Below are 112231 nucleotides of genomic sequence, written 5' to 3' on the forward strand. Positions count from 1 at the left end.
GGCCGATGCCGAACGCGCCGCCGATGCGCTGCTGGCGCGCGGCGTGGGGGCGGTGATCGTGACGCTGGGCGGCAATGGCGCGCTGTACCGCGACGCCAGCCGCAGCCTGCATCTGCCGGTCATCAGCGCCGGCCCCGTGGTGGAAACCACCGGCGCGGGCGATGCCTTCAACGGCGGCTTTGCCGTGGCCCTGAGCGAGGGCCGCGACGTGATCGAGGCGGTGCGCTTCGGCTGCGCCACGGCGGGAATCAGCGTCACCCGGCCAGGCACCGCCCCGGCCATGCCGGCGCGGTCCGAGATCGACGCGCTGCTGGCGCGGCAGGGCTGACCGCGCCCGGGCGGGGCGAAACGGCGCTGTCGCCCGGAATTCGCAAAACTGTCATACAGCCGTTACAGCTTCGCCGCAGAACCGGCGCACAGAGGCCCGCGAAGCACGGTGGCCGGAGGCAGACATGAACGACATGCGAGTGGTGGAGCGGACGGTGTCCAACGATTCGACCAAGATGAAGGCCGAGGCCGTGAACGTGCATTACGGCACGACCCATGCCCTCAAGGATGTGTCGGTGGACATCCGCGAACGGACCGTCACCGCCTTCATCGGCCCGTCGGGCTGTGGCAAATCCACCTTCCTGCGCTGCCTGAACCGGATGAACGACACCGTGGCTTCGGCCCGGGTCACCGGAAAGATCACGCTGGACGGTGAGGACATCTATGCCCGCGAGGTGGACCCGGTGCAGTTGCGCGCCAAGGTCGGCATGGTGTTCCAGAAGCCGAACCCGTTTCCAAAGCCGATCTATGACAATGTGGCCTATGGCCCGCGCATCCACGGTCTGGCCCGGGGCAAGGCGGAACTGGACGCGTTGGTCGAGGCCAGCCTGCGCCGTGCCGCGCTGTGGGACGAGGTGAAGGACCGGCTTGATTCCCCGGGAACCGGCCTGTCGGGCGGCCAGCAACAGCGCCTGTGCATTGCCCGCGCCATTGCCACCAGCCCCGAAGTGCTGCTGATGGACGAGCCCTGTTCGGCGCTGGACCCGATCGCCACCGCGCAGGTCGAGGAGCTGATCGACGAATTGCGCAGCGAATTCTCGGTGGTGATCGTCACCCATTCCATGCAGCAGGCCGCGCGCGTCAGCCAGAAGACCGCCTTCTTCCATCTGGGGGTGCTGGTCGAATTCGGTGACACCGGCGAGATCTTCACCAATCCGCGCGACCCGCGGACCGAAAGCTACATCTCTGGCCGGATCGGATGAGCAGGGCATGATGCGCGACCCCCATATCGTTTCGTCCTTCGACAAGGATCTGGAAAGCGTCCAGGCCATGGTCATGCGCATGGGCGGGCTGGTCGAGAAGGCGCTTCTCGAAGCCGTCGAGGCGCTGGAAATGCGCGACGAGGCGCTGGCCGAACGGGTGCGCGCCGGCGATGCCGCCATCGACGCGCTGGAAGAGCAGATCCAGACCGAATGTGCCCGCATCCTTGCGCTGCGGTCCCCCACGGCGACCGACCTGCGCACCGTGCTGACGGTGATGCGGCTGGCCGCCGCGCTGGAACGGTCGGGCGATTATGCCAAGAACCTGGCCAAGCGGTCGCTGGTGCTGATGCACATGGCGCCGGTCAACGGCGCACCCGGCGCGATCCGGCGGATGGCACGGGCGGTGGTGGCGCTGCTCAGCGATGCGCTGGACGCCTATATCGCGCGCGACCCGGCCAAGGCGGCCGAGGTGCGGCTGCGCGATGCCGAGGTGGACCAGATGTATGCCGCGCTGTTCCGGCAGTTCCTGACCTACATGCTGGAAGATCCGCGCACGATCACCCCCTGTATGCACCTGCATTTCATCGCCAAGAACATCGAACGGGTGGGCGACCACGCGACCGCCATCGCCGAACAGGTGATCTATCTGGTCGAAGGGGCGGTGCCCGAAACGGCGCGGCCCAAGGTCGACAGCGTGCCGATGGCCGAAGGCTGAGGAGACAGAGATGGCGCAGGACAAGCGGCCCACGGTTCTTCTGGTCGAGGACGAACCCGCGCAGCGCGAGGTGCTGTCCTACAACCTTGATGCCGAAGGCTTCCGGGTGACGGCGGCCGACAATGGCGAGGATGCGCTGATCCTGGTCGAGGAAGAGGCGCCCGATGTCATCATCCTGGACTGGATGATGCCGAAACTGTCGGGGATCGAGGTCTGCCGCCGCCTGAAGATGCGGCCCGAGACGCGATCGATCCCGATCATCATGCTGTCCGCCCGCGCCGAGGAGGTGGACCGCATCCGCGGCCTGGAAACCGGCGCCGATGATTACGTCATCAAGCCCTATTCGGTGCTGGAGCTGATGGCGCGCACCCGCGCCCAGTTGCGCCGTGTGCGTCCTTCGACCGTGGGCGTGGTGCTGGAGTTCGAGGATATCCGCCTTGACCCGGAAACCCACCGCGTCACCCGGTCCGACCGATCGCTTAAACTGGGCCCGACCGAGTTCCGCCTGCTGTCCACGCTGATGGAAAAGCCCGGCCGGGTCTGGAGCCGCGAACAGTTGCTGGACCGGGTCTGGGGGCGCGACATCTATGTCGATACCCGCACGGTGGACGTGCATGTGGGCCGGCTGCGCAAGTCGCTGATGCAGCATGGCGGTGAAGATCCGGTGCGCACGGTGCGCGGCGCCGGCTACGCGCTGGGCTGACCTTTTCAGCGGTGCGGCCGCAAGGGCGGCCGCAGGTTTCCTGTCTCGCCTCTGACGCGCGAAGACGCGCGTCAACCGGCTCGGACCGTGCCTCCGGCGGGGATATTTGCCGGACAGAAAATGCCGCATCTGTTCATTTTCTGTCCTCAAATATCCCGGGGGTGCGGGGGCAGCGCCCCCGCCTGCGACGCCTATGCAGGGTTATGCTCTGCCAGAACCGCGCCAAGGGCCGACAGGAACTGTTCGGCATTGCTGGTTGAAAACGGCAGCGGCGGGCGGATCTTCAGGATATTGCCCTGCGGGCCGGTGGCCGAGATCAGCACCCGCCGGTCACGCAGGCCGTTGACGATGCGGCCGGCGGCGGCCGGGTCGGGGGCGCCGTCCTGCAGGATGTCCACCGCCAGGAACAGGCCCGCGCCGCGCACGTCCCCCAGGGTTTCGGGGTGGCGGGCGGCCAGTTTGCGCAGGCCTTCGGCAAAGGCGGCGCCGGTGACTTCGGCGTGGTGCATAAGGCCTTCGTCCTGGATGACGCGCAGCACCTCCATCGCCACGGCGGCGGCCACGGCATTGCCGCCGAAGGTGTTGAAATACCGCGCCTGCGCGCCGAATTCGGCAATCACATCGGGCCGCAGCACCAGCCCCGCCACCGGGTAGCCGTTGCCCATAGGTTTGCCCAGCGACACCATGTCGGGCAGGATGCCATGGCGCTGGAAGCCCCACATCGAGCCGCCGGTGCGGCCGAAACCGGGCTGCACCTCGTCGGCCAGGAAGAGGCCGCCTTCGGCGCGGATGGCCTCTACCGCCGGGGCAAGGAAACCGGGCGTGTCCAGCCAGAGGCCGTCGGAGGAAAACACCGTGTCCACGATCAGCATCGCAGGGCGAAGGCCCTTGTCGCGCAGGGCGGCACAGGCGGTGCGCACGGCGGCGGCGAAGCCTGCGGCGATGCCGCCGGGGTAATTGGCCGGACTGGGGGCGGGGATGGCAATGACCTCGGGCCCCGGGGCCACGGCAGGGCCGATCGACATGGACATCTGCGCGGTGGCCAGCGTGACGCCGTGATAGGCGTTGTCGGTGACGATGACGCCGGTGCCGCCGGTGGCCGCGCGGGCCACGCGATAGGCCAGATCGTTGGCTTCCGACCCGGTGCAGGTGAACATCACATGGCCAAGCGGATCGGGGAAGGTTTCCAGCAGCCGTTCGGCATAGTCGAGGATACCGTCGTGCAGATAGCGGGTATGGGTGGCCAGCGTGGCGGCCTGCCGCGCCATCGCCTCGACCACGCGGGGGTGGCAATGGCCGACACAGGCGACGTTGTTGTAGCAATCAAGCCAGGGGTTGCCCTGCGCATCATACAGCCAGACGCCCTGACCGCGCACCAGATGCACCGGGGTTTCGTAGAACAGCCGGTAAGCCGGCCCCAGCGCGCGGGTCCGCCGCGCGACCAGCGTCTCGTCGGCGGGCGACAGGCGGCCCTTGCCGGGGGTATAGGCGTTGACCATCTGGCCGATGCGGGGCGAGGGGGGCATGGCGATCACTCCAGTCCGGTGGCGCGGGCGAAGGCGGCGGTGGCAGCGGCGCGGTCGATCCGGCGAAAGGCGGCAAGGCCCGCGCGGGCCGAAGGGGCGTTGCGCAGGATGTAGGGGGCGTTTTCGGGATAACGCGCCGCCCGCCAGTTGGCGATGGTCAGGGTGGTGACCATGCGGGCGGTGATCAGGTCGAACAGCAGCGCCACCTCAGGCCCGGTCAGCGGCAGGCGGGCGGCATAGCCCGACAGGAAGGCGGAAAGGCTTTCCAGCGCCTGGTCGGGGTCGATCTGGTAGGCGGCGGCGGTGGCCAGGTCGCAGATGCGCGGGGTGCGCACCATGTCGCCGAAATCGAGGATGCCGGTGACGCGGGTCGGATCGTCGGGCGCGACCAGCAGGTTATGCGGGTTGAAATCGGCGTGGCAGACCTGCGCGGGCAGGCGCGACAGCGCGGGCGAGATCCGGGTTTCGAAATCGGCCACGAAGGCGGCCGCCTCGGCGCGCAGGTCAGAATCGGCCAGGCTGGGCAGCAGCGGGGCCAGGCGGGGCACCTGCTTGATGTCCCACAGAAGGATGTGGTCATCGGCGGGGTGGGCGTAGTCGGCCAGCGCGGCGGTAAGGCGGGCCAGCGCGTCGCCCACGGCGCGGCGTTGGGCAGGGCCGTGCGGGGCCGCGTGCAGCGGGGCGCCCTCCAGCCAGGTCAGCAGCCGCAGCCGGCCCTGCGGCAGCGCCACCCAGGGGGCGCCGTCGCGGGTGGGCACCAGGCGCGGCACCGGCAGGGCGGGATCGCGGGCGGCGACATGCAGCAGCGCGCCGGTCTGGAAGCCCGTCATCGGCTCTGGCTCGGCCGGGTTCGCCAGCTTGACCATGAAGCGGCCCTGCGGTGTGGTCAGCCGGTGGTTCAGGTCGCGTTCCGAGGTGAGGGGCGACAGATCCCCCGCAAGGCCCCAGTGCCGCGTCAAAAGGGGCGCAAGCGCCCCGGGTGCAAGCTCCGGGGGCGGCAGGGTCAGCAGGGCGCCGAGCGCGTCTTGGGTCTGGGTGTCGGGCATGGGATCGGCCTTGGGTCGGCGCCAGATGACCACAGGCGGCGCCCTTGCGCCAGAGGGAAGGCGGCGGAAGAGGCCGGCGCCTGCCGGACCGTAGGATAACCTGACTTTCGCACCGCGGGCGGCTGTGCTGCACTGGCTGCATGGCGGGCCTGTTTTCCGCCGGACCTTTTTGAACGGAGCATTCTGATGTGCGACTTTACGATGATTCTGTCGGCGCTGGCGGCTGCGCAGGTGGCACTGGCGCTTGCCATTGCGCTGACGGTGACGGCGATTGCGGTGAACGCTTCCTTTTTCGGGGCGCCGGGCGCGATTGCGCCCTTTGCCGGCGCGGTGGTCAGTGCGGCCATCGCAGCGGTCAGCCTGGCCATGGCCAGCGATGCGCTGTCCAATCCGGCCTGCGCGGCGGCGGGGGCCTGCGGGGCCGAACTGGCCTCGGCCCGGGCGGCGATTGACCTGCTGACCGCGACCATGGCGGCAACCGCCGTTGTCGGGGTGGCCGCGATGGTGCTGGCGGGGGTGCCGGTGGCGGGCGGGGTGGCGATGGGGGGCTATACGGCCGGTCTGATCGTGGCCTCGGTCGGCATCGCGCCGGGCAGCATGGCGATTGCCGCGTTGCAACGCTGCGCCGACGCCGCCGCCTCGACCCGGACGGCGGATGTGCTGGTGGTGACGGGCGTCATTGTCGGGCTGATCGGGCTGGGGTTCGTGATCATTGCCATCGGCACCGGCGGGCGCGGCACGGAGCAGGGCGAGGACGACGATCCCTGGGGGCCGAAAGACCGCGACCGGCCGCTGAACGGCTGAAACCGGCGCGGGCCTGGGCAAGCTGCCCGGCCCGCGGCATTTTCGGGGGTGACTTTCCGCCGTGCCGCGCCAGATAAGGGCGCAAAGGGCGGGACGCATGAGACTGGGACAGGGCATAGAACAGGCACGGGTGGCATCGCTGGCGATGCTGCGGATGGCGCTGATCGTGGGGCTGGCGGTGGCCGGGCTGTGGCTGGCGCTGGCGAAGCTGCACGATCAGGCCGCCGGGGTGCGGGTCGAGCGGGTGGATATTGAAGGGGTGCCGGCGCAGGTGTTCCGCCCCGAGGGGCCGGCGAAGGGGCCGGTGCTGGTGATCGAGCACGGCTTTGCCGGTTCGGCCCGGATCATGGACAGTTTCGCCCTGTCGGCGGCACGGGCCGGCTATGTGGCGGTCAGCTATGACAGTGCGGGGCACGGGCGCAATCCGGCGCCGCTGTCCGGGTCGATCACCGAAATCGACGGCGCGACGGTCACGCTGCGGCGCGAGCTGGAAACGGTGATGCGGGCCGCGCGCGGCTATGGCGACGGGCGGCTGGCGGTGCTGGGCCATTCGATGGCGACCGACATCGTGGTGCGGGCGGTGCGGTCGCAAGGCGGGGTGGATGCGACCATCCTTGTGTCGATGTTTTCGCGCGAGGTGACGCCCGCCACGCCGCCCAACCTGCTGGTGGTGACCGGCGAATGGGAGCCGCGCCTGCGGCAGGAGGCGCTGTGGGCGGCGGGGCTGTTGGACCCATCCGCTCAGGAAGGCGAGACGGTCGGGTTCGAGGGTAACTGGCGGCGCGCGGCAGTGGCGCCGCATGTCGAACATGTCAGCGTGCTGTTCTCGACCGCGACCATGGCCGAGATGGTGGGCTGGCTGGACCAGACCTTCGGCGCCGCGCCGCAGGGGGCGTTGGCGGACCGGGGCGGCTGGATCGCGCTGCTGCTGTTGTGCGGGGCGGTGATGGCCGGGCAGGGGATGCGGCTTTTGCCGCAGGTGGCGGCCGCACCGCAGGGGGCGGGCCTGCCGTGGCGGCGGCTGTGGTGGGTGGTGCTGGTGCCGGTTGTCGTGGTGCCGCTGGGGTTGCGCTTTGTGCCGACCGGGTTCCTGCCGGTTCTGGTGGCCGATTATCTGGCGGTACATTTCGCGGCCTTCGGCGGGGTGCTGGCGCTGTGCCTGTGGCGGGCGGGCGCGCCGCGGCCCGACTGGCCGCTGCGGGCGCTGCTGGCCGGGCTGATCGGCTTTGCGCTGGTGGCGGGGCTGATCTTCTGGCCGATCGACGCCTATCTGACGAATTTCTATCCCGGCCCGGGCCGGGCCGTGGTGATGGCCGCGATCCTGGCCGGCACGCTGCCCTGCTTTCTGGCGCTGGAATGGGCGATGCGGGGCGCCGGTGCGGGGCGGCTGGAGGGGGTGGCGCTGAAGGCGGGGCTGCTGGTCAGCCTGCTGATTGCCGTGGCGCTGGATTTCGAGCGGCTGATGTTCCTGCTGATCATCCTGCCGGTGGTGGTGCTGGCTTTCCTGCTGTTCGGCTGGCTGTCGGCGCGGGCCTATGGCGCGACGCGGCACCCGTTTGCCGGGGCGCTGATGCAGGCGCTGGCCTTTGCCTGGGCCCTGGGCGTGACCTTCCCACTGCTGGCCGGATAAGGCTGGATTGACATTACATAGTAATTCAGTCAGGAATTGATCCGCACCCAGCCATGCCCCGAAAAGGGGCCCAGTCCGGTGGACCGCGCAACGGAAGGGATCACGCGATGACGGGCAAGGACGGGCTGGATCGTCAGGACTGGACGGATCTGCTGCGGCAGGCGCTGGCGGGGGCCTTCCCGCTGATGGCGCTGGAGGCGTTGCTGGACCGGGTGGAAGCGCCGCGCTGAGGCGGGCACCGTCGGTTCAGCCTCCGGTATGGCTCATGTGGCGGCTGACCTTGCCGCTGACGCCGCTGCGCGAATAGTCGAAATCATGGCCCTTGGGCTTGCGCGCTATTGCGGCGCGGATGGCCTGTTCGACGGCGGCATCGTCAGGGCTGGCGCGCAGGGGCGCGCGCAGGTCGGCACGGTCTTCCTGGCCCAGGCACATGTAAAGTTCGCCCGTGCAGGTCAGCCGCACCCGGTTGCAGCTTTCGCAGAAGTTATGGGTCAGGGGCGTGATGAAGCCGATCTTCTGGCCGGTTTCCTCGATCCGCACATAGCGGGCGGGGCCACCGCTGCGTTCCAGCAGATCGGTCAGGGTGAACCGGCTGGCCAGACGGGCGCGCAGGTCGCGCAGGCTCCAATACTGGTCAAGACGGGCGTGTTCGACATCGCCCATCGGCATGACCTCGATGAAGGTCAGGTCATGGCCTTCGCGGGCGCACCAGTCGGTCAGCGAGAACAGCTCGTCCTCGTTCACGCCTTTCAGGGCGACGGCGTTGATCTTGACGCGCAACCCGGCGGCGCGGGCGGCGGCGATGCCGTCCAGCACCTGCGGCAGGCGGCCCCAGCGGGTGATGGCGGCGAAACGGTCCGGGTCCAGCGTATCAAGGCTGACATTGACGCGGGTCACGCCCAGATCGGCCAGCGGCCGGGCAAAGCGGGCCAACTGGCTGCCGTTGGTGGTCAGCGTCAGTTCCTGCAGGGCGCCGGTGGCCAGATGGCGCGACATCGCCTCGAAAAAGGTGAGGATGCCCCGACGGACCAGCGGTTCGCCCCCGGTGACGCGCAGCTTGCGCACGCCCATGCGGACGAAGGCAGAACAGAGGCGGTCAAGCTCTTCCAGCGTCAGAAGGTCTGCCTTGGGCAGGAAGGTCATATGTTCCGCCATGCAATAGGTGCAGCGGAAATCGCAGCGGTCGGTGACCGAGACCCGCAGATAGCTGATGGCGCGGGCGAAGGGGTCGATGAGGGGCGCGTCGGTCATTGCCGGAAGGTAGGCGCGGCGGACCCTTGCCACAAGCACCAAAGCGGCAGTTGCGGGGCGGCGGGCGGCAGACTATCGTCGTAGGCATGATGAAACATTCCCTTGTCCTGTTGTCGTTCGCCGTGGCCCTGTCGGGCTGTGCCGCCATGGATCGCCTGTCGGGCAAGCCGCCCGCCGCCAAAGACCCCGCCCTGGCGACCGAGTTCGCGCCGGCGGTACAGACCACGCCGCTGGGGGGCAGCGGACAATCGGCGGCCTCGCTGGACACGACCAGCGCGGCAGAGAAATCGGCGGCGCTGGCGGTGAAACCGACCGGGGGCGAGCGGACGCTGGGCCAGTCGGTGGTGGCCCTGGGGCCGCCGGCCGAACAGGGCCTCTGGGTGCAGTCGGAACTGGTGACGGCGGCGGCCAAGGGCCGGGTCGTGGCGCCGAACGGAAAGTCGCTGGCGGTGGACCTGCGGCCGGGCAGCGGCGGGGCGCTGATGTCGCTGGGCGCCTATCAGGCGTTGGGGATCGGGCTGACCGAATTGCCGAAAATCACGATCTACGGTCCCTGACGAGCGCAGGCCGGGCGCGGGCCGGGACGCAGGCGGGGGCGCTGCCCCCGCACCCCCGGGATATTTAAGGACAGATGAAATGCCCGGGGCGTGCGGCCGTCAGGCCAGCAGCCGCGCGGCTTCCTTGCGGGCAAAGGGTTTCATCGCCTCGCCATGGCGGGCAAGGAAGGCGCGAGTGCGGTCGGCATCGTGTTTCGACAGGTCGCGCAGCCACCAGGCCACGGCTTTCTGGATGAACCAGTCCGGGTCGGCCACATAGCCGGCGGCCCAGCCAAGCACCCGGTCGCGGATGGCGGCGTCTTCGGGTTTCGGGAAATTCTGCTTGGTCCAGGGCAGCGTCATCACCAACGCGGCGCGGCGCGTCCACATATGGGGCGAGGTGGTCCAGCTTTCGACCGTATCAAGGCGGGACGGATCGGCCAGAAGGCGGCGTTCGCCGGCGTCGCAGGCATGGTCGGCAATGGCCCAGGCGTCGAAGGTCGGCACCCAGGAGGCGATCAGATCCCAGGCCGCCTGATCGGGGCGCAGCCGGGCCTGCGTCAGCAGTTTCGCCGCCGCCACCCGCGCCTCGTGGATGTCGGTCTGCCACAGCGCATCGGCCAGCGCGACCCGGTCTTCGACCGTCATTTCGGCCCGCCAGCCGTTCGCCAGATCGGTGATCTGCGGCACGGTCACGCCCAGATAGCGGCGCGGCGCCTTGTGATAGGCGGCCATCTCGGGCGTCTTGGCCGGGTCGGCCGCCGCTTCAAGCGCGGTCAGGGCCGTGTCGAGCGTGACCATGCCGTATCCTTTCCGGTCAGGGGGCTGCGTCGAGAAGTTTGCGCATCTGCGACGGGAAAAGCTGCAGCAGCATGGTTTCGCTTTTCGCCGCCCCCTTGTGGCTGACGAAGAGCCGCAGGTCCATGGGGGTATCATCGCCCGGCGGCACCATCGAGAAATCAAGATCGAAGATGCCGCGCCAATAGGACTGGCCCACCACCGGGAAGGCGGCGGTCTTGTCCACCTTGCCATGGCTGGCGGTGACTTCAAGCGTGACGCCATCGGTCGGACCAAGGCCTTCCAGCCCGCGACCATCAAAATCGCAGACCAGCTTGACCGCGTTTTCCGGCCGCGGTTCGCCCGGCATCCCGGCCGCCCCGATGCGGGTGGCGATGAAGCGGGCGGCGGTGGGGGCGACGGGGCAATCCTCGACCCAGGACAGGCGATAGGCCATGTCGAAGGTGGCGCCCTTTACCGCCGGGGTCGCGGGCTGCCAGAAGGCGACGATGTTGTCATGCGTCTCATCCTCGGTGTGCAGTTCGACCAGGGTCACGGTGCCGTTGCCCCAGTCGCCCTTGGGTTCGACCCAGGCGCTGGCGCGGCGGTCGTAGAACACGCCGTCATCCTGATACTGGGCAAAGTCGCGTTCGCGCTGCATCAGGCCGAAGCCCCGGACGCCCGGTGTCGAGAAGGTGTTGACCATGTTGCGGGGCGGGGCGTTCAGCGGCCGCCAGATGGTTTCGCCGCTGGCCGACAGGATTTCGAGACCGTCCGAGTCATGCACCTCGGGGCGCCAGTCCACCGAGACGAAGCGGTTGGTCTTGTTGAACCAGAACATCGAGGTCAGCGGCGCGATGCCAAGCCGTTCGACGGTGCCGCGCAGGAAGATCGTCGCCTCGACATCCTGAATGACGCCTTTGTCGCGGCGCGAGGCAATGCGATAGGCGCCGGTGGCGCGCGGGCTTTCCAGCAGGGCGTAGGCGGTCATCTCGCCATTGGGCGAGGGTTCCAGCCAGAAGCGGGTGAACAGCGGAAATTCCTCGGGGCCGTTGGCAAGGGCGGTGTCCATCGCCAGGCCGCGCACCGACAGGCCGAACTGGCCGGAATAGCCTTCGGTCCGCCAGTAGGAGGCGCCGAGGAAGGCCATCCAGTCGCGCCCCGATTTCGCATCCTGTACCCGGAAGCCGGCGAAGCCATGGGTGTGGGTCAGATTGCGGGCGGGGTTGCCTTCGGGAATGTCGAACAGGTCAAGCGCGAAGGGAAACTCGGTCGCCATGCCGCCTTCAAGGGTGAAGATGCGCACCGGCTGGCGGAAGTAGCGGCCGGGAAAGAACGGCTGCACCGGAGACATGTCGCCGCTGTTCAGCCAGAGCGTGCGGTCCTTGCGGAAGCTGATCTGGTTGTGGGCGTCATAGTCGACCTGTTCCAGAACCGCGTCGTCTTCGATCTTCGCGGGTTCATAGGGATGGGCCGCCAGGGTGCGGGCCATTTCCTTGAGGATCTCGAAGGTGAAGGGCGTGGGTTCGGCGGCGGGGCTGCCGGTCTGGGCCAGGGCCAGACGGGGCAGCAGGAAAAAGGCGCCGGCGCCAAGGGCGCTGCGAAGGATGTCGCGACGGTGGGGATGGGGGGGCATGGCTCGGGCTTGGGGTTCGGGTTGCGGCGGGTTGCAAGGCACCCGCTTTCGCGCGCTGTGGTAGAGCGGCCGGGGGCGTCAGGCAAGCGCCCCCGTGCAGGCCAGAGCGGCTTTCCCGTCCCGCGTCACTCAACCGTGACGGATTTTGCCAGATTGCGCGGCTGATCGACATCGGTGCCTTTTGCGATGGCGGTATGATAAGCCAGCAACTGCGCCGGGATGGCATAGAGGATGGGCGCCCAGAGCGGGGCCACCGGCGGCAGGGTCAGGGTTTTCCAGGTGCCCTGCGCGGCGGTTTCCACGCCTTCGGCATCGGACAGGAGCAGCACCTTGCCGTTGCGGGCCATCACTTCCTGCATGTTCGACACGGTCTTGTCGAAGAGCGCATCCTTGGGGGCCAGGACGATGACCGGGACGGCGGCGTCGATCAGGGCGATGGGGCCGTGCTTCAGTTCGCCCGATGCGTAACCTTCGGCGTGGATGTAGCTGATTTCCTTGAGTTTCAGCGCGCCTTCCAGGGCCAGCGGGAACATCGGGCCGCGGCCAAGGAACAGGATGTCCTGCGCCTTGGCCAGATCCTTGGCGATGCGGGCGATGGGGTCCGACAGGCCAAGGGCGGCGTTCATCAGGCCGGGCAAGGCGCGCAGATCCTCAAGCCGTCGGGCAAGGGTGGCGGCGTCGATGGTGCCCCGGTCCTGCGCGGCCTTGAGCGCCATCAGCGCCAGAACGGTCAACTGGCAGGTGAAGGCCTTGGTCGAGGCGACGCCGACCTCGACGCCCGCCAGGATGGGCAGTGCCAGATCGGATTCGCGGGCGATCGAGGAGGTGGGGACGTTCACCACCGAAACCACGCGGGCCACCTTTTCCTTCACATGGCGCAGCGCGGCCAGCGTATCGGCGGTTTCGCCCGACTGGCTGACGAAGACCGCCATCGAGGCAGGCGACAGCACCGGGTCGCGGTAGCGGAATTCCGAGGCGACATCGACCTCGGCCGGCAGGCCGGCGATCTGTTCGAACCAGTATTTCGCAACATGGCAGGCATAGCTGGCGGTGCCGCAGGCGACCAGCGTCACGCGGTCGATGCCCTTGAACGACAGGGCCTCGGGCAGTTCCAGCGTGCCACGGGCCGAAGTGTAATGTTTCAGCGCATCGGCCAGAACCACCGGCTGTTCGGCGATTTCCTTGGCCATGAAATGCTTGTAGCCGGCTTTCTCGATCCGGGTCGCGTCCAGATGGATGCGGGTTTCCGGGCGGTTGGCCCGGCGGCCGGCGGCATCGAAGATCTCGGCGCCCTTGCGGGTGACGACCGCCCAGTCGCCTTCTTCCAGATAGGTGATGCGGTCGGTCATCGGGGCCAGCGCGATGGCGTCGGAGCCGACGAACATTTCCCCTTCGCCATGGCCGATGGCCAGCGGGCTGCCCTTGCGGGCGGCGATCAGCAGATCCTCTTCGCCGTCGAACAGGAAGCACAGCGCGAAGGCGCCGTGCAGCCGCGACAGGGTTTCGCGGGCGGCCTCGACCGGGGTGGCGCCGGCGTCCATCGCGCGGCGCACCAGAAGGGCAACCGCTTCGGTGTCGGTGTCGGATTCCTGAACATAGCCGGACGCGGCCAGTTCTTCGCGCAGTTCGCGGAAGTTCTCGATGATGCCATTATGGACCACGGCCACCGGGCCGGCGCGGTGGGGGTGGGCGTTCTTGATCACCGGGCCGCCGTGGGTGGCCCAACGGGTGTGGCCGATGCCGGCCTTGCCGGGCAGGGGATCGTGGACCAGCAGGTCCGAGAGGTTCACCAGCTTGCCCACGGCGCGGCGGCGGTCGAGTTTGCCGCCGTTGACGGTGGCGATGCCGGCGCTGTCATAGCCGCGGTATTCCAGACGCTTCAGCGCCTCGACCAGAAGGGGGGCCACTTCGTGGTGGCCAAGGACGCCGACAATACCGCACATGGACTTAACCTTTCACCTTCGCGGCCTTGAGGGCGCGGAGTTTTTCAAACAGACGGGTGGCAAGGCCGGGCTTGTTGACCTGCCGGGCACGGGCCAGGGCGATGGCCTCGGCCGGAACATCTTCGGTGATGACGCTGCCCGAAGCGGTCAGCGCGCCATCGCCCACGGTGACGGGGGCGACCAGCATGGTGTCCGAGCCGATGAAGGCGCGTTTGCCGATGCGGGTGCGGTGCTTCATCACGCCGTCATAGTTGCAGGTTACGGTGCCGGCGCCGATGTTGGTGTATTCGCCGATGTCGGCATCGCCGATATAGGTCAGGTGGCCGACCTTCACGCCTTCATCAAGGATGGCGTTCTTGATTTCCACGAAATTGCCGACATGCACGTCTTCGGCCAGTTCGGCGCCGGGGCGCAGCCGGGCGAAGGGTCCGACATCGGCCCCGCGCGAGACGTGGCAGCCTTCAAGATGGCAGAATCCCTTGATCTCGGCCCCCGATTCAATGGTCACGCCGGGGCCGAACAGCACGTTCGGGCCGATGATGGCATCGCGCCCGATATGGGTATCCAGCGCGAAGAACACGGTTTCCGGGGCGGTCAGGGTGACGCCGTTTTCCAGTGCCTCGGCGCGGGCGCGGGCCTGGAAGGCGGCCTCTGCCTCGGCCAGTTGGGCACGGGTGTTCACGCCCATCGTCTCGGATTCGTCACAGGTGACGACACCGGCGGACAGGCCGGCGGCGCGGGCCAGTTCCACCACGTCGGTCAGATAGTATTCGCCCGCCGCATTGGCATTGCCGATCTGTGAGATAAGACGGAACAGCGTTTGCGCCTCGGCGCAGATCACGCCGGAATTGCAAAGCGTTATGGCGCGTTCTTCAGGCGTGGCATCCTTGAATTCGCGGATGGCAAGAAGCTGGTCGCCCTGCGTCAGAAGCCGGCCATAGCGGCCGGGGTCGCGAGCGTGGAAGCCCAGCACCACAACGGCATGGCTGGCGCGGGCGGCCAGCATCGCCTCCAGCGTTTCGGGGCGGATGAAGGGGGTGTCGCCGTAAAGCACGATCGCCTCGCCCGGCAGATCGGCCAGAAGCGGCGCGGCCTGGGCAACGGCATGGCCGGTACCCTTCTGTTCTTCCTGCACCACGACTTCGGCGGTCTCGTCAAAGGCGCGGGCGGCGGCGGCCACCGCCTCGCCGCCATGGCCGACCACGACGACGCTGCGCACGGGGTCCAGCGCGCGGCCCGCGGCCATGGCGTGATGCAGCAGGGGGGCGGCTGCCACCTTGTGCAGCACCTTGGGCGTGTCGGAATTCATGCGCGTGCCCTGGCCCGCGGCCAGGATGATGAGCGAGACCTGCATTCTGCCCCTTCCTTTTCTTTGGCGCCGGTTTTACGGCGAAGGCGGCGGGCCGCCAAGGGGCGGCTTCTCACAGAGGGTTGCGGGATGTTGCAAGGCGGAAAATGTGTGGTCTTCGATCTGGACGGCACGCTGGCCGATACATCCGCCGACCTGCTGGCGGCGGCGAATGCCTGTTTCCGTGCCATGGGACGCGGCGATCTGCTGGGGCCGGACGATACGCTGACCGCCTTTCACGGCGGGCGGGCCATGCTGCGGCTGGGGTTTTCGCGGATCGGCCGGGCCGGGGACGAGGCCGAGGTTGACGCCTGGTATCCGCGGCTGCTGGAGGCCTATGCCGAGGGGATCGACACCCATACCCGGCTTTACCCTGGCGCGGTCGAGGCGGTTGTGGCCCTGCGGGCGGCGGGGCTGGCGGTGGCCATCTGCACCAACAAGCCCGCCGGTCTGGCGGAAGACCTGCTGCGGCGGCTGGGGGTGCGGGATCTGTTCGGCGCCATGGTGGGGGCTGACACCCTGCCGGTGCGCAAGCCCGATCCGGCGCCCTACCGTCTGGCGGTGGAAACGGCTGGCGGGGTGGTGGGGCGGTCGATGCTGGTGGGCGACACCGAGACCGACCTGAAGACGGCGCGCGCCGTGGGGGTGCCTTGCGCGCTGGTCAGCTTCGGCCCCGAAGGGCCGGGCATTGCCCGGCTGCGCCCCGAGGCATTGCTGCACGCCTATGCCGATCTGCCGGCACTGGCGGCGCGGCTTCTGGCCTGAGGGCCGCCGCCCGGCAGGGCGGCGGCGGGGGCTGTGTCAGAGGAAGTTCTTCTTGCACCAGGGCGCGGTCTTGTCGAATTCCTTCATCAGGTCGGGCAGGCTGCGGGTGGCAAAGATCTTCTGGAACCGCTGCACCATCGCCTGTGCCTTCTGTTCATCGGTGCCGGGCACATGGTCCAGCATCACCACGGCGGCCGATTGCGCCCAGTCAAGATCGCCCTTGCTGATGTAGCCGGCGGAATAAAGCTCGTCCGAGACCATGTAGAGCAGGGCCGAACATTGCAGCGCCTGCGCGGCGCGGCCCTGGATCACCAGATCGGCATGGGCGGGCAGGGTGGCCGACAGGCCAAGGGCAAGGGCGGCGGGGGCAAGGAAGCGGATCTTCATGGCAATTCCATCGGGTTGAGGGGCTGGTGGCGAATGTTCGCCGCGGATGAGGCCATGATGGCGCGGCGGGGGGCGATGGGCCAGTGACAAAACCTGTCATTCCCGCTCAGGTTTGACAGGCGCAACGCAAGGGCCTAAGCCGCCCGGCATGAGCCGCGCCCTGTCCAGCCCGCCTTCGCGCCATGCCGCGAATTTTGTCATGCTCACCGTGTTTCTGGACATGGTGGGTTTCGGGCTGATCATGCCCGTGATGCCCGCGCTGATCGAGGAGGTGGGCCATACCGGCATCGACCAGGCCGCGATCATTGGCGGCTGGATGTTTGCCGCCTTCAGCCTGGCACAATTTGCCTTTGCGCCGCTGATGGGCAACCTGTCGGACCGCTATGGCCGCCGGCCGCTGCTGTTGCTGGCGGTGTTCGGGCTGGGGCTGGACTTCGCCTTTTCGGCGGTGGCGCCCACGCTGTTCTGGCTGTTCGTTGGCCGGGTTCTGGCCGGCATCTGCGGGTCAAGCTGGGTGATCGCCAATGCCTATATCGCGGATGTGACCCAGCCCGAAGGCCGGGCGCGGGCCTTTGCCATGATGGGCGCCGCCCTGAGCGTGGGCTTCGTGATCGGGCCGGCGATCGGGGGGATGCTGGGCGAATTCGGCCCGCGCGTGCCGTTCTGGGTGGCGGCGGCGGTGTCGATGCTGAATTTCGTCTATGGCTGGTTCGTGCTGCCCGAAACGCTGGCACCGCAGAACCGCCGCGAGTTCCAGTGGTCGCGCGCCAACCCCTTTGCGGCCTTCCGGGTGTTCGCCACCTATCGGGGCGTCCTGCCGATGTGCCTGCTGATGGGGCTCTATTTCTTCTCGACCTCGGTCTATCCGGCGATCTGGTCGTTCTGGGGCATTGCCAAGTTCGGCTGGAGCGAAGGCATGGTCGGCCTGACGCTGGCCATGTTCGGGCTGGTGACGGGGGCGTTTCAGGCCGGGCTGACCGGGCCGGTGGTGGCCCGCTTCGGCGAGGCGCGGACGGCGATGTTCGGGCTGGCCTGTTCGATGCTGGCGGTGCTGGGCTATGGTCTGGCGACCGGGGTCGTCATGGTGTTTGCACTGATGATCCTGCACGGGCCCGAGGGCTTTGCCCATCCGGTGCTGACCGCGATGATGTCGCGCCGGGTGCCCGAGGATGCGCAGGGCGAGTTGCAGGGCGGGATTTCCGCGATCACCAATGTGGCGATGCTGGCGGGCACGGTGTTCTATTCCTTGGTATTCGGGCATTTCATGGCGCCGGGCCGGGCCTGGCAATCGCCGGACATCGCCTATTGGGTGGCGGCGGGGTTCATGGTGCTGACGCTGGGGCTGTTTGTGCTGCTGAAACGGCGGGAGGACCGGCTTGGAACGGTTTGAGGGAAGTTTCACCCAGCAGGAGCCGATTCCCGAGGCCGGGATCGCGGCGGCGCTGGCGGTGCTGCGGCACGGGCGGCTGCACCGCTACAACACCGCGGGCGACGAGGTGGCGGAAGCCGCGCTTCTGGAAGAGGAATTCGCCGCCTTTACCGGGGCGCGCTATTGCCTGGCCGTGGCCTCGGGCGGCTATGCCATGGGCTGCGCCTTGCGGGCCTTGGGCGTGGGGCAGGGTGTGCCGGTGCTGACCAATGCCTTCACGCTGGCCCCGGTGCCGGGCGCGATTGCGGCGGTCGGCGGGCAGCCGGTCTTTGTCGAGGTGACCGAAGACCTGATCCTGGACTTTGCCGATCTTGAGGCGAAGGCGCGGGCCACCGGATCGCGGGTGCTGCTGCTGTCGCACATGCGGGGGCATGTCTGCGACATGGACGCGCTGATGGCGCTGTGCGCCCGGCTGGGCGTGGCGGTGATCGAGGATTGCGCCCATACGATGGGGGCCGAATGGCGGGGCGTGCCCAGCGGGCGGCACGGGCTGATTGGCTGCTATTCGACGCAGACCTACAAGCACATGAATTCGGGCGAGGGCGGGTTCTGCATCACCGATGATGCCGAAATGGCGGCGCGGATGATCCTGCTTTCAGGCAGCTACATGCTGTATGCGCGCCACCGCGCCGCGCCGCCGCCCGAGGTGTTCGAGGCGATCCGGCTGGAGGTGCCCAATGTCTCGGGCCGGATGGACAATCTGCGCGCGGCGATCCTGCGGCCACAGATCGCCATGCTGGCCGACCGACGCGCCCGCTGGGCCGCGCTTTATCGCGGAATGGAGGCGGGGCTGGCCGGGGTGCCGGGGCTGCGGCTGATACCGCGCCCCGAGGAAGAGGCCTATATGGGATCATCCTTCCAGTTCCTGCTGCCTGATTGGGAGGAGCCGCGCATCGTGGCCTTCCTTGCGGGCTGCGTGGCGCGTGGGGTTGAGCTGAAATGGTTTGGCGCCGGTGATCCGGTGGCGTTCACCAGCCGTTATGTGCATTGGCGCTATGCCGGCGAACAGTCCTGCCCGCAGACCGACCGGGTGCTGCGTGGGCTGGTGGACATGCGGTTGCCGCTGACCTTTTCCGAGGCCGATGTGGCGCAGATCGCCCGGATCGTGCGGGCCGAGGCGCTGCGGATCGGGCAGGCCGAGACCGTCGAGGCGGTGGCTGCGCCGCAGGTTCAATAGGCGCCCGGTCCGGGCGGATGCGGCTGGACGCCACCCTTGTCGCCTATTGCGGGCTGACGGTCTTTGCGTTGCTGCGCTTCGCGGACTGGGCCGCTCCGGTACCGCTGCCGGGCGGGGCCTGCCGGGTGGGCTATGTCTATGACGGGGATTCGGTTGAACTGATCTGCCCTGACCTGACCGAGACCGCCCGGCTGATCGGGCTGGACACGCCCGAACTGAAAGGCGCCTGCGCGGCCGAGACGGCGGCGGCCGGGGCCGCCAAGGCGGCGCTGACCGCGGCGGTGCGCCGGGCGAAGCGGGTGGAGATCGGGATCGAGGGGCGCGACCGCTATGACCGGCCGCTGGTGCATCTGGTGCTGGACGGCACGGATGCCGCCGATGTGATGCTGAAGGCCGGGCACGGGCGCCCCTATGACGGCGGCGCCCGCGAAGGCTGGTGCGACTGACCGTTTACTGCGGATAGGGCGAGGTGCCGCCAAGGCTGTCGTTGGTGTGCCGGATCAGCACATCACACAGGCAGGCCGTATCGGTACAGGCATCGCGGGCGGCGATGAAGCTGTCGTCACGCGGCGGGTTGGTCAGATCAACCTCTTGCCCTGTCGCGTTTTCCACGGCGTAGACCCAGGCCAGATCGTCCAGTCGGCCCATGCGCCACAGCAGCATGTCGGGGGCCTCGACCGCATCGCACAGCAGCACATGTGCGGGCAGGGTGGGCGCGTCGCAGGAAATGTCGGACAGGACCATGGAATAGGCCGGTTCCAGATCGGCGATCCGTGCCTCGACCGCGGCGGCATCAACGGGGCAAATCGGCGCGGCGGCCAGAGGCAGCGGCGCCAGCAGGGCGCAAAGGGCGGGCAGAAGGCGCATGGCGAACCTTTCAGGCAAGTGTGTCTTGCAGCAGACAAGTCCTTGGTCTGGCTGCGGTCAAGGTCTGGAAAGCGGCCCTTCCGCCGTGGCTTTGCCGCGATCCTGGGCAAGTTATCCGCGACTCATCCGCGCAGGGTGGCCCGCAGGGACGCACCCCCCGGCTTGCGGGGGGCTTCGGTCGGCTCGACCAGAGCGGGAAAATCGGCACACCATTGCATACAAGCCGCGAAATCCTTTGTTTCAGACACCTGAATCCCGCCCCCCATGCGTTGACCCCAGCCGGGGCGCGGAGTAAACGGGGCGCAGAGTTCAAGCGGGTGTGAATACCCGCAGCTCGCTGTCGCCAGCTGAAGGAGCTTCTCGTGGACGCGCTTCTCCGGGAGTATCTGCCCATTCTCATTCTGCTTGCTGTCGCAGCGGGGCTGGGCCTGATCCTGATCCTTGCCGCCGCCGTGCTTGCGGTTCGCAACCCCGACCCTGAAAAGGTGTCGGCCTATGAATGTGGTTTCAACGCATTTGACGACGCGCGGATGAAGTTCGACGTGCGCTTCTATCTGGTGTCGATCCTGTTCATCATCTTCGACCTGGAAGTGGCCTTCCTCTTCCCCTGGGCGGTGGCCTTCGGCGACCTCAGCATGACGGCCTTCTGGTCGATGATGGTCTTCCTGGCCGTCCTGACCATCGGCTTTGCCTATGAATGGAAGAAGGGGGCCCTGGAATGGGAGTGAGCACCGGACCGAACACCGCCGGCGGTGACCAGGAGGTCATGGTTCAGGCGCTGAACCGCGAGCTTCAGGACAAGGGCTTCCTGCTGACCTCGACCGAGGACATCATCAACTGGGCGCGTATCGGCAGCCTGCACTGGATGACCTTCGGTCTGGCCTGCTGCGCGGTCGAGATGATGCACACCTCGATGCCGCGCTATGATCTGGAACGCTTCGGCACCGCGCCGCGCGCCAGCCCGCGCCAGTCGGACCTGATGATCGTGGCAGGCACGCTGACCAACAAGATGGCCCCGGCGCTGCGCAAGGTCTATGACCAGATGCCCGAGCCGCGATATGTGATCAGCATGGGCTCTTGCGCCAATGGCGGCGGCTATTACCACTACAGCTATTCCGTGGTGCGCGGCTGTGACAGGATCGTGCCGATCGACGTTTACGTTCCCGGCTGTCCGCCCACGGCCGAGGCGCTGCTTTACGGTATCCTGCAGTTGCAGCGGAAGATCCGCCGCACCGGCACCCTGGTGAGGTAACCCGATGCCCGAGACCGCCCTTCAGGATCTGGCCGCCGCGATCGAGATGAAGCGGGCCGATGCCGTGCTTGCCTCGTCCGTCGCCTTTGGCGAACTGACGCTGACCGTTGCGCTGCCGCATCTGGAAAGCCTGATCGAATTCCTGCGCGATGATCCGGCCTGCCGGTTTTCGTCGCTGGTGGACATCACCGCCATCGACCACCCTGAACGCCCGGCGCGGTTCGACGTGGTGTATCACTTCCTGTCGATGTACCGGAACCACCGCATCCGCCTGAAGGTGGCGGTGCGCGAAGAGGACATGGTGCCCTCGATCATTGGCCTGCACCCCAGCGCCAACTGGTTCGAGCGCGAGGTGTTCGACATGTTCGGCATCCTGTTCTCGGGCCACCCGGACCTGCGGCGCATCCTGACCGACTACGGTTTCCGCGGCCATCCGCTGCGCAAGGATTTCCCGACCACCGGCTATGTCGAGGTGCGTTATGACGAGGCGCGCAAGCGCGTGGTCTACGAGCCGGTGAAACTGGTGCAGGAATACCGCCAGTTCGACTTCATGTCCCCCTGGGAAGGGGCCGAATACATCCTTCCCGGCGACCAGAAGGCAGGTGCGAAATGATGGACGGCGATATCCGGCAGAACGCCTATGACGACGGCACCGTCGATACGCTGACCAACGAGCAGCGCATCCGCAATTTCAACATCAACTTCGGCCCCCAGCACCCGGCGGCGCATGGCGTGCTGCGGCTGGTGCTGGAGCTGGACGGCGAGATCGTCGAACGCTGCGACCCGCATATCGGCCTGCTGCATCGCGGCACCGAGAAGCTGATGGAAAGCCGCACCTATCTGCAGAACCTGCCGTATTTCGACCGGCTGGATTATGTGGCGCCGATGAACCAGGAACATGCCTGGTGTCTGGCGATCGAAAAGCTGACCGGGGTGGTGGTGCCGCGCCGGGCCAGCCTGATCCGGGTGCTGTATTCCGAGATCGGCCGTATCCTGAACCACCTGCTGAACGTCACCACGCAGGCCATGGACGTGGGCGCGCTGACGCCGCCGCTGTGGGGCTTCGAGGAACGCGAAAAGCTGATGGTGTTCTACGAACGCGCCTGCGGTGCGCGTCTGCACGCGGCCTATTTCCGGCCGGGCGGGGTACATCAGGACCTGACGCCCGAGCTGATCGACGACATCGAGACCTGGGCGCAGGCCTTCCCCAAGGTGCTGGATGACATCGACAGCCTGCTGACCGAAAACCGCATCTTCAAGCAGCGCAATGCCGATATCGGCGTGGTCAGCGAGAAGGACATTCAGGACTGGGGCTTTTCCGGCGTGATGGTGCGCGGATCGGGCTTTGCCTGGGATCTGCGGCGCAGCCAGCCCTACGAATGTTACGACGAGTTTGACTTCAAGATCCCGGTCGGCAAGAACGGTGACTGTTATGACCGCTATCTGTGCCGCATGGCCGAGATGCGGGAATCGACCAGCATCATCCTGCAGGCCGTGGCCAAGCTGCGCGAGCCGGCCGCCAAGACCGACGTGATGGCGCGCGGCAAGCTGTCGCCGCCGAAGCGGGCCGAGATGAAGACCTCGATGGAGGCGCTCATCCACCACTTCAAGCTGTACACCGAAGGCTTCCACGTTCCGGCGGGCGAGGTCTATGCCGCGGTCGAGGCGCCGAAGGGCGAATTCGGGGTCTATCTGGTGGCCGATGGCACCAACAAGCCCTACCGCGCCAAGATCCGCGCACCGGGGTTCCTGCACCTGCAGGCGATGGATTACATCTGCAAGGGCCACCAACTGGCCGACGTGTCGGCCATCATCGGCACCATGGACGTGGTGTTCGGGGAGATCGACCGATGATCGAGACAACCGCCTTCGGCCTGGTTCCCACGTTCCTTGCCCTTTTCCTGGTGCCTGCTGCGGCGCCTTTCCTTCCGCTTCTGCTGTCGGGTCTCTGAATGCTTCGTCGCCTTTACCACACCCAGCCTGACAGCTTCGCCTTCACCCCGGCGAACCTGGAATGGGCCAAGGGCCAGATCTCGAAATATCCGGCGGGCCGTCAGGCCAGCGCCATCATTCCGCTGCTGTGGCGGGCGCAGGAACAGGAAGGCTGGCTGTCCCGCCCGGCCATCGAGCATGTCGCCGACATGCTGGGCATGGCCTATATCCGCGCGCTGGAAGTGGCGACCTTCTACTTCATGTTCCAGTTGCAGCCCGTGGGCAGCGTGGCGCATGTGCAGATCTGCGGCACCACAAGCTGCCTGATCTGCGGCGCCGAAGACCTGATCGCCGTCTGCAAGGAGCTGATCGCGCCCACGCCGCACACGCTGTCGGCCGATGGCAAGTTCAGTTGGGAAGAGGTCGAGTGCATGGGCGCTTGCGCCAATGCCCCGATGGCCCAGATCGGCAAGGACTATTACGAAGACCTTGACGCCGCCAAGCTGCGCGCGCTGATCACGCGGTTCTCGTCGGGCGAGGTTCCGGTGCCCGGCCCGCAGAACGGGCGCTATGCCGCAGAGCCGGCGGGGGGGCTGACCTCGCTCAAGGAATTCGAATCCGGGCGCCGGCAGTACAATGCCAGCGCGCAGCTTGCGGTGGACATCGGTGATACGGTGAAGCGGATCGACGGCACCGAGGTGCCGCTGACGACCCCGTGGCTGGGCAAGGCTGCGGTTGCGGCCGAGAAGCCCAAGGCTGCGGCCAAGCCCAAGGCAGCGTCGAAGGCGGCCGAGCCTGTCAAGCTGGCCGATGCGCCGGTGGCGGCGAAAAAGCCCAAGGTGCTGAAGGCGGCGCGCAAGGGCAAGGCGGATGACCTCAAGCTGATCTGGGGCGTCGGCCCGAAACTTGAGGAACTGTGCCACACGCTTGGCTTCTTCCATTTCGACCAGATCGCGGCCTGGACCGCGGACGAGGTTGCCTGGGTTGACGAGAATCTTGAAGGCTTCAAGGGCCGGGTGTCGCGCGACCGCTGGGTTGCGCAGGCCCGGGTTCTGGCAGCCGGCGGCACGGCCGAAGAGGCCGAGCGCATCGGGCGCGGCGAAGATTGAGCAATGACCCCGGACCTCGGGGTCCAACTTGGGAGTGACGGATATGGCTGATGTCAGGTTCGAAGGTGCACCCTTGCTTGAAGGCTGGGTGATCGGTGCTGCCATGGGGTTGGTCGCCTTTGCGGCGTCTGTTGTCGTGGGCGAGTTCGCCCTTATGCCGGCGGCGTTCTTCGGCGTCGTCGTGGCTGGCGCTGCCGGTGCCGTGATGGGGTTCCCGTGGTGGATCGGCGGGCCGGTTTCGCCCGCATCCTCGGCCGCCTTCGCGGCCCGTGTCGCCGCGGCCGATGAAGCGCGCGCGGCGGCCCGCGCTGCCCAGGCCCCGGTTGCGAAACTTGCGCCGGTTGCCAAGGTTGCGGCCGCGCCGGCCGAAGTGGATGCGACGCCGGCTGCGCTGATCTCGACCCCGGTCGAAACGGCAGGTGGCCCGGCCCGTCATGCCGCGCCGCTGAATGGCAAGGCCGATACCCTGCGCGACATCGAAGGTGTCGGCCCCGTGACCGAACGGTTGCTGAACCAGTTGGGCTTCTGGCATTTCGATCAGGTTGCCAACTGGACCGAGGCCGATGTGGCCTGGGTGGAATCGAACCTGCGCGGCTTCAAGGGCCGGGTGACTCGCGACAAATGGGTGGCTCAGGCGAAGATCATCGTGACCGAGGGCATGGCCAGCTTCCGCCAGCGTGCCCGCCGCAACGATTACTGAGGCCGCACTGGAATGACTGATCTGCAGAAGCCGCGTGCGAAGATCGACCCCCGGGCCGGGCAGGCCCGGATAGTTGCTCTGGTGATTGCCGGCACGATGCTTCTGTGGATGGGCGCGCAATGGCTGGGGGGACAGATGGGCTGGCCGGCCCGCTATGTCTTTCTCTTCGACCTTGCCGCCCTGGCCGCGTTCACCTGGGCGCTGGTCGTGACGTATCAGATCTGGCGTGGACGCCAGGGTTAAGGAGCCAGACGGATGCTGAAGGATCAGGACCGTATCTTCACCAACCTTTACGGGATGCATGACCGCAGCCTGAAGGGCGCGATGAAGCGCGGCCATTGGGATGGCACCGCCGGGCTGATCGCGCTTGGCCGGGACAAGCTGATCGACATCGTGAAGGCCAGCGGCCTGCGTGGCCGGGGCGGGGCAGGCTTCCCCACCGGCATGAAGTGGAGCTTCATGCCCAAGGTGTCGGACGGCCGCCCGTCCTATCTGGTGATCAACGCAGACGAATCCGAACCCGGCACCTGCAAGGACCGGGAGATCATGCGCCATGATCCCCATACGCTGATCGAGGGCGCGCTGATCGCGTCTTTCGCCATGGGGGCGAACACCTGCTATATCTACCTGCGCGGCGAATACATCCGCGAGCGCGAGGCGCTGCAGGCGGCGATCGACGAATGTTATGACGCGGGCCTTCTGGGCAAGAACGCGGCCAAGTCGGGCTTCGACTTCGACCTGTATCTGCACCACGGCGCCGGCGCCTATATCTGCGGCGAGGAAACCGCGCTGCTGGAAAGCCTGGAAGGCAAGAAGGGGATGCCGCGGATGAAGCCGCCGTTCCCCGCGGGGGCGGGCCTTTACGGCTGTCCGACCACGGTGAACAACGTCGAATCCATCGCGGTGGTGCCCACCATCCTGCGCCGGGGCGCGGAATGGTTCGCCAGCTTTGGCCGGCCCAACAACACCGGGACCAAGCTGTTCGGCATCTCGGGCCATGTGGTTCACCCCTGCGTCGTGGAAGAATCGATGTCGATCCCGCTGCGCGAGCTGCTGGAAACCCATTGCGGCGGCGTGCGCGGCGGCTGGAAGAACCTGAAGGCGGTGATTCCGGGCGGGTCTTCGGTGCCGCTGCTGACCGCGGCGCAATGCGACGATGCGATCATGGATTTCGACTGGCTGCGCGAACAGCGGTCGGGTCTGGGCACGGCGGCGGTGATCGTGATGGACCAGTCCACCGATGTCATCAAGGCGATCTGGCGGCTGTCCAAGTTCTACAAGCATGAAAGCTGCGGCCAGTGCACGCCCTGCCGCGAAGGCACCGGCTGGATGATGCGGGTCATGGACCGTCTGGTCCGGGGCGAGGCCGAGATCGAAGAGATCGACATGCTGATTTCGGTGACGAAACAGGTGGAAGGCCACACGATCTGCGCGCTTGGCGATGCGGCGGCCTGGCCGATCCAGGGCCTTGTGCGCGCCTTCCGCGACGAGATCGAAGACCGTATCAAGGCCCGCAAGACCGGCCGCATCAGCGCCGTGGCGGCGGAATAAGCATGGCCACCGCCCTCCATACCGCTGCGGGCACCGGCCCCCTGCGCTGCCGTTCGGCGGCCGCGGGGCTGATGGCCGTGGCGCTGGCGGGCTGCGTGGCACCGCAGGACGAGCTGGACCGCGTTGGCGCGGCGAAGGCGGTTCCGTTGGCGGAGGTCGTGGTCGATGGCCGCGCCTTTTCGGTTCAGGTCGAAGGGCGGGGAACCGGGCTTCGGCTGACCGCAGACGGCGCCCGCCCGGTTGAAGGGCGGCTGGTGCGTGTGGCGGCCAGCGCGTCGCCCCTGGCAATGGACGAGGGCGCGGTTGCCAAGAAGGCGGCCCGCCAGGGTTGCGGCAAGGCCGGCGGCCGGTTCAACGAGGTGGCCATCGGCGTCTATGAACGGTCCGGAGCGGCTTGGGTCTTTGCGGGGGCCTGCGCATGATCACGCAAGGTTTCAGCATCGGCGGATCACGGCAGGGCCACGAAGGCGTGCTTTGGGCTGCGGGCCGGGGACTGACAGGATGCTTGCGTCCGGGCGCACGGGGGAAAGCCCCGGCGTCTGCGGGCAGAGCAGACTGTGGAGCGATCCCCATGAAGATTTTCAAGACCCTTGCCCTGTCGCTTGTCATGGCCAGCCCGGCCTTCGCGCTGGAACCGCTGGCGACCGAGAAGTTCATCAACGACAGCCTGCGCGCCGGTCGCATCGGCGATGTCATCCGCAAGACCTGCCCGACCATCGACGCGCGCATGTTCACCGTCTGGTCGAAGCTGGAAGAGCTGAAGCGCTATGCCCGCCAGAAGGGCTATCCCGAAGACGAGGTCCGTGCCTTTCTGAAGGATGAAACGCAGAAGGCGCGGATCAAGAAGGAAGCTGCGGCCTGGCTCAAGGCGGCCGGCGCGGTGGAAGGCAAGGCCGAGACCTATTGCAAGGTCGGCCGCGACGAGATTGCGAAGGGCAGCCTGATCGGCAGCCTGCTGAGGGACAGGTCGTGATCCGGCGTCGGGTCACGCAACAGGATGGCGGCGGGCGGCACCGGGTTGGTGCCGTGCGTCTTGTCAGGACGGGAAGGGCGTAGGCATGTCGAACCTGAAGAAAATCAACATCGACGGCATCGAGATCGAGGTCGATGGCGCGATGACGATCATTCAGGCAGCCGAAGTTGCCGGGATCGAGATCCCGCGCTTCTGCTATCACGAACGGCTGACCATCGCGGGCAATTGCCGGATGTGTCTGGTCGAGGTGGTCGGCGGCCCGCCGAAGCCCGCCGCAAGCTGCGCGATGCAGGTGCGCGACCTGCGCCCCGGCCCGAATGGCGAGGCGCCGGTCGTCAAGACCAAATCGCCCATGGTCAAGAAGGCCCGCGAGGGGGTGATGGAGTTCCTGCTCATCAACCACCCGCTGGACTGCCCGATCTGCGACCAGGGTGGCGAATGTGACCTGCAGGATCAGGCCATGGCCTATGGCGTGGACTTCAGCCGCTACCGCGAGCCGAAGCGGGCCAGCGAGAACCTGAACCTTGGCCCGCTGGTCAAGACCGAGATGACTCGCTGCATTTCCTGCACCCGCTGCGTGCGCTTCACGACCGAGGTCGCGGGCATCACCCAGATGGGCCAGACCGGACGCGGCGAAGACAGCGAGATTACCAGCTATCTGAACGTGACGCTGGATTCGAACCTTCAGGGCAACATCATCGACCTGTGCCCGGTCGGCGCGCTGACCAGCAAGCCCTATGCCTTTACCGCCCGTCCGTGGGAACTGACCAAGACCGAATCCATCGACGTGATGGATGCGCTTGGGTCGAACATCCGCGTCGATACCAAGGGCCGCGAAGTGATGCGCATCCTGCCGCGCAACCATGACGGCGTGAACGAGGAGTGGATCAGCGACAAGACCCGCTTCATCTGGGATGGTCTGCGCCGGCAGCGGCTGGACGTGCCTTACGTCCGCGACAACGGCCGCCTGCGCAAGGCAAGCTGGGCCGAGGCACTGGAACGCGCGGCCAAGGCGATGAAGGGCAAGCGGGTTGCCGGTCTGGTGGGCGATCTGGCCCCGGTCGAGGCGGCCTTCAGCCTGAAGGCGCTGGTGGAAGGTCTGGGCGGCCACGTCGAATGTCGCACCGATGGCGCGCGCCTGCCGGCGGGCAACCGTTCGGCCTATGTCGGCACCGCGAAGATCGAGGACATCGACAGCGCCCGCCGTATCCTGATCATCGGGTCGAACCCGCGGATCGAGGCGCCGGTGCTGAATGCCCGTATCCGCAAGGCCTGGACCAATGGCGCGGATGTGGCGCTGATCGGCGAGGCGGCGGACCTGACCTATGACTATGCCCATCTGGGCAATGACCGCGCCACGCTGGCCGGGATGCTGACGCAAGACCTGGCGAACAAGGCCGGTACGCCGGGCATCGTGATCGTGGGGCAGGGCGCCCTGAACGAGGCGGATGGCGAGGCGGTTCTGGCCCATGCCATGCGCATCTGCGAACTGGGCGACTGCAAGCTGCTGGTCCTGCACACGGCCGCGTCGCGCGTGGGGGCGATGGATGTGGGCGCCGTGACCGAGGGCGGGCTGACGGCCGCCACCGACCATGCCGAGGTGATCTTCAACCTGGGCGCGGACGAGGTGGAGATCGCCGCCGGTCCCTTTGTCATCTATCAGGGCAGCCATGGCGACCGTGGCGCGGCCCGCGCCGATGTGATCCTGCCCGCGGCGGCCTATACCGAAGAGAACGGGCTGTTCGTCAACACCGAGGGCCGGCCGCAACTGGCCTTCCGTGCCGGGTTCGCCCCGGGCGAGGCCAAGGAAAACTGGGCGATCCTGCGGGCGCTGTCGGCCGAACTGGGGGCGGCGCTGCCGTGGGACAGCCTGGCGCAACTGCGCGGCGCGCTGGTCAAGGCGCATCCGCATCTGGCCGAGATCGACGAGGTGGCCGAGAACGCCTGGCAACCGCTTGAACTGCGGGCGCCCGGCAAGGCCACCTTCCGCAATGCGATCAGGGATTTCTACCTGACCAACCCGATCGCGCGGGCGTCGGCGGTGATGGCCGAGCTTTCGGCGATGGCCAAGGCGCGGGCGGCAACCCCGATGGCGGCGGAATGAGGATGTTTGGCCCCCGGACCCTGGGCTGCGGCCTTGGCCTGATCGTCGCTTCGGCGGCGCTGGCCGGCTGCGTGCCTGCGGATGGGGCGGACAAGGCCAGCGGGGCCGAACCGAAAGACGCGGCGGCCAAGGTGTCGAACGCGGAATATCTGGGCATCGAGGCGGTGCCCATGGATGAGGACATGATCAGCTTCCGCCTGACAATGACGGGTGTGAAGGACGAGGCGGAGGTCGTGGCCTATGGCCGCTGCGCCGCCGCACAATACGCGCTGACCCGGAAAGCCGGGTTCGTGCGGCATGTCCGCACCAAGGTGGACAAAGAAGGCAAGACATGGCGGGGGGATGCGGTCTATCTCATCTCGACCGCCTTGCCCGCAGGGCGCAAGGTGATCGACGCCAAGGTTCAGGTGAAAGATTGCGGCCTGCAGGGCATTCCGACGGTGTAAGGGACGGACAATGGACGGATTTCTGGATACAGGCCTCGGGACGACGCTGCTGATCGCAGCACAGAGCCTGCTGATCGTCGCTTTCGTGATGATCAGCCTCTTGTTCCTTGTCTATGGCGACCGCAAGGTCTGGGCCGCGGTGCAGATGCGCCGGGGGCCGAACGTGGTGGGGCCGTTCGGCCTGCTGCAATCGGTGGCCGACGCGCTGAAATTCGTGGTCAAGGAAATGGTGATCCCGGCGGGCGTGGACCGTCCGGTGTTCTTCCTGGCCCCGATGCTGAGCTTCGTGCTGGCCATTCTGGCCTGGGCGGTGATCCCGTTCGACAGCGGCTGGGTTCTGGCCGACATCAACGTCGCCATCCTGTTTGTCTTTGCGGTGTCGTCGCTGGAAGTCTATGGCGTGATCATGGGCGGTTGGGCGTCGAACTCGAAATACGCCTTCCTGGGGTCGCTGCGGTCGGCGGCGCAGATGATTTCCTATGAGGTCAGCCTTGGCCTGATCATCATCGGCATCATCATCTCGACCGGCAGCATGAACTTCAGCCATATCGTGGCGGCTCAGGATGGCAACTGGGGCCTGTTCAACTGGTACTGGCTGCCGCATCTGCCGATGGTGGTGCTGTTCTTCATCAGCGCGCTGGCCGAAACGAACCGCCCGCCCTTCGACCTGCCGGAAGCGGAATCCGAACTGGTGGCGGGGTTCATGGTGGAATATTCCTCCACGCCCTACCTGCTGTTCATGGCCGGCGAATACATTGCCATCTTCCTGATGTGCGCACTGATTTCGCTGCTGTTCTTCGGCGGCTGGCTGTCGCCCATCCCTGGCATCGCCGATGGCTGGTGGTGGATGGTGGCGAAGATGTGGTTCTTCTTCTTCCTCTTCGCCATGGTGAAGGCCATCGTGCCGCGCTACCGCTATGACCAGCTCATGCGGATCGGCTGGAAGGTGTTCCTGCCGCTGTCGCTGGGCTGGGTCGTGCTGGTGGCCTTCCTGGCCAAGTTCGAAATCCTGGGCACCTTCTGGGCCCGCTGGACCCTGGGGGGCTGATCCAATGGCCAACATCGACTGGAACCGCGCCACCCGCTACTTCCTGATGACGGATTTCATCAAGGGCTTTGCCCTGGGGATGAAATACTTCTTCGCGCCGAAGACCACGCTGAACTATCCGCATGAAAAGGGGCCGCTGTCGCCCCGGTTCCGCGGGGAACACGCGCTGCGCCGCTATCCCAACGGCGAGGAACGCTGCATCGCCTGCAAGCTGTGCGAGGCGGTCTGCCCGGCGCAGGCCATCACCATCGACGCCGAACCGCGCGAGGACGGCAGCCGCCGCACCACGCGCTATGACATCGACATGACCAAGTGCATCTACTGCGGCTTCTGTCAGGAAGCCTGCCCGGTGGACGCCATCGTCGAAGGCCCGAACTTCGAGTTTTCGACCGAGACCCGCGAAGAGCTGTTCTACACCAAGGAAAAGCTGCTGGAGAACGGCGCCCGCTGGGAAGCCGAGATCGCCCGCAACCTTGAACTGGATGCGCCCTACCGATGACCGACGCCTATACCAGAATGTTCCAGCAGATGATGGAAAGCGGGCAGGAAATGCTGCGCGCCTTCAATCCTGCGCTTGAGAACATGAACGTCAGCGGTCTGGACAAGATGTTTCCCACCATGTCGAAGGACATGCTGGAAATGTGGTTCGGCAAGACCTTCAACCGCGAAGGGCTGGATGCCAAGACCCGGCTTCTGGTCACGCTGGCGGCGCTGACGGTTCTGGGCGCGCAGGGCGAGCCGCAGATCCGCATGACGGTGCGCCACGCGCTGGAAGCGGGGGCGACGGAACGCGAGATCGCGGAAGTGATCTGGCAGATGAGCATGTTCGGCGGCCTGCCCGCCATGCAGAAGGCGCTGGAGACCGCCCAATCGGTCTTTGCCGAAAAGAAGGAAGGAACGTCATGAGCGTTGCCGATATCGCATTCTACGCCTTTGCCGTGGTGACGGTGGTGGCGGGGCTGATGCTGACCATCAGCCGCAACCCGGTGCATTCGGTGCTGTGGATGATCCTGTCCTTCCTGGGCGCCGCCGGTCTGATGGTGCTGATGGGGGCCGAATTCGTCGCCATGCTGGTGATGATCGTCTATGTCGGCGCGGTCGCGGTGCTGTTCCTGTTCGTGGTGATGATGCTGGACGTGGACTTTGCCGCGCTGAAGGGCGAGATCAGCCGCGCCATGCCGCTTGCATTGCTGATCGGTGTGGTGCTGATCATCCAGATCAGCCTTGGCATCGGCGCCTGGGTCGAGGCGGACGGGGCCCTTGGCCTGCGCGATGCGCCGGCGCCGCATGGCGTGGACAATGCCCGCGCGCTGGGGCTGATCCTTTATGACAAATACGGCTTCCTGTTCCAGATCGCCGGGCTGATCCTGCTGGTTGCCATGATCGGGGCGATCCTGCTGACGCTGCGCCACCGCAAGGACATCAAGCGGCAGAACGTGCTGCAACAGATGTGGCGCGACCCGGCCAAGGCGATGGAACTGAAGGACGTGAAGCCGGGGCAGGGGCTGTAAGCCCACGCCGCAAGGCTGCCGCAACGGTTCGGGCCGACCGGCCCAGAGGAACGACAACGGGCAAAAGACCCGGAGGGAACGAGAGATGGTGGGACTTGAACATTACCTGACAGTCGCCGCGGCGCTGTTCGTGATCGGGATCTTCGGGATCTTCCTGAACCGGAAGAACGTGATCGTCATCCTGATGTCGATCGAACTGATGCTGCTGTCGGTCAACCTGAACCTCGTCGCCTTCTCGGTGCATCTGGGCGATATGGTGGGGCAGGTCTTCACCCTGTTCGTGCTGACGGTCGCCGCGGCCGAGGCCGCCATCGGCCTGGCCATCCTTGTCGTGTTCAACCGCAACCGCGGGACGATCGACGTGGAAGACGTGAACGTGATGAAGGGTTGAGGGCATGGTCGCAAGGGTAGGGGACCGCAACGCCTTCGGGCTGCGGGTCACGGCGGTGCAGGGCCGGATGGTCGATCTCGAATGCGAGACCTGCGGCGAGCGTGGCACGGTTGCGGCACAGGAATTCCAATCGACGCGCTGCGGGTCCGACCGCTGCGCCTCCAGTCAAGGCAGGGCTGAGTAATGGCCACGATCATTCTTTTTGCGCCTCTGATCGGGGCCATCCTCTGCGGCTTCGGCTGGCGGATCATCGGCGAGAAGGCCGGTCAGGTGCTGACCACCTCGCTGGTCTTCCTGGCCGCTGCCCTGAGCTGGGTCATCTTCCTGACCTTTGACGGCGAAACCCGGCATATCGTGCTGCTGGACTGGATCCAGTCTGGCACGCTGCAGACCGAATGGGCGATCCGGCTGGACCGGCTGACCGCGATCATGCTGGTCGTGGTGAACTCGGTCTCGGCGCTGGTCCACCTCTACAGCTTCGGCTACATGGCGCATGACGACAACTGGCACGAGGGCGAGCATTACAAGGCCCGCTTCTTTGCCTATCTGTCGTTCTTCACCTTCGCGATGCTGATGCTGGTCACCAGCGACAACCTGGTGCAGATGTTCTTCGGCTGGGAAGGGGTGGGCGTCGCGTCCTACCTGCTGATCGGGTTCTACTACCGCAAGCCTTCGGCCAATGCGGCCGCGATCAAGGCCTTCGTGGTGAACCGGGTGGGCGACTTCGGCTTTGCCCTTGGCATCATGGCGATCTTCTTCCTGACCGACTCGATCCGGTTCGACGACGTGTTCGCCGCCGCGCCGGCGCTGGCGGAAACCAACCTTACCTTCCTGTGGCGGGAATGGAACGCGGCCAACCTGATTGGCGTGCTGCTGTTCATCGGGGCCATGGGCAAGTCGGCGCAGCTTGGGCTGCACACCTGGCTGCCCGACGCGATGGAAGGCCCGACCCCGGTGTCGGCGCTGATCCACGCCGCGACCATGGTGACGGCGGGGGTCTTCCTCGTTTGCCGGATGTCGCCGCTTTATGAATACGCGCCGGATGCCAAGACGATGATCGTGATCGTCGGCGCCACCACCGCCTTCTTCGCGGCGACGGTGGGTCTGGTGCAGAACGACATCAAGCGCGTGATCGCTTATTCGACCTGTTCGCAGCTTGGCTACATGTTCGTGGCGGCGGGCTCGGGCGTCTATTCGGTAGCGATGTTCCACCTGTTCACCCACGCCTTCTTCAAGGCGATGCTGTTCCTGGGGGCCGGTTCGGTGATCCATGCCACGCACCATGAACAGGACATGCGCAATTACGGGGGCTTGCGGAAGAAGATCCCGCTGACCTTCTGGGCGATGCTGATCGGCACACTGGCCATCACCGGCGTGGGCATCCCGCTGACGCATTGGGGCTTTGCCGGCTTCCTGTCGAAGGATGCCGTGATCGAAAGCGCCTGGGGCGGCGGCAGCATGTATGCCTTCTGGCTGCTGGTTGTGGCGGCCTGCTTCACCAGCTTCTATAGCTGGCGGCTGATGTTCCTGACCTTCTTCGGCACCAGCCGGGCGCAGGGCCATGACCATGGCCATGGTCGCGCCGCGCAGGGGCATGGCGACCACGGGCATGACGACCACGGCCACGAGCCGCACGAAAGCCCGGCGGTGATGCTGGTCCCGCTGGGGGTGCTGGCGCTTGGCGCGATGTTCTCGGGGATGCTGTGGTACAACGTGTTCTTCGGCGACGAAGCCAAGTTGCGCGGCTGGTTCGGCATGGAGGCTGCGGCCGTTCATGGCACCGAACACGGAACCGACCACGCCGCCGCAACGACCGAAGGCACGGATGCCGGCCATGCGGCGACCGAAGGCGAGGCGGCGGATCATGCCACCGCCCCGGCGGAAGGCGCAGTCGTGGCAACCGAGGCCGAGGCCGGCCATGAGGCGGTGGCTGCGGTTGCGGGCGCCGCGCCCAAGGGCGCCATCTTCATCGGGCCGGACAACCATGTGATCCATGCCGCGCATGAAGCGCCGACCTGGGTGAAGGTCTCTCCCTTCGTCGCGATGGTGATCGGTCTGGGCCTGTCCTGGCTGTTCTACATCGCCAGCCCCGGCCTGCCGGCGCGTCTGGCGCGGGCGCAGCGTCCGCTCTACGAATTCCTGCTGAACAAGTGGTACTTCGACGAGCTTTACGACCGTCTTTTCGTGCAGCCAGCCAAGTTCATCGGGCGGTTCCTGTGGAAGCGGGGCGACGGCGATCTGATCGACGGCACGATCAACGGGGTGGCGATGGGGATCATTCCCTTCTTCACCCGCCTCGCGGGGAGGGCGCAGTCGGGATACATCTTCCACTACGCCTTCGCGATGGTGCTGGGGATCGTTGTCCTCGTCACCTGGATGACCCTTTACGGCGGCGCCAGGTAAGGGCGCGGGATCAATGGCACAGCAACTTCTCTCGATCATCACCTTCCTGCCGCTGGTCGCGGCCGCCATAATGGCGCTGTTCATGCGCGGCGATGACCATGCCGCGCAGATGGGCGCCAAGCGTCTGGCCCTTTTTGCCACGCTGGCGACCTTCCTCGCCTCGATCTTCCTGGTGCTGGAGTTCGATCCTTCGAACACCGGCTTCCAGTTCGTGGTTGAACGGACCTGGATCCTGGGTCTGACCTACAAGATGGGCGTGGACGGCATCTCGATCCTGTTCGTGATGCTGACCACCTTCCTGATGCCCCTGGTGATCTGGTCCGCCTGGGAGGTGGACAAGCGCGTCAAGGAATACATGATCGCCTTCCTTGTGCTGGAAAGCCTGATGCTGGGCGTGTTCTGCGCGCTGGATCTGGTGCTGTTCTACCTGTTCTTCGAGGCGGGCCTGATCCCGATGTTCCTGATCATCGGTATCTGGGGCGGCAAGGAACGCATCTATGCGGCGTTCAAGTTCTTCCTCTACACCTTCCTCGGCTCGGTGCTGATGCTGGTGGCGATGATCGCCATGTACATGGATGCCGGCACCACCGACATCGTGAAGCTGATGGATCACACCTTCGCTTCCGAAACGATCTCGGTGGCGGGCTTCCAGATCATCGGCGGGATGCAGACGCTGCTGTGGCTGGCCTTCTTCGCCAGCTTCGCGGTGAAGATGCCGATGTGGCCGGTGCACACCTGGTTGCCCGACGCCCACGTTCAGGCCCCGACCGCAGGGTCGGTGGTGCTGGCGGCGGTGATGCTGAAGATGGGCGGCTATGGCTTCCTGCGCTTCAGCCTGCCGATGTTCCCGGTGGCAAGCGACCATCTGTCGGGGCTGGTGTTCTGGATGAGCGCCATCGCCATCGTCTACACCAGCCTTGTCGCGCTGGCGCAGTCGGACATGAAGAAGCTGATCGCCTATTCGTCGGTCGCGCACATGGGCTATGTCACCATGGGCATCTTCGCGGCCAACCAGCAGGGCATTGACGGCGCCATCTTCCAGATGCTGAGCCACGGCTTCATCTCGGGCGCGCTGTTCCTGTGTGTCGGCGTGATCTACGACCGGATGCACACCCGCGAGATCGACGCCTATGGCGGCCTTGTGAACCGGATGCCGACCTATGCGCTGATCTTCATGTTCTTCACCATGGCCAACGTGGGCCTGCCCGGCACCAGCGGATTCATCGGTGAATTCCTGACGCTGGTGGGCATCTTCCAGGTCAATACCTGGGTGGCGGCCGTGGCGACCACGGGCGTGATCCTGTCGGCGGCCTATGCGCTGTGGCTGTATCGCCGCGTTGTCTTTGGCGAGCTGATCAAGGAAGCCCTGAAGAGCATCACCGACATGACCGGCCGCGAGAAGGCGATCTTTGCGCCGCTTGTGGCCATGACCCTGATCCTGGGTGTCTATCCGGCGGCGGTGACCGATGTCATCGGCCCGTCGGTAGCTGCCCTGGTTGCCGATTACCACGAAGCTGTCCAGGCTGAGGCCGGGGCCGGCGCCGTGGCGATGAACTGAGGACCGAGCATGACACCCAGTGATTTTCAAACCGTCCTGCCCGAGGTGGTCCTTGCGCTTTGGGCCATCGCCGCGCTGATGTTCGGGGTCTATACCGGCAAGGACCGCGTGGCGGTGCCGCTGGTCTGGGCGACGGCGGGGCTGATGGCCGCGCTGGCGCTGTGGATCGGTCTGGCCGGGCAGGGCGAGCGCACGGCCTTCGGCACGCTGTTCATCGACGATGCCTTTGCCCGCTTCGCGAAGGTGACCATCCTCATCTCTGCCGCCGCCGTGCTGATCATGGCGCAGGACTACATGAGCCGGACCGGAATCCTTCGGTTCGAATATCCGGTTCTGGCCTCGCTGGCCGTTCTGGGTATGCTGCTGATGGTCAGCGCCAGCGATCTGATGTCGCTGTATATGGCGCTGGAGCTGCAATCGCTGGCGCTTTATGTGTTGGCCGCGCTGCGCCGCGACAGCCTGAAATCCACCGAGGCGGGGCTGAAATACTTCATCCTTGGGGCGCTGTCATCGGGGCTGCTGCTTTATGGCGCGTCGCTTGCCTATGGCTTTGCCGGTACCACGGCCTTTGCCGGCATCCTGGCGTCGCTTCAGGGTGAGGCGGCACCGCTGGGGCTGCTGTTCGGTCTGGTCTTCGTGATTGCCGGTCTGGCCTTCAAGATCTCGGCCGTGCCCTTCCACATGTGGACGCCCGATGTCTATGAGGGCAGCCCGACCCCGGTGACCGCCTTCTTCGCCACCGCGCCCAAGGTTGCCGCCATGGCGCTAATCGCGCGGGTTGTGTTCGATGCCTTCGGCGCCATTCCGGGCGACTGGGGGCAGATGCTGGCCGGTCTGGCCGTGGCCTCGATGTTCCTTGGCGCGATTGCCGCCATCGGGCAGAAGGATATCAAGCGCCTGATGGCCTATTCCTCGATCGCCCATATGGGCTATGCGCTGATCGGCCTTGCCGTGGGCACGGTCGAAGGGGTGCAGGCGATGCTGATCTACATGGTGATCTATGTCACCATGAACGTCGGCACCTTTGCCTTCATCCTGTCGCTGGAACGCGACGGTCGCCCGGTGTCCGACATTGCCAGCCTCAACATGTTCTCGAAGAAGGAACCGCTGAAGGCGCTGGCCATGCTGGTGCTGCTGTTCAGCCTGGCGGGGGTGCCGCCGATGGTGGGCTTCTTCGGGAAGTTCTATGTGCTGAAGGCGGCGGTCGATGCCGATATGGTCTGGCTGGCGCTGGCCGGGGCCGTGGCCTCGGTGATCGGGGCCTTCTACTACCTGCGCATCGTCTACTTCATGTATTTCGGTGCCGATCAGGAACCCGCCGACAGCCGCATGGCGCCGGTGCAATGGGCGATGCTGGTTGCGGTGGCGGTCATCATGCTGGCCGGGATCGTCAACCTGTTCGGGCTTGAGCCCGTGGCCCAGGTGGCGGCGGAAGCGCTTGTCCGCTGACGCCCCCGCCGGCCGGGTGCTGCTGGAGACGGTCGACTCCACCAACGCCGAAGGCTTCCGCAGGGCCCCGCATCTGACGGGGCCCTTGTGGATTCTGGCGCGCGAACAAAGCGCGGGCCGGGGGCGGCGGGCACGGCCCTGGGCCAGCCCGCCCGGCAACTTCTACGGCACGCTGGTGTTGCGCCACACCGACCCGCCCGCCCGCGCCGCGCTGCGCAGCTTTGCCGCCGCGCTGGCGCTGCGCGATGCCTTTGCCGCGCTGACCGGGCTGCCGCAGGTGTTTTCGCTGAAATGGCCGAACGACGTGCTGCTGAACGGCGGCAAGGTCGCCGGCATCCTGCTGGAAGCGCAAGGTCCGGTGCTGTGCATCGGCATCGGCGTCAACCTGATCGGCGCGCCGCCGGTGGGTGCGGTTGAACCGGGGGCGGTGACGCCGGTGTCGCTTCTGTCGGAAACCGGGCTGCGGATCACGCCAGAGCATTTCCTTGACGCGCTGGCCGCCGCCTATGCCGGGTGGGAGGCGCGGTTCGCGGCCGAAGGCTTTGCCCCCCTGCGCACGGCCTTTCTGGCCCATGCGGCCCGGCTGGGCGAACCCATCCGCGCCCGCACCGGCAACGAAACCCGCGAAGGCCTGTTCGAGACCATCGACACCGATGGCAACCTGATCCTTCGCATGGCCGCAGGCCCGGTTGCGATTCCCGCGGCCGAAGTGTTCTTCTAGCGTGGCAAGGGAGAGAGCGTGATGCTTCTGGCCATCGACTGCGGCAATACCAATACCGTCTTTTCCATCTGGGACGGCACGCGCTTTCTGGCGACCTGGCGCATTGCCACCGACCACAAGCGCACCGCCGATGAATATTTCGTCTGGCTGTCGTCGCTGATGATGCTGACCAAGCTGGAAACCACAATCACCGAGGCGATCATCAGCAGCACCGTGCCGCGGGTGGTGTTCAATCTGCGTGTTCTGTGCAACCGCTATTTCGACTGCCGCCCGCTGGTGGTGGGCAAGCCGGAATGTCGGCTGCCGGTGCCGCCCCGGGTGGATCAGGGCACCACGGTCGGCCCCGACCGGCTGGTCAATACCGTGGCCGGCCATGACCGCCATGGCGGCGACCTGATCGTTGTGGACTTCGGCACCGCCACGACCTTTGACGTGGTGGATCACGACGGCGCCTATGTCGGCGGGGTGATCGCGCCCGGCGTCAACCTGTCGCTTGAGGCGCTGCACATGGCCGCCGCCGCCCTGCCGCATATCGACGTGGCCAAGCCCGGCCATGTGATCGGCACGAATACGGTGGCCTGTATGCAATCCGGCGTGTATTGGGGCTATGTGGGGCTTGTCGAAGGCATCGTGCGCGAGGTCCGCAAGGAACGCCCGCGGCCATCGAAGGTGATCGCCACCGGCGGCCTCGCCTCTCTTTTCGCGCAGGGCACCGACCTGTTCCATTCCATCGAGGACGACCTGACAATGCACGGGCTGGTCCTGATCAACGACTTCAACAAGGAAACGGCATGAGCAAGGACCGGCTGATCTATCTTCCCCTCGGGGGTGCCGGCGAGATCGGCATGAACGCCTATGTGTTCGGCTATGGTCCGCCCGGCAAGGAGCGGCTGATCCTGGTCGACATGGGCGTGACCTTCCCCGATATGGACGGCGCACCGGGGGTTGACCTGATCCTGCCCGACATTTCCTGGCTGGCGGCACGGGTTGACCGGCTGGAGGCGATCTTCATCACCCATGCCCACGAAGACCATATCGGGGCGCTGGCACTGATGTGGCCGCAGCTTGGCAAGAAGAAGGTCTATGCCCGCCGCTTCACCGCCACCATCGGCCGGCTGAAGCTGGAAGAGGCCGGGTTGCCGGTTGATGCGGTGGTCACCGTCGAACCGCGGCCCGCAACCGTGACCGCAGGGCCGTTCAAGGTGCAGTTCGTGCCGGTCAGCCATTCCATTCCCGAAAGCTCGGGTCTGATCATTGACACGCCCGCGGGGCGGATCGTCCATTCCGGCGATTTCAAGATCGACCGCACCCCCGTGGTGGGCGAGGGCTGGGATGATGCGATGTGGGCCGGCATCGCCGCCGAGGCGCCGGTCAAGGTGCTGACCTGCGACAGCACCAACGTATTCTCGAACCACCCCGGCCGGTCCGAGGCGACGCTGGCCGAACCGCTGGCCAAGCTGATTTCGGAAGCGCCGGGGATGTTCGTCGCCACCACCTTCGGGTCGAACGTGGCACGGCTGAAGACGCTGGCGCAGGCTGGCCGCGCCGCCGATCGGTCAATCTGCGTGTTGGGCCGGTCGATGAAGCGGATGCTGGCGGCGTCAGAAGAGGCGGGGGTGCTGAACGGCTTTCCCCGCATCGTGACGCCCGAAGAGGCGCTGGAAATTCCGCGCCGCAACCTGATGCTGCTGGTGACCGGCAGCCAGGGCGAACGCCGTGCGGCCAGCGCGGCCCTGTCGCGCGGCAAGTATCTGGGCTTCGAGATGCGGCAGGGCGACAGCTTCCTGTTTTCCAGCCGCACCATTCCGGGCAACGAACGCAGCGTGATCCACATCTGGAATGCGTTTTCAGAGATGGGCGTCACGGTGCATGACGATACCGACGGGCTTTACCACGTCTCGGGCCATGCCAACCGGCCCGATCTGGAACATGTCCACCGCACGTTGCTGCCCGACATGCTGATCCCGGTGCATGGCGAACACCGCCACCTGACGGAACATGTCCGCATCGCCACCGAGGCCGGCATTGCCGGCATGGTGGCCACCAATGGCATGATGCTGAACCTGACCGGCGATGTGCCGGTGGTGGCCGAGCGGATCGAGACCGGGCGCGTCTATCTGGACGGCTCGGTGCAGATCGGCGCCATGGATGGCGTGGTGCGCGACCGTATCCGCATGGCCCTGAACGGGCATGTGCTGGTGACGGTGATCCTGGACGAGAAGGATCAGCCGATGGGCGAACCCTGGGTCGAGATCATGGGCCTGACCGACCGCGGCCGTGGCGACCGGCTGCTGAACGAAACCCTTGAATCCGATCTGGCCGACTGGATGGGCCGTGCCGGGCGCAAGACGCTCAAGGATGACGGCAAGATGGATGAGGAAATCCGCAAGGTCGTTCGCCAGGTCACCATGGAGGAGATCGGCAAGAAGCCAGAGGTGACGGTCGTCGTCAGCCGGCTGATCGAGGAATGAAAAACGGGGGCCGAAAGGCCCCCGTTTCATTTCGTGCTGCAATCTGATCTCAGCTTTCGGCGTCGGCCGGGGCTTCGTCTTCGGCGGTTTCCGGCGACGGTGCGGCAATCTTGAAGCTGCGCAGGATGAATTCGGGAACATGGTCGCCCATGCCGCGCACCGAACCGCCCTCATCCCGGCGGTCGCGGCGGTCGTCCCGACGATCCTCGCGCCGGTCGTCCTTGCGGTCGCGCCGGTCGCGCGGTTCACGGCGTTCGGCGCGCGGCTCTTCGTTGCGCTCGGGGCGGGCAGGGGCCTCGGCCACGACGGCGACGGGCTCGGCGGGTTCGGCGGCCACGGTTTCGGCCTCGAAGCGCGGCTTGCGCTCGCTCCGCTCACGCTCACCCGACCGCTCACCCCGGCCACGGCTGCGGTCACGGTCGCCACGGCCGCGCGGGCTACGTTCCTCACGCGGTCGGTCGGTGCCGGCTTCGGCCAGATCCAGCCCTTCGGGCAGTTCGCCGCGCGGGATTTCCATCTTCACAAGGCTTTCGATGGCCTTGAGATACTTGTCATCCATCGGCACCGAGATGGTGTAGGCCTTGCCCAGACGGCCGGCCCGGCCGGTGCGGCCGATGCGGTGGACGTAATCCTCGGGGTGCGAGGGCACGTCGAAGTTGAACACATGGCTGACCGCCGGAATGTCCAGCCCGCGCGCAGCCACATCCGAGGCCACCAGAATATGCAGGCTGCCATCGCGGAACGCATCCAGCGTGCGGGTGCGCTGCGACTGGTCAAGGTCGCCATGGATCGGCGCGGCGTTGAAGCCGTGCGACTTCAGCGATTTGGCCACAACGTCCACATCCATCTTGCGGTTGCAGAACACGATGCCGTTGGTGCAGGCCTCGCCCTCGGCCTTGATCAGCGCGCGCAGAACGGCGCGCTTTTCGGCAAAGCTGCGGTCCTTGCGGCTGGGGGCAAAGGCGATCAGCTTCTGTTCGATCGTCTCGCTGGTGGTGGCCTGACGGGCAACCTCGACGCGGGCGGGGTTGGTCAGGAAGGTGTTGGTGATCCGCTCGATCTCGGGCGCCATGGTGGCGCTGTAGAACATCGTCTGACGGGTGAAGGGCGTCAGTTGGAAGATGCGCTCGATGTCGGGGATGAAGCCCATGTCCAGCATCCGGTCGGCCTCATCGACCACCATGATCTGAACGCCGGTCAGCAGAAGTTTGCCGCGTTCGAAATGGTCCAGCAGACGGCCGGGGGTGGCGATCAGCACATCGACGCCACGGTCGATCAGCTTGTCCTGTTCGCCGAAGGCAACGCCGCCAATCAGCAGGGCCTTGGTCAGCTTGGTGTGCTTGGCGTAGGTGTCGAAACTTTCGGCCACCTGGGCCGCCAGTTCGCGCGTCGGCGCCAGCACAAGGCTGCGCGGCATCCGCGCCCGCGCCCGGCCCTGGCCCAGCAGCGTGATCATCGGCAGGGTGAAGCTGGCGGTCTTGCCGGTGCCGGTCTGGGCAATACCCAGCACGTCACGGCCCTTCAGAGCTTCGGGAATGGCCTGGGCCTGGATCGGAGTCGGCGTTTCATAGCCCGATTCCGTGACGGCTTGCAGCACGCGCGGGTCAAGCGCGAGGTCGGAGAATTTGGTCATCAGCGTCCTGTCAGATGCGGGGGCTGGCCCCGCACGGGGGTAATGGGACGCAACTTCCGGGCGCCCCGCGGATTCAGGCCGTAAAGGGCCTGATCGGGCGATACAGGAAAGCCGGCTTTCGGTCAAGTTGCGTGGCCGGAGGGGCAGGGTGTCCTTGACCGGGGCGAGTGGCTGTCAGTCTGCCTGCCCGGCGGCCTTGGCAGCGCGGCGCGCGATCAGATCGGCCCGCATCAGGGAAATGCGGCGGAACAGCGAGCGGGGGTCGTCGTTCAGCTTGTCCAGCAGGTGACAGGCCAGCCGCCCGGCAATCGGTTCTTCCAGAGCCATCGACCAGATCTGGGCCAGCAGGTTGATGTCCAGCCCGCCGGACAGAAGCGCGAACCCCGGCAGGTCCATCGGCAGGATCTGCTTGACGCCGGGCCGTGGCCGAAACGGCTGATCGGCGGGCACGCCGGAATGAACCCGCTCGAATTCATACAGTTTCATCTGCGAAAACAGCACATTCATCGCCAGACCGATGCGCCGTTGCGCTTCGGTTTCGCCATGGTCGCCAAAGGTGATGGCCGATGAGATCAGCCAGCGCGACGACAGTTCCTGCAACAGGTGATCGGCCTCTTCCATCCAGATTCGACGGAACAGTTGCGGCGCGTGGTCGGGGTAGCTTTGCTTGCGCAGATGGGCGATCAGCAGCGCGTTCAGGGCGGCAAGTTCGCTTTTGCCCACCAGATCGCGCCGCACCTCGAACCGTTTGCGCGCATGGGGCGAGGCGCGGAGCGGCAGGGTTTCGCCTTCAGGCACCACGGCCATGGCCAGCGCGCGAAGATCGGTATCCAGCGGCGGCAGGCCTTCGTGCCGTCCGGCCCTCAGCGGTTCGCGCCGCTTGTTCCAGATCGCGATCAATTCGTCCGGGGCGTCAGCATAGGTGGGAATGGGACCGCCTCCTTGACGATGCCGTGTCACGCGCCGCAAGCCGGGGCTGACCTTTGAAAAAGGTATGGCCGGTCTGCCCATGGGTCAAGAACGGCCGGGGGGCTGAACCGCCTTCGGGCGGATCAGACCATCATTTCCTTGGTCGCCGTCAGCCGCACCCCGGGGTAATCGCGCAGCACGCGGTCGATGTCCCATTGCAGGCGGGTCAGAAACACCAGATCGCCGTCGCTGTCGGTGGCGATGTGCTGCTTGTTGACGTTGACCAGTTTCTCGATTTCCGCCTTGTCGCCGGAAATCCAGCGCGCGGAGGTGAAGTTCGACCCTTCAAAACGGACGGGCAGGGCGTATTCCTGTTCGATCCGGCTGGCCAGCACCTCGAACTGCAGGGCGCCGACGACGCCGACGATATAGCCAGAGCTGATCATCGGCTTGAACACCTTGGCCGCGCCTTCCTCGGCGAACTGGGTCAGGGCCTTTTCCAGATGCTTGGCCTTCATCGGGTCCAGCGCGCGGATGGATTGCAGCAGTTCCGGCGCAAAGCTGGGGATGCCGGTGAAGCGCAGCGCCTCGCCTTCGGTCAGCGCATCGCCGATGCGCAACTGGCCATGGTTCGGGATGCCGATGATGTCGCCGGCCCAGGCCTCTTCCGCCAGTTCGCGGTCGGCGGCCAGAAAGAGGACAGGGTTCGACACCGCCATCGGCTTTTTCGACCGGACATGAAACAGCTTCATTCCGCGTTCGAAATGGCCCGAGGCAAGGCGGACGAAGGCCACCCGGTCGCGGTGCTTGGGGTCCATGTTGGCCTGCACCTTGAAGACGAAGCCGGTGACCGGGCCTTCCTCGGCGCTGATCTGGCGTTCGGCGGCCTTTTGCGGCTGCGGCTCGGGGCCGTATTCGCCGATGCCGTCCATCAGTTCCTTGACGCCGAAGCTGTTGATGGCGCTGCCGAACCAGATTGGCGTCATGGCGCCGTGCAGGAACTGCTCGCGGTCAAAGGCGGGCAGCAGTTCGCGGGCCATTTCCAGATCTTCGCGCAGCTTGGCCAGCAGGTCGGCGGGGACGTGATCCGACAGTTTCGGGTCGTCCAGTCCGGTGATCTGGATCGATTCCGCCACCTTGTTGCGGTCGGCGCGGTCCATGATTTCCAGCCGGTCATGCAGGATGTCATAAGCCCCGATGAAATCGCGGCCTTGACCGATGGGCCAGGAGGCCGGCGTCACGTCGATGGCAAGGTTTTCCTGAATCTCGTCGATGATCTCGAAAACGTCGCGGCTTTCGCGGTCCATCTTGTTGCAGAAGGTCAGGATCGGCAGGTCGCGCAGGCGGCAGACCTCGAACAGCTTGCGGGTCTGGGATTCCACGCCCTTGGCGCCGTCAATCACCATGACCGCCGCGTCCACCGCCGTCAGCGTGCGGTAGGTGTCTTCGGAAAAGTCGCTGTGACCGGGGGTGTCCACCAGATTGAAGCGGAACTGGCGGAAATCGAAGCTCATGGCCGAGGCCGAGACCGAGATGCCACGTTCCTGTTCCATCTTCATGAAGTCAGACCGGGTGCGCCGGGCGTCGCCCTTGGCGCGGACTTGGCCGGCCATCTGGATGGCGCCGCCGAACAGCAGGAACTTTTCGGTCAGCGTGGTCTTGCCGGCGTCGGGGTGCGAGATGATCGCAAAGGTCCGGCGGCGGGCGATTTCGGGCGGAAGGGGGGCGGCATTGCTGGGCATGGCGCGGCTCATATCCCAAAGCGGGCCTTCCGTCCACGGGGGGGATTTGGCCTGAGTTTTCGGCCCCGTTCGCGTCCCACGGCGGCCCGCAATCAGGCTTGACCGGGGACGGGGGCAGGTCTATTGCTAATGCAAATCATTTGCATCTAGGCCGTCATGTCCAATCCCGAAGCTCCGCCTGCCTGGCGCCAGGAGCGCACCGCGCCCTCGCTCTCCGAAGTGTTCGGCTCGATCGTCGTGCCCAGGGGCACATCGCGGTTGCGGCGGTTCATGGCCTTTGTCGGGCCGGGCTACCTTGTTGCGGTGGGGTACATGGACCCCGGCAACTGGGCCACCTCGCTGGCAGGGGGGGCGAAGTTCGGCTACGCGCTGCTGTCGGTTGCGCTTTTGTCGAACATCATGGCGATCCTGCTGCAATCCCTGTGCGCGCGGCTGGCCATCGGATCGGGCCGCGATCTGGCGCAGGCCTGCCGCGATGCCTATCCGCGCTGGATTTCGGTGCCGTTGTGGCTGTTTGCCGAGGCGGCGATCATCGCCACCGATCTGGCCGAGGTTATCGGCACCGCCATCGGCCTGAACCTGCTGTTCGGTATTCCGCTGGAGATCGGCATCTTCCTGACGGCAGGCGATGTGTTCCTGATCCTGTGGTTGCAGAACCGTGGTTTCCGCAAGGTCGAGGCGGTGGTGATTGCCCTGCTGGGCGTGATCGCGGCCTGTTTCCTGGTGCAGATCGCCATGGCCGACCCGGACTGGAACGCGGTGATCCGGGGCTTTGCCCCTTCGGTCGAGATCCTGCGCAACCCCGACATGCTGTATATCGCGCTTGGCATCATCGGCGCCACGGTGATGCCGCATAACCTGTATCTTCATTCCGGCATCGTGCAGACCCGTGCCTGGGGCGCCGACCCGGCCAGCCGGCACGAGGCGCTGCGCCATGCGACATGGGACAGCACCATCGCGCTGATGCTGGCGCTGTTGATCAATGCCTCGATCCTGATCCTGGCCGCCGCAACCTTCCATGCCAGCGGCAACCACGAGATTGTCGAGATCGACCAGGCCCATGCGCTGTTGTCGCCGCTGTTGGGCGGATCGCTGGCCCCGACGCTGTTCGGGGTGGCGCTGCTGGCCTGCGGGCTGAACGCCACGGTGACGGCCACCATGGCCGGGCAGATCGTGATGGAGGGGTTCATCGTCTTCCGCATCAGCCCGGCGCTGCGGCGGCTGATCACCCGGTCGGTGGCCATCGTGCCGGCGCTGGTGGTGATCCTGATCTGGGGCGCCAGCGAGACGGGCAAGCTGCTGATCCTGAGCCAGGTCGTTCTCAGCTTCCAGTTGCCCTTTGCCATCGTGCCGTTGGTGATGTTCACCGCCAGCAAGGCCAAGATGGGCGACATGGTGGCGCCGCGCTGGCTGACTGCGGTTGCGGCGCTGATCGCGGTGACGATCATCGGCCTGAACCTGCATCTGCTGGGATCGTTGCTGATCGGCTAGGGGGCGTCAGCAGGGGGCGGGTGCCGCCCCTCAGCTTGCGGCCGAATTCCCGTCCCGGTCATCGGGGGGCGTCATGGGCGCGGGCCGGGGATTTCCCGCAACCGTCTTGTCCAGCCCCATCAACGGGGCCGCTGCCGCCGGGTCGCGGCGCTGGCGCGGCTTGCGGAACAGGGTGGCGGGGCCAATCGCTTCCAGAAACTGCCGGCCCGCTTCGGTGCCGAACCGCTGCACATGGGCCAGTTCCGGGAACTGCCGGCGCACCTCTTGCGCAACGGCGGGGGGCAGGCGGCTGACGGTGGCGTCATTCACCATCAGGCTTTCAGCGGGAATCCCCTCGGCGTAAATGATCTCGTGCCGGTCGAAGATCAGGCTGAACCAGTCGACAAAGCCGCCGTCGCGGATGAAGACGGTTTCCTGATCAACCAGGTCACGGGCCTGCACCAGAAGTTCCGACATCGGAATCCCCGGCAACCGGCGGCGCTGATAAAGGAACATCCTGTGCTGCTGGCTGACGACCAGCGCCCCGGAATTGCCCAGAACGCCCTGGGGAATGATCACCGGCGCAAAGACGCCGGTGGCGCGCAGCGTGGCCCGCCCGACATAGCGCAGGGGTTGGGGGCCGTGGTCGCGCGTCAGGATCATGGCGCCGGGCCGCAGCTTTTCAACCGCGACCTGATGGCCGTTGGCCAGGGTGATGCGGGTTCCGCGGCCGAAGGACAGCGCCATCACATCGGCAAGCCGGGTCTGTTCGGGCGCGGTTTCGACCTTGATCAGCGTATAATCGGTTTGCGCGATGACGGGCGACAGCGGCAGGGCATAAAGCCCGCCGGACACGGACAGCAGAAGAAGTTCGGTCCGGTCGCCATCGGGGGACATCATCGTATAGCTGGCCAGCAGGCGGACCGTGTCACCGCGGGTGCCGACCGACGATCCGTCGGCAACCTGCACCTCTTCGCCGGGCTGCGGCGAGGTGATGCGCAGAAGCAGCGGGCGGGCCATGTCGTCCAGCGCGTAGATGTCGCCCGTCAGAACTTCATCCGGCAAGCCAAGCGCATCGCCACCATTCACCCCGGATGACACGAAAAGATCATCCGCAGCAAAGATCTGGCAGGCCTGGCCTGGAAGGGGAAGACTGTGATCGGATGTCATGTCACTGCTGCACTTGGTAATCATGTCTTATCGTCAGTTGTAGCACGAAGGTCTATCCGATGCTTGCGAACCCGGACAAGATATCGGCTAGATGCGGCCAGACTGTGGACGGGGGAAGGCAATTCCGGCCACATTGGTAACTTGCGCGCGAAGTTGCCGGGCGAAATACATGCAGGAGGTGAAGATGGATCTCGGGATCAACGGACGGAAGGGAATCGTCTGTGCGGCGTCCAGGGGCCTGGGGCGCGGCTGCGCCGAGGCGCTGGCGGTGGCGGGGGTTGATCTGGTGATCTGTGCCCGCGGCCCCGAGGCGCTGGAGGCGACAGCGGCCGATCTGCGCGCGGCCGGGGTTTCGGTCACCGCCGTGGCGGCCGACATCACCACGGAAGCCGGGCGCGCGGCGGTGCTGGCGGCAGCCGGGCCGCAGGTGGACATTCTGGTCACCAATGCCGGTGGCCCGCCGCCGGGAATGTGGTCGGACTGGGATCGCGAGGATTTCATCAAGGCGCTGGATGCCAACATGCTGACGCCGATCGCGCTGATGCAGGCGGTGCTGCCGGGCATGATGGCGCGCGGCTGGGGGCGGGTGGTCAATATCACCTCGGTCTCGGTCAAGGCGCCGGTCGGGGTGCTGGGGCTGTCAAACTCGGCGCGGGCCGGGCTGACCGGCTTTGTCGCCGGAACGGCGCGGCAGGTGGCGGGCAAGGGTGTGACGATCAACAACCTTCTGCCCGGCATCCATGCGACCGACCGCGCGGTGGCGCTGGATCAGGGCGTGGTCAAGGCCAAGGGCATCAGTTACGAGGCCGCACAGGCCGAACGTATGGCGACCATTCCCGCCGGGCGCTACGGCACGCCCGAGGAATTCGGGGCGGCCTGTGCCTTCCTGTGTTCGCAACATGCCGGTTTCATCGTGGGGCAGAACATCCTGCTGGACGGCGGCGCGACCAACCTGTCGATGTAGCGCCGGGTTGCGGGGGCGCGGCGCGGCTGCTATCCGCGTTCCTGACTGTTTCAGGAAGGAAATCATGCCCGACGCCCGCGCCCCCCGTCTTGAGGTTCAGGGCCTGACCCGCGCCTTCGGCGGGCGCCCGGTGGTGGATGGCGTCAGTTTCAGTGTGGCGCCGGGGCAGGTCACCTGCCTGCTGGGCCCGTCTGGCTGTGGGAAATCCACCACGCTGCGGATGATTGCCGGGGTCGAGCGGCTGGAGGCGGGCACCGTCCGCATCGACGGCGTGGCGATGGCCGGCCCGGGGCTGCACCTGCCGCCCGAGAAGCGCGGCGTCGGGTTGATGTTCCAGGACTTCGCGCTGTTCCCGCATCTGACGGTGGCGGGCAACGTGGCCTTCGGCCTGGGCGGCGACAAGGCCGCCCGCGCGCGACGTGTGGATGAATTGCTGGAGCGGGTGAACCTGACCGGCTTCGGCCCCAAGCATCCGCACCAGTTGTCGGGCGGCGAACAGCAGCGCGTGGCGCTGGCCCGGGCGTTGGCCCCGCGGCCCGGCGTGATGCTGATGGATGAACCGTTCTCGGGCCTGGACAACCGGCTGCGCGACGGCATCCGCGATGTGACGCTGGACATCCTCAAGGAAGAAGGCGCCGGCGTGGTGCTGGTCACGCATGAGCCGGACGAGGCGATGCGGATGGCCGATGAAATCGCGCTGATGCGGGGCGGGCGCATCGTGCAGAAGGGCGCGCCCTACAACGTCTATAACGCGCCGGTGGACAAGGCGGCGGCGGCTTTCTTCAGCGATGTCAACGTGATCCGTGGCATGTCCCGGGGCGCGCTGACCGAAACCGCCTTCGGCGCCTTCCTGACGCCGGGCCATGCGGATGGCGCGGCGGTGGAAATCGTGATCCGGCCGCAGCACCTGAAGATCGACTTTGACCGCGGCGGGCGCGGGCCGCTGCCCACCCCTCAGGACGGCATGGCCGCCCGGGGCGAGGTGGTGCGGGCGCGCTATCTGGGCCGCGAAAGCCTGGTCGAGTTCCGCATGGATTTTGACGGATCACGGCTGACGGCCAGCGTGCCGGGCGTGTTCCTGCCGGGGCCGGGCACCGCGTTCTGGCTGATGATCCGCCGCGACAAGTGCTTTGTCTTCGGCGCGGGCAAGCCGGCTTAGCCGCGCGGCAGGGCGGCGGCTTCGGCGGCCAGACGGGTGACTTCGGCCCAGTTGCCGGCGGCCAGCGCCTCTTTCGGGGCGACCCAGCTTCCGCCGACACAGGCGATGGTCTTCAGCGCCAGATAATCGCGGGCGTTCTTCAGCGAGATGCCGCCCGTGGGGCAGAACCGCACCTGCGGGATCGGCGCGCCGATCGACTTGAGGAAGGCCGCGCCGCCGGATTGTTCGGCGGGAAAGAACTTCTGCACCGTATAGCCGCGTTCCAGCAGCGCCATGATTTCCGAGGCGGTAACCGCGCCGGGCAGCAGCGGCAGCCCTTCATCCTCGCAGGCGGCGATCAGCCGGTCGGTGGCGCCGGGAGAGACGCCGAACCGCGCGCCAGCCGCCTTGGCCGCGCGCACATCGGCGGGGGTCAGCAGGGTGCCCGCGCCGACCACGCCGCCCGGCACCTGCGCCATGGCGCGGATCGCGTCCAGCGCGGCGGGGGTGCGTAGGGTTACCTCAAGCGCGGGCAGGCCGCCTGCGACCAAGGCTTCGGCCAGCGGGCGGGCCTGGGCGGCATCGTCGATCACCAGCACCGGCACCACGGGGGCAAGCGCACAGATTTCGGCGGCTTTCTGCGATTGTTCGGCAGGGGTCATCGTCGTCTCCTGTCCCCGGACGGCGGGGTGGTTGAAAGGGCGGGTGCCTCCGGCGGGGGTATTTTGTCCAAGATGAAGCTGCGGGATTTCATCCTGGTACAACGCCCCCCGCCGGAGGCGAAGGCGGGGGGGGCCTAGACGACCACCGAGGCGCCGGTTTCGGCCGGGCCGACAGTGCGGCGGAAGGCTTCGAACAGCTCGCGCCCGATGCCATGGGCATTGGCGGAAAGGTCGGCGGTGACGGGTGCGCGGCTGTCGAAGCCGGGTTCAAGGCAGGTCAGCGTGCCGGTTGTTGCGTCAAGCCGCACCCGGTCACCGTCGCGCAGCCGGGCCAGCGGGCCGCCGGCGGCGGCTTCGGGCGAGACGTGGATCGCGGCGGGCACCTTGCCGCTGGCACCCGACATCCGGCCGTCTGTCACAAGCGCCACGCGCAGGCCACGGTCCTGCAAGACGCTGAGCGTCGGGGTCAGCGAATGCAGTTCGGGCATCCCATTGGCCTGCGGTCCCTGGAAGCGAACCACGACCACGGTGTCGGAGGTGAATTCCCCGGCCTTGAAGGCGGCCTTTACCGCCTCCTGGCTGTGGAAGACGCGGGCGGGGGCCTCGATGATGTGACGCTCGGGCGCGACGGCCGAAACCTTGATCACGCCGCGGCCAAGGTTGCCGGACAGTTGCGTCAGCCCGCCGGTGGGCTGGAACGGATCGGAGGCGGGGCGCAGGATCTTGTCGTTCAGCGTGGTGGCGGGGCCGTCGGACCAGCCCAGCCGGCCCCCGGTCAGTTTCGGTTCCTGCCGGTAGGCTGCAAGGCCGTCGCCGGCCACGGTCTTGGCATCGGGGTGCAGCAGGCCCGCATCCAGAAGCTGCCCGATCAGGAAGGGCAGGCCGCCCGCCGCATGGAAATGGTTCACGTCGGCCAGCCCGTTCGGATAGACCTTGGCCATCAGCGGCACGGCTTGCGACAGGTCGTCGAAATCCTGCAGGTCCAGCAGCACGCCCGAGGCGCGGGCCATGGCGGGCAGGTGAAGGACAAGGTTGGTCGAGCCGCCCGTCGCCATCAGCCCGACAATGCCGTTGACATAGGCGCGTTCGTCCAGAATCTCGCCCACCGGGCGGAAGTCGTTGCCAAGCGCGGTAATCTCGGTGGCGCGGGTCACCGCAGCCTCGGTCAGCGCATCGCGCAAGGGGGTGCCGGGGTTCACGAAGCTGGCGCCAGGCAGGTGCAGGCCCATCACCTCCATCAGCATCTGGTTGGTGTTGGCGGTGCCGTAGAAGGTGCAGGTGCCGGGGCCATGGTAGCTGGCCATTTCCGCCGCCATCAGCTCGGCCCGCGTGGCCTTGCCTTCGGCAAAGGCGTTGCGGACGCGGGATTTTTCATCGTTCGGAATCCCGCTGGTCATCGGGCCGGCGGGGACAAAGACGCTGGGGATATGGCCGAAGGTGGCGGCGGCCATGATCAGGCCGGGCACGATCTTGTCACAGACGCCAAGGAAGAGGGCGGCGTCGAAACAGTTGTGCGACAGGGCCACGCCGGCGGAAAGCGCGATCACATCGCGCGAGAAGAGCGACAGTTCCATGCCAGGCTGCCCCTGGGTCACACCATCGCACATGGCGGGCACGCCGCCCGCCACCTGGGCGGTGGCCCCGGCGCGGCGCGCGGTGGCGCGGATGCGGTCGGGGTAGGTCTCGAACGGCTGGTGGGCCGAGAGCATGTCGTTATAGGCGGTGACGATGCCGATGTTCGGGGCGCGGGTTTCCGACAGGGCGGGTTTGTCGGCGGCCATCGCGGCATAGGCATGGGCCTGGTTGCCGCAGCTCAGATGCGCGCGGGCGGGGCCTTGGGCAACGGCGGCGGCAACCCGGGACAGATAGGTGCCGCGGCTGGCTTCGGACCGGGCGCGGATACGGTCGGTGACGCGGGCGATGGTGGGATGCAGCGGCATGGCCTGCCTTTCGGTCGATGGGTGTCAGGTGGGTTTTAGCAGGTAGCGTTAGCGCTAACAATACCCCTGCGACATCACGGGCTGCCAGGGTGGGGCGGCGGCCTTGGGGAAGGATAGACCTTCCGCGCGCGCTTTGCAGCCCCCGCATCGCTGCGCTGCGTCTTTTCGCCCGCGCCGCTTCGCGCTAAGGGGGGCGGATGGAACCCATGTCCCCCACGCCCGCGCCGTCATATTCCCGTCCTGTCGTCCGTCTGCGGCCCAAGGCCGAGGCGCGGGCGATCCGGCACGGTTTCCCCTGGGTCTATGCTGACGAGCTGGTGCTGGACCGGCGCACAAGCGGCATGGCGCCCGGCACCCTTGCGGTGCTGGAAGATGCCGAACGGCGGGCGCTGGGGCTGGTGACGGTGAACCCGGCGTCGAAGATCGTGGCGCGGATGCTGGACCGCGACCCGGAGGCGGCGGTGGATCAGGCCTGGTTCGAGGCGCGGCTGGCCCGGGCGCTGGCGCTACGGGCGCGGCTTTACCCCGCGCCGTTCTACCGGCTGGTCCATGCCGAGGCAGACGGGCTGCCCGGCGTGGTGATCGACCGCTTCGGCGAAGTGGCGGTGGTGCAGCCCAACGCGGCCTGGGCCGAGGCGCATCTGGCGGCGCTGGTGGCGGCGCTGGTCGCGGTGACGGGCGTCGCCACGGTGATCAAGAACGGATCGGGCCGCGCGCGGGGGCTGGAAGGGCTGGCCGAGGAGATGGCGGTTGTGCACGGGCCGGCGCCGACGGAGCCGGTCGTGGTGCCGATGAACGGCGCCAGCTACATGGCCGACCTGATGGGCGGGCAGAAGACCGGCCTTTTCTTCGACCAGCGTGAAAACCACGCTCTTGCCGCAAGGCTGGCGCGGGGCGCGCGGGTGCTGGATGTGTTCACCCATGTCGGGGGCTTCGCTCTGGCGGCGCTGGCGGGCGGCGCGGCGCAGGCACTGGCCGTGGATGCCAGCGCGCCGGCGCTGGCACTGGCCGAGGCGGGGGCAAAGGCCTCGGGCTTTGGCGACCGCTTCCAGACGCGGCAGGGCGATGCCTTCGCCGTGCTGGAAGCCCTTGGAGCCGAAGGCGCGCGTTTCGATCTGGTGATCTGCGACCCGCCGGCCTTTGCGCCTGCGAAACCGGCGCTTGAGGCGGGGTTGCGCGCCTATGAGCGGATCGCCCGGCTGGCGGCGCCGCTGGTGGCGCCGGGGGGCTATCTGGTCTTGTGTTCCTGTTCTCATGCGGCGGACCTGAGCGCCTTCCGCAATGCCAGCGCGCGCGGCATCGGCCGCGGCGGGCGGCGGGGCCAGATCCTCTGGACCGGCTTTGCCGGACCCGACCACCCGGTTCTGCCGCAACTGGCGGAATCAAGCTATCTCAAGGCGCTGGCCTTCCGGCTGGACGGATGAAGGCGGTTCTCGACGCCTGCGTCCTGTATCCCACGGTCTTGCGGGAAATCCTGCAGGGCGCCGCGCAGGCGGGGCTGTATCAACCTGTCTGGTCTGAACGTATCCTGGGCGAATGGACACGCGCCACCGCCAAGCTGGGGCCGGTGGTGCAGGTTCAGGCCGAGGGCGAGGCGGCGCTGCTGCGGGCCGGTTTCCCGCGCGCCATGATGGCGGCACAACCGGGCATCGAGGCGCGGCTTGTGCTGCCTGACGACAATGACCGGCATGTGCTGGCGGTGGCCATCGCCAGCGGCGCCGATGCGATTGTCACCTTCAACGCCGCGGACTTTCCCGGCCATGTTCTGGCGGGCGAGGGGATTGCCCGGCGCGACCCGGACGGGTTCCTGTGGGAATTGCAGTCGCGCCACCCCGAGGCGATGGCGCGGATCGTGGAAGAGGTGCGCGCCAAGGCGGAACGGCTGTCGGGCAGCCCGGTGGCGCTGAAGGGGCTGATGAAGCGGGCAAAACTGTTCCGGCTGGGCAAGGCCCTGGGGGCCTGAAGCAAATTCGTTCGAAGAAATTTGCCCTTTACCCCAGCCAGCGCGCCTCATTCGCCTCGATGGCGGCGATGCGGTCATAGGTGCGCGGGTGGCTCAGCAGCCAGGCGGGCACGCCTTGGGCATGGTTCTGCGTCAGCGCGTCCAGCTTGCGGAACAGGCTTTTTTGCGGCCCGGCCCCGATTCCGGCCTTGATCAGCAGCGCGGTGGCATAGGCATCCGCCTCGAATTCGTCGCGCCGCGACAGGCGGGCCATCAGCGCGGTCGAGATCGCATTGGCGATCCAGACACCGATGAAGGGCAGAAAGCGGTTCAGCACGGCCGCCAGCATCATGAAGGCGGCGTTCTGGCCGGTGAAGTCGATCATCCGCCGCCGCATGTGGCCAAGCGCGACATGGCCCATCTCATGCGCCACGACCGAGGCGAGCTCCTCGGCGGTGACTTCGCCCTGCATCTTCTTCGCCACGAAACCGCGGGTCAGGTAGATGCGGCCATCTGGTCCGGCCAGACCGTTGACCGGATCGACATCCAGCAGGAACACCTTGATCTGCGGCATGTCCAGCGCCTTCGCCATGCGATCGGTCAGGCGGGTCAGGGCCGGGTCTGTCAGCGGTTTCGACTTGGCCTCAAGCGTCTTTTTCGTCCGCCAGACGGAAAAGCGCATCATCAGCACGGCATAGGCGATGGCAAGAAGGAGCGGGGTCAGGCGAAGCATGTGTCAGCATATGGGGTGTCCGGGGCGGGTTGCCAGCCCGAAGACCGCACCCTAGCGCAACTCTTTCAGCCCGCGGGCAATGCCTTCCGCCGTCATCGGCACCATGCGGCCGCCGAAGATTGACCGGATCATCCCGGTCGAGGCGGTGTATCCCCAATGGTCCTCGCGCTCGGGGTTGATCCACAGGTGATGCGGCCAATGCTCCACCGCCCGGGTCAGCCAGACCTGGCCGGCTTCGGGGTTCCAGTGTTCGTTGGCACCGCCGGCATGGGTGATTTCATAGGGTGACATGGCGGCATCGCCGACAAAGATCACGCGCCACTCGGGGCCGTGGCTGCGCAGCACGTCCCAGGTGGGGGTCTGGGCCGACCAGCGCCGCGCGTTGTCACGCCAGACGCCTTCATACAGGCAGTTGTGGAAGTACCAGCTTTCCAGATGGTGAAACTGTGACTTCGCCGCCGAGAACAGCTCTTCCATCACGCGGATATGCGGGTCCATGCTGCCGCCCACATCCAGAAACAGCAGCACCTTCACCGCGTTGCGGCGTTCGGGGCGGGTCTTCACGTCCAGCCAGCCTTGATGAGCGGTGGCGCGGATGGTGCCGTCAAGGTCCAGTTCCTGAACCGCACCGTCGCGCGCCCAGCGACGCAGGCTGCGCAGCGCCAGCTTGATGTTGCGGCTGCCGATTTCGGCCTGATCGTCAAGATTGCGGAATTCGCGCTTGTCCCAGACCTTGACCGCGCGGCGGTGGCGGCTTTCGTCCTGTCCGATGCGCACGCCTTCGGGGTTGTAGCCATGGGCGCCAAAGGGCGAGGTGCCGGCGGTGCCGATCCATTTCGACCCGCCCTGATGGCGGCCTTTCTGTTCAGCCAGCCGCTGACGCAGGGTTTCCATCAGCTTGTCGAACCCGCCAAGCGCCTGAATCTGCGCCTTTTCGGCGTCGGTCAGGTGCTTTTCGGCCAATTTCGCCAGCCAGTCTGCCGGCAGGTCCAGCGCCTGAATCAGGTCTTCCGGCGACAGGCTTTCCAGCCCGTTGAACGCGGCGGCGAAGGCGCGGTCGAAGCGGTCATAGTGGCGTTCGTCCTTGACCAGCGCCGCGCGGGCAAGGTGGTAGAAGCCTTCGACATCGGCGGTGACAAGACCTGCGTCCAGCGCGCGCAGGAAATCAAGGTATTCGCGGATCGAGACCGGCACGCCCTCGCGGCGCAGCGTTTCAAGGAATGGCTGGAACATGGCCGGGCCTTTCCGCGGTGGCGTCAGGTCAGGCGGCTGATCAGCAGGGTCAGGAACAGGCCCAGCAAGGCAAGGGCAATGCCATAGCCGGCGGCATATTGCGCCATGTCGGCCGCCTTGCCGCCCCGTTGCCGGGCGCTGAGGGTGCCGTAGATCGCCCCAATCACAAATCCACCGATGACGATCATCTGTCCCGTTCTCCCAAGATCGGCCTCAAAGCCGGGCCGGCGCGGGCGTCAGCCCGGCACCGATGGCGCGGCAAGCGCGGCGATCTCGTCCCGGCGGGCGCGGATCACCGTTTCCGAGCCGAAGCCATATCGTGCAGCGGCAAGGCTGTCGAGGCGCAGCCGGTCGGCCTCGGCCCTCTGGCCCAGATGATCCAGCGCCTCGGCCTTGAGCAGAAGCAGCGTGGCCAGCAGCGCCTGATTCTCGGCGGCGCGGACGACGGGAATGGCGCGGTCGGCAAAGCGCAGCGCCTGATCGGGCTGACCGGCGGCAAGCGCAATGGCGGCAAGCTGCATGTCGATATGGGCGACCTGCACCGCGCCACCCGGCAGGCGGGCGTAGATTGCCGAAGCGGCGGTGAATTCGCGCACGGCACGAACGCGGTTTGTGCCGACCAGCAGCCGGCCCGCCGCGAAATGGCTGAAGGCAAGGCGGCCGTCCTGCCAGCCACGGCTGCGGGCGAGCGACAGCGCGCGTTCGGCGGCGGCGCGGCGGGTGGCGACCGGCTTGCCGGCGCCAAGCGCGGTCTCGATGGCCTGGGTCCAGGCCTTGGGCGTGGCGGACAGATCGACCCCGGTCCGTTCGGCGCCGGGGCTGAGGCGGGCGAAAACGCCACCGATCCGGGCGGCAACCTGCGCCTCGGTCATGCCCGAGGCCAGTTCCGGCGCATAGGTCGCGCGCAGCATCAGCATGTCGAAGGGGGTCAGCACGGCATGGAAGTTGTCGTCGTTGAACACGCTGTCGGACAGGCGATAAAGGTCGTTCAGCGGGCCGATGGCTTGGGCCATTTCTTCATGCAGGCAATCGCGCACCTCTTGCGGGCTGGTGTCGGCGGGAATGAAGATGGCCGCCCGGCTGCGGCGGGTGACGGTGGCCCAGTCCACTGCGGCGGTGCCGCGGGCCACACGGTATTCGGCCAGCGACCCGACATTGGGCACCACGAAACAGGCGGCGGACGGGGCGATTGGCCGCAACACGGCCTTGGGGTGGAATTCGATGGTGATCGCGGCGGGCGTGCCGGGGGAAACGGCGGTGATGTCAAGGCCGGCCTCGGCCCGCAGCCGCGCCAGCAGGGCGGCAAGGTCGGGTTCGGCCGAACCGGGCACATCGCCCGTCAGCGCAACCGTGATCGGGCCTTCGAACCGGCTGAAACCGGGCAGGCTGCGGCCGCTTTCCAGCCGGAAGGTCAGCTCCATGAACGTGGCCGCCAGTTCGGCGCGGCCATGGCCGCCGGGGCCGGGCAGGGAGGCGGTGCTGGCGGTTTTGTCGAGGGCGGCGGTGGCAAAGACGGCCTGATCCGGGTCTGTGCCGGGCGCGCGGCTGCGCGTTGCCTGCGCCCCGTCGTGCGGCGCGCAGGAGGACAGCAGCATCAGCGCAGCAAGCAGCGGGACGGATCGCATGATCTGGCAGCCCGGTCTGTGCAAGCGGGGCCGGGCACCGTGCCCGGCCGGTTGGGGTGGCCCGGTGCCCGCCTTGGGCGGCGATGCCCCCACATCACCGCCCGCGGCAGTCCCCGGTGGTCCTGTCGCTGTCGCATCGGTTCGGCCAGGTGCAGGGACGAGCAGACGGGAGCCCCTGCCGACACGAACCGGACCCGCCCCACGGACCAGCCGGGGCGGGTGCTTGCGATCGCACGATGGGGCAATGTCCTCAGGGCGCGGCCATGAAGTCAATCGCCGGCACGGTGCCGGACACGGGCGACACAGCCCCTTGCGGCACGGCGTCTGCCCGGAACCAGATCTGGAGAGGGCCGATCACGGTTTGTTTCGACTTGCTTCAAGCCGTGATCGTTAGTTGTCGCAAAACATGAAGAATGGCACGGAACTGTCGGAAATCAGGACGATTCGCGTGGTCGCGGATCCGGCTTCAGCGCTGGCCGCGCGCCATGAAGGCCAGTCGTTCAAACAGGTGCACGTCCTGTTCATTCTTCAGCAGCGCCCCATGCAGTTTCGGCAGCAGATGCCGCCCATCGCGTTTCAGATCCTCGGGCGACAGGTCTTCGGCCAGGATCAGCTTCAGCCAGTCCAGCATTTCCGACGTCGAGGGCTTCTTCTTCAGCCCCGGTGTTTCGCGGATCTCGAAGAACTCGGCCAGCGCGGTGGCCAGCAGCCGTTCCTTTATGCCGGGCAGGTGGACGCGGACGATGGCGGCAAGCGTCTCGGGGTCGGGGAAGCGGATGTAGTGAAAGAAGCAGCGGCGCAGGAAAGCGTCGGGCAGGTCTTTCTCGTTGTTCGAGGTGATGATCACGACGGGCCGGTGCAGCGCGCGAATCGTCTCGCCGGTCTCGTAGACGTGGAACTCCATCCGGTCGAGTTCCTGCAGCAGGTCATTCGGAAACTCGATGTCGGCCTTGTCCACCTCGTCAATCAGCAGGACCACGCGCTGCGGGGCGGTGAACGCCTCCCACAGCTTGCCCTTGCGCAGGTAGTTGCGCACGTCATGCACCCGGTCATCGCCCAACTGGCTGTCGCGCAGCCGGCTGACCGCATCGTATTCGTAAAGGCCCTGCTGCGCCCGCGTGGTGGATTTGACATGCCATTCCAGCAGCGGCAGGCCCAGACTGCCGGCCACCTGGCGGGCAAGCTCGGTCTTGCCGGTGCCGGGTTCGCCCTTGACCAGCAGCGGCCGTTCCAGCGCCACGGCGGCATTGACCGCCACGGCCAGATCGGGGGCGGCGACATAGCCCGCCGTGGACGTGAACTTCATGGAGGCCCCCCGGGCGGCTGATCACAATTTGGGCCGGACCCTACCGGGGCGCACAAAATGCCGCAACTGCTAGTGACAAGGCGCGGCAGTTAAGCTACATGCGCCGCCAACGGGAGCACGCCATGACAGATGCCTGCCTGCCGGCGCGTGCCGACAAGATGGAGACTGCTGCGATGAAGCCGGAAGTGTTCCTGCCTGATGATTATCGACCGGCCGAAGACGAGCCGTTCATGAATGACAGGCAGCTTGAATATTTCCGCAGGAAGCTGGTTGTCTGGAAGCAGGAACTGCTGAGTCAATCCGCCGAAACCCTGGGCAACCTGACCGAAAGCGGCCGCAACGTTCCCGATCTGGCCGATCGCGCCAGCGAGGAAACCGACCGCGCGCTGGAACTGCGCACCCGGGACCGTCAGCGCAAGCTGATCTCGAAGATCGACGCGGCGCTGCGGCGGATCGAAAGCGGCGAATACGGCTATTGCGAGATGACGGGCGAGCCGATCAGCCTGAAACGGCTGGATGCGCGCCCCATCGCGACCATGACGCTGGAAGCGCAGGAAAAGCACGAGCGCCGCGAAAAGGTGCATCGCGAGGACTGAAAGGTCGCAGCCCCGGGGGGTTGCGGTATTGCGATGTTCACAGGACAGTGACGCCGGGCGCCTTGCTCCCGGCGTTTGCATTTGCGGAGGTCAGATGAGCCTGAAGGGCCGGTCGGTCATCGTCGTCGGGGCAGGGGTCGCGGGACTGGCGGCGGCGCGGGCCTTGGCCTTGCGCGGCGCGCATGTCACCGTGCTGGAGCAGGCAGACGCCATCCGCGAAGTGGGGGCCGGGTTGCAGATCAGCCCGAACGGGGCGGCGGTGCTGAAGGCCCTGGGACTGGCGCAGGAGCTGGAGCGGGTTTCAACCCGGGCGGTGGCGGTTGAACTGCGCGACGGGCTGGATGGCAGCCTGGTGACCCGGCTTGACGTGGCGAAGCTGCGCCCCGAGCAGGGCTATCACTTCCTGCACCGGGCCGATCTGATTGATCTGGTGTTGCAAGGCGCGCGCGATGCGGGCGCGGAATTGCGGCTGTTGCAGAAGGTGGAGGCGGTCGATCTGTCCGGCCCCCGGCCCAGGCTGCACATGGCCACCGGGGCCGAGATCGAGGCCGAGCTTCTGATCGGCGCGGACGGGCTTCATTCGCAGGTGCGGGCGGCGTTGAACGGCAAGGTGGCGCCCTTTTTCACCCATCAGGTGGCTTGGCGTACACTGGTGCCTTGTGAGCCGGGCGCGCCGGCGGTGGCCGAGGTGCATATGGGGCCGGGGCGGCATCTGGTCAGCTATCCGCTGCGCGGCGGCACGCTGCGCAACATCGTGGCCGTCGAGGAACGCCGCCGCTGGGTCGAGGAAGGCTGGTCGCTGCGGGATGACCCGATGGAGCTGCGGGTGGCCTTCGAAAGCTATGGAGCCCGGGTGCAGGGCTGGCTGGAACAGGCGCAGGATGTCTGGCTGTGGGGGCTGTTCCGGCACCCGGTCGCGCGGCAGTGGCAGCGGGTGCTGCCGCAGGGCGCGGTGGCGATTCTGGGCGATGCCGCGCATCCGACACTGCCGTTTCTGGCGCAGGGGGCCAGCATGGGGCTGGAGGATGCCTGGGTGCTGGCCGACAGTCTGGCCACGAAAGGTGTGGGCGAGGCGGGCCTGTCAGAGTATCAGGCCCGCCGCGCGCCTCGCGCCACCCGCATTGTGGAAGCGGCCAATCGCAACGCGCGGGCCTATCACCTGTCAGGGCCGCTGCGGTCGCTGGCGCATCTGGGGCTGCGGATCGGCGGGGCGGTGGCGCCGCAGGCTGCGCTGGGGCGGTTCGACTGGCTTTACGGCCATGACGTGACGCGGGCCGGCTGAAGCCGGGGACAAAATCCTTCGAAGGATTTTGCAAATTTCTTCGAAGAAATTTGGGCCTCAGGCGGCCAGATCGACCCAGACCGGGACATGATCGGATGGCTTGTCACCCGCCCTCGTGTCCTTGTCGATGCCCGCCTCTTCCAGCAGGTCTGCGGCCTGCGGCGACAGCAGCAGGTGGTCGATGCGGATGCCGTTGCCGCGTTCCCAGGAATTCGCCTGATAGTCCCAGAAGGTATAGATCCCCGGCCGCGGGTCGAGGGTTCGGATCGCGTCGGTCAGGCCAAGGTTGACCAGCCGGCGAAAGGCGGCGCGGCTTTCGGGTCGGAACAGCGCATCTTCAACCCAGGCCTCGGGCTTTGCGGCATCTTGCGGCTGCGGGATCACGTTGTAATCGCCAAGGAAGATCACAGGTTCCTCGGTGGACAGCAGCGCCTTCACCCGCGCCTCCATCCGGGCCATCCAGCTCAGCTTGTAATCGAACTTGGGGCCCGGTGCGGGGTTGCCGTTCGGCAGGTACAGGCCGCAGACCCGCACCGCGCGGGCCCCGATCACCGTCGCCTCGATCCAGCGCGCCTGCTCGTCGCCCTCGTCGCCGGGCAGGCCACGGGTCACGTCTTCCAGCGGCAGTTTCGACAGGATCGCCACGCCGTTGAAGGATTTCTGCCCATGGGTTTCGACGCGATAGCCCATGTCCTCGAACAGCTCACGCGGGAAGGATTCGTCCTGGCTCTTGATTTCCTGCAGGCAGACCACATCGGGGCGGGCGGCTTCCAGCCAGCGGGGCAGGGCTTCGATCCGCGCCTTGATGCCGTTGATGTTGAAGCTGGCGATCTTCATTGGCGGTTCCCCTTGTGGCGCATCGAGCGGCCAGACTAGGGGCGGGCGGCGCGCGGCACAAGCCGGGGCGCCGTGGCCGCCGCCCGCCACAGCGCATCAAGCCGGTCGATTTCGGCGGGATCGAAGCGGCCGGCCTCTTCCCAATACCGCCCCGAGGCGACGTGATAACCAAGGTCCGCCTCGCGCGACAGCGCTTCGGCGGCACGGGTGGCATCGTAGGGCTGCGGCTGCGCCAGATGCGCCAGGGCGCGCGGGTGGCGCGGGAACACCAGCCGCGACGGGCCGGCCGACAGGTTCACCAGAGCCGTGCCGCGCTGCGCGGCCAGAACCAGCGCCCGCGCCGACTTGGCCTCAAGCGACCGCAGCGTGATGTCGGGGCGCAGCGGATCGGGGGCGCCGGTGCCGTAGAAATGGGTCGGGCCGGCGGTGGGATAGTGCATGTCGCAGCCGAAAACCGCGATCACGCGCGGGGCAAGGCTGTGCAGCGCCCAGTAAAGGGCGGTAAAGGCCATGGTGCCGCCGGCATAGACAAAGCCGCCAAGCGCATTCTGGGCGGGAACGAAATCGTCCTGCGTGATCAGGCGCTGGCCCGGCCCCGGCACGGGGCGGCGGTCGGCGGGAAAATCCCAGGGGTGGATGTGGTAGTCCCAGTCGGGGCGCAGCGCATGGGCGTTGTTGATCGCCACGATGCAATCGAACGGCGCGCGCGGCCAGTGTGCAGCTTCGGCGGCCATCGGGGCCGAGCCGAGGATGAGGACGGTCGTCATCTTGGCGCCTTGCCGTTGTGGTTGAGCACAGAGGATAGGGCGCATCCGGGATGCGTCACGCGAAAACTTTGTAACGTGGCGCCGAAGAGACGGCCCTGTCAGATCGAGAAGCTGGTGCCGCAGCCGCAGGAGCTGCTGGCGTTGGGATTCTCGATCACGAAACGGGCGCCGATCAGTTCATCGGTGAAGTCGATCACGGCATTGGTCAGGAACGGCAGCGATACCGGATCGACCACCACCTTGAACCCGTCCTTTTCCAGCACAAGATCGTCACCAGCCGGGTCGTCCAGCCGGATGTCATACTGGAACCCTGAACAGCCGCCGCCCGAGACGCCGACGCGCAAGGGTTTCTGTTCGCCGGTCATTTCGGCAATTTCGGCCAGACGCGCAAAGGCGCGGTCGGTCACGCGGGGGGGAAGCGTCAGTTCCATGGGTGTTCCCGTATCCTTGGGCCTTGGCCTTACATATATGGGGTGTGATCGCTCCGAACAAGCCGAGGTCCGATGCTTGCCCCCTTTGCCTGCCTGCCCGACGCCTCGCGCGGGCGACTTTACCCCGAGGGGATGAGTTCCTTCCGCTCGCCGTTCCAGCGCGACCGGGACCGGATCATCCATTCCTCGGCCTTCCGCCGGCTGAAACACAAGACGCAGGTCTTTGTCGAACATGAGGGCGATTACTACCGCACCCGGCTGACCCATTCGATCGAGGTGGCGCAGGTGGCGCGCACGATCAGCGGGGTGCTGGGGCTGAACACCGATCTGGCCGAGGCCATCGCGCTGGCGCATGACCTGGGCCACACGCCGTTTGGCCATACCGGCGAAGACGCGCTGGCGCGGTTGATGCAGCCCTATGGCGGGTTCGACCACAACGCGCAGGCGTTGCGCATCGTGACCCGGCTGGAACGCCACTATGCCGGCTTCGACGGGCTGAACCTGACCTGGGAAACGCTGGAAGGCATCGCCAAGCACAACGGTCCGGTGATCGGCCCCAATGCCGATGCCAAGCACGCCCATGACCCCGACGCGCTTCCCTATGCGCTGGCCGAGGTGAACGCGGCCTGGGATCTGGAACTGGACACCCATGCCAGCGCCGAGGCGCAGGTGGCGGCGATTGCCGATGACGTGGCCTATTCGCACCACGATCTGCATGACGGCCTGCGCTCGGGCCTGTTCACCGAGGAAGACCTGATGGAACTGCCCGTCGCCGGCCCCGCCTTTGCCGAGGTGGACCGGCTGTATCCGGGGCTGGAAAAGATGCGGCGGCGGCATGAGGCGCTGCGCCGGGTGTTCGGCCGCATGGTCGAGGATGTGATCGCCGTGGCGCAGAACCGGCTGGCCGGGGCACAGCCGAAATCGGTGGACGATATCCGCCACATGGGCACCACGATCATCCGCTTCTCGAAGCCGCTCTATCAGGAACTGAAGGCGGTGCGGTCCTTCCTGTTCCACCGCATGTACCGCGCGCCTTCGGTGATGGAGGTGCGGGCGCAGGTGACGCGGGTGGTGGATGACCTGTTCCCGCTGTTCCTTCGCGATCCGGGCCTTTTGCCGGCCGAGTGGCGGCAGGACATTGACGCCGTACGGGACGAAACCGAACTGGCGCGCATCGTGGCCGATTATGTGGCCGGGATGACCGACCGCTTCGCCATTCAGGAACATGCCCGGCTGATGGGCGTCGATCCGGTGGTGCGGGCGGGCTGACGGGGGCCGTCCTTACGGGCGCGGTCCCCAATGTCTTGCAAGACATCGGACCGGAGTTTGTGAAAACTCCGGTCGCCCGCTCATGCCTTGCGGGTGGCGCCGAAGACCCAGATCGCGGCAAGACCCGCCGAAACAATCGCGTTCCAGCCCGCCATCGAGATGCCGGCCAGGCTCCACGGGATCTGGTCGCAGCGCACCGGGGCGGGCAGCGCGGTGGCGGGGTTCAGCAGATCGGCGCCCGACAGGCCCGCGATGGAGCCTTGGGTGCAGCTTGAGATGAACTCCCACCAGCCCTGTTCGACCCCGGCATGAAACAGCCCGATGCCGGCGGTTGCCAGCGCGGCGACAGCCCCCGCCCAGGCCAGCCAGCGCCAGCCGGTCAGCCAGATCAGCCCAAGGATCAGCACCGCCGCAGCATGTGGCCAGCGCTGCCAGAGGCACAACTGGCAGGGCGGCAGCCCGCCAAGGTACTGAAACGCGAAGGCCCCCGCCAGAAGGGCGGCCGAGCCAAGGCCCGCAACGGTGGTTGCCTGTCTCTGGGTCACACTCATGCCGGTCCCTCTGTTCATTCGGTCGGCACCATAAGCGCAGGTCATGGCGGGGGGAAGTCACGACGCGGTGCGCAGGACGGGCGTCAGGACGGGGCTTTCAGGCTGGCCCGCTTGCGGCTAGTCTGGCGGCAAGAAATGCCGTTCAGGAGAGAGTACGATGGAATGGAAGGGCCGCCGCGGCAGTGACAACATCGAGGACCGCCGCCGCATGTCGGGCGGGCGCACCGCCAGCATCGGCGGGGCGGGGGCCATTGTCGTTGTACTGATCGCCATGTTCCTGGGGGTTGACCCCAGCGCCCTGCTGGGGCCGGGCGGCGGGCAGGGCAGCAGCGGCGGCGCCCCGGTCGAACTGACCGAGGCCGACAAGCAGGCCGGCGAATTCGTCTCGGTCACGCTGGCCGATACCGAAGAGATCTGGACCAAGGTCTTTTCGGAACAGTTGAACGCGAAATACACACCCGCCGTGCTGGTGCTGTTCAAAGATCACACCCCGTCGGCCTGCGGCGGCGCGTCCGAGGCGACGGGGCCGTTCTATTGCCCGGCCGACAAGAAGGTGTATCTCGACACCGCCTTCTTCACCACGCTGCAACAGAAACTGGGCGCGCATGGCGATTTCGCGGCTGCCTATGTGGTGGCACATGAGATCGGCCATCATGTGCAGGACGAACTGGGGATTCTGGGCAAGGCGAATGCCGCCCGCCAGCGTGCCAGCCAGGAAGAATCGAACCGGATTTCGGTGATGGTCGAGTTGCAGGCCGACTGTCTGTCGGGCATCTGGGCGCGCGAGGCGGCGCAGACGCTGGGCACCATCGAACGCGGCGATCTGGAAGAGGCGGTGAATGCGGCCCGGCAGATTGGCGACGATACGCTGCAACGCAACGCCGGCCAGCGGCCGATGCCGCATACGTTCACCCATGGCACCTCGGCCCAGCGGTCCGAATGGTTCCTGCGCGGGCTGAAATCCGGCCAGATTGCCGATTGCGACACGTTCTCGGCGCGCGACCTTTAGGCCGCATCTGTGATTGACGCCCGCGGCCGGGGATATTAGACCCCGGCCTCAGGTGGCCCGAGTGGCGGAATGGTAGACGCAGCGGATTCAAAATCCGTCGCCGCAAGGCATGTCGGTTCGAGTCCGACCTTGGGCACCAGAATTTCCCGACTTCCCGAACCGATTGCGTCATGCGTGTCCCGCGTCCAGCGGTTTTCCGCATCCAGCTTGGGGGGCGCGGGCGGAAGTACCTTCCCGGCTGTCTTCCGGCGCGGTATATCTGCGGTGGGTCGCCCAGGCGGGGGCACGGGCTGGCCTGTTTCTTTGTGATCTACGACCCGGCGGAAGCACCGCTGAGGGTCTTGCATGGGTTGGTGAATGGCCCCGAACGGTGAAACCGGCAAACTGGACGACCGGCCTGCAAACCGCAGCGCCGGCCAGGGCAAGGCCGTGTCGCCCTGCTTTACCCGCGGCACGCTGATCGCCACGCCACGCGGCGAGATTCCGGCCGAACATCTGCGGGCAGGGGACCGGGTGGTCACCCGTGACAATGGCATCCAGGAAATCCGCTGGGCGGCGCGCAACGCGCTTGGCGCCGCGCAACTGCTGCTGAACGCGCATCTGCAGCCGGTGCTGATTGCCGCCGGCGCGCTTGGGAACGGCCTGCCCGAACGCGATCTGCTGGTTTCGCCCAACCATCGTGTGCTGGTGGCGGGCGACCGCAGCCTGCTGCATTTCGATGATCCCGAAGTGCTGGTCGCGGCCAAGCACCTGGTCGGCACGCCGGGGGTGCAGGCGGTGACTTCGGTCGGGCTGACCTATGTCCACTTCCTGTTCGACCGACATGAGGTGGTGCTGTCGAACGGGGCCTGGACCGAAAGCTTCCAGCCCACAGACTTCAGCCTCAAGGGCCTTGGAAACGCGCAGCGCAGCGAGATTCTGGAGCTGTTCCCGGCCTTGCACCCTGCGGCGAACGGGGGCGGCATCGGGCCTGCGCGGCGCGTCCTGACGCGGGATGAGGCGGCACAACTGAAAGCCTGATACGGCTTTTCAATTGCAATTCATTGTCCTGCCTTTATTCAGGCAATTTTTCGTCAAATACCGCCATTATCCAATTGTTTGGAAATGTGTCCAATCCTTCTGACAGGTGGTGTCCTTTTCTGATTGGCAATCGCTACCCCGAAATAACAGCTTACTGTTGACGGATTGGAAAAAATGATGCGCGATGATCGCTGGTTTCAGGTTGCCTGACCATGGCAAGAACATTTACCTGGATCTACCTTGGTTCCACGACCGCCCTTGATCCCACCGAAGGCAACGATACGGCGGAAAACGCCAGTACCCTGAACGGGCGCGTCTTTGGCACCACAGCCGATCCGCTGTTCGGGCACATCTCTTCGACCACGCTTCAGGGCACGGCGTCCAGCTTTCTGACCAACAACAGCGCCAGCGGCGGACCGTTCAGGCTCACAACTAATACGGGTGGATCGCCCACAAATTATACCTTTGATTGTGTTGTGGAATACAATGCAACCATCATTTATACCGACGGCACCACCGCCACTGTCACAGCCGTTCTGGTGCAATCCACCACAGGAGAGCTGTTCCTGGCCCCCGAACTGCCCGGCAGCAGTGACACCGCGGCTTACGAAGCCAAGCCGATCCGGTCAGTAACCATAAATTCGGTCGCCACCTCAAATGCCAATCTTGGCGCCGATCGCGCGGTGACGGGATTTGACGATGGCTATATCGACGGCACCAGCGGCAATGACCTGATTGATTCCGCCTATATCGAACCCATCGCCAATGGATCGGATAAAGTTGACAACAATGATGTGGGTCTTTCCGGGCAAAGCGGGAATGACGATTTCATTCGCGGCGGTGCCGGAAACGATACGGTTCTGGCGGGTCTGGGCAATGACATTGTTTATGGCGGCATAGGCAATGACAGCCTGTCGGGCGGGTCCGGCAATGACCGCCTGTTCGGAGAGGACGGGAACGATACCCTTGACGGCGGCACCGGCAATGACTCGCTGGATGGCGGCGCGAATGATGATCTGCTGTCAGGCGGCGCCGGCAATGACAGCCTGTCGGGCGGCACGGGAAACGACACGCTGGCAGGCGGTGACAACAACGATGTGCTGGACGGCGGCGACGGCGCCGACAGTCTGGACGGCGGCAATGGCAACGACACGCTGTTCGGCGGCGCGGGGGCCGACCAGTTGCGCGGCGGAGCCGGGGCCGACACGATCTATGGCGGTGCCGATCAGGACACGATCTATGGTGATATCGGCGATGTCGTGGATGGCGGATCAACCGGCATTGACCAGGATGTGCTGGACCTGACCTTCTGGGGGCACAAGGGCACCAATATCTATTACGATCCGGCCAACCACGAAAACGGCACGGTCGAGTTTCTGGACAGCCTCGGGAATGTCATCGGCACGATGACCTTTACCGACATCGAGCGGGTGATTGCCTGCTTCACCCCCGGGGCAAGAATCACCACCGACCGCGGCGAGGTGCCGGTTGAGGTGTTGAAGCTTGGCGACCGCGTGCTGACCCGCGACAACGGGTATCAGGAAATCCGCTGGATCGGCCGCCGCGACCTGACCCTGGCGCAGGTTCTGGCGCGCCCCGTGCTGGCGCCGGTTCGCATCGCCCGCGGGGCTTTGGGCGGCGATCTGCCCGAGCGCGATCTGGTGGTGTCGCCCCAGCACCGCATGATGATCGCGTCGCCCCGATATGAAGTGCTGTTCGGTGAGGCCGAGGTGCTTGTCGCGGCGATCCATCTGGTTGGGCGGCAGGGGATCACGGCCCTTGCGCCGCAGGCCATCAGCTACATTCATCTGATGTTCGACCACCACCAGATCATTCGCGCCGAAGGGGCCTGGACGGAAAGCTACCAGCCGGGCGCGATGGCGCTCAAGGGCAAGCCCGACCCGCAGCTTGCCGAACTGCTGGAGCTGTTTCCCGGGATCGCGCAGGGGCAAAGCTACCCTGCGGCCCGTATCACGCTGAAAAAGCGTGAAATGGCGCTGCTGGACATTGGGTAGGCGCGCTCAGCCGCGGCCCGCGCGCCAGCGGGCCCAGTCTTCCGGCGTGTCCAGATCGGTGGTGGCATGGGTGCCCGGCAGGGGCACCGGGGTGATTTCAGCCGCGTGGCGGGCCAGAACGGCGCGCGCGCCCTGATCGCCGGTCAACCCGGCCAGGTCGGGGCGCGTCCAGGGGGGGAACAGCACCGGATGGCCGGGCGTTCCGTCCTGACCCATGGCGCGCAGGATGCGGCCGGGGTGGGCGATCTGCGCCGCCAGCATCGCCTGCAGATCGGCCGTTGTAAGCTCTGGCATGTCGCCCAGCACCAGCATTACCGGCGCCTGCCGGGGCAGGGCGGCCAGACCGGCGGTCAGGCTGGCGGCCATGCCATCTTCGGGCCGGGGCACCCGCAGCCCGGTCAGCGGCAGGCCCTGCAAGGCCGCTTCGCGCGGGCCGCCGCCGGCAGGCAGGGCCACCGCGACCGGGCAGCCGGTGGCCAGCGCCACCTGTGCCAGATGGGCGATCAGCGGCTGGTCGGCAATCGGCTCCATCAGCTTGTCCGCCCCGCGCATACGCGAGGACGAACCGGCGGCCAGGATCAGGATATGAACGGGCGTCATGCCCGCCGTGATGCCAAAGAAAAGGGGGGCTGTCTGCCCCCCTTCTGGTCTGCCGGACTTAAGCGCGCATACGGCCGCCGTCATCCCACAGCGGTTCAAGGTGAACGCGGGCCGGGCGGCGTTCTCCAAGGATCTCGATCTCCAGCGCAAGACCATCCTGCACCCGGTCGGCGGGGATGAAGCCCATGGCGACCGACTTGTTCGTCCAGTGGCTGAAGCCGCCGCTGGTGCAGAAGCCGACGACCGCGCCGTCCAGCCAGATTGGTTCCCACGCCACCACATCGGCATCGGCGGCATCGACCACGATGCTGACCAACTTGCGCTTGGGCCCTGCCGCCTTTTCCTTCAGCGCCGCCGCCTTGCCAATCCAGTCGGTGGGCTTGTTCCACGAAATGAAGCGGTCAAGCCCGGTCTCGGCGGGCGTGTAGTCGGGGCTGAACTCGCGGCCCCAGCTTCCGAACCACTTGTCCAGCCGCAGCGACATCATCGCGCGCATCCCGAACGGGCGCAGGCCCATGTCCTTGCCGGCCTCGTTCAGCACGTCCCACAGGTGGCGGACGGAATGGATGTCGCAGAAGATTTCATAGCCCAGATCAGCGGTATAGCTGACGCGCTGCACGATGCAGTTGGCCATGCCGACGGTCATCTTCTTCACGTCCATGAACCTGAACGCCTCGGCGCTGACATCGGCGCGGGTCACGCGGGCCAGCAGATCGCGCGCGCCGGGGCCGGCGATGGTAAAGCCCGAGCGGCTGTCCGAGATGTTTTCCACCGTCACGCCGGGTTCTGCGTGCTGGTCGAACCAGCGCTGGTGCCAGCCCTGCGCGCCGTAGCTGGCGGTCAACTGGAATTCGGTTTCCGACAGGCAGGATACGGTGAAATCGCCGATGATCTTGCCCGATTGCGCCAGCATCGGGGTCAGCGACAGCCGGCCCGGTTTCGGGATGCGGCCGGCCATGATCCGGTCAAGCCAGGCGCGGGCGCCGGGGCCTTTGACCAGATATTTTCCGAAATTCTGCAATTCGTTGATGCCCACGCCTTCGCGGACGGCGCGGACTTCCTGTTTCGTCGCCTCCCAGGCGTTCGAGCGTTTGAAGGTGGGCGTCTCCAGCCGCGGTTCGCCGGGCAGGGCGTGGTAGTTCACCACTTCCAGCCCGTATTGCTGGCCCCAGACGGCGTTCATGCCATCGAACACCTCATACATCGGGGTGGTGCGGAAGGGGCGGGCGGCGGGGCGTTCCTCGTTCGGATACGAGACGTTGAAGCGCATCCGGTAGTTTTCCATCACCTTCGGCACGGTATAGCCGGGGCTGGTCCAGGTGCCGAAGCGCGACACGTCGAAGCCGCGCGGGTCGCGTTCCACCTCGCCCTCGATCATCCATTGCGCCAGGGCCAGGCCCATGCCGCCGCCCTGGCTGAAACCGGCCATCACGGCGCAGGCGGACCAGTAGTTGCGCAGGCCCTGCACCGGGCCGATCAGCGGGTTGCCGTCGGGGGCAAAGGTGAAGGGGCCGTGGATCACCCGCTTGACGCCGCTGCGTTCCAGCACCGGGAAGCGGCGGTAGGCGAAGGCGACGGAGTCGGCGATCTTGTCGAAATCCTCGTTCAGCAGTTCATGGCCGAAGGTCCAGGGCGTGCCATCGACCGACCAGGGTTCGCAGGGCTTTTCGTAAAAACCGATGCACAGGCCACGGCCTTCCTGCCGCAGATAGCTTTCGCCGCCCGGGTCCATCACATGCGGGAATTCGCGGCCCGATTTCAGGATGTCCATGATTTCGGGGATGTCGTCGGTCACCAGATACTGGTGCGCCATCGGCAGCAGCGGCAGGTAAACCCCTGCCATTGCTCCAACTTCCCGGGCCCAGAGGCCGGCGGCGTTGACGAGGTGTTCGCAGGTGACGGTGCCTTTTTCGGTCACCACTTCCCAGCCTTCGGCGGTGGGGTTGGTTTCCAGAACGCGGTTGTGCAGCACGATTTCGGCGCCGCCCATGCGGGCCGCCTTGGCATAGGCGTGGGTGGTGCCGGACGGGTCAAGGTGGCCATCAAGCGGGTCGTAGAGGGCGCCGATGATGCCTTCCAGATTGACCATGCCTTCGGTGAATTTCGCGATTTCCGCCGGGCCGAGGATTTCGGTATCCAGCCCCATGTAGCGGTGTTTGGCGCGTTCGGCCTTGAGCTGTTCAAAGCGGGCGGGGTTGTCGGCCAGCGTGATGCCGCCCACATGGTGCAGCCCGCAGGACAGGCCGGTGATGGCCTCCAACTCCTTGTAAAGACGGATGGTATAGCCTTGAAGCGCGGCCATGTTGGTATCGCCGTTCAGGGTGTGGAAGCCGCCGGCGGCGTGCCAGGTGCTGCCCGAGGTCAGCTCGCTGCGTTCGATCAGCATCACGTCGGACCAGCCGAGTTTGGTCAGGTGATACAGGACCGAACAGCCGACGACGCCGCCGCCGATCACAACCACGCGCGCATGAGATTTCATCCCGGGACTCCCTGAAACTTTCCCGCAATCTGGCCGGGCGGGGCCGGAATGGCATGTTCTTTCGCGACAGAAAATGTCGCTTGCGGTGCCGGGTGTGGTGCAAGTCAGGGGTGTATTTCCTGATTGATTGACACTCCTTGCGTGTTAACCTTCGTTAATTTCTTGAAGAGGTCGTTCCATGATCAGAACAATTTTCCTTGCAATTTCAGGGCTTATCCTCACGTCGCAGGTCGTTCTTTGCGGTCCATCTCTTGCAATCGCAGAAGCCCCGGAACCCGCGCCGGTTCTGTCAGTGGAGGAGGCCGTGTCGATGTTGGGGCTCTTGCAACCTGACGCCTTGGTTGCGGCGAGTTGCTGCAAGCGGTGCAGCAAGGGAAAGGCCTGCGGTGACAGTTGCATTGCGCGCGACAAGCGGTGTCACAAGGGGCCGGGCTGCGCATGTGATTGAAAAACGCGCCGGCCGGGGGGCGGGCACGTTTTTCGGGGTATGTCTTACGTCTGCCTTGCGTCGTGCCGGCGTATGTCTGACGTATGACTGTGGCGCGTCACTTTTCGGGGATCAGGCCCCTTGGCGCGAAGCGCAGGACGACCAGCAGAACGACGCCCAGGGTCAGCAGGCGCATATGCGCGGCGGTGTCCTGAAGGTGGTTCTTCAACTCGCCGGCGGGCAGCGCGGCCAGCACATAGCTCATCATCTGCGGCCCGAGGAATTCGACCGCGAGATAGAGCCAGCCGATCAAGAGGCCGCCCAGCACCGCGCCCCAGTTGTTGCCCGATCCGCCAACGATCACCATCACCCAGATCAGGAAGGTGAAGCGCAGGGGCAGGTAGTTGCCGGGGGTGATCTGGCCTTCCATCGAGGTCATCATCGCACCGGCCAGGCCGACGACGGCCGAACCGATGATGAAGATCTGCAGGTGGCGCCATTTCACATCCTTGCCCATGGCGGCGGCGGCGACTTCGTTGTCGCGGATGGCGCGGACCATGCGGCCCCAGGGGCTGTTGAGCGCGCGTTCGGTCAGCCAGATCAGCGCGAACAGCACCAGCGCGAACATCGCGGCATACATCAGCTTGACGAAGATGGTGGAGGAGGAGACCGGGTCCATGCCCCAGCTTTGCGCAAAGCTGAGGAAGCCCGGATCGACCTGAAGGTCCACTTCCTTGGGCACGGGCCAGGGGCGGGGCAGGTCGATCAGGTTCTTCACGCCCCGGTCAAGCCAGTCTTCGTTGCGCATCACGGCGACGATGATTTCGGCAATGCCAAGGGTGGCGATGGCCAGGTAATCCTCGCGCAGGCCAAGGGCGATCTTGCCGATCACCCAGGCGGCGGCGGCGGCCATCAACGCGCCCACCGGCCAGGCCCAGAGCGAATTCAGCCCCAGCCCGCCGATATGGCCGGCCTGGGCGGGGTTGTTCGCCTCGACCGCCATGACGGCGGGGTCAAGGATGCCGCGATAGATGAAGAAGGCCACGACCAGGAACAGCGCCACCGCCAGCCCGCGGATGCGCGAGGCGGGCAGGCGCCGGTAAAGCCAGACCGTCAGGGCCACGGCGAAGACGGCGAACAGCAGCGCGGCCAGGATGCGCGGGCCACCGGCGGCCCAGCCTTCCGGCACCTGCTTGCCCGCGACCAGCCCGACAGCCAGACCGCCAAGCGCGACCGAGCCGACGATGCCTGTCGAGAACAGGCCGGCATAGCCCCACTGGATGTTCACTCCGATGGCCATGATGGCCGACAGGAGCGCAAGGTTCAGGATGTTCAGCGACAGGTTCCAGCTTTGCAGCACCCCGGTCAGGATGAACAGCAGGGCGACGCCGGCGAAGAGGGTCAGGTTGCGGGCCATCTCACTTGCCTCCGAAGATGCCCTGCGGGCGGAACAGCAGAACGACGATCAGGATCACGAAGCTGACGGCCACCTTGTAATCGGTGGACAGCGCCTGATAGAGGCCCGGCCCCAGCCAGTCGGGCGGGGCAAGGTAGCCCAGGATCTTGCGCCAGGCCGAGGTGACGATCAGTTCCGAAAAGGCGATGACATAGCCGCCGACGATGGCGCCCAGCGGGCTGCCAAGACCGCCGACGATGGCCGCGGCGAAGATCGGCAGCAGAAGGCCGAAATAGACGAAGACGCGGAAGCTCTTGTCCAGGCCGTAAAGCGTGCCTGCGATGCAGGCCAAGGCGCCCGCGATCATCCAGGTGACCATGACCACGCGGTCAGGGTTGATGCCGGACAGAAGCGCCAGATCCTCGTTGTCAGAATAGGCGCGCATCGACTTGCCGGTGCGGGTCTTTTGCAGGAACCAGAACAGCAGCGCCACGCAGACCACCGCCACCACGACCGACACCGCCTGTGTCGTCTTGATCGCCAGCGGTTCGGCAAGGCCGGTCGCATCGCGGAAGGTCTTGGGGTCCAGCAGGAAGCGGCTACCGTCGGTGAAGTTCTTTTCCGAGGTGCCGATGATCATCCGCACCAGCCCGTTCATCACGAACATCACCCCGGCCGAGACGATGACCAGGATGATCGGCTTGGCCCGCTGGCGGCGGTAGAAACGATAGACCACGCGGTCGGTGCCCAGCACCATGGCGATGGTGACGGCAATGCCGAAGGGCAGGGCCAGCAGCGCGGTGGGCAGCGGGCCGCCGGTGATGCCCATCGACTGGAACCACCAGGTGAACAGGATCACGAAGGCGGTGCCGAAGGCCATGGTATCGCCATGGGCGAAGTTGGAAAACCGCAGCACGCCGAAGATCAGCGTGACCCCCAGCGCGCCAAGCGCAAGCTGGCTGCCATAGGCAAGGCCGGGGATCAGGATGAAGTTCGAGAAGGCCACAAGGGCGTTGAGGAAGTCCATGTCTCAGCCCCCGAGGAACGAACGGCGCACATCCGGGTCGGCAAGCAGCGCCTTTCCGGTGTCGGTGAAGCGGTTGGCGCCCTGCACCAGCACATAGCCCTTGTCGGCAATCTCCAGCGCCTGACGGGCGTTCTGTTCCACCATCAGGATGGAAATGCCGGTGCGGGCGATTTCGATGATGCGGTCGAAGAGTTCGTCCATCACGATGGGGCTGACCCCGGCGGTGGGTTCGTCCAGCATCAGAACCTTGGGCTGGGTCATCAGCGCGCGGCCGACGGCGACCTGCTGGCGCTGGCCGCCCGACAGTTCCCCCGCCGCCTGATGGCGTTTCTGCTTCAGGATGGGGAACAGGTCATAGACCTGTTCCATCGTGTCGCGGATCTGGGCGTCGGTGCGGATGAAGGCGCCCATCTCGAGGTTTTCCTCGACCGACATGGTGGTGAAGATGTTGTGGGTCTGCGGCACGAAGCCCATGCCCTTGCGCACGCGGGCCTGCGGGGTGAGGGCGGTGATGTCCTCGCCCGCCAGCCGCACGCTGCCCTGACGCAGTTTCAGCATGCCGAAGACCGCCTTCATGGCGGTGGACTTGCCCGCGCCGTTCGGGCCGACGATGACCGCGATCTCGCCGGGTTCGACGGCGATGGTGCAGGAATGCAGGATGTCGACCGCGCCATAGCCGCCGGTCATGTTTTCACCGATCAGGAAGGGTTCAGCCATGGGCGTGTTCTTCCTTCAGCTTGTTCTTCAGGCCGGTGCCCAGGTAGGCCTCGATCACCCGTTCGTCGTTCTTCACTTCGTCCACCGTGCCTTCGGCCAGAACCTTGCCCTCGGCCATGCAGATGACCGGGCCACAGATGCGGCCGATGAAATCCATGTCGTGTTCGATCACGCAGAAGGTATAGCCGCGTTCCCTGTTCAGCCGGACGATGGCATCGCCGATGGTATTCAGCAGGGTGCGGTTCACCCCGGCGCCCACCTCGTCAAGGAAGACGATCTTCGCGTCCACCATCATGGTGCGGCCCAGTTCCAGCAGCTTCTTCTGCCCGCCCGAGATCATGGCCGCCTTCTGGTCGGCCAGGTGGCTGATGGTCAGGAACTCCAGCACCTCATCGGCCTTGGCGCGCAGGCGTTCCTCTTCCGAGGCGACCTTGCCGCGGCGGAACAGCGCGTCCCACAGGTTTTCGCCCGATTGCGCGGCGGGAACCATCATCAGGTTCTCGCGCACGGTCATGCTGCCGAATTCATGGGCGATCTGGAAGGTGCGCAGAACGCCCTTGTGGAACAGCACATGCGGCGGCAGGCCGGTGATTTCCTCGTCGCCCATGTACACATGGCCCGAGGTGGGCGGCAGGCGTCCGGCGATGACGTTGAACAGCGTGGTCTTGCCAGCGCCGTTCGGGCCGATGAGGCCGGTGATCGCGCCCTTGCGGATTTCCAAGGTGGCGCCATCGACGGCACGGAATCCACCGAAATGGCGATGAAGGTTCTCGACCCTGATCATACTATCCCCTGGCGGGCCCGCCGCTTTCGCTGTGCGTGGGGGGCCTTCTGATTGGCGAACGGCCCGGGCAATGCCCGGGCCGCCGTCTCTGATGTCATGGTTTCAGCGTCGGATCAACGGTAACCGACGATTTCCCACTTGCCATCCTTGATCTCGTCTTCGGCGAAGGTGCCCGAGGCATCGCCGCCGTCGATCAGCGTCACGCCGGTGGCGCCGTCATAGTCGATGGCGGTGCCGGCCGCGATCAGTTCCAGCGCCTTGCCCAGTTCGCCGGCCTTGATCTTGGTGCCCGAACCGTCGGCGGGGCCGTTGGCGATTTCGATGACCTTGTCCTTGTAGACCTTCGGGTCGGTCGAGTTCGCCGCCTGCATCGCCAGCATGATCAGCGCCGCCGCGTCATAGCTGGTGGCGGCGAAGTTGGTCGAACCGTCGAAGGACGGCTCGAAGGCCTTGGCCAGATCGAGATAGGCGCTATAGCCTTCCGAGGTGGAGGCGGCGTGTTGCCCGAACGAGCCGTTCAGCGCCGGGCCGATGGCTTCGACAAGGCTGTCGCCATACATGCCGCCCGGCAGGCCGAAGGTGGTGAAGGCGCCGGTGTCCACGGCGGCCTGGATGATGCCCTTGCCGCCCTGGTCGATGTAGCCTGCCACGACCAGCACGTCGCCGCCGGCCGAGGCCAGGGCGCCGACTTCGGCCGAGTAGTCCGCCTTGCCGTCGTCATGGCTGGCGTTGATGGTGATGGTGCCGCCCTTGGCGGTGAAGGCGTTGGCGATGGCTTCGGCCAGGCCCTTGCCATAGTCGCTGTTGGAATAGGTCAGCGCGATCGACTTGACGCCGCGGGCTTCCAGCACGTCGGCCATGACCTGGCCTTCGCGGGCGTCCGAGGGGACGGTGCGGAAGAACAGGCCGTCATCCGGGTCGGTGCTGAGGGCGGGCGAGGTGGCCGAGGGCGAGATCATCACGATGCCGTTCGGCATGGCGACGTTGGTCAGCACGGCGCGGGTCACACCCGAGCAGTCGCCGCCGATGATGCCCTTGACGCCTTCCACGGTGACAAGGCGTTCCGCAGCGGCCGAGGCGGCGGCGGCGTCGATGCAGGTCGAGTCGGCGCGGACGTTCTGGAACACCCAGCCATTCGCCGCCTTGCCCGAATCGTTCACTTCCTTGATCGCCATGTCGGCGGCGGTGAACATGTTGGGCGAGATGCTTTCGATCGGGCCGGTGATGCCAAGCAGCGTGCCCAGCTTCACGTCTTCGGCAGATACGACACCAGCGGTCAGCGCCAGCGTCGAAGCGGCCAGAAACAGTTTCTTCATGGGGTCCTCCAGACCGGATCAGATTCCTGCGGCAAGGCCGAACCGGCCGCCCAGCCGGAGGGAATACCCCCGCCCGAACAGCGGCAAGGCGACAGAAAGCCGCGCAAATCTTTTGCACTGTCAGAACGGAAAGTGGAAGGACCGGGCAGAAAAAGAATGGCCCTGCCCGCAAGGGTGCGGGCAGGGCCGGGGATATGGCGCGACTCAGCCCCTGCAGGGGGGGCAGGCCGCCGGACGGATCAGCGGAACTTGACGGTCTCGTACTTGCCGCCCTTGATCTCGAACTCCTTGTAGCGGCCGGCCGATTCACCGGGGCCGATCAGGGTGACGCCCGAGGCGCCGTCGTAATCGACCGCCTTGCCGGCGGCGATCAGTTCCAGAGCCTTGCCCAGTTCGCCCGGAAGGATCTTGGTGCCCGAGCCGTCTGCCGGCCCGTTGGCGATGTCCATGATCTTGTCCTTGTAGACGTTCGGGTCGGTCGAGCCGGCGGCGACCATGGCCAGCATGATCAGCGCGGCGCCGTCATAGCTTTCCATCGAATAGGGCGAGGTTGCGTCGAAGGGGGCGGCGCTGGTCTTGCCCATTTCGGTCAGGATCGCGGCGCCGGGGCTGTCGGACTGGGCGACCTGGCCATAGCTGCCGTCCAGGCCCGGGCCGATGGCGGCGGGCAGGCTGTCGCCGACCATGCCGCCGGGCAGGCCGAAGGTCGAGAAGGCGCCGCTGTCCAGCGAGGCCTGGATGATGCCCTTGCCGCCCTGGTCCAGATAGCCGGCCACGACCAGAAGGTCGCCGCCCGCCGCCGCAAGGGCTGCGACTTCGGCCGAATAGTCGGCCTTGCCGTCGTCATGCGCGGCGTTGATCGTGACCGTGCCGCCCTTGGCGGTGAAGGCCGCGGCGATGGCTTCGGCCAGGCCCTTGCCGTAGTCGCTGTTGGAATAGGTCAGCGCGATCGACTTCACGCCCTTTTCGGTCAGGATGTCGGCCATGACCTCGCCTTCGCGGGCGTCCGAGGGCGCGGTGCGGAAGAACAGGCCATTGTCCGGGTCGGCGCTGAGCGCGGGCGAGGTGGCCGAGGGCGAGACCATCACGATGCCGTTCGGCATGGCGACATTGGTCAGCACGGCGCGGGTCACGCCCGAGCAGTCGGCGCCGATGATGCCCTTGACGCCTTCGGCGGTGATCATCCGCTCTGCCGCAGCGGTGGCCGCCGCCGCGTCGGTGCAGGTGGAATCGCCGCGCACCGGCACGAAGGTATAGGGCGACTTGCCCGAGGCATTCACCTCGGACATGGCCAGTTCAGCGGCCGCGGCCATGTGCTTGGTGAGCGATTCGATGGGGCCGGTGAAGCCGATGAGGATGCCCAGTTTGACATCTTCGGCCGAGGCGGCGCCCACGGTCAAAGCGCAGGCCGAAACGGCCAGCAGAAGTTTCTTCATTTTTTATCTCCCTGTTCGGACTGTTGTCCTGAAAAGGCAGCCTAAAGCCGATGCAATTGAAAGAAAAGTCTGTTGAATGGCCGGGAAATGGCAGCCAATTCCCCGCTTTTGATGAAAGTCGATGCGGGTTTTGCCCACAATTTCGGCGGCTTGCCCGCAAGGGCCGAAGCGGCGCGGATCAGATCGACAGGCGGACCGGCACGGCGCCGGGCAGGCCTTGCGTGCCGCGTTCGCGATAGGGGGTGGTGTTGTAATGCGCCCGGTAGCATTTCGAGAAATGCGACGGGCTGGCAAAGCCGCAGGCGAGCGCCACGTTGATCACGCTCATATCCGTCTGCATCAGCAGGTTGCGCGCCTTTTGCAGACGCAGTTCCATGTAATAGCGTTTCGGGCTGCGGTTCAGATAGCGGCGGAACAGGCGTTCCAGTTGCCGGGTGGACATGCCCACTTCCTCGGCCAGATCGGCGGGCGACATCGGGTCTTCGATATTGCCTTCCATCATCTGGATGACCTGGGACAGTTTCGGATGCCGCACGCCGATGCGGGTGGGGATCGACAGGCGCTGCGTGTCCTGATCGGTGCGGATGGTGGAATAGATCAACTGGTCGGCCACGGTATTGGCCAGATCCTCGCCATGGTCGGCGGCGATCACCTTCAGCATCAGGTCCAGCGACGAGGTGCCGCCGGCGGTGGTCCAGCGGTTGCCGTCCATGACGAAGACCGATTTGGTCAGCTTCACCTCTTCGAATTCCTCAAGGAAGCCGTCCTGGTTTTCCCAGTGGATGGTGGCCTTCTTGCCATCCAGCAGCCCCGCACGGGCCAGCGCGAAGGCGCCGGTGCACAGGCCGCCGACGATGGCGCCGCGCCGCGCTTCGCGCCGCAGCCAGTTCAGCACGCCGCGCGTGGTGGCCCGCTGCACGTCGATGCCGCCGCAGACCAGGAGCACGTCCTCGCGGTCGATCTCGGTCAGGCCCATGTCCAGCTTGAAGGCGGTGCCGTTGGAACAGACCGCCACCTCGCCGCCTTCGCCGGCCAGCGCCCAGGCGTAAAGCGGACGCCCCGCCACGCGGTTGGCAATGCGCAGGGGTTCGATGGCGCTGGCGAAGGCCAGCATGGTGAAGCGGTCAAGCAGCAGGAAGACAAACCTGCGCGTTGCGGCCTCGGTCGCGTTCTGGGTGGCTTTGCGCGGAGAGATGGACATCTTGCGACCTGTTGGTGTCGTTTGCGGGCATTGGAAGCCGAAATTTTACACTTGTGCAAGAGCCAGCAGCATATCTTTCACCCGCCTTTTGCGGTTTGCATCCAAAGGCGGCAAGGGCTATAGGCTCGGGCCGTTATCGCAAACGATGCGGAGGGTGCCATGACCAAGGGTTGGACGAAATCGGACTGGCGTGCAAAGCCGCGGGTCCAGATGCCGGATTACCCCGATCAGGCGGCCCTGAAGGGCGTTGAGGCGCAGCTTGCCAAGTATCCGCCGCTGGTCTTCGCGGGTGAGGCGCGGCGGCTGAAGAAGCAGCTTGCACAGGCCGCGGCCGGCAAGGCCTTTGTCCTGCAGGGCGGCGACTGTGCCGAGAGCTTTGCCGAATTCAGCGCCGACAACATCCGCGACACGTTCCGCGTGATGCTGCAGATGGCGGTGGTGCTGACCTATGGCGCCAAGGTGCCGGTGATCAAGGTCGGCCGCATGGCCGGGCAGTTTGCCAAGCCGCGCTCCGCCCCCACCGAGGTGATCGGCGGGGTGGAATACCCCAGCTACCGCGGCGACATCATCAACGGGTTCGAGACCTCGGTCGAGGCGCGGATGCCCGATCCGCAGCGCATGTTGCAGGCCTATACGCAGGCGGCGGCCAGCCTGAACCTGCTGCGCGCCTTCAGCACCGGCGGTTTTGCCGACATCCACCGCGTTCATAGCTGGACGCTGGGCTTTGCCGATCAGGACAAGGCCGAGCGTTACCGCGAGCTGTCGAACCGGATTTCCGACGCGCTGGACTTCATGAACGCGGCTGGCGTGAACAGCGAGACCGCGAACGAGCTGAGCCGGGTGGATTTCTACACCAGCCACGAGGCGCTGCTGCTGGAATACGAAGAAGCCCTGTGCCGGATCGACAGCCTGACCGGGCAGCCGGTGGCGGGGTCGGGGCATATGCTGTGGATCGGCGACCGCACCCGTCAGGTGGACGGCGCGCATGTCGAATTCTGCCGCGGCGTGCTGAACCCGATCGGGCTGAAATGCGGGCCTTCGACCACGGTCGATGACCTGAAGGTGCTGATGGCCAAGCTGAACCCGGAAAACGAGGCGGGCCGGCTGACGCTGATCGCGCGTTTCGGGGCGGGCAAGGTGGGGGAAAACCTGCCGCGCCTGATCAAGGCGGTGCAGGAGGAAGGCGCCAATGTCGTCTGGTCCTGCGACCCGATGCACGGCAACACGATCAAGTCGTCGTCGGGCTACAAGACCCGGCCCTTCGACAGCGTGCTGCGCGAGGTGCGCGAGTTCTTTGCCATCCACAAGGCGGAAGGCACCGTCCCCGGCGGCGTGCATTTCGAGATGACGGGGCAGGACGTGACCGAATGCACCGGCGGTCTGCGCGCGGTGTCGGATGAAAACCTGGCCGACCGTTACCACACCGCCTGCGACCCGCGGCTGAACGCCAGCCAGTCGCTGGAACTGGCCTTCCTTGTGGCCGAGGAACTGACCCGCCAGCGCGAGGAAGCGCGTCGCGTCGCGTTCTGAGCCGGCAGGCAGATCTGCAACAGGCGCCCGTCCCGAAAGGGGCGGGCGTCTTGCGTTGCGGCCCCCGGGCGGTGCGGTCAGTCGACGGAATGGACCAGCCGCAGATGCGGCGCGCGGGGCGGCGGGGCCGGGCTTTCAGCGAAGCCGGGGGCGGGGTCGCGGGTCGGGCCGGGGCTGATCGGCGGAATGGTCAGCCGGGTTTCGGTGCTGCGCAGAACGGTGAAGCGGCGGGGCGATCGGCCCATCTCGCCACTGGTTTCAAGGCAGCCCAGGGCCAGATCGCAGCCGCCGGAGCCGGACCGCAGCGGCATCAGAAGCAGCCGGGCCAGCAGGCCGGGGCGGCCGATGCCGCGTTCGGCTTCCAACTGCACCTCGGCCACGGCGGGCATTGTGAACACCTGTTCGGCAGACTGGGCCAGTTTCAGCCGGGCTTCGGGCAGGAACAGGCAGGACAGCGGCAGGCCCTTCATGTCCAGACCGGCAAGGTCGGTCAGGCCCATGCCGGCGATGCGCAGTCGCAGAAGGCCGGTGCCGATGCGGTCGGCCACGAAGACATGATCCAGCGCCTGCGCCAGACCGCGCGGGTCCAGATCGGCGCGCAAGGGGATCTGGCCGGTTTCGGCGCGCAGACCTTCCCAATAGGCGCGGACCCGGGCGATGGCGGGAAACCCGGCGCCGGTTGCGGCCCGGCTGCCGCCGGGGCCGCCCGGAAACGAGAATATCATCCTGACCTCCGTCATGCTGCGGGCGGCGTGTGTTGATGCGATCCGGCGGGTCTGCTAGGCCGGCTGGACCTGCGCGGGTCTTGCCGCAAGATTAGCCCGGATCGCGCGAATTTGGGCGAAAATCTTGTCAAATGGTAAATACCTGCCGCGCGGGCCGGGGCCGGAACAGGAGAGGGCGATGACCGTTTCGATGACAGGCTTTGCCGCGCGCCGCGGCGCCGGGGCCGGCTATGGCTGGCTGTGGGACATCCGCAGCGTCAACGGCAAGGGGCTGGACCTGCGGCTGCGGGTGCCCGACTGGGTGGACGGGCTGGAAGTGGCGCTGCGGGCCGAGCTGCAAAAGGCGCTGGGGCGCGGCAATGTCAGCCTGACGCTGAAGGTGGCGCGCGAGAGCGGGGCGGCGGAACCGGCGCGGGTGAACCGCGAGGTGCTGGCCGGCGTGCTGCGGGCGCTGCAAGAGGTGGAGGCCGCCGCGATGACGGCGGGCGTGACGCTGGCGCAGGCGACGGCGGCCGATGTGCTGGCCATGCGCGGGGTGATGGATGCCGCCGCCGCCGAAGAGGACACCACGCCGCTGCGCGCCGCCATTCTGGCCGATCTGCCGGGGCTGCTGGCCGATTTCGCCGCCATGCGCGCGGCCGAGGGCGCGGCGCTGGCCGGGGTGATCGGGGCGCAGGTGGACAGCATCGCCGCGCTGGTGGCCGAGGCCGCCCGTCTGGCCGAGGCGCGGCGCGACAAGGCGGCGGACAGCCTGCACGCGGCGCTGGCCCGGCTGACCGCCAATGCCGAAGGTCTGGACGAGGCGCGCATCGCGCAGGAACTGGCGCTGCTGGCGGTGAAGCAGGACGTGACCGAGGAGCTGGACCGGCTGGGCGCCCATATCGCCGCCGCCCGCGCGCTTCTGGCCGATGCCGCGCCGGTGGGGCGCAAGTTCGATTTCCTGATGCAGGAATTCCTGCGCGAGGCGAACACGCTGCTTTCCAAGGCGCAGGACATTGACCTGACCCGCGTCGGCCTTGACCTGAAGACGGTCATAGATCAGATGCGCGAGCAGGTTCAGAACGTGGAGTGACGATGGCGCGCCGGGGGCTTCTTCTCATCCTGTCCTCGCCTTCCGGGGCGGGAAAATCCACGCTGGCGAAGAAGCTGATGGTCTGGGACACGTCCCTGCGCTTTTCGGTTTCGGCCACGACCCGCGCCCCGCGCCCGGGCGAGGTGGACGGGCGCGAATATTACTTCAAGACCCGCCCCGACTTTGAAGAGATGGTGCGCACCGGGCAGATGCTGGAACATGCCGAGGTGTTCGGCAATTTCTACGGCAGCCCGCGCGCCCCGGTGGAACAGGCCATGGCCGAAGGCCGAGACACGCTGTTCGACATCGACTGGCAGGGCGGCCAGCAGATCCGCAATTCGGGGCTGGGGCGGGATGTGGTGTCGGTGTTCATCCTGCCGCCGTCGATTGCCGAGCTGGAGCGGCGGCTGCGGTCGCGCGGGCAGGACAGCGACGAGGTGATCGCGGGGCGGATGGCTAAAAGCCAGGCCGAGATCAGCCATTGGGCCGAATATGACTATGTGTTGGTCAACCGCGACCTTGACGCGACCTTTGCGCAACTGGTCAGTATCGTGGAAGGGGAACGCAGCCGCCGCGACCGCCAGCCCGACCTGGCGGATTTCGTGCGCGGCCTGAACCGGGAGTTCGACGCCAGATGATCTATGAACTGGACGGGATCGCGCCGGAGATCCACCCCGAGGCCTGGGTGGCGCCGGGCGCGCATGTGATGGGGCGGGTGGTGCTGGGGGCCGGGGCCTCGGTCTGGTTCGGGGCGGCGCTGCGCGGCGACAATGAGCCGATCACGGTGGGGCAGGATACCAACATCCAGGAAAACTGCGTGCTGCACACCGACATGGGCTTTCCGCTGGTGATCGGTGCCTTCTGCACCATCGGCCACAAGGCGATGCTGCATGGCTGCACCATTGGCGAGGGCAGCCTGATCGGGATGGGGGCGACGGTGCTGAACGGCGCGAAGATCGGGCGGGGCTGCCTGATCGGGGCGGGGGCGCTGATCACCGAGGGCAAGGAAATTCCCGACGGGGCGCTGGTGATGGGCGCGCCGGGCAAGGTGGTGCGGATGCTGGACGAGGCGGCCCGGGCGCGGCTGCTGCAATCGGCGGTGGGCTATCGCGCCAATGCCGAACGGTTCCGCAAGGGGCTGAAGGCGCTGTAGGGCGCCATCGCGGGAACGGGTTGGAATATTCGTTCCATTCGTGCTAGCCTTGCCCCTGTGCCCGCAGGAGAGGCCAGATGGACGTGAAGACCCCAACGCCGCCGGCGACGGTTGACGAATTCCGCGACCGGCTGGCGGCGCTGGCCGATTCGCTGCCGCGCCGGTTGCAGCAATGCGCCGATTTCATCGCCGCGAATACCGACCGGATCGCCGTTTCGACCGTGGCGGAGCTGGCGGCGGGGGCGGATGTGCCGCCTTCGGCGCTGATGCGGTTTTGCCAGATCCTGGGATTTTCCGGGTTTTCCGACATGCAGCGGCTGTTTCGCGAGGCCTGGTCGCCCGGCCCGCCGGATTATTCCACGCGGCTGCGCAACCTGAAGGCGGGCGGCGCGGGGCGACCGGCGGCGCTGCTGGCGGAATTTGTCGAGGCGGGGCGGTTGTCGCTGGAATCGCTGACCAAAAGCGTGGACGAGGCGGCGCTGGACCGGGCGGTCGGGCTGCTGGCCGGGGCGGGGATGATCCATCTGGTTGGCCTGCGGCGGGCGTTTCCGGTGGCCAGCTACCTGGCCTATGTGTTTGAAAAGATGCAGGTGCCGGCGCTGCTGCATGATGGCGTGGGCAAGCTGGACCACCGCTTTGCGCTGCGGCCGGGCGATGCGCTTCTGGCGATCACCTTCGCGCCCTATTCGCCGGAAACGCTGGCGCTGGCGCAGGATGCGCGCGAGCGCGGCCTTGCCGTGGTGGCGCTGACCGATCAGGCCGGCGGGCCGCTGGCGCGGCTGGCCTCGGCCGCGCTGGTGGTGCCCGAGGTGGATTTCGGCGCCTTCCGGTCGCTGTCGGCCACCATCGCGCTGGCGCTGGCGCTGGCGGTTGCGGTGGGATCGGCGCGCGGGGGATGAATTCCGCTTCCCCTGCGGATCAAAATGGAATATTTATTCCATAGCCCGGAGGGGCCCCGAGTCTGTGCGGGGCGGGGCGGGGGGAACTGCATGAAGACGCTGGATGTGATCACCATCGGCCGGTCCTCGGTGGACCTGTACGGCGCGCAGGTTGGCGGCCGGCTGGAGGACATGGGGTCGTTCCAGAAATACATCGGCGGCAGCCCGACCAACATGGCGGCGGGCACCGCGCGGCTGGGGCTGCGTTCGGCCCTGATCACGCGGGTGGGCGATGAACACATGGGCCGCTTCATCCGCGAGGAGCTGGCGCGCGAAGGCGTGGACGTGCGCGGCGTGAAGACCGACCCCGAGCGGCTGACCGCGCTGGTGCTGCTGGGCATCCGTGATGAGACGCAGTTTCCGCTGATCTTTTACCGCGAGAACTGCGCCGACATGGCGCTGTGCGAAGACGACATCGACGAGGGGTTCATCGCCGAGTCGCGCGCGGTGGTGGCGACCGGCACCCATCTGTCGCATCCGCGGACCGAGGCGGCGGTGCTGAAGGCGCTGCATCTGGCCCGCAAGCACGGCGCGCAGACGGCGCTGGACATCGACTATCGGCCGAACCTCTGGGGGCTGGCGGGGCATGGGGCGGGGGAAAGCCGCTTCATCGAAAGCGCCGCCGTGACGGCCAAGCTGCAAGCCACGCTGCACCTGTTCGACCTGATCGTCGGAACCGAGGAAGAGTTCCACATCGCCGGCGGCAGCACCGATACCATCGCCGCGCTGCGGGCGGTGCGGGCGGTCAGCGCGGCCACGCTGGTGTGCAAGCGCGGGCCGATGGGCGCGGTGGCCTTTACCGGCGCCATTCCCGACACGCTGGACGAAGGGCAATCCGGCCCCGGCTTCCCGATCGAGGTGTTCAACGTGCTGGGCGCGGGCGACGGCTTCATGTCGGGCCTGCTGAAAGGCTGGCTGGACGGCGAACCCTGGCCGGTGGCGCTGACCTATGCCAATGCCTGCGGGGCCTTTGCCGTCAGCCGGCACGGCTGCACGCCGGCCTATCCCAGTTGGGAAGAGTTGCAGTTCTTCCTGGCGCGGGGCGTGGTGACGCCGGCCCTGCGCAAGGATGCGGCGCTGGAACAGATTCACTGGGCGACCAACCGGCATGACGACTGGTCCAGCCTGCGGGTCTTTGCCTTTGACCACCGCGCGCAGCTTGAGGCGATGGAGGGCGCGACGCCCGAAAAGATTGGCGCCTTCAAGGAGCTGTGCCTGACGGCGGCCTTGCAGGTGGCCGATGGCAAGCCGGGCCATGGCATCCTGTGTGACAGCCGTCTGGGCCGGCGGGCGCTGTATCGGGCGGCCGGAACGGGGCTGTGGATCGGGCGGCCGGTGGAATGGCCCGGATCGCGCCCGCTGACGGTGGAGCCCGAGATCGGCGCCGATTTCGGCGGCCTGTCGGAATGGCCGCTGGGCCATGTGGTCAAGGCGCTGTGCTTCTGCCACCCCGACGACGACGCGCAGATGCGTGCCGCGCAAGAGGATACGGTGCTGCGCCTGTTCCAGGCGGCGCGGCGCAACCGGCTGGAATTCCTGCTGGAAATCATCCCCTCCAAGGTGGGGCCGGTGGATGACGACACCAGCGCCCGGCTGATCGAGCGGTTCTATGACCTGGGGGTCTTCCCCGACTGGTGGAAGCTGGAACCCTTTGCCAGCGATGCCGCCTGGGACCGGGCCTGTGCGGCGATCCGCCGGCGCGATCCGCATGTGCGCGGCATTGTGGTGCTGGGGCTGGATGCCAGCGAAGGGGCGCTGGCCGCATCGCTGGCGCTGGCGGCGCGGCATGATCTGGTGAATGGCTTTGCCATCGGGCGGACCATCTTTGGCGATGCGGCGCGCGGCTGGCTGGCCGGCACGCTGACCGATGCCGAGGCGGTGGCCGAGATGGCCGGGCGCTATACGCGGCTGTGCCGCATCTGGGACGAGGCCCGCGCAGGGGCAGGGGGGAAGGCATGACACAGACGATCCGGTTGACCGCGGCGCAGGCGATGGTGCGCTGGCTGTCGCTGCAACAGGCCGAGGACGGCAGCCGCTTCATCGAAGGGGTCTGGGCGATCTTCGGCCATGGCAACGTGGCCGGTCTGGGCGAGGCGCTACATGCCCATCGCGACGCGCTGCCCACCTGGCGCGGCCAGAACGAACAGACCATGGCGCATATCGCCGTGGCCTATGCCAAGGCCAGTGGCCGGCGCAAGGCGATGGCCGTCACCTCGTCCATCGGGCCGGGGGCGACGAACATGGTCACGGCGGCGGCGGTGGCGCATGTGAACCGGCTGCCGGTGCTGTTCATTCCGGGCGACGTGTTCGCCAACCGCGCGCCCGATCCGGTGTTGCAGCAGATCGAAGATTTCGACGACGGCACGGTGTCGGCGAATGACTGTTTCCGCCCGGTGGTGCGTTACTTCGACCGGATCAGCCGGCCCGAGCATCTGCTGACCGCGCTGCCGCGCGCGTTGCGGGTGATGACGGACCCGGCGAATTGCGGGCCGGTCTGTCTGGCCTTCTGCCAGGACACCCAGGCCGAGGCCTATGATTACCCGGTGGATTTCTTCACGCCGCGGGTCTGGCACATCCGCCGCCCCGAGCCGGATGCGCGCGAACTGGCCGAGGCGGTGGCGGCGATCCTGGCGGCGAAGCGGCCGCTGATCGTGTCGGGCGGCGGGGTGCTGTATTCCGGGGCCGAGGCCACGCTGCTGGACTTTGCCCGCGCCCATAACATTCCGCTGGTTGAAACGCAGGCAGGCAAGGGTGCGGTGGATTGGGAAGAGCCGCTGCATTTCGGTTCGCCCGGCGTGACCGGCACCGGCTGCGGCAACAAGCTGGCCGCCGAGGCTGATCTGGTGATCGGCGTCGGGACGCGGTTCCAGGATTTCACCACCGGGTCCTGGACGGTGTTTTCCGCCCCGGGGCGCAAGCTGTTGTCGATCAACATCCATGGTTATGACGCTTCCAAGCGCGCCGCGCAGCCGCTGGTGGCGGATGCGAAGGTGGCGCTGGAGCGGATTTCGGCGGCGCTGGACGGGCACCGCTTTGCCGACCCGGATTTCAAGGCGCGGGCCGACTGGTTCGCGCTGACCGACGGGATCTTCAGCCAGCCTTCGGGCAACGAACTGCCGTCGGACGCGCAGATCGTGGGCGCCGTGGGGCGGGTGGCCGACAAGAACAGCCTTGTCATGTCGGCCTCGGGGTCGATGCCGGGGGTGCTGCATGTGCTGTGGCGCGCGGCGCAGGGCGGCTATCACATGGAATACGGTTTCTCCTGCATGGGGTATGAAATTGCGGGGGCCATGGGCATCAAGATGGCCCGCCCCGCGCGCGAGGTGATCTGCCTGCTGGGCGACGGGTCGTGGATGATGGCCAATTCGGAACTGGCGACGGCGGTGATGATGGGCGTGCCGATCACGGTGGTACTGGTGGACAACCGTGGCTTCGGCTGCATCAACCGGCTGCAGAAGGCCACCGGCGGGGCGCCGTTCAACAACCTTCTGGACGATGCCTTCCACGTCAACCAGATGAACCTGGATTTCGTCAGCATGGCGCGCGGACTGGGCGCCCATGCGGTGAAGGCCGCGTCTCTGTCCGAGCTGGAGGCCGAGGTCGTGAAGGCGCGGTCGGCGACCGTTCCGACGGTGATCGTGATCGACGCCGATCCGCTGCCGGGAACGGGCGCGGGCGGCACCTGGTGGGATGTGGCCGTGCCCGAGGTTTCGGACCGGCCCGGCGTGAACGAGGCCCGCAAGGGCTATGAACAGGGCATCAAGGCCCAATGGCTTGTGAATTGAGGGCAGCATGATCCTTTTCGGCACCAACCCCATCGCCTGGGCGAATGACGACGACCGCAGCATCGGGGCCGATATTCCGACCGCGCGAATTCTGGACGAGGCCGGTCGCCAGATCGGCTTTGACGGGATCGAGAACGGCCACCGCTGGCCGGATGATCCCGAGGAATTGCGTTCCATGCTGGCTGGTTACGGGCTGAAATTCATCTCGGGCTGGTATTCGACGGAACTGCTGGTGCGGTCGGTCGAGGACGAGATTGCCGCCTGTCAGCACCATCTGGCGAAGCTGCGCCACAATGGCTGCAAGGTGATGATCGTCTGCGAGACCTCGAACGCGATCCATGGCGACGCGGGCTGCGCGGTGAATGACCGGCCGCGCCTGACGGCGGCGGAGATGACCGCCTTTGGCGCGAAGCTGGAGGCCTTCGCGGCCTGGCTGGCGGCGCAGGGCGTGACGCTGGTCTATCATCACCACATGGGCACCATCGTTGAATCGCCCGAGGAGATTGATGCGCTGATGGCGGCGACGGGGCCCGCGACGCATCTTCTGTTCGACGCCGGGCATTGCGCCTTTGGCGGCGGCGATCCGGTGGCGGTGCTGACGCGGCATGTGGGCCGGGTGCGGCATTTCCATGCCAAGAACATCCGCCCCGACATCGTGGCGCGGGTGCGCGCCGAGGGTCTGTCGTTCCTGCAGGGCGTGATGGCCGGGGCCTTTACCGTGCCGGGCGATCAGGAGGGCGGCGTGGACTTCGGCCCGCTGCTGAAGATTCTGGCGCAGGCGGGCTATGACGGCTGGATCGTGATCGAGGCCGAGCAGGACCCGAAGGTGCGCAATCCGCTGCTGTACCAGACGCTGGGGCTGGCGACGCTGAAGCGGCTGGCGCGGGACGCCGGTCTGGTGTGACGCCCGCCGGAGCGCGGTGAGGACGGAGGAAAGCCATGGTCGATCTGCTGCGGAAACCCGTGGGCGTGCGGGGCAAGGTGCATGACATAACGCCCGAGGCGGCGGGCTGGGGCTATGTCGGCTTTTCGCTGTACCGGCTGGCGCCGGGCGATGTGGCGGCCGAGGTGACGGGCGGGCGCGAGGTGATTCTGGTGCTGGTCGAGGGCAAGGCCCATGTGACCGGCGCCGGGCAGGACTGGGGCGTTCTGGGCGACCGGATGAACGTCTTTGAACGGACGCCGCCGCATTGCCTGTACCTGCCGGACGGCACCGACTGGCGAGCCGTGGCGACCACGCCCTGCACGCTGGCGGTCTGTTCGGCGCCGGGCAAGGGCGGGCATCCGGCGCGGCGGCTGGGGCCCGAGGGGATTGCGCTGACGCCGCGCGGCACCGGGGCGAACCAGCGGTTCATCAACAACATCGCCATGGAGGCGGCCGACGTGGCCGACAGCCTTCTGGTGACCGAGGTCTTCACCCCGGCGGGCAACTGGTCCAGCTATCCCAGCCACCGGCATGACGAGGACGACTTCCCGCGCATGACCTATCTGGAGGAAAGCTATTATCACCGGCTGAACCCGCCGCAGGGCTTTGGCGTGCAGCGGGTTTACACCGAGGATGGCACGCTGGACGAGACCATGGCGGTGAAGAACCATGACGTGGTTCTGGTGCCGAAGGGGCACCATCCCTGCGGCGCGCCCTATGGCTATGAGATGTATTATCTGAACGTGATGGCGGGGCCGCTGCGGAAATGGCGGTTCCAGAACGATCCCGATCACGACTGGATCTTTCGCCGCGACAATCCCGGCGTGTGATGCCTGCGGGGCTTGCCCCGCGCCGCGAAGCCGGGCAAGCAGGGGCCATGCCCGCGCTTGCCGAGATCATCGACGCCCTGCCGCTGCCCGCCCTTGTGGTCGAGGCGGGCGAGCAGCTTGTGGCCGCCAATGCCGCCGCGCTGCGCCTGCTGCCGCCCGGATCGCTGGGCCGGCCGCTGGCGCTGGCCTTGCGGGCGGCGGATTTGCTGGATGGCGTGGCCGAGACCATGGCCGGCGGCCCGGCGCGGGAGCTGCGGCTGCGGCTGGTGAAGGACGGGGCCGAGCATATCTATCTGGTGACGCTGGCCGGTCTGGGGCAGGGCGCGGCGCGGCAGGTGCTGTGTACCTTCCGCGACACCAGCGCCGAAGAGGCGGCAGAAGCGATGCGGCGCGATTTCGTGGCCAATGTCAGCCATGAGCTGCGCACACCGCTGACCGCGCTGACCGGCTTCATCGAGACCTTGCAGGGACCAGCGCGGGACGACCCCGGCGCGCGCGAGCGGTTCCTGTCGATCATGGCGCGCGAGGCGGGGCGGATGAACCGGCTGGTGCGCGACCTTTTGCAACTGAGCCGGGTCGAGGCCGAGGAACGGGTGCGCCCGCGCGATCCGGTCGATCTGGCGGCAGTGCTGGCCTCGGTCCGGTCAACGCTGCGGCCGGTGGCCGAGGGGCTGGGGGCAACGGTGCGGATCGACGCGCCGGCGGGGGCGATCCCGGTGCCGGGCGACCATGACCAGTTGGTGCAGGTGTTTTCCAACCTGATGGAGAACGCGCTGAAATACGGCACGGCGGGGCAGGAGGTGCGGGTGACGGTGACGCGCGAACCTTCGTTCCGCGGCCCGGCGGTGCGGGTTGCGGTGGCCGACCGGGGCGAGGGGATCGACCCGGTTCACCTGCCGCGCCTGACCGAACGCTTCTACCGGGTGGACAGCCACCGTTCGCGCGAAAAGGGCGGCACCGGGCTGGGGCTGGCCATCGTCAAGCATATCGTGGCCCGGCATCGCGGCTGGCTGAAGATCGACAGTGTGAAGGGCGAGGGATCGACCTTCACGGTGATCCTGCCGGTGGCCTAGGCCGTGCCGGCGCCGGGCGCGGCAAGAATCCCTTCGGCCACCCGCCGCAGCGGGCCGCGCATGGCGACCCGGGCCGTGCGGCGCAGGCTGTCCAGCCCGATCAGCGCGCCATAAAGGGCAACGGCGCCGTCTTCCGCCGCGTCGGGGGACAGGCCCGCTTCGGCCAGAAGGTCGCGCAGGGCGGCGATGCGGTGGCGGTCCACCCGGGCCAGAACGGCGCCGGCGCGTGGGTCCACCCGGCCCCAGTCGCGGATCGCGGGTTCCAGGGCGCCGCCGGCCACCTCAACCTCGGGCAGGACCGAGACCAGATCGACCAGCCGCAAGAGCCGCGCCCGCGGATCGGCCCCGGCGGCCTGGGCCGCCGTGGTGATGGCGGTGGTGGCAAGCGCCGCCCAGGCGTCAAGCATGGCCTGATGCAGCGCCGCCAGATCCTTGAAATGCCAGTAGAACGACCCCTTGGTCGCGCCCAGCCCGCGCGCCAGCGTTTCGGCCCGCACCGCCTGCGGCCCGTCGGCGGCCAGCGCCCGGAAGCCGGCCATCACCCAGTCTTCAGGCCCAAGCCGCAGCTTCGGCATGTTGCTGTCCGCTTCCGCGCCGCTGACCGCCTGCACCCGCCCCTCCTGCCTGATTGCCGGATACCTGATTGCCGGATGGGGGCAGCCTAGCGGCGGGCTGGTTAACAATGTCCCAACGGCGGTGGCTTCCCTTGCACCGCGCCGCAACCCGGCGTAAGGCCAGCCGCAACCCCCGCCAGACAGAGGTTTGCCGATGATCCCGCGCTATTCCCGCCCCGAGATGGTCAAGCTGTGGTCGCCCGAGACCCGGTTCCGCATCTGGTTCGAGATCGAGGCCCATGCCTGCGACGCGCAGGCCGCGCTGGGCGTGATCCCGAAGGCCAATGCCGAGGCCGTCTGGCGCGCGAAGGACGTGGAATTCGACGTGGCCCGCATCGACGAGATCGAGGCGGTGACCAAGCATGACGTGATCGCCTTCCTGACCCATCTGGCCGAGATCATCGGCAATGAGGAGGCGCGGTTCGTGCATCAGGGGATGACCAGCTCGGACGTGCTGGACACGACGCTGAACATCCAGCTTGTGCGCGCGGCCGATCTGCTGCTGGCGGGCGTGGACCGGGTGATGGCGGCGCTGAAGACGCGCGCGCTGGAACACAAGGATACGGTGCGCATCGGCCGCAGCCATGGCATTCATGCCGAACCCACCACGCTGGGCCTGACCTTCGCGCGCTTCTATGCCGAGATGAAGCGCAACCGCGAACGGCTTGGAAACGCGCGGAAAGAAGTGGCGACCGGCGCGATTTCCGGCGCGGTCGGCACCTTCGCCAACATCGACCCGCGGGTCGAGGAACATGTCTGCAAGGCGCTGGGGCTGGTGCCCGAGCCGATCTCGACCCAGGTCATCCCGCGCGACCGCCACGCGATGTATTTCGCCACGCTGGGCGTGATCGCGTCCAGCATCGAGAACGTGGCGATCGAGATCCGCCACATGCAGCGCACCGAGGTGCTGGAGGCGGAAGAGTTCTTCAGCCCCGGCCAGAAGGGCAGCAGCGCCATGCCGCACAAGCGCAACCCGGTGCTGACCGAAAACCTGACCGGCCTTTCCCGGCTGGTGCGCATGGCGGTGGTGCCGGCGCTGGAAAACGTGGCGCTGTGGCACGAGCGCGACATCAGCCATTCCAGCGTGGAACGGATGATCGGCCCCGATGCCACGATCACGCTGGATTTCGCGCTGCACCGGCTGGCCGGGGTGGTGGAAAAGCTGGTGGTCTATCCCGAGAACATGCTGCGCAACATGAACAAGTTCAAAGGGCTGGTCATGTCGCAGCGGGTGCTGCTGGCGCTGACGCAGGCCGGCGTATCTCGCGAGGACAGCTATCGCCTTGTGCAGCGCAACGCGATGAAGGTCTGGGAGAAGGGCGCCGACTTCAAGACCGAGCTGCTGGCCGACCCCGAAGTCACCGCCGCGCTGACCCCGGCCGAGATCGAGGAAAAGTTCGACCTTGGCTATCACACCAAACATGTGGACACGATCTTCAAGCGCGTGTTCGGGTAAGCGTTACGGGTGCCGGAAACCACGGAAGCCGATCCATGGGCCAGATGACGGACCACGCCCCAACCCCACCGGCCGCGCCGCAGTTCGGCGCGGAGCGGCTGTCGGTTGCGCCGATGATGGACTGGACCGACCGGCATTGCCGCTATTTCCACCGGCTGATGACGCGGCGGGCGATGCTGTATACCGAAATGGTGACGGCGCCCGCCATCGTGCACGGGCCGAAGGCGCGGCTGCTGGATTTCAGCGCCGAGGAACATCCCGTCGCGCTGCAACTGGGCGGATCGGACCCGGCGGAGCTGGCCGCGGCGGTGCGGATCGCGCGCGACTGGGGCTATGACGAGATCAACCTGAACTGCGGCTGCCCGTCGGACCGGGTGCAATCGGGCTGTTTCGGCGCGGTGCTGATGGAGCGCCCGGCGCTGGTGGCCGATTGCGTGGCCGCGATGGCGGCGGAAAGCCCGGTGCCGGTGACGGTGAAATGCCGGATCGGGGTGGATGACCAGACCCCCGAGGAGGTGCTGCCGCGTTTTTTGGAAACCGTGGCGGCGGCGGGCGTGCGGCATTTCGTGGTTCATGCGCGCAAGGCCTGGCTGCAGGGCCTGTCGCCCAAGGAAAACCGCGATATTCCGCCGCTGGACTATGACCTTGTGCTGCGGATGAAGGTCCGCTTCCCCGAGCTGACGATCTGCCTGAACGGCGGCGTCACCAGGCTGGATCAGGCGCGCGGCCTGCTGGCGCAGGGGCTGGACGGGGTGATGATCGGCCGCGCCGCCTATCAGGAACCGGGGCAGGTGCTGATCGGCGCCGATGCGCTGTGGGGCGAGGACTTCGCCCCCGATCCGGTGGCCGTGGTGCGGGCCATGCTGCCCTATGTCGAGGCGCATCTGGCCGGGGGCGGGCGGCTGCACCAGATCACCCGGCACATGCTGGGCCTGTTCCATGGCCGCCCCGGCGCCAAGGGCTGGCGGCAGGTGCTGTCGGTCGAGGGCGTACGCGAAGGCGCCGGTCCCGAGGTGCTGCTGGCCGCGCTGGAGCGGATCACGGCGCCGACACTGGCGGCCTGACCTGTCGTTTCCCGGCTGGCGCGCTGCGCCCCGGCGGGGATAGACAGGGGGGGCAGATGCCGCGAAGGAACCGCCCATGCCCATTCCAGAGATGTCCACGCTGATTCCGCTGCTGCTGGCGCTGATCGTGATCGGCGGCTTTGCCGGCGTGGTGGGGGGGCTTCTGGGGGTTGGCGGCGGCATCGTGCTGGTGCCCGCCTTCTTTTACGCCTTTCATGTGCTGGGCTATGGCGGCGATCAGGTGATGCAGGTCTGCGTTGCCACCTCGCTGGCGACCATCGTCGTCACCTCGATCCGCTCGACCTCATCGCACAACCGCAAGGGCGCGGTTGACTGGGCGGTGCTGCGGACATGGGGGCCGTGGCTGGTGGGCGGGGCGGCGGTCGGCGTGTTCATCGCCGCGCGGGTGCCGTCAACCGTGCTGCAGGCGGTGTTCGGCATCCTGGCCGGGCTGGCTGGGCTGTGGATGGCCTTCGGCCGCGACAGCGCAAGGCTGGGCGATGCGATGCCGGGGGAACCCGTGCGCGGGCTTCTGGCCACGGCGACCGGGTTCTTTTCGGCGCTGATGGGCATTGGCGGCGGCACCTTCGGGGTGCCGCTGATGACGCTGTTCGGCGTGCCGATCCACCGCGCGGTCGGCACCGCCTCGGGCTTCGGGGTGCTGATCGCGGTGCCGGCGGTGCTGGGCTTCCTGTTCGTCAAGATCGCCGAGGCGCCGCCCTGGACCCTTGGCGCGATCAACCTGCCGGCCTTCCTTGTGGTGATCGGAACCACCCTGCTGACCACGCCGCTGGGGGTGCGTCTGGCCCATGCAATGAACCCCAAGCCGCTGAAACGCGCCTTTGCCGTGTTCCTGACGCTGGTGGCGCTGAACATGCTGCGCAAGGTGATCTGGTGACGGCGGACCCGGGCTGGCGCCGGATCGGGCCAGACCCGGCCATCGCCGCCTGGGCCGCGGCCGCCTTGCCGCAGGCCCGTGCCGCCATTGCCGCCAGCCCTGAACCCTGGCGCTGCGGCGGCACCTGGTTCGTGGGCGTGGATGCCTTGCCGAACGGCCCGGATGGCGGCATGGGCGGGGTGGCCTTCCCCTGGTCCGCGCTGCCGCTTGCGCCGCAGCCCCTGCATCGCGGCCAGCTTTCCACCGTGGTGCCCGGCTATCCGCAGCCCTCGCCCGACGAAGGGGCGGCGGCCTTTGGCTTTCGACTGCGCCGCGACGCCGCCCATCTGGACGGGCTGCTGGCCGTGGGCCCTGACCGGCAACGCATGGTGAAAGAGCCGCACGCCTGGATTCTGGGCCTGCCGCTGACCGACTGCGGGGCAGGGGCCGCGCCGCTTGTGGTCTGGGAGGGCAGCGCCGAGGTGATGCGGGACGGTCTGCGCCGGGCCTTTGCCGGAACTGACCCCGACCTCTGGGATCAGGTCGATGTGACCGCCGCCTACAAGGCGGCCCGGGCCGAGGTGTTTCGCGCTTGCCGCCGGGTGGAATTGCCCGCCCGTCCGGGCGAGGCGCTGCTGCTGCACCGGCTGATCGTTCACGGCGTCGCCCCCTGGGCCGAAGGCGCCGCCGCCCCGGCGGAAGGCCGTATCACCGCCTATTTCCGCCCGCTGCTGCCCAGCGTCGCCGCGTGGCTGACAGAGCCCTGACCGCAGGCCTGCCCGCGGGGGCCTGCCGGTCTTGCGAAACCTGCTCCCTTCCTCTTGGTCCAAATACCCCGGGGGTGCGGGGGCAGCGCCCCCGCGGGCGCCGCTCTCCGCCGGCCGCTCTCAGCTTTCGGCGCGGTCCAGCCGGGCCATGCGGCCGCCGCGGCGCTTGTGCAGGCGGCCAGCGCGGGCGGGCAGGTCCGCCATCAGCTCTGCCCGGGCTTCATGCGTCATCCGCGACCAGCCCGAGATTTCCTCGATTGTGCGGTAGCAGCCGACGCAGATGCGTTCCTCGGGGTGGACGACACAGAGCTTGATGCAGGGCGACTGGATCTCGTCGCGCTTCCAGAGGTCATCCTTCACGGGTCGCTCCGATCCTGGCCCATATGCGCCAGCCGGTCCAGCGCGCCTTGCAGGATATACCCGGCGGCCACGGCGTCGATCACCTCTTTGCGACGCTTTCGCGACGCATCCGCCTCAAGCAGGGCCCTTTCGGCGGCCACGGTGGACAGCCGTTCATCCCAGAAGGTCATCGGCAGGTCGCACAGCCGTTCCAGATTGCGGGCGAAGGCGCGGGTGGATTGCACGCGCGGGCCTTCGCTGCCGTCCATGTTCAGCGGCAGGCCCAGCACCAGGCCGCGCACCCCCCGCTCGGCCAGAAGCGCCAGCAGGGCGGCGGCATCCACGGTGAACTTGACACGGCGGATCACCGTGGCGGGCGTGGCGACCGACCGGCGCAGGTCCGAGATCGCGACGCCGATGGTCTTTTCGCCCAGGTCAAGCCCGGCCAGCGCCCCCGAGGCGGGCAGCAGGGCGTGCAGCGCGGCAAGGTCGGCCACGATCACGGGGCAAGTCCGGCGGCTGTGGCGACATCGGCAAGGCTGGCCAGCGCGTCGGGCTGCGAGGCGAAGCGCTGCTTGGCCTCGGCATAGATTTCCTGCGCCTGGTCCTTGCGGCCCAGCACCCCCAGCGCGGTGATCAGTTGCGCCCATTCCTGCGCGCTGCCGCCTTCGGTGGCCAGCCGGTTGGAAAGCTGGTCCACCATGCCCTCGATCATCGCCTGCCGGTCTTCCGGCGACATGTCGGCGGCGGCGGCCATGTCGCCGGCCGAGGGGCCTTTCAGCGCCGGCATGTCATAGCGGATGCCGGCCAGGCGGGCCGCGTCGGGCAGTTGGGTTGCCAGCGGCTGCATCCAGGGCGCGTCGGGGGGGCTGCTTTCATAGAGCGGCTGCCAAAGCTGGAAGGCGTGGTCGTAGCGGCCGCTCTGGGCGAACATCAGCCCCGAGAAATAGCGCGCGGTGCCGTTCTGCGGGTCCAGTTCCAGCGCCTTGACCAGCGCGGCCTCGGCTTCGGGGCTGACATAGCCGCCGGCCCAGCGGATCAGGATTTCGGCCAGACCGGCGTGATCCTCGGCGGTGGCCGTGGCGCCCTTGACCGCAATCAGGCGGCGCTGTGCGGCTTCGGCGGCGGCGAAATTGCCAAGCGCGGCCTCGTTTCGGGACAGCAGTTCCAGCCCCCGCGGGTCGGTCGCGGTGGCGGGGTCGACGCTGGCGCGCAGCTTGTCCATCAGCGCGGCATAATCGGGCGAAACCTCGGGCGCCTTGGCGGGCGGCAGGTCGGCCACGGCCTGCGCCTGCGAGGGGCGCGAGGCCATCAGGTGATCGGCTTCGGCAAGGCGGCGGTCCAGCGGCAGGTCGGGATACCAGGGCACGCCGGTCTGGCTGTAGATCGCCAGCGCGCCGCCGCCGGCGGCCAGCACCAGCGCCCCGGCCAGCAGGAGCGGGGTGCGCGACGCGGTGGCCGCCACCGGGCCGGCGGCGGTCAGGGCGCGGTCGGCCGCCAGCAGGCGGCGGGCGATTTCCGTCTTCAGCCGGTCGGCCTCGGCGGGGGGCAGGGTGCCGCGGGCAAGGTCGCGGTCAACTTCCGCCAACTGGTCGCGATAGACCGCGATGTCGCGGCGGGCGGCGGGTTCCGCCTCGGCGCCCGCGCGGCGCAGGCTGAGCAGCAGAAGCAGCATCACCCCAAGCGTGAGGGCGCCCGCGATCGTCCAGAAGCCCATCACATCCATTGTCCTGCCATCCCCGGCCCGTTTCCGACAGGCCCGATGTAGCGGCTTGGCCCCCCCGGCAAAAGCCCCCAATCGCCGCAAGGGCCTGCGTGGGGGCGCGGATCGCGCAGCCTTGATCGCGCATGTCGCTTTTTTCCCGATTGTGCCGCGGGGAGGCGGGGGTGTAAGTCGGTCGCGTTCCAGACAGGGGGCGGCGAAGCGGCGGCCTGTGCCCCTTTGCTGCCCTGTCCCATGCCCCGTGCGGAGTAGGCTTGCATGAAACGCTATTCGGTCTTTGCCATCGCGCGTGAGGCGCTGCGCTATCACACCGGCTGGGAAAGGGCCTGGCGCAGCCCGGACCCCAAGCCCGCCTATGATGCCATCATCATCGGGGCCGGCGGTCACGGTCTGGCCACCGCCTATTACCTGGGCAAGAACCACGGCATCACCAATGTCGCGATTCTGGAAAAGGGCTGGCTGGGGGGCGGCAACTCGGGGCGGAACACCACGATCATCCGCTCGAACTACCTGCAGGATTCCTCAAGCGCGATCTTCGAGAAAGCGCGCAGCCTGTATGAGACGATGAGCCAGGATCTGAACTACAACGTGATGTTCAGCCCGCGCGGCCTGCTCATGCTGGCGCAGACCCATCACGAGGCGCGCGGCTACAAGCGCACGGTCCATGCCAACCGCCTGCAGGGCGTTGCGACCGAATGGATCAGCCCGCAAGAGGTGAAGAAGCTGGTCCCGATCATCAACATCGACGGGCCGCGCTATCCGGTGCTGGGCGCGCAATATCAGGCGCGCGGCGGCACGGCGCGGCATGACGCGGTGAACTGGGGCTATGCGCGGGCCTGTTCCGACATGGGCATGGACGTGATCCAGAATTGCGAGGTCACTGCCATCCGGTCGGAAAACGGCATGGTGACCGGGGTTGAAACCACGCGCGGCGCGATTTCGTGCAAGAAGCTGGGCATCGTGGTGGCGGGCCATTCCGGGGTGCTGGCCGAAATGGCCGGCTTCCGGCTGCCGATCGAATCCATGGCCTTGCAGGCGCTGGTGAGCGAGCCGATCAAGCCCTGCATCGACGTGGTAGTCATGGCCAACACGGTGCATGGCTATATCTCGCAATCCGACAAGGGCGAGCTGGTGATCGGCGGCGGCACCGACGGCTTCAACAACTATACCCAGCGGGGCAGCTTCCAGCATATCGAGGAAACGCTGCGCGCGCTGATCGAGACCTTCCCGATCATCAGCCGGGTCAAGATGCTGCGGCAATGGGGCGGGATCGTCGACATGACGGGCGACCGCAGCCCGATCATCTCGAAAACGCCGCTGGGCAACTGCTTCATCAACTGCGGCTGGGGGACGGGGGGCTTCAAGGCCATTCCGGGATCGGGCTGGGCGATGGCCGAACTGGTGGCCAAGGGCGAACCCGGCCCGCTGGCGGCGGAATTCGACATGTGGCGCTTCAAGGAAGGCCGGTTCATTGATGAATCGGTCGCGGCCGGGGTGGCGCATTGATGCACCGGCTGGGAACAAAATCCTTTGAAGGATTTTGCCCGGAGTTTTCAAAAACTCCGGGCCAGATTTTTCGAAAAATCTGGCGGCAGGCCGCCATCGAGGTCACGATATGCTGATTCTGGAATGTCCCTACTGCGGCGTGAAGGCCGAGGAGACCGAGTTGCAGCCCGGGGGCGAGGCGCATCTCAAGCGCTTCGGGCCGGGGTCCAGCCCCGAGGATTTCGAGGCCTACATGTTCGCCCGCAAGAACCCCAAGGGCGTGCATTTCGAACGCTGGCGCCATGCCTATGGCTGCGGCAAGTGGTTCCTGGCCGCGCGCTGCACCGCCACGCTTGAGGTCTTTGGCACCTATCCGGCGCAATCGCCGGAACCGCCGGCGGACCTTGTGAACAAGATCAAGGCCAAGCGGCCGGAGTGGAAGGGCTGGAAATGAGCACGCGGCTTTCCAAGGGCGGGCGCCTGATCGACCGTGCCCATGCCATCGAGATCAGCTTCAACGGCAAGCGTCTGCGCGGCTATCGCGGCGACACGCTGTCGGCGGCGCTGCTGGCCAATGACCAGATGCTGGTCGGGCGCAGCTTCAAGTATCACCGCCCGCGCGGCATTGTTGCCAGCGGGGCCGAGGAACCGAACGCGCTGGTCAACCTGGGCGCCGGCGCGCGGGCCGAGCCGAACCAGCGCACCACCACGACCGAGGCCTTCGACGGCCTTGTCGCGGCCAGCCAGAACCATTGGCCCAGCCTCGACTATGACATCGGCGCGGTGAACAACCTTGCCGCGCGCTTCCTGCCGGCGGGGTTCTATTACAAGACCTTCATCCATCCGCGCCCGGCCTGGAAACACCTGTTCGAGCCGATCATCCGCCGCTCGGCGGGCCTGGGCAAGGCGCCGGCCGAACCGGATGCCGACCGTTATGAGCAGGTCTATGCCCATTGCGACCTGCTGGTCGCGGGCGGCGGGATCGCCGGCCTGCAGGCCGCGCTGATTGCCGGCGCCGCGGGCGCGCGGGTCATGCTGCTGGAACAGACCGCGCATTGGGGCGGCCGTGCGCCGGTCGATGGCGATGTGATCGACGGCAAGCCGGCGGAAGAGTGGATCACGGCCACGCTGGATGCCCTTGGCAAGATGGAGAACGTCACGCTCAAGACCCGCTGCATGGTGGCCGGGGTCTATGACCATGGCTATGTGCTGGCCGAAGAGCGGGTGGCCGACCATACGCCCGGCGATGGCCGTCCGCGCAAGCGGCTGTGGCGCATCCGCGCGACGCGCGTCCTGTCGGCGACCGGCGCGCTGGAACGTCCGCTGGCCTTTGCCGGCAATGACATTCCCGGGGTGATGCTGGCCTCGGCGGTGCGGGATTATGTGGGGAACTGGGCGGTGTCGCCCGGCGACCGCACGGTGGTTGTCACCAACAACGATGATGCCTACCGCACCGCGATTGCGCTGAAGGAGGCGGGGCTTGAGGTGCCGGTGATCGTGGATGCCCGGGCGCAGGCCAATGGCGCGCTGCCGCAGAAGGCGCGCGCGATGGGCATCCGGGTGGAAGCCGGGCGGGCCATCGTCAAGGTCAAGGGCGGCAAGCGGGTGACCGGCGTGGCGCTGGGCCTGATGGCGGGCGAGGGCGCCGTGCTGGAAGAGATCGCCTGCGATGCCGTCGCCATGTCGGGCGGCTGGTCGCCGGTGGTGCATCTGTGGAGCCATTGCGGCGGCAAGCTGACCTGGGACCGCGCGCGGGCGATGTTCCGCCCCGATGCGGCCCGCCCGCCGCTGACGCAGGACGGCAGCGCGTTGGTGATCGCGGCCGGGGCGGCCAACGGGGCGCTGACCGGGGCCGAGGCGCTGGCCGATGCGGCCGAGGCCGGGGTGGCGGCGGTGAAGTCGCTGGACCTGAAGGCAAAAACAACGCCCATCGGCAAGGCCGAGGCGGTGGAAGAAGCCATGATCGAGCCGGTCTGGATGATGCCGCAGGGCGCCAAGGCCAGCCTGCGCATGAAGATGTGGCTGGATTTCCAGAATGACGTGAAGGTCTCGGACGTGCAGCTTGCGGCGCGCGAGGGCTATCAGTCGGTCGAGCACACCAAGCGCTATACCACGCTTGGCATGGCGACGGATCAGGGGAAACTGAGCAACATCAACGGTCTGGCGATTCTTGCTGATGCGTTGAATGAAGACATTCCCGCCGTCGGGACCACCACCTTCCGCCCGCCCTATACGCCGGTCACCATCGGCGCGCTGGTGGGCGAGGCGCGGGGCGAGATCTTCCAGCCGCTGCGCCGCACGCCCATGCAGGGCTGGCACGAGGCGCAGGGGGCCTATCTGGAACCCGTCGGCCTGTGGCGGCGCCCCTATTGCTATCCGCGCGCCGGCGAGACGCATGAGCAGGCGGTGAACCGGGAAATCCTGAACACCCGCGCCAATGTGGGGCTGCTGGATGCCTCGACGCTGGGCAAGATCATCGTGCGCGGGCCGGATGCGGGCCGCTTCCTGGACATGCTGTATACGAACGTCATGTCCAGCCTGCCGGTGGGCAAGTGCCGCTACGGGCTGATGTGCAACGAGCAGGGCTTCCTGTCGGATGACGGCGTGGTGGTGCGTCTGGCCGAGGATACCTGGCTGTGCCACACCACCAGCGGCGGCGCGGATCGCATCCACGGCTGGATGGAAGACTGGCTGCAATGCGAGTGGTGGGACTGGAAGGTCTATACCGCCAACGTGACCGAGCAATATGCCCAGATCGCGGTGGCCGGTCCCAAGGCGCGGCTGGTTCTGGAAAAGCTGGGGGGGATGGATGTCTCGAAAGAGACGATGCCCTTCATGACCTTTGCCGAGGGCGAGCTGGCGGGCATCCCGGCGCGGGTGCACCGGATCAGCTTCTCGGGCGAGCTGTCCTATGAAATCGCGGTGCCGGCCAGCCATGGCCTGGCGCTGTGGGAAAAGCTGGTCGCGGCGGGGGCCGAGTTCGGCGTGATGCCCTATGGCACCGAGGCGATGCACATCATGCGGGCCGAGAAGGGCTTCATCATGATCGGCGACGAAACGGATGGCACGGTGATCCCGCAGGATCTGGGGCTGGACTGGGCGATTTCCAAGAAGAAGGCCGATTTCCTGGGCAAGCGCGGGCAGGAGCGGACCTATCTGGCCAGTCCCGACCGCTGGAAGCTGGTCGGTTTCGAGACGCTGGACGGATCGGTCATCCCCGATGGCGCCTATGTGCTGGACGCGGGGACGAACGACTACGGCTTCCGCAAGGCGCAGGGGCGCGTCACCTCGACCTATCATTCGCCGACGCTGCAGAAGGGCATTGCCATGGGGCTGTTGCGCCATGGGCCGCAGCGGATGGGCGAGGTGGTCGAGTTCAACACGATGGCGGGCGGCACGGTGGCGGCGCGGGTGGTGAACCCGGTGTTCCTGGACCCGAACGGGGAGAAGCAGAATGGCTGAGCCGGTGTCCGCCCTGGGGGGCGCGGTGTTCGAGGGCTTTGCGACCGTGCGCGAGATCGGGCCCCTGGGCATGATCACGCTGCGGGCCAAGCCCGATGTGCCGGGGCTTGAGGCGGCGGTGCGCGGCGCGGTCGGCACCGGGCTGCCGGCGCGGCGGCAGATGGACTGGGCCAAGGATCGCGGCTGCGGCTGGATGAGCCCGGACGAATATCTGCTGATCCTGCCCCATGCCGAGGTGGGCCGGGCGCTGGCCGGGATCGAGGCCGCGCTCAAGGGCCAGCATTTCCTGGCGGTGGATGTGTCCGACGCCCGTGCGGTGTTCCGCATCGAGGGCGAGAAGGCCGATCAGGTGCTGCGCAAGCTGGCGCCGGCCGACCTGGACGCGATGGCGCCGGGCGAATTGCGACGCAGCCGGATCGCGCAGGTTGCGGGCGCCTTCTGGGCGGGCGAGGGCGGCTATACGCTGGTCGTGTTCCGCTCGGTCGCGGGCTATGTGATGGGTGTCCTGACCCATTCGGCGCAGCCCGGATCGGAACTGGCCTGATCCGCGGCCGGCGGGCCGGTCCGGCCCGCCTGCTTACAGCCGTATTGACAGGAATCGGCTTGCCCGTGACACCTGAGCACATGTCTCAGGGGTTGAATCATGAATTTCATCAAGGGCAGTGTCTTGGGGTTGGTTTTTGCGGCGCAGGTGGCCGGTGCCGCATCGGCGGATGTGGTCTATAAATGCAAGATCGAGGACCAGCGGGTGAACCGGGGCTGGATCCCGAATACCGTGATCGTGTCCCACAAGCCGGGTGCAGCCGAGGCCACGGTGAATGACAACGGGATCATGTACAAATTCGGCAAGCCGATCACGGTGCCGGTCAAGGCAGAAACAGCGGAACGGCTGAGCCTGTCCTGGCAGATCAAGCTGCCGGCGGAACGGGGTGGCGGGTATCTTCTGACCTACTCGCTTTCAGTGTTCAAATCGAAGAAGACTGCCCAGGTGCGGGCGTTGGTGCATGGCTACAGCAGGACCATGCAGTCGCAGGGTCCTTGCGAGGTTATGAAAAGCTGAACGGCGACGGGCTGTTTCTGCCCGGGCAAGGCGGCGCGGTTCTTGCCGCGCCCGGGCAGGCGCCCCGGCCCTGCGATGCGACCCAGAGAAAGACTCGGGTTTCCGGGCGTCAAGCCTTGACCTTCCACCGATCCGGTCCCTTATTCAGGACAAGCGCAATTTCCGAAGAGGAGACTCACCTATGGCTTTCACGCTGCCTGATCTGCCCTATGCCCATGACGCGCTGGCGTCGCTTGGCATGTCGAAGGAAACGCTGGAATACCACCACGACATTCACCACAAGGCCTATGTCGACAACGGCAACAAGCTGTTGATCGCGTCGGAATACGAGGCGATGAGCCTGGAAGACATCATCACCGACACCTATCAGGCCGGTGCGGTGGCGCAGAGCGGCCTGTTCAACAACGCGTCGCAGCACTGGAACCATACGCTGTTCTGGGAAGTGATGGGGCCGGGCGAAAACAAGAAGATGCCGGGCGAGCTGGAGCTGGCGCTTGCCGAGAGTTTCGGTTCGGTTGCCAAGTTCAAGGAAGATTTCGCCGCCGCCGGGGCCGGACAGTTCGGTTCGGGCTGGGCCTGGCTGGTGAAGGACAAGGACGGGTCGCTGAAGGTGACCAAGACCGAGAACGGCGTGAACCCGCTGTGCTTTGGCCAGACCGCGCTTCTGGGTTGCGATGTGTGGGAACATTCCTACTACATCGACTTCCGCAACAAGCGCCCGGCCTATCTGACCAACTTCCTTGAGAAGCTGGTCAACTGGGAAGCGGTTGCCGCCAAGCTGTAAGGCCAGCACAACCGAGCCATGCAAAGGCCCGCCGGATGCAGTTCCGGCGGGCCTTTTGTTTGCGCTGCGGGCGGATCAGGCGAAGGCCGCCTTCAGCGCCGCTTCCAGTGCGGGCACATCCGGCACGGTGGTGTAAAGCGCGGTCACCGACGGGTCGGCGAAGCCTTCGGTGACGATATGGCTGATCAGGGCGTTCAGCGGTTTCCAGTAGCCGTCCTGATCCAGCAGGAAGATCGGCTTGCGGTGCAGGCCGATCTGCGCCCAGGTCAGCACTTCGAAGAATTCGTCCAGACTGCCGGCCCCGCCGGGCAGCACCACCACGGCGTCCGAGTTCATGAACATCACCTTCTTGCGTTCGTGCATGTCCTCGGTGACGACAAAGCGGGTCAGGTCGCGCTTGCCGACCTCGGCCCGGATCAGGTGGGTGGGGATCACGCCGAAGGTGGCGGCGCCGGCGGTCTGGGCGCTGCGGGCCACTTCGCCCATCAGGCCGACATCGCCGGCGCCATAGACCAGCCGCCAGTCGTTGCGGGCCAGCATGTGGCCGGTGTCGCGGGCGGCTTCGGCATGGGCGGGGTTGCGGCCCGGGCGGGCGCCGCAGAAAACACAGATCGAATGGATGGGCATGAGGGGCGGCCTTCGGGAAAGGGATTGCCTTTCAGGGTAGTATCGGGGTTTCCTTGCAAGGGGAAGCCGGAGTGGGACGGAATGGCGGGTCGGGCAAGCTATGGCGCAAGTTTCGCGGCCGGCATGGCGACGGGGGCTGCGTTGGCGGCGGTGCTGGTGGCCACCTATTGGGGCCTGACCTGGCGCGACAACCGGGCGCCGCAGACCGAAGCTGCGCCCGCTGTGGCCGATGCTTCACCCCCGGCCGCGTCGCCCGCGCTGCCGCTGGCGGCGTCACTTGAGGGGGCGCCGGAGGGGCCGGTGGCCAGTGGACCGGCGATCGGCGTCTGGCGGGTTGAGCAGGACGGGACGGCCACCATTGCCGGCACCGCCACGCCGGGGGCCGAGGTGCGGGTCACGCTGGACGGGGTGACGGTGGCCCGCGGCACGGCCGGGGCTTCCGGCGAATTCGCCCTGCTGACCACCTTGCCCGCGACACCTGCGCCATCGCTGCTGACGCTGGTCGAGCTGCATCCCGACGGGCGCGAGGTGCCGGCGACGCAGATGGTGGCGCTGGGGCCGATTGCCGGGCCGTCCGAGACTTCGACGACCGAGGCACCGCCGGCGTTGCTGGTCTCGTCCGAGGGGGCAACCCTGTTGCCGCCGGACCCGGGCACGGCGCCTGCGACGGGGGTGACGGTGGAAACCATCGCCTATGCGCCCGGCGATGTGGTGCAGATCGGTGGGGCGGGGCAGGCGGGCCGGCAGGTGCGGCTTTACCTGGACAATGCCCTGAAGGCCGAGGTCACGGTGCCGGCGGGCGGGCGCTGGCTGGCGGGGCTGATCGGCATCGCGCCGGGGCTGTATACGCTGCGCGCCGACCTGACCGATGCGACGGGCAAGGTGGCGGCCCGGTTCGAAACCCCGTTCCGCCGCGAAACGCCCGAGGCGCTGGCCGAAAGCGCGCGGGCAACCCCCGCGCTGGCCCCGGTGGACGGGACCGAAGCGGCGCCCGCCGCGGGCGACCCGCCGCCCCCCGTCAGCGTGACGGTGCAGCCCGGCAATACGCTTTGGGCCATTGCCAAGGGCCAATGGGGCGATGGCGTGCTGTATGTGCAGGTGTTCGAGGCCAACCGCGACCGCATCCGTGACCCGGACCTGATCTATCCCGGTCAGGTCTTCGTGCTGCCCTCGGCGCCCTGACCTTCGGGCAGGCGGAAGGGCCGGCGCAGCCGCGCCTCGGCCGGGATGTCGGGCCGGTCGTGGCGGCAGCAGGCCACCACCTCGGGGTGTTCCATGCAGCAATCGTTCAGGAGATAGGCGATGATGGCGCCAAGGCCGGCGGCGTCGACGGCATAGATCACGTTGCGCGCCACCTTCTGCGACCGCAGCAGCCCCGCCTGTTCCAGCGCGGACAGGTGGAAGGACAGCCGCGAGGCCGAGAGCCCCAGCGTTCGCGCGATTTCGCCCGCGGGCAGGCCGCCGTCGCCCGTCTGCACCAGCAGGCGGATCAGGTCGAGCCGGTCGCCATGGGCCAGCGCGGACAGGGCGGCAAGGGCTTTACTCTGTTCCATCATTCAACTATTCATGAAGTCTTGAAACGTTGATACCCGGCGATGGCTGCAAAATCAACCGCCGTCGCGAACAGGACGAATTACCCGATGCCCCCCAGCCTTCCCCCGACCGATGACAAGCCCGCGCGCCCCGCTTCGGGCTGGCAGACCATGGCCCGTGTGGTGCCCTATCTCTGGCCCGAGGGAGAGACATGGGTGAAGCGCCGCGTGGTCATGGCGCTGCTGTTCCTGATGGCGGCCAAGCTGGTGTCGATCGTCACGCCCTATCTTTACAAGCTGACGGTGGACACGCTGAGCGCCGAGGGCGGGAAAGACCCGGTCTGGATGATGACGCTGGGCGCGGTGGGGCTGACGGTGGCCTATGGGATGGCGCGGCTTGGGGCGGTGCTGTTCGGCGAATTGCGCGATGCGGTGTTCGTGCGGGTGGGGCAACGGGCGCTGCGCAAGCTGGCGCTGGAAACCTTTACCCATATTCACCGGCTGTCGCTGCGCTATCACATCACCCGCAAGACGGGCGGGCTGAGCCGTATCATCGAGCGGGGGGTGAAGGGCGTCGATTTCCTGCTGCGCTTCATGCTGTTTTCCATCGGGCCGCTGATCCTGGAACTGTCCATGGTCTCGATCATCTTCGCGGTGGTCTTTGGCTGGCAATATGCGGTGGTGGTGATGGTGACCATCGCGCTTTATGTGACCTTCACGCTGAAGGTCACCGAATGGCGGGTGAAGATCCGCCAGCAGATGAACAATCAGGACACCGATGCCAACCAGAAGGCCATCGACAGCCTGCTGAACTATGAAACGGTGAAATACTTTGCCGCCGAGGGGCGCGAGGCCCGCCGCTATGACGCGGCCATGCAGGGCTATGAGGTGGCGGCGGTGAAGACCGGGCAGTCGCTGGCCCTGCTGAACGCGGGGCAGTCGTTCCTGATCACCAGCGGTCTTGTCATCGTCATGGTGATGGCGGCGCGCGGGGTGCAGGCGGGCACGCTGACCGTGGGCGATTTCGTCATGGTCAATGCCTATATGATTCAGATCACCATGCCGCTGAACTTTCTTGGCACGGTCTATCGTGAAATCCGGCAGGCGCTGGTGGACATGGGCGAGATGTTCGGCCTGCTGGGCCAGCCCGCCGAGGTGGTGGACCAGCCGGACGCCAAGGCGCTGGCGGTCAGTGGCGGCGAGATCGTGTTCGACGATGTGCGCTTTGCCTATGAGCCGTCGCGCGAAATCCTGAAGGGCGTGTCCTTCCGCGTGGCGCCGGGGGAACGGCTGGCGCTGGTCGGCCATTCCGGCAGCGGCAAGTCCACCGTGGCGCGGCTGATGTTCCGTTTCTATGACGTGACCGGCGGGGCGATCCGCATTGACAGGCAGGATCTGCGCGAGGTGACGCAAGGCTCGATCCATGCGGCCATCGGCGTGGTGCCGCAGGATACCGTGCTGTTCAACGATACCATCCGCTACAACATCGCCTATGGCCGGGACGGCGCGACCGAGGCCGAGATCGTGGCGGCGGCCAAGGCGGCGCGCATCCATGATTTCATCACCTCGCTGCCGGAAGGTTATGAAACCCGGGTGGGCGAGCGCGGGCTGAAACTGTCGGGCGGGGAAAAGCAGCGGGTGGGCATCGCGCGCACCCTGCTGAAGAACCCGCCGATCCTGATCCTGGACGAGGCGACCAGCGCGCTGGACACCCAGACCGAGAAATCGATTCAGGAAAGCCTGAACGAGATGGGGCAGGGGCGCAGCGTGATCATGATCGCGCACCGTCTGTCGACCATTGCCGATGCCGACCAGATTCTGGTGATGGAGGAAGGCCGGGTCATCGAACGCGGCCGGCACGAGGAGCTGGTGGCGCGCGGGGGCCGCTATGCCGCGATGTGGGCGCAGCAGGTGGCCGAGGAAGAGGCCGTGGCGGCCTGAGCCGGGGGGGAGGGTCTGGTCCTCCTGCCCTTGGTGACGGCATTTTTCCTTTGACCGGGCCGCGCGGGCTGGACAGATTATGCGCAGTGACCGAAGGGTTAACGCGATGCTGCGCCGCGCTTTCCTTGCCCTGTGCCTTTTCCTTGGCCTCGCTTCGGCGGCGCTGGCCGAGCGGCGCGTGGCGCTGGTGCTGGCGGCCGAGGATTACCGCAACCTGCGCCAGTTGGACAATCCGGTCAGCGATGCCCGCGCGATGGAAGAACTGCTCGACGGGCTGGGCTTCGAGGTGTTTCTGGAAACCGACCGCGACCTGAAGCGGATGCGCCGCGCACTGGAGGATTTCCGCGAGGATGCCAAGGGGGCCGATGTGGCGCTGGTGTTCTATGCCGGGCATGGCGTGGCCATCGACGGGGTGAACTACCTGCTGCCGACCGATGCCGATGCGGCGTCTTCCGCCAAGCTGAAGGAAACCTCGTTGCCGCTGTCCGAGGTGCAGGCGGTGCTGCATGATGTGGCCGATGTCTCGATCATGCTGCTGGACGCCTGCCGGGATGACCCGTTTGCCGGCACGGGCGGGGGCGGGGATGACAGTCGCGGCGCGGTGGCGCTGGCGGGCGATCCGCCCGAGGCGCCGAAGCCGACGCCCGGTCTGGGCCGGATCGGGCGGTCGGACGGGGTGCTGTTCGCCTTTGCCGCCGCGCCGGGGGAAACCGCTTCGGACGGGGAGGGCAAGAATTCGCCCTTTACCAGTGCGCTGCTGCGCCATTTCGGCACCAAGGGAGTGGAACTGAAATCCGCGCTGACGCTGGTGCAGCAGGATGTCTATGACCGCTCGCGCGGCAAGCAGCTTCCCTATATCGAAAGCGGTCTGCCGGAGCTGGTGTTCATCACCGACAAGGGCGATCTGCCCGAACGCGACCAGTTGCTGATGGCGATGGCCGGGCTGACCCCGGACCTGCGAACCGAGGTCGAGACGGTGGCCGCCGCCAATTCCATGCCGCTGGCCCCGCTGTATGCCGCGCTGATTTCCGGCGGGCTGGACAAGCAGAACCCCGACGACCGGCGGCGGATGCTGGAAGAGGCGGCGCGGTCCTACCATGCCTTCCAGTCGGAGCTGGTGAAATATGCCAGCGATGACCCAAGGGTGGCCGATCTGCGGGCGCAGGCGGAAGAGCAGCTCAGCCTTGGGGCGGTGGATGCCGCGCGCGCGCTGCTGACCGAAGCGGCCGGCATCGACAGTCAGGCGCGGGGTGCGATCAAGAACAACTATCTGACGCGCACGCTGTCGGAAGCCTCGACCCATCTGCTGAACGCCAATGCCGCGCGCACCGACCTGCGCTATGATCTGGCGATCGGCGACCTGACCAAGGCGGTCGAACTTTATGCCGAGGTGTCGGCCGATCTGCCCGACCGGGAAACCAAGATGGCCTATC

The 112231-nt window shown here is 66.9% G+C and carries 109 protein-coding genes and 1 tRNA gene (2 of these 110 cut by a window edge); 70 read left to right on the forward strand and 40 right to left on the reverse strand.

The window, feature by feature from the left end; translation table 11 throughout:
* The 4 genes from C5F44_RS07840 to phoB all read left to right on the forward strand — a co-directional run.
* A protein-coding gene (locus tag C5F44_RS07840) for a ribokinase (RefSeq protein ID WP_107672963.1) crosses the window boundary here: on the forward strand, nt 1-328 show its final stretch. It extends 596 nt beyond the left edge of the window; 328 of the gene's 924 nt are visible here — the last part of the coding sequence; its start codon lies off the left edge, out of view; its stop codon occupies nt 326-328.
* Between the two features lie 124 nt (nt 329-452).
* The gene (gene pstB / locus C5F44_RS07845; protein WP_107672964.1) at nt 453-1250 is read left to right on the forward strand and encodes a phosphate ABC transporter ATP-binding protein PstB; all 798 of its coding nucleotides are present in this window, start codon (nt 453-455) and stop codon (nt 1248-1250) included.
* Nucleotides 1251-1257: 7 nt separating this feature from the next.
* Nucleotides 1258-1965: a phosphate signaling complex protein PhoU gene (phoU, locus tag C5F44_RS07850; protein ID WP_107672965.1), complete on the forward strand. Its 708-nt coding sequence runs from the start codon at nt 1258-1260 to the stop codon at nt 1963-1965.
* A gap of 10 nt (nt 1966-1975) precedes the next feature.
* Entirely contained in the window at nt 1976-2668 is a 693-nt protein-coding gene (gene phoB, locus C5F44_RS07855) for a phosphate regulon transcriptional regulator PhoB (RefSeq protein ID WP_107672966.1), read from the forward strand.
* Between the two features lie 191 nt (nt 2669-2859).
* On the opposite strand, the gene C5F44_RS07860 is transcribed toward phoB, so the two are convergent.
* Nucleotides 2860-4194 (reverse strand): aspartate aminotransferase family protein, encoded by a 1335-nt coding sequence (locus C5F44_RS07860; RefSeq protein ID WP_235822569.1) that lies wholly within the window; start codon nt 4192-4194, stop codon nt 2860-2862.
* Nucleotides 4195-4199: 5 nt separating this feature from the next.
* The gene (locus tag C5F44_RS07865) at nt 4200-5240 is read right to left on the reverse strand and encodes a phosphotransferase (RefSeq protein WP_146161915.1); all 1041 of its coding nucleotides are present in this window, start codon (nt 5238-5240) and stop codon (nt 4200-4202) included.
* Between the two features lie 186 nt (nt 5241-5426).
* On the opposite strand from C5F44_RS07865, the gene C5F44_RS07870 reads away from it, so the two are divergent.
* The 3 genes from C5F44_RS07870 (at nt 5427) to C5F44_RS18255 (ending at nt 7904) form a co-directional block, all read left to right on the forward strand.
* Nucleotides 5427-6044: a hypothetical protein gene (locus C5F44_RS07870; protein ID WP_107672968.1), complete on the forward strand. Its 618-nt coding sequence runs from the start codon at nt 5427-5429 to the stop codon at nt 6042-6044.
* Between the two features lie 97 nt (nt 6045-6141).
* The gene (locus C5F44_RS18250) at nt 6142-7674 is read left to right on the forward strand and encodes an alpha/beta hydrolase (protein WP_107672969.1); all 1533 of its coding nucleotides are present in this window, start codon (nt 6142-6144) and stop codon (nt 7672-7674) included.
* Between the two features lie 107 nt (nt 7675-7781).
* Complete coding sequence (locus C5F44_RS18255; RefSeq protein WP_268876919.1) at nt 7782-7904, forward strand: hypothetical protein; 123 nt, start codon at nt 7782-7784, stop codon at nt 7902-7904.
* Nucleotides 7905-7920: 16 nt separating this feature from the next.
* On the opposite strand, the gene moaA is transcribed toward C5F44_RS18255, so the two are convergent.
* Nucleotides 7921-8925, reverse strand: a complete 1005-nt coding sequence (gene moaA, locus C5F44_RS07880; RefSeq protein ID WP_107672970.1) for a GTP 3',8-cyclase MoaA — start codon at nt 8923-8925, stop codon at nt 7921-7923.
* Nucleotides 8926-9011: 86 nt separating this feature from the next.
* On the opposite strand from moaA, the gene C5F44_RS07885 reads away from it, so the two are divergent.
* Complete coding sequence (locus C5F44_RS07885) at nt 9012-9482, forward strand: hypothetical protein (RefSeq protein WP_107672971.1); 471 nt, start codon at nt 9012-9014, stop codon at nt 9480-9482.
* 99 nt (nt 9483-9581) lie between these two features.
* Here C5F44_RS07885 and C5F44_RS07890 read toward each other — a convergent pair whose 3' ends face one another.
* The 4 genes from C5F44_RS07890 to glmU all read right to left on the reverse strand — a co-directional run bounded on the left by C5F44_RS07890 (nt 9582) and on the right by glmU (nt 15171).
* Nucleotides 9582-10262 carry a DNA alkylation repair protein gene (locus C5F44_RS07890; RefSeq protein WP_107672972.1) on the reverse strand — a complete coding sequence of 227 codons (681 nt, stop codon included), beginning with the start codon at nt 10260-10262 and terminating at the stop codon, nt 9582-9584.
* A 16-nt stretch (nt 10263-10278) separates the two neighbouring features.
* Nucleotides 10279-11874 carry an OpgD/OpgG family glucan biosynthesis protein gene (locus tag C5F44_RS07895; protein WP_107672973.1) on the reverse strand — a complete coding sequence of 532 codons (1596 nt, stop codon included), beginning with the start codon at nt 11872-11874 and terminating at the stop codon, nt 10279-10281.
* Between the two features lie 125 nt (nt 11875-11999).
* Entirely contained in the window at nt 12000-13817 is a 1818-nt protein-coding gene (glmS, locus tag C5F44_RS07900) for a glutamine--fructose-6-phosphate transaminase (isomerizing) (RefSeq protein WP_107672974.1), read from the reverse strand.
* A gap of 4 nt (nt 13818-13821) precedes the next feature.
* A complete protein-coding gene (glmU, locus tag C5F44_RS07905; protein WP_107672975.1) occupies nt 13822-15171 on the reverse strand; it encodes a bifunctional UDP-N-acetylglucosamine diphosphorylase/glucosamine-1-phosphate N-acetyltransferase GlmU in 1350 nt (449 codons plus the stop codon).
* Between the two features lie 84 nt (nt 15172-15255).
* On the opposite strand from glmU, the gene C5F44_RS07910 reads away from it, so the two are divergent.
* Nucleotides 15256-15930: an HAD-IA family hydrolase gene (locus tag C5F44_RS07910; RefSeq protein ID WP_107672976.1), complete on the forward strand. Its 675-nt coding sequence runs from the start codon at nt 15256-15258 to the stop codon at nt 15928-15930.
* A 36-nt stretch (nt 15931-15966) separates the two neighbouring features.
* Here C5F44_RS07910 and C5F44_RS07915 read toward each other — a convergent pair whose 3' ends face one another.
* A complete protein-coding gene (locus C5F44_RS07915; RefSeq protein WP_107672977.1) occupies nt 15967-16317 on the reverse strand; it encodes a hypothetical protein in 351 nt (116 codons plus the stop codon).
* A 148-nt stretch (nt 16318-16465) separates the two neighbouring features.
* Between C5F44_RS07915 and C5F44_RS07920 the strand changes: the two genes are divergently transcribed.
* Genes C5F44_RS07920 through C5F44_RS07930 form a run of 3 tightly spaced genes read left to right on the forward strand, consistent with a single transcriptional unit; the run spans nt 16466 to nt 19369 of the window.
* Nucleotides 16466-17707, forward strand: coding sequence for a TCR/Tet family MFS transporter (locus C5F44_RS07920; RefSeq protein ID WP_107672978.1), 1242 nt, complete (start codon nt 16466-16468; stop codon nt 17705-17707).
* The gene (locus C5F44_RS07925) at nt 17694-18923 is read left to right on the forward strand and encodes a DegT/DnrJ/EryC1/StrS family aminotransferase (RefSeq protein WP_107672979.1); all 1230 of its coding nucleotides are present in this window, start codon (nt 17694-17696) and stop codon (nt 18921-18923) included. The genes C5F44_RS07920 and C5F44_RS07925 overlap by 14 nt, the downstream gene beginning before the upstream one ends.
* 17 nt (nt 18924-18940) lie before the next feature.
* The gene (locus C5F44_RS07930) at nt 18941-19369 is read left to right on the forward strand and encodes a thermonuclease family protein (RefSeq protein ID WP_107672980.1); all 429 of its coding nucleotides are present in this window, start codon (nt 18941-18943) and stop codon (nt 19367-19369) included.
* 4 nt (nt 19370-19373) lie between these two features.
* On the opposite strand, the gene C5F44_RS07935 is transcribed toward C5F44_RS07930, so the two are convergent.
* Complete coding sequence (locus C5F44_RS07935; RefSeq protein ID WP_107672981.1) at nt 19374-19790, reverse strand: hypothetical protein; 417 nt, start codon at nt 19788-19790, stop codon at nt 19374-19376.
* Nucleotides 19791-20152: 362 nt separating this feature from the next.
* Between C5F44_RS07935 and C5F44_RS07940 the strand changes: the two genes are divergently transcribed.
* From C5F44_RS07940 to C5F44_RS08055, 23 genes are all read left to right on the forward strand, one after another.
* Nucleotides 20153-20518 (forward strand): NADH-quinone oxidoreductase subunit A, encoded by a 366-nt coding sequence (locus C5F44_RS07940; RefSeq protein WP_107672982.1) that lies wholly within the window; start codon nt 20153-20155, stop codon nt 20516-20518.
* Nucleotides 20509-21042: a NuoB/complex I 20 kDa subunit family protein gene (locus C5F44_RS07945; RefSeq protein ID WP_107672983.1), complete on the forward strand. Its 534-nt coding sequence runs from the start codon at nt 20509-20511 to the stop codon at nt 21040-21042. Before C5F44_RS07940 ends, C5F44_RS07945 begins: the two co-directional genes overlap by 10 nt.
* A 4-nt stretch (nt 21043-21046) precedes the next feature.
* Nucleotides 21047-21655 carry an NADH-quinone oxidoreductase subunit C gene (locus tag C5F44_RS07950; protein WP_107672984.1) on the forward strand — a complete coding sequence of 203 codons (609 nt, stop codon included), beginning with the start codon at nt 21047-21049 and terminating at the stop codon, nt 21653-21655.
* Complete coding sequence (locus C5F44_RS07955) at nt 21652-22896, forward strand: NADH-quinone oxidoreductase subunit D (RefSeq protein WP_107672985.1); 1245 nt, start codon at nt 21652-21654, stop codon at nt 22894-22896. Before C5F44_RS07950 ends, C5F44_RS07955 begins: the two co-directional genes overlap by 4 nt.
* Nucleotides 22897-22994: 98 nt before the next feature.
* The gene (nuoE, locus tag C5F44_RS07960; RefSeq protein WP_107672986.1) at nt 22995-24083 is read left to right on the forward strand and encodes an NADH-quinone oxidoreductase subunit NuoE; all 1089 of its coding nucleotides are present in this window, start codon (nt 22995-22997) and stop codon (nt 24081-24083) included.
* A gap of 43 nt (nt 24084-24126) precedes the next feature.
* Nucleotides 24127-24783, forward strand: coding sequence for an NADH:ubiquinone oxidoreductase (locus C5F44_RS07965; RefSeq protein ID WP_146161916.1), 657 nt, complete (start codon nt 24127-24129; stop codon nt 24781-24783).
* Between the two features lie 12 nt (nt 24784-24795).
* The gene (locus tag C5F44_RS07970; RefSeq protein ID WP_107672988.1) at nt 24796-25026 is read left to right on the forward strand and encodes a DUF5337 domain-containing protein; all 231 of its coding nucleotides are present in this window, start codon (nt 24796-24798) and stop codon (nt 25024-25026) included.
* A 12-nt stretch (nt 25027-25038) separates the two neighbouring features.
* Nucleotides 25039-26334 (forward strand): NADH-quinone oxidoreductase subunit NuoF, encoded by a 1296-nt coding sequence (gene nuoF, locus C5F44_RS07975; RefSeq protein ID WP_107672989.1) that lies wholly within the window; start codon nt 25039-25041, stop codon nt 26332-26334.
* 2 nt (nt 26335-26336) lie between these two features.
* Nucleotides 26337-26756 carry a hypothetical protein gene (locus C5F44_RS07980; protein WP_107672990.1) on the forward strand — a complete coding sequence of 140 codons (420 nt, stop codon included), beginning with the start codon at nt 26337-26339 and terminating at the stop codon, nt 26754-26756.
* Nucleotides 26757-26905: 149 nt separating this feature from the next.
* The gene (locus tag C5F44_RS07985; RefSeq protein WP_107672991.1) at nt 26906-27307 is read left to right on the forward strand and encodes a DUF5333 domain-containing protein; all 402 of its coding nucleotides are present in this window, start codon (nt 26906-26908) and stop codon (nt 27305-27307) included.
* 85 nt (nt 27308-27392) lie between these two features.
* Nucleotides 27393-29411 (forward strand): NADH-quinone oxidoreductase subunit NuoG, encoded by a 2019-nt coding sequence (nuoG, locus tag C5F44_RS07990; protein WP_107672992.1) that lies wholly within the window; start codon nt 27393-27395, stop codon nt 29409-29411.
* A 2-nt stretch (nt 29412-29413) separates the two neighbouring features.
* The gene (locus tag C5F44_RS07995; protein WP_107672993.1) at nt 29414-29857 is read left to right on the forward strand and encodes a hypothetical protein; all 444 of its coding nucleotides are present in this window, start codon (nt 29414-29416) and stop codon (nt 29855-29857) included.
* A gap of 10 nt (nt 29858-29867) precedes the next feature.
* Nucleotides 29868-30905, forward strand: a complete 1038-nt coding sequence (nuoH, locus tag C5F44_RS08000) for an NADH-quinone oxidoreductase subunit NuoH (RefSeq protein ID WP_107672994.1) — start codon at nt 29868-29870, stop codon at nt 30903-30905.
* A 4-nt stretch (nt 30906-30909) separates the two neighbouring features.
* Nucleotides 30910-31404 carry an NADH-quinone oxidoreductase subunit NuoI gene (nuoI, locus tag C5F44_RS08005; RefSeq protein ID WP_107672995.1) on the forward strand — a complete coding sequence of 165 codons (495 nt, stop codon included), beginning with the start codon at nt 30910-30912 and terminating at the stop codon, nt 31402-31404.
* Complete coding sequence (locus C5F44_RS08010) at nt 31401-31811, forward strand: carboxymuconolactone decarboxylase family protein (protein WP_107672996.1); 411 nt, start codon at nt 31401-31403, stop codon at nt 31809-31811. Before nuoI ends, C5F44_RS08010 begins: the two co-directional genes overlap by 4 nt.
* Nucleotides 31808-32416: an NADH-quinone oxidoreductase subunit J gene (locus tag C5F44_RS08015; RefSeq protein ID WP_107672997.1), complete on the forward strand. Its 609-nt coding sequence runs from the start codon at nt 31808-31810 to the stop codon at nt 32414-32416. The genes C5F44_RS08010 and C5F44_RS08015 overlap by 4 nt, the downstream gene beginning before the upstream one ends.
* 85 nt (nt 32417-32501) lie before the next feature.
* Nucleotides 32502-32807 (forward strand): NADH-quinone oxidoreductase subunit NuoK, encoded by a 306-nt coding sequence (gene nuoK / locus C5F44_RS08020; protein ID WP_107672998.1) that lies wholly within the window; start codon nt 32502-32504, stop codon nt 32805-32807.
* Between the two features lie 183 nt (nt 32808-32990).
* Nucleotides 32991-35210: an NADH-quinone oxidoreductase subunit L gene (gene nuoL, locus C5F44_RS08030; protein WP_107673000.1), complete on the forward strand. Its 2220-nt coding sequence runs from the start codon at nt 32991-32993 to the stop codon at nt 35208-35210.
* 13 nt (nt 35211-35223) lie between these two features.
* Entirely contained in the window at nt 35224-36768 is a 1545-nt protein-coding gene (locus tag C5F44_RS08035; protein WP_107673001.1) for an NADH-quinone oxidoreductase subunit M, read from the forward strand.
* A 9-nt stretch (nt 36769-36777) separates the two neighbouring features.
* Nucleotides 36778-38217 carry an NADH-quinone oxidoreductase subunit NuoN gene (gene nuoN / locus C5F44_RS08040; RefSeq protein ID WP_107673002.1) on the forward strand — a complete coding sequence of 480 codons (1440 nt, stop codon included), beginning with the start codon at nt 36778-36780 and terminating at the stop codon, nt 38215-38217.
* The gene (locus tag C5F44_RS08045) at nt 38207-38938 is read left to right on the forward strand and encodes a biotin--[acetyl-CoA-carboxylase] ligase (RefSeq protein WP_107673003.1); all 732 of its coding nucleotides are present in this window, start codon (nt 38207-38209) and stop codon (nt 38936-38938) included. Before nuoN ends, C5F44_RS08045 begins: the two co-directional genes overlap by 11 nt.
* A gap of 21 nt (nt 38939-38959) precedes the next feature.
* Nucleotides 38960-39733, forward strand: coding sequence for a type III pantothenate kinase (locus C5F44_RS08050; protein ID WP_107673004.1), 774 nt, complete (start codon nt 38960-38962; stop codon nt 39731-39733).
* Nucleotides 39730-41409 carry a ribonuclease J gene (locus tag C5F44_RS08055; RefSeq protein ID WP_107673005.1) on the forward strand — a complete coding sequence of 560 codons (1680 nt, stop codon included), beginning with the start codon at nt 39730-39732 and terminating at the stop codon, nt 41407-41409. The genes C5F44_RS08050 and C5F44_RS08055 overlap by 4 nt, the downstream gene beginning before the upstream one ends.
* Nucleotides 41410-41458: 49 nt before the next feature.
* Here C5F44_RS08055 and C5F44_RS08060 read toward each other — a convergent pair whose 3' ends face one another.
* The 3 genes from C5F44_RS08060 to C5F44_RS08070 form a co-directional block, all read right to left on the reverse strand.
* The gene (locus C5F44_RS08060) at nt 41459-43042 is read right to left on the reverse strand and encodes a DEAD/DEAH box helicase (protein WP_107673006.1); all 1584 of its coding nucleotides are present in this window, start codon (nt 43040-43042) and stop codon (nt 41459-41461) included.
* Between the two features lie 174 nt (nt 43043-43216).
* Entirely contained in the window at nt 43217-43942 is a 726-nt protein-coding gene (locus tag C5F44_RS08065) for a hypothetical protein (RefSeq protein ID WP_107673007.1), read from the reverse strand.
* Between the two features lie 152 nt (nt 43943-44094).
* The gene (locus tag C5F44_RS08070) at nt 44095-45693 is read right to left on the reverse strand and encodes a peptide chain release factor 3 (RefSeq protein ID WP_107673122.1); all 1599 of its coding nucleotides are present in this window, start codon (nt 45691-45693) and stop codon (nt 44095-44097) included.
* 156 nt (nt 45694-45849) lie between these two features.
* On the opposite strand from C5F44_RS08070, the gene C5F44_RS08075 reads away from it, so the two are divergent.
* A complete protein-coding gene (locus C5F44_RS08075; RefSeq protein ID WP_107673008.1) occupies nt 45850-47184 on the forward strand; it encodes an Nramp family divalent metal transporter in 1335 nt (444 codons plus the stop codon).
* A 30-nt stretch (nt 47185-47214) separates the two neighbouring features.
* Here C5F44_RS08075 and C5F44_RS08080 read toward each other — a convergent pair whose 3' ends face one another.
* On the reverse strand, nt 47215-48264 hold the full coding sequence (locus tag C5F44_RS08080; RefSeq protein WP_228156775.1) for a Hint domain-containing protein: 1050 nt from the start codon (nt 48262-48264) through the stop codon (nt 47215-47217).
* A 253-nt stretch (nt 48265-48517) separates the two neighbouring features.
* On the opposite strand from C5F44_RS08080, the gene C5F44_RS08085 reads away from it, so the two are divergent.
* Complete coding sequence (locus C5F44_RS08085) at nt 48518-49297, forward strand: SDR family oxidoreductase (RefSeq protein WP_107673123.1); 780 nt, start codon at nt 48518-48520, stop codon at nt 49295-49297.
* Nucleotides 49298-49361: 64 nt separating this feature from the next.
* A complete protein-coding gene (locus tag C5F44_RS08090; RefSeq protein WP_107673010.1) occupies nt 49362-50456 on the forward strand; it encodes an ABC transporter ATP-binding protein in 1095 nt (364 codons plus the stop codon).
* Here C5F44_RS08090 and C5F44_RS08095 read toward each other — a convergent pair.
* Complete coding sequence (locus C5F44_RS08095; protein WP_107673011.1) at nt 50453-51097, reverse strand: bifunctional 4-hydroxy-2-oxoglutarate aldolase/2-dehydro-3-deoxy-phosphogluconate aldolase; 645 nt, start codon at nt 51095-51097, stop codon at nt 50453-50455. The genes C5F44_RS08090 and C5F44_RS08095 overlap by 4 nt on opposite strands.
* Before the next feature lie 134 nt (nt 51098-51231).
* Nucleotides 51232-53037, reverse strand: a complete 1806-nt coding sequence (gene edd / locus C5F44_RS08100) for a phosphogluconate dehydratase (RefSeq protein WP_107673012.1) — start codon at nt 53035-53037, stop codon at nt 51232-51234.
* A gap of 206 nt (nt 53038-53243) precedes the next feature.
* Here edd and C5F44_RS08105 point away from each other — a divergent pair, with 206 nt between their 5' ends.
* On the forward strand, nt 53244-54461 hold the full coding sequence (locus C5F44_RS08105) for an RSP_2647 family RNA methyltransferase (RefSeq protein WP_107673124.1): 1218 nt from the start codon (nt 53244-53246) through the stop codon (nt 54459-54461).
* Nucleotides 54458-55000 (forward strand): RSP_2648 family PIN domain-containing protein, encoded by a 543-nt coding sequence (locus C5F44_RS08110; protein WP_107673013.1) that lies wholly within the window; start codon nt 54458-54460, stop codon nt 54998-55000. Before C5F44_RS08105 ends, C5F44_RS08110 begins: the two co-directional genes overlap by 4 nt.
* 28 nt (nt 55001-55028) lie before the next feature.
* On the opposite strand, the gene C5F44_RS08115 is transcribed toward C5F44_RS08110, so the two are convergent.
* The 5 genes from C5F44_RS08115 to C5F44_RS08130 all read right to left on the reverse strand — a co-directional run bounded on the left by C5F44_RS08115 (nt 55029) and on the right by C5F44_RS08130 (nt 59876).
* Nucleotides 55029-55712 (reverse strand): M48 family metallopeptidase, encoded by a 684-nt coding sequence (locus tag C5F44_RS08115; protein ID WP_107673014.1) that lies wholly within the window; start codon nt 55710-55712, stop codon nt 55029-55031.
* Nucleotides 55713-55763: 51 nt separating this feature from the next.
* Nucleotides 55764-56945 carry a vWA domain-containing protein gene (locus C5F44_RS08120; RefSeq protein WP_107673015.1) on the reverse strand — a complete coding sequence of 394 codons (1182 nt, stop codon included), beginning with the start codon at nt 56943-56945 and terminating at the stop codon, nt 55764-55766.
* Nucleotides 56946-56968: 23 nt separating this feature from the next.
* Nucleotides 56969-57133: a hypothetical protein gene (locus C5F44_RS17970; RefSeq protein WP_181318220.1), complete on the reverse strand. Its 165-nt coding sequence runs from the start codon at nt 57131-57133 to the stop codon at nt 56969-56971.
* A gap of 48 nt (nt 57134-57181) precedes the next feature.
* Nucleotides 57182-58570, reverse strand: coding sequence for a DUF2927 domain-containing protein (locus C5F44_RS08125; protein ID WP_107673016.1), 1389 nt, complete (start codon nt 58568-58570; stop codon nt 57182-57184).
* Between the two features lie 466 nt (nt 58571-59036).
* Nucleotides 59037-59876, reverse strand: a complete 840-nt coding sequence (locus tag C5F44_RS08130) for an AAA family ATPase (RefSeq protein WP_107673017.1) — start codon at nt 59874-59876, stop codon at nt 59037-59039.
* Between the two features lie 173 nt (nt 59877-60049).
* On the opposite strand from C5F44_RS08130, the gene dksA reads away from it, so the two are divergent.
* Nucleotides 60050-60472: an RNA polymerase-binding protein DksA gene (gene dksA / locus C5F44_RS08135; RefSeq protein ID WP_107673125.1), complete on the forward strand. Its 423-nt coding sequence runs from the start codon at nt 60050-60052 to the stop codon at nt 60470-60472.
* A 94-nt stretch (nt 60473-60566) separates the two neighbouring features.
* Nucleotides 60567-61754, forward strand: coding sequence for an FAD-dependent oxidoreductase (locus tag C5F44_RS08140; RefSeq protein ID WP_107673018.1), 1188 nt, complete (start codon nt 60567-60569; stop codon nt 61752-61754).
* A gap of 57 nt (nt 61755-61811) precedes the next feature.
* Here the strand turns inward: C5F44_RS08140 and xth are convergent, their stop codons facing one another.
* The 3 genes from xth to C5F44_RS08155 all read right to left on the reverse strand — a co-directional run bounded on the left by xth (nt 61812) and on the right by C5F44_RS08155 (nt 63783).
* Nucleotides 61812-62591: an exodeoxyribonuclease III gene (xth, locus tag C5F44_RS08145; protein ID WP_107673019.1), complete on the reverse strand. Its 780-nt coding sequence runs from the start codon at nt 62589-62591 to the stop codon at nt 61812-61814.
* 35 nt (nt 62592-62626) lie between these two features.
* Nucleotides 62627-63358, reverse strand: coding sequence for a hypothetical protein (locus tag C5F44_RS08150; protein WP_107673020.1), 732 nt, complete (start codon nt 63356-63358; stop codon nt 62627-62629).
* A gap of 98 nt (nt 63359-63456) precedes the next feature.
* On the reverse strand, nt 63457-63783 hold the full coding sequence (locus C5F44_RS08155; protein WP_107673126.1) for a HesB/IscA family protein: 327 nt from the start codon (nt 63781-63783) through the stop codon (nt 63457-63459).
* A gap of 78 nt (nt 63784-63861) precedes the next feature.
* Between C5F44_RS08155 and C5F44_RS08160 the strand changes: the two genes are divergently transcribed.
* Complete coding sequence (locus tag C5F44_RS08160; RefSeq protein ID WP_107673021.1) at nt 63862-65058, forward strand: deoxyguanosinetriphosphate triphosphohydrolase; 1197 nt, start codon at nt 63862-63864, stop codon at nt 65056-65058.
* 80 nt (nt 65059-65138) lie between these two features.
* Here C5F44_RS08160 and C5F44_RS08165 read toward each other — a convergent pair whose 3' ends face one another.
* The gene (locus C5F44_RS08165; RefSeq protein ID WP_412917536.1) at nt 65139-65603 is read right to left on the reverse strand and encodes a disulfide bond formation protein B; all 465 of its coding nucleotides are present in this window, start codon (nt 65601-65603) and stop codon (nt 65139-65141) included.
* 163 nt (nt 65604-65766) lie between these two features.
* Between C5F44_RS08165 and ypfJ the strand changes: the two genes are divergently transcribed.
* The 4 genes from ypfJ (at nt 65767) to C5F44_RS08185 (ending at nt 69653) form a co-directional block, all read left to right on the forward strand.
* Nucleotides 65767-66618, forward strand: coding sequence for a KPN_02809 family neutral zinc metallopeptidase (gene ypfJ, locus C5F44_RS08170; protein ID WP_107673023.1), 852 nt, complete (start codon nt 65767-65769; stop codon nt 66616-66618).
* A gap of 55 nt (nt 66619-66673) precedes the next feature.
* Nucleotides 66674-66757: transfer RNA gene (locus tag C5F44_RS08175), tRNA-Leu, on the forward strand.
* 218 nt (nt 66758-66975) lie between these two features.
* Nucleotides 66976-67638, forward strand: coding sequence for a Hint domain-containing protein (locus tag C5F44_RS08180; RefSeq protein ID WP_107673024.1), 663 nt, complete (start codon nt 66976-66978; stop codon nt 67636-67638).
* A 212-nt stretch (nt 67639-67850) separates the two neighbouring features.
* A complete protein-coding gene (locus C5F44_RS08185) occupies nt 67851-69653 on the forward strand; it encodes a Hint domain-containing protein (protein ID WP_107673025.1) in 1803 nt (600 codons plus the stop codon).
* Between the two features lie 6 nt (nt 69654-69659).
* Here C5F44_RS08185 and C5F44_RS08190 read toward each other — a convergent pair whose 3' ends face one another.
* The 9 genes from C5F44_RS08190 to C5F44_RS08230 form a co-directional block, all read right to left on the reverse strand.
* Nucleotides 69660-70253 (reverse strand): nucleotidyltransferase family protein, encoded by a 594-nt coding sequence (locus C5F44_RS08190; RefSeq protein WP_107673026.1) that lies wholly within the window; start codon nt 70251-70253, stop codon nt 69660-69662.
* A 58-nt stretch (nt 70254-70311) separates the two neighbouring features.
* The gene (locus C5F44_RS08195; RefSeq protein WP_107673027.1) at nt 70312-72732 is read right to left on the reverse strand and encodes a GcvT family protein; all 2421 of its coding nucleotides are present in this window, start codon (nt 72730-72732) and stop codon (nt 70312-70314) included.
* Between the two features lie 545 nt (nt 72733-73277).
* The gene (locus C5F44_RS08200; RefSeq protein WP_107673028.1) at nt 73278-74576 is read right to left on the reverse strand and encodes a branched-chain amino acid ABC transporter permease; all 1299 of its coding nucleotides are present in this window, start codon (nt 74574-74576) and stop codon (nt 73278-73280) included.
* A 1-nt stretch (nt 74577) separates the two neighbouring features.
* Nucleotides 74578-75582 (reverse strand): branched-chain amino acid ABC transporter permease, encoded by a 1005-nt coding sequence (locus C5F44_RS08205; RefSeq protein WP_107673029.1) that lies wholly within the window; start codon nt 75580-75582, stop codon nt 74578-74580.
* Nucleotides 75583-75585: 3 nt separating this feature from the next.
* A complete protein-coding gene (locus tag C5F44_RS08210; protein ID WP_107673030.1) occupies nt 75586-76299 on the reverse strand; it encodes an ABC transporter ATP-binding protein in 714 nt (237 codons plus the stop codon).
* Nucleotides 76292-77083 (reverse strand): ABC transporter ATP-binding protein, encoded by a 792-nt coding sequence (locus C5F44_RS08215; RefSeq protein WP_107673031.1) that lies wholly within the window; start codon nt 77081-77083, stop codon nt 76292-76294. Before C5F44_RS08215 ends, C5F44_RS08210 begins: the two co-directional genes overlap by 8 nt.
* 113 nt (nt 77084-77196) lie before the next feature.
* Nucleotides 77197-78399 (reverse strand): ABC transporter substrate-binding protein, encoded by a 1203-nt coding sequence (locus tag C5F44_RS08220; RefSeq protein ID WP_107673032.1) that lies wholly within the window; start codon nt 78397-78399, stop codon nt 77197-77199.
* A gap of 239 nt (nt 78400-78638) precedes the next feature.
* Nucleotides 78639-79835 (reverse strand): ABC transporter substrate-binding protein, encoded by a 1197-nt coding sequence (locus C5F44_RS08225; RefSeq protein WP_107673033.1) that lies wholly within the window; start codon nt 79833-79835, stop codon nt 78639-78641.
* A 178-nt stretch (nt 79836-80013) separates the two neighbouring features.
* Nucleotides 80014-81036: a GlxA family transcriptional regulator gene (locus C5F44_RS08230; RefSeq protein WP_107673034.1), complete on the reverse strand. Its 1023-nt coding sequence runs from the start codon at nt 81034-81036 to the stop codon at nt 80014-80016.
* Nucleotides 81037-81195: 159 nt separating this feature from the next.
* On the opposite strand from C5F44_RS08230, the gene C5F44_RS08235 reads away from it, so the two are divergent.
* The gene (locus C5F44_RS08235) at nt 81196-82566 is read left to right on the forward strand and encodes a class II 3-deoxy-7-phosphoheptulonate synthase (protein WP_107673035.1); all 1371 of its coding nucleotides are present in this window, start codon (nt 81196-81198) and stop codon (nt 82564-82566) included.
* A gap of 77 nt (nt 82567-82643) precedes the next feature.
* Here the strand turns inward: C5F44_RS08235 and C5F44_RS08240 are convergent, their stop codons facing one another.
* Nucleotides 82644-83291, reverse strand: a complete 648-nt coding sequence (locus C5F44_RS08240; protein ID WP_181318221.1) for a PAS domain-containing protein — start codon at nt 83289-83291, stop codon at nt 82644-82646.
* A gap of 178 nt (nt 83292-83469) precedes the next feature.
* Between C5F44_RS08240 and C5F44_RS08245 the strand changes: the two genes are divergently transcribed.
* The 9 genes from C5F44_RS08245 (at nt 83470) to C5F44_RS08285 (ending at nt 93067) form a co-directional block, all read left to right on the forward strand.
* A complete protein-coding gene (locus tag C5F44_RS08245; RefSeq protein WP_107673037.1) occupies nt 83470-84363 on the forward strand; it encodes a YicC/YloC family endoribonuclease in 894 nt (297 codons plus the stop codon).
* A 2-nt stretch (nt 84364-84365) separates the two neighbouring features.
* Nucleotides 84366-85001, forward strand: a complete 636-nt coding sequence (gene gmk / locus C5F44_RS08250; RefSeq protein WP_107673038.1) for a guanylate kinase — start codon at nt 84366-84368, stop codon at nt 84999-85001.
* Complete coding sequence (locus C5F44_RS08255) at nt 84998-85516, forward strand: gamma carbonic anhydrase family protein (RefSeq protein ID WP_107673039.1); 519 nt, start codon at nt 84998-85000, stop codon at nt 85514-85516. Before gmk ends, C5F44_RS08255 begins: the two co-directional genes overlap by 4 nt.
* A gap of 77 nt (nt 85517-85593) precedes the next feature.
* Nucleotides 85594-86415, forward strand: a complete 822-nt coding sequence (locus C5F44_RS08260; RefSeq protein WP_107673040.1) for a MurR/RpiR family transcriptional regulator — start codon at nt 85594-85596, stop codon at nt 86413-86415.
* A 90-nt stretch (nt 86416-86505) separates the two neighbouring features.
* Nucleotides 86506-88413, forward strand: a complete 1908-nt coding sequence (locus C5F44_RS08265) for a bifunctional 5-dehydro-2-deoxygluconokinase/5-dehydro-2-deoxyphosphogluconate aldolase (RefSeq protein ID WP_107673041.1) — start codon at nt 86506-86508, stop codon at nt 88411-88413.
* The gene (iolD, locus tag C5F44_RS08270) at nt 88410-90239 is read left to right on the forward strand and encodes a 3D-(3,5/4)-trihydroxycyclohexane-1,2-dione acylhydrolase (decyclizing) (protein WP_107673042.1); all 1830 of its coding nucleotides are present in this window, start codon (nt 88410-88412) and stop codon (nt 90237-90239) included. The genes C5F44_RS08265 and iolD overlap by 4 nt, the downstream gene beginning before the upstream one ends.
* A 7-nt stretch (nt 90240-90246) precedes the next feature.
* On the forward strand, nt 90247-91143 hold the full coding sequence (iolE, locus tag C5F44_RS08275; protein WP_107673043.1) for a myo-inosose-2 dehydratase: 897 nt from the start codon (nt 90247-90249) through the stop codon (nt 91141-91143).
* A gap of 35 nt (nt 91144-91178) precedes the next feature.
* Nucleotides 91179-91994 carry a 5-deoxy-glucuronate isomerase gene (iolB, locus tag C5F44_RS08280; RefSeq protein ID WP_107673044.1) on the forward strand — a complete coding sequence of 272 codons (816 nt, stop codon included), beginning with the start codon at nt 91179-91181 and terminating at the stop codon, nt 91992-91994.
* Nucleotides 91995-92041: 47 nt separating this feature from the next.
* On the forward strand, nt 92042-93067 hold the full coding sequence (locus C5F44_RS08285; protein ID WP_107673127.1) for a sensor histidine kinase: 1026 nt from the start codon (nt 92042-92044) through the stop codon (nt 93065-93067).
* Here C5F44_RS08285 and C5F44_RS08290 read toward each other — a convergent pair.
* Nucleotides 93064-93678, reverse strand: a complete 615-nt coding sequence (locus C5F44_RS08290; RefSeq protein ID WP_107673045.1) for a TetR/AcrR family transcriptional regulator — start codon at nt 93676-93678, stop codon at nt 93064-93066. The two genes, C5F44_RS08285 and C5F44_RS08290, sit on opposite strands and share 4 nt — an antisense overlap.
* A 157-nt stretch (nt 93679-93835) precedes the next feature.
* Between C5F44_RS08290 and purB the strand changes: the two genes are divergently transcribed.
* The 4 genes from purB (at nt 93836) to C5F44_RS08310 (ending at nt 97845) form a co-directional block, all read left to right on the forward strand.
* The gene (purB, locus tag C5F44_RS08295) at nt 93836-95137 is read left to right on the forward strand and encodes an adenylosuccinate lyase (protein ID WP_107673046.1); all 1302 of its coding nucleotides are present in this window, start codon (nt 93836-93838) and stop codon (nt 95135-95137) included.
* A gap of 113 nt (nt 95138-95250) precedes the next feature.
* Complete coding sequence (gene dusA, locus C5F44_RS08300) at nt 95251-96201, forward strand: tRNA dihydrouridine(20/20a) synthase DusA (protein ID WP_235822574.1); 951 nt, start codon at nt 95251-95253, stop codon at nt 96199-96201.
* Nucleotides 96202-96283: 82 nt separating this feature from the next.
* On the forward strand, nt 96284-97099 hold the full coding sequence (locus C5F44_RS08305; RefSeq protein WP_181318230.1) for a sulfite exporter TauE/SafE family protein: 816 nt from the start codon (nt 96284-96286) through the stop codon (nt 97097-97099).
* Nucleotides 97096-97845: a hypothetical protein gene (locus C5F44_RS08310; RefSeq protein ID WP_235822570.1), complete on the forward strand. Its 750-nt coding sequence runs from the start codon at nt 97096-97098 to the stop codon at nt 97843-97845. The genes C5F44_RS08305 and C5F44_RS08310 overlap by 4 nt, the downstream gene beginning before the upstream one ends.
* A 120-nt stretch (nt 97846-97965) precedes the next feature.
* Here C5F44_RS08310 and C5F44_RS08315 read toward each other — a convergent pair whose 3' ends face one another.
* From C5F44_RS08315 to ccmI, 3 genes are read right to left on the reverse strand one after another with little or no spacing between them, the layout of a single operon-like run.
* The gene (locus C5F44_RS08315; RefSeq protein ID WP_107673048.1) at nt 97966-98205 is read right to left on the reverse strand and encodes a DUF1289 domain-containing protein; all 240 of its coding nucleotides are present in this window, start codon (nt 98203-98205) and stop codon (nt 97966-97968) included.
* The gene (gene ruvX / locus C5F44_RS08320; protein ID WP_107673049.1) at nt 98202-98687 is read right to left on the reverse strand and encodes a Holliday junction resolvase RuvX; all 486 of its coding nucleotides are present in this window, start codon (nt 98685-98687) and stop codon (nt 98202-98204) included. The genes C5F44_RS08315 and ruvX overlap by 4 nt, the downstream gene beginning before the upstream one ends.
* Complete coding sequence (ccmI, locus tag C5F44_RS08325; RefSeq protein ID WP_107673050.1) at nt 98684-99910, reverse strand: c-type cytochrome biogenesis protein CcmI; 1227 nt, start codon at nt 99908-99910, stop codon at nt 98684-98686. Before ccmI ends, ruvX begins: the two co-directional genes overlap by 4 nt.
* Before the next feature lie 255 nt (nt 99911-100165).
* Here ccmI and C5F44_RS08330 point away from each other — a divergent pair, with 255 nt between their 5' ends.
* The 6 genes from C5F44_RS08330 to C5F44_RS08355 all read left to right on the forward strand — a co-directional run bounded on the left by C5F44_RS08330 (nt 100166) and on the right by C5F44_RS08355 (nt 106698).
* Nucleotides 100166-101413: a sarcosine oxidase subunit beta family protein gene (locus C5F44_RS08330; RefSeq protein WP_107673051.1), complete on the forward strand. Its 1248-nt coding sequence runs from the start codon at nt 100166-100168 to the stop codon at nt 101411-101413.
* 109 nt (nt 101414-101522) lie between these two features.
* On the forward strand, nt 101523-101846 hold the full coding sequence (locus C5F44_RS08335) for a sarcosine oxidase subunit delta (RefSeq protein WP_107673052.1): 324 nt from the start codon (nt 101523-101525) through the stop codon (nt 101844-101846).
* Complete coding sequence (locus tag C5F44_RS08340) at nt 101843-104854, forward strand: sarcosine oxidase subunit alpha family protein (protein WP_107673053.1); 3012 nt, start codon at nt 101843-101845, stop codon at nt 104852-104854. The genes C5F44_RS08335 and C5F44_RS08340 overlap by 4 nt, the downstream gene beginning before the upstream one ends.
* On the forward strand, nt 104847-105398 hold the full coding sequence (locus C5F44_RS08345; RefSeq protein ID WP_107673054.1) for a sarcosine oxidase subunit gamma: 552 nt from the start codon (nt 104847-104849) through the stop codon (nt 105396-105398). The genes C5F44_RS08340 and C5F44_RS08345 overlap by 8 nt, the downstream gene beginning before the upstream one ends.
* A 99-nt stretch (nt 105399-105497) precedes the next feature.
* On the forward strand, nt 105498-105914 hold the full coding sequence (locus tag C5F44_RS08350; RefSeq protein ID WP_107673055.1) for a hypothetical protein: 417 nt from the start codon (nt 105498-105500) through the stop codon (nt 105912-105914).
* Nucleotides 105915-106095: 181 nt separating this feature from the next.
* On the forward strand, nt 106096-106698 hold the full coding sequence (locus C5F44_RS08355; protein WP_107673056.1) for a superoxide dismutase: 603 nt from the start codon (nt 106096-106098) through the stop codon (nt 106696-106698).
* 75 nt (nt 106699-106773) lie between these two features.
* Here C5F44_RS08355 and C5F44_RS17810 read toward each other — a convergent pair whose 3' ends face one another.
* Entirely contained in the window at nt 106774-107325 is a 552-nt protein-coding gene (locus tag C5F44_RS17810; RefSeq protein WP_146161917.1) for an LOG family protein, read from the reverse strand.
* Nucleotides 107326-107406: 81 nt separating this feature from the next.
* Between C5F44_RS17810 and C5F44_RS08360 the strand changes: the two genes are divergently transcribed.
* Nucleotides 107407-108507 (forward strand): Ig-like domain-containing protein, encoded by a 1101-nt coding sequence (locus C5F44_RS08360; protein WP_181318222.1) that lies wholly within the window; start codon nt 107407-107409, stop codon nt 108505-108507.
* On the opposite strand, the gene C5F44_RS08365 is transcribed toward C5F44_RS08360, so the two are convergent.
* Nucleotides 108477-108881: an ArsR/SmtB family transcription factor gene (locus C5F44_RS08365; RefSeq protein WP_228156777.1), complete on the reverse strand. Its 405-nt coding sequence runs from the start codon at nt 108879-108881 to the stop codon at nt 108477-108479. The genes C5F44_RS08360 and C5F44_RS08365 overlap by 31 nt on opposite strands.
* Nucleotides 108882-108965: 84 nt before the next feature.
* On the opposite strand from C5F44_RS08365, the gene C5F44_RS08370 reads away from it, so the two are divergent.
* On the forward strand, nt 108966-110798 hold the full coding sequence (locus C5F44_RS08370; protein ID WP_107673058.1) for an ABCB family ABC transporter ATP-binding protein/permease: 1833 nt from the start codon (nt 108966-108968) through the stop codon (nt 110796-110798).
* Between the two features lie 106 nt (nt 110799-110904).
* Nucleotides 110905-112231, forward strand: the 5' end (the start) of a protein-coding gene (locus C5F44_RS08375) for a caspase family protein (RefSeq protein WP_181318224.1). Its footprint extends 2030 nt past the window's final position; only the first 1327 of its 3357 coding nucleotides appear in the window; the start codon lies at nt 110905-110907; its stop codon lies off the right edge, out of view.

Origin of the sequence: Fuscovulum blasticum DSM 2131 (genome assembly GCF_003034965.1) — a bacterium.
GTDB classification, from domain to species: Bacteria; Pseudomonadota; Alphaproteobacteria; order Rhodobacterales; family Rhodobacteraceae; genus Pseudogemmobacter; species Pseudogemmobacter blasticus.

Bases quoted from the DNA above. Each gene is read 5' to 3' on its own strand.
- pstB (WP_107672964.1), top strand. From the start codon at position 453: ATGAACGACATGCGAGTGGTGGAGCGGACGGTGTCCAACGATTCGACC.
- phoU (WP_107672965.1), top strand. From the start codon at position 1,258: ATGATGCGCGACCCCCATATCGTTTCGTCCTTCGACAAGGATCTGGAA.
- phoB (WP_107672966.1), top strand. From the start codon at position 1,976: ATGGCGCAGGACAAGCGGCCCACGGTTCTTCTGGTCGAGGACGAACCC.
- C5F44_RS07860 (WP_235822569.1), bottom strand. From the start codon at position 4,194: ATGCCCCCCTCGCCCCGCATCGGCCAGATGGTCAACGCCTATACCCCC.
- C5F44_RS07865 (WP_146161915.1), bottom strand. From the start codon at position 5,240: ATGCCCGACACCCAGACCCAAGACGCGCTCGGCGCCCTGCTGACCCTG.
- C5F44_RS07870 (WP_107672968.1), top strand. From the start codon at position 5,427: ATGTGCGACTTTACGATGATTCTGTCGGCGCTGGCGGCTGCGCAGGTG.
- C5F44_RS18250 (WP_107672969.1), top strand. From the start codon at position 6,142: ATGAGACTGGGACAGGGCATAGAACAGGCACGGGTGGCATCGCTGGCG.
- C5F44_RS18255 (WP_268876919.1), top strand. From the start codon at position 7,782: ATGACGGGCAAGGACGGGCTGGATCGTCAGGACTGGACGGATCTGCTG.
- moaA (WP_107672970.1), bottom strand. From the start codon at position 8,925: ATGACCGACGCGCCCCTCATCGACCCCTTCGCCCGCGCCATCAGCTAT.
- C5F44_RS07885 (WP_107672971.1), top strand. From the start codon at position 9,012: ATGATGAAACATTCCCTTGTCCTGTTGTCGTTCGCCGTGGCCCTGTCG.
- C5F44_RS07890 (WP_107672972.1), bottom strand. From the start codon at position 10,262: ATGGTCACGCTCGACACGGCCCTGACCGCGCTTGAAGCGGCGGCCGAC.
- C5F44_RS07895 (WP_107672973.1), bottom strand. From the start codon at position 11,874: ATGCCCCCCCATCCCCACCGTCGCGACATCCTTCGCAGCGCCCTTGGC.
- glmS (WP_107672974.1), bottom strand. From the start codon at position 13,817: ATGTGCGGTATTGTCGGCGTCCTTGGCCACCACGAAGTGGCCCCCCTT.
- glmU (WP_107672975.1), bottom strand. From the start codon at position 15,171: ATGCAGGTCTCGCTCATCATCCTGGCCGCGGGCCAGGGCACGCGCATG.
- C5F44_RS07910 (WP_107672976.1), top strand. From the start codon at position 15,256: ATGTTGCAAGGCGGAAAATGTGTGGTCTTCGATCTGGACGGCACGCTG.
- C5F44_RS07915 (WP_107672977.1), bottom strand. From the start codon at position 16,317: ATGAAGATCCGCTTCCTTGCCCCCGCCGCCCTTGCCCTTGGCCTGTCG.
- C5F44_RS07920 (WP_107672978.1), top strand. From the start codon at position 16,466: ATGAGCCGCGCCCTGTCCAGCCCGCCTTCGCGCCATGCCGCGAATTTT.
- C5F44_RS07930 (WP_107672980.1), top strand. From the start codon at position 18,941: ATGCGGCTGGACGCCACCCTTGTCGCCTATTGCGGGCTGACGGTCTTT.
- C5F44_RS07935 (WP_107672981.1), bottom strand. From the start codon at position 19,790: ATGCGCCTTCTGCCCGCCCTTTGCGCCCTGCTGGCGCCGCTGCCTCTG.
- C5F44_RS07945 (WP_107672983.1), top strand. From the start codon at position 20,509: ATGGGAGTGAGCACCGGACCGAACACCGCCGGCGGTGACCAGGAGGTC.
- C5F44_RS07950 (WP_107672984.1), top strand. From the start codon at position 21,047: ATGCCCGAGACCGCCCTTCAGGATCTGGCCGCCGCGATCGAGATGAAG.
- C5F44_RS07955 (WP_107672985.1), top strand. From the start codon at position 21,652: ATGATGGACGGCGATATCCGGCAGAACGCCTATGACGACGGCACCGTC.
- nuoE (WP_107672986.1), top strand. From the start codon at position 22,995: ATGCTTCGTCGCCTTTACCACACCCAGCCTGACAGCTTCGCCTTCACC.
- C5F44_RS07965 (WP_146161916.1), top strand. From the start codon at position 24,127: ATGGCTGATGTCAGGTTCGAAGGTGCACCCTTGCTTGAAGGCTGGGTG.
- C5F44_RS07970 (WP_107672988.1), top strand. From the start codon at position 24,796: ATGACTGATCTGCAGAAGCCGCGTGCGAAGATCGACCCCCGGGCCGGG.
- nuoF (WP_107672989.1), top strand. From the start codon at position 25,039: ATGCTGAAGGATCAGGACCGTATCTTCACCAACCTTTACGGGATGCAT.
- C5F44_RS07980 (WP_107672990.1), top strand. From the start codon at position 26,337: ATGGCCACCGCCCTCCATACCGCTGCGGGCACCGGCCCCCTGCGCTGC.
- C5F44_RS07985 (WP_107672991.1), top strand. From the start codon at position 26,906: ATGAAGATTTTCAAGACCCTTGCCCTGTCGCTTGTCATGGCCAGCCCG.
- nuoG (WP_107672992.1), top strand. From the start codon at position 27,393: ATGTCGAACCTGAAGAAAATCAACATCGACGGCATCGAGATCGAGGTC.
- C5F44_RS07995 (WP_107672993.1), top strand. From the start codon at position 29,414: ATGTTTGGCCCCCGGACCCTGGGCTGCGGCCTTGGCCTGATCGTCGCT.
- nuoH (WP_107672994.1), top strand. From the start codon at position 29,868: ATGGACGGATTTCTGGATACAGGCCTCGGGACGACGCTGCTGATCGCA.
- nuoI (WP_107672995.1), top strand. From the start codon at position 30,910: ATGGCCAACATCGACTGGAACCGCGCCACCCGCTACTTCCTGATGACG.
- C5F44_RS08010 (WP_107672996.1), top strand. From the start codon at position 31,401: ATGACCGACGCCTATACCAGAATGTTCCAGCAGATGATGGAAAGCGGG.
- C5F44_RS08015 (WP_107672997.1), top strand. From the start codon at position 31,808: ATGAGCGTTGCCGATATCGCATTCTACGCCTTTGCCGTGGTGACGGTG.
- nuoK (WP_107672998.1), top strand. From the start codon at position 32,502: ATGGTGGGACTTGAACATTACCTGACAGTCGCCGCGGCGCTGTTCGTG.
- nuoL (WP_107673000.1), top strand. From the start codon at position 32,991: ATGGCCACGATCATTCTTTTTGCGCCTCTGATCGGGGCCATCCTCTGC.
- C5F44_RS08035 (WP_107673001.1), top strand. From the start codon at position 35,224: ATGGCACAGCAACTTCTCTCGATCATCACCTTCCTGCCGCTGGTCGCG.
- nuoN (WP_107673002.1), top strand. From the start codon at position 36,778: ATGACACCCAGTGATTTTCAAACCGTCCTGCCCGAGGTGGTCCTTGCG.
- C5F44_RS08050 (WP_107673004.1), top strand. From the start codon at position 38,960: ATGCTTCTGGCCATCGACTGCGGCAATACCAATACCGTCTTTTCCATC.
- C5F44_RS08055 (WP_107673005.1), top strand. From the start codon at position 39,730: ATGAGCAAGGACCGGCTGATCTATCTTCCCCTCGGGGGTGCCGGCGAG.
- C5F44_RS08060 (WP_107673006.1), bottom strand. From the start codon at position 43,042: ATGACCAAATTCTCCGACCTCGCGCTTGACCCGCGCGTGCTGCAAGCC.
- C5F44_RS08070 (WP_107673122.1), bottom strand. From the start codon at position 45,693: ATGCCCAGCAATGCCGCCCCCCTTCCGCCCGAAATCGCCCGCCGCCGG.
- C5F44_RS08075 (WP_107673008.1), top strand. From the start codon at position 45,850: ATGTCCAATCCCGAAGCTCCGCCTGCCTGGCGCCAGGAGCGCACCGCG.
- C5F44_RS08085 (WP_107673123.1), top strand. From the start codon at position 48,518: ATGGATCTCGGGATCAACGGACGGAAGGGAATCGTCTGTGCGGCGTCC.
- C5F44_RS08090 (WP_107673010.1), top strand. From the start codon at position 49,362: ATGCCCGACGCCCGCGCCCCCCGTCTTGAGGTTCAGGGCCTGACCCGC.
- C5F44_RS08095 (WP_107673011.1), bottom strand. From the start codon at position 51,097: ATGACCCCTGCCGAACAATCGCAGAAAGCCGCCGAAATCTGTGCGCTT.
- edd (WP_107673012.1), bottom strand. From the start codon at position 53,037: ATGCCGCTGCATCCCACCATCGCCCGCGTCACCGACCGTATCCGCGCC.
- C5F44_RS08105 (WP_107673124.1), top strand. From the start codon at position 53,244: ATGTCCCCCACGCCCGCGCCGTCATATTCCCGTCCTGTCGTCCGTCTG.
- C5F44_RS08110 (WP_107673013.1), top strand. From the start codon at position 54,458: ATGAAGGCGGTTCTCGACGCCTGCGTCCTGTATCCCACGGTCTTGCGG.
- C5F44_RS08115 (WP_107673014.1), bottom strand. From the start codon at position 55,712: ATGCTTCGCCTGACCCCGCTCCTTCTTGCCATCGCCTATGCCGTGCTG.
- C5F44_RS08120 (WP_107673015.1), bottom strand. From the start codon at position 56,945: ATGTTCCAGCCATTCCTTGAAACGCTGCGCCGCGAGGGCGTGCCGGTC.
- C5F44_RS17970 (WP_181318220.1), bottom strand. From the start codon at position 57,133: ATGATCGTCATCGGTGGATTTGTGATTGGGGCGATCTACGGCACCCTC.
- C5F44_RS08125 (WP_107673016.1), bottom strand. From the start codon at position 58,570: ATGCGATCCGTCCCGCTGCTTGCTGCGCTGATGCTGCTGTCCTCCTGC.
- C5F44_RS08130 (WP_107673017.1), bottom strand. From the start codon at position 59,876: ATGAAGTTCACGTCCACGGCGGGCTATGTCGCCGCCCCCGATCTGGCC.
- dksA (WP_107673125.1), top strand. From the start codon at position 60,050: ATGAAGCCGGAAGTGTTCCTGCCTGATGATTATCGACCGGCCGAAGAC.
- C5F44_RS08140 (WP_107673018.1), top strand. From the start codon at position 60,567: ATGAGCCTGAAGGGCCGGTCGGTCATCGTCGTCGGGGCAGGGGTCGCG.
- xth (WP_107673019.1), bottom strand. From the start codon at position 62,591: ATGAAGATCGCCAGCTTCAACATCAACGGCATCAAGGCGCGGATCGAA.
- C5F44_RS08150 (WP_107673020.1), bottom strand. From the start codon at position 63,358: ATGACGACCGTCCTCATCCTCGGCTCGGCCCCGATGGCCGCCGAAGCT.
- C5F44_RS08160 (WP_107673021.1), top strand. From the start codon at position 63,862: ATGCTTGCCCCCTTTGCCTGCCTGCCCGACGCCTCGCGCGGGCGACTT.
- ypfJ (WP_107673023.1), top strand. From the start codon at position 65,767: ATGGAATGGAAGGGCCGCCGCGGCAGTGACAACATCGAGGACCGCCGC.
- C5F44_RS08180 (WP_107673024.1), top strand. From the start codon at position 66,976: ATGGCCCCGAACGGTGAAACCGGCAAACTGGACGACCGGCCTGCAAAC.
- C5F44_RS08185 (WP_107673025.1), top strand. From the start codon at position 67,851: ATGGCAAGAACATTTACCTGGATCTACCTTGGTTCCACGACCGCCCTT.
- C5F44_RS08190 (WP_107673026.1), bottom strand. From the start codon at position 70,253: ATGACGCCCGTTCATATCCTGATCCTGGCCGCCGGTTCGTCCTCGCGT.
- C5F44_RS08195 (WP_107673027.1), bottom strand. From the start codon at position 72,732: ATGAAATCTCATGCGCGCGTGGTTGTGATCGGCGGCGGCGTCGTCGGC.
- C5F44_RS08200 (WP_107673028.1), bottom strand. From the start codon at position 74,576: ATGGCCCGCAACCTGACCCTCTTCGCCGGCGTCGCCCTGCTGTTCATC.
- C5F44_RS08205 (WP_107673029.1), bottom strand. From the start codon at position 75,582: ATGGACTTCCTCAACGCCCTTGTGGCCTTCTCGAACTTCATCCTGATC.
- C5F44_RS08210 (WP_107673030.1), bottom strand. From the start codon at position 76,299: ATGGCTGAACCCTTCCTGATCGGTGAAAACATGACCGGCGGCTATGGC.
- C5F44_RS08215 (WP_107673031.1), bottom strand. From the start codon at position 77,083: ATGATCAGGGTCGAGAACCTTCATCGCCATTTCGGTGGATTCCGTGCC.
- C5F44_RS08220 (WP_107673032.1), bottom strand. From the start codon at position 78,399: ATGAAGAAACTGTTTCTGGCCGCTTCGACGCTGGCGCTGACCGCTGGT.
- C5F44_RS08225 (WP_107673033.1), bottom strand. From the start codon at position 79,835: ATGAAGAAACTTCTGCTGGCCGTTTCGGCCTGCGCTTTGACCGTGGGC.
- C5F44_RS08230 (WP_107673034.1), bottom strand. From the start codon at position 81,036: ATGTCCATCTCTCCGCGCAAAGCCACCCAGAACGCGACCGAGGCCGCA.
- C5F44_RS08235 (WP_107673035.1), top strand. From the start codon at position 81,196: ATGACCAAGGGTTGGACGAAATCGGACTGGCGTGCAAAGCCGCGGGTC.
- C5F44_RS08240 (WP_181318221.1), bottom strand. From the start codon at position 83,291: ATGATATTCTCGTTTCCGGGCGGCCCCGGCGGCAGCCGGGCCGCAACC.
- C5F44_RS08245 (WP_107673037.1), top strand. From the start codon at position 83,470: ATGACCGTTTCGATGACAGGCTTTGCCGCGCGCCGCGGCGCCGGGGCC.
- gmk (WP_107673038.1), top strand. From the start codon at position 84,366: ATGGCGCGCCGGGGGCTTCTTCTCATCCTGTCCTCGCCTTCCGGGGCG.
- C5F44_RS08255 (WP_107673039.1), top strand. From the start codon at position 84,998: ATGATCTATGAACTGGACGGGATCGCGCCGGAGATCCACCCCGAGGCC.
- C5F44_RS08260 (WP_107673040.1), top strand. From the start codon at position 85,594: ATGGACGTGAAGACCCCAACGCCGCCGGCGACGGTTGACGAATTCCGC.
- C5F44_RS08265 (WP_107673041.1), top strand. From the start codon at position 86,506: ATGAAGACGCTGGATGTGATCACCATCGGCCGGTCCTCGGTGGACCTG.
- iolD (WP_107673042.1), top strand. From the start codon at position 88,410: ATGACACAGACGATCCGGTTGACCGCGGCGCAGGCGATGGTGCGCTGG.
- iolE (WP_107673043.1), top strand. From the start codon at position 90,247: ATGATCCTTTTCGGCACCAACCCCATCGCCTGGGCGAATGACGACGAC.
- iolB (WP_107673044.1), top strand. From the start codon at position 91,179: ATGGTCGATCTGCTGCGGAAACCCGTGGGCGTGCGGGGCAAGGTGCAT.
- C5F44_RS08285 (WP_107673127.1), top strand. From the start codon at position 92,042: ATGCCCGCGCTTGCCGAGATCATCGACGCCCTGCCGCTGCCCGCCCTT.
- purB (WP_107673046.1), top strand. From the start codon at position 93,836: ATGATCCCGCGCTATTCCCGCCCCGAGATGGTCAAGCTGTGGTCGCCC.
- dusA (WP_235822574.1), top strand. From the start codon at position 95,251: ATGATGGACTGGACCGACCGGCATTGCCGCTATTTCCACCGGCTGATG.
- ccmI (WP_107673050.1), bottom strand. From the start codon at position 99,910: ATGGATGTGATGGGCTTCTGGACGATCGCGGGCGCCCTCACGCTTGGG.
- C5F44_RS08330 (WP_107673051.1), top strand. From the start codon at position 100,166: ATGAAACGCTATTCGGTCTTTGCCATCGCGCGTGAGGCGCTGCGCTAT.
- C5F44_RS08335 (WP_107673052.1), top strand. From the start codon at position 101,523: ATGCTGATTCTGGAATGTCCCTACTGCGGCGTGAAGGCCGAGGAGACC.
- C5F44_RS08340 (WP_107673053.1), top strand. From the start codon at position 101,843: ATGAGCACGCGGCTTTCCAAGGGCGGGCGCCTGATCGACCGTGCCCAT.
- C5F44_RS08345 (WP_107673054.1), top strand. From the start codon at position 104,847: ATGGCTGAGCCGGTGTCCGCCCTGGGGGGCGCGGTGTTCGAGGGCTTT.
- C5F44_RS08350 (WP_107673055.1), top strand. From the start codon at position 105,498: ATGAATTTCATCAAGGGCAGTGTCTTGGGGTTGGTTTTTGCGGCGCAG.
- C5F44_RS08355 (WP_107673056.1), top strand. From the start codon at position 106,096: ATGGCTTTCACGCTGCCTGATCTGCCCTATGCCCATGACGCGCTGGCG.
- C5F44_RS17810 (WP_146161917.1), bottom strand. From the start codon at position 107,325: ATGCCCATCCATTCGATCTGTGTTTTCTGCGGCGCCCGCCCGGGCCGC.
- C5F44_RS08360 (WP_181318222.1), top strand. From the start codon at position 107,407: ATGGCGGGTCGGGCAAGCTATGGCGCAAGTTTCGCGGCCGGCATGGCG.
- C5F44_RS08365 (WP_228156777.1), bottom strand. From the start codon at position 108,881: ATGATGGAACAGAGTAAAGCCCTTGCCGCCCTGTCCGCGCTGGCCCAT.
- C5F44_RS08370 (WP_107673058.1), top strand. From the start codon at position 108,966: ATGCCCCCCAGCCTTCCCCCGACCGATGACAAGCCCGCGCGCCCCGCT.